Source organism: Enterobacter sp. C3_dUdeg (assembly GCF_057536195.1).
Map to the genome: position 1 here is coordinate 1 of NZ_BAAKFX010000016.1, position 99,865 is coordinate 99,865.

Consider the following 99,865-nt stretch of genomic DNA (forward strand, 5'->3'; position numbering starts at 1 on the left):
CCCGGTGATGCATTAAACACTACGGCGTCCGCATCCCAGATCGAAACCCTGCTGTATTCGATGAACCTGGGACCATGGTCCCACACCAGTTCCCGGTGATGCATTAAACACTACGGCGTCCGCATCCCAGATCGAAACCCTGCTGTATTCGATGAACCTGGGACCATGATCCTAAAGAACAAATTTAAATGGAAATCAAGTAGGGTGAAATGACTAAGTATAGTGAGTTGAATCAGGTAGATCTCTAATCCATACATATTGGTAATTTGAAATCAAAAGGTATAGTTTAATATGTTCTTTTAGTGTGGTGTGTCTTTAGATTATGTCTGTTCTGTTACTTGGTGCTTCCTCGCTCACTCGCGTGCTTCGCCCTGTCGTTCGGCTGCGGCGAGCACTACTTGCTCTATCTGAAATACAGAATTTAACTGAGGAGATATCCATCCAGTGGACGGTGTATGCAGAGAACATTCTATTGCGTTTCATCTGCCAAGATTGCGTTATCAGAAGAGCTAAACACCATATGTACCCTAGTCCGGGATGGTTTATGCCGACAAATGCCTTCATTAGTTCCGTATTGCGGGGCCAGGTGTGGGCGTTCGTCGAATATTTGCAATTGAAACGCACCGGAGCTGTGGAAGTCATTGAGTGTCACACCTGATTTGGTATATCGGTGGACATACTTTTATCTGTTGTGAGGGGCGGTACCATATGGAACTGTTTTAAGCTCACTAAGCTGACTTTTCGGGGTTGCGACCTATCAGCCAACGTTTACAAATGACAAACACATATGAATTTCACTAAGGTTAAAGGTGAAGTACATGGTTATGGATATCTATGTGCGGCGACGTTCCACTATCAGGTAAGGCCACTGAAATACACTTGGGACAGCGTCAGCTGTGATGCCATCCCGACAACAAACTGGAATATCAGTACGGTGATCTCAACCTGCTGGCAATGTATCATGCGCTGCTGAACAGCGGACTTGAGACGCAGACGGTGAGCCTGACTGTGACGCTGCCATTGAGCGAGTATTATGACGGGGACTGCCAGCGGAACAAGGAGAACATCCGACTCAAACGGGAAAAACTAATGCATGAGCTGGTTCTCAATAAGAGCAGGGCATTTACCGTAACGGACGTGAAGGTGATCCCGGTGTTCTTTGACGGGCATCTGAGCGCCATCCGGCTTTGTGCCTTGATGGCGCTGGTATCCGGCACCTGGTCTTCACTCTCAGGACTACCTGATGAGCCTGATGGTGGCGTGGCGGCTCTGGCCATGTCACCGGAGACGGAATACCAGCGCCGGCGTTACACCCTGACGCTCCTGGATGATCGGAGCAGTTAAAGGGTTGAGCGTGTGCTGACGGGCGTGTCATCCCGCCTGCGCGGAGAGCTGCTGAGAAACCTGATTATCACCGATCTGGCTCTGCATACGACCGCACCGGAGCTGCCGTGTCTGCTGGCCAGTATGCCTGTACCGCCCGGCACGGTCAGCGAGTTGCAGGTTCTGGTTCAGCAGATGGCCGGTACGGCTGACGTGAGTATGGCTGCAGTGCCGGAGAAACCAGCAGAGCCTGCCGCACCGGTATCCGCTGAAGCGACCAGAATAAAGAAAAATATGCGACGGGCATTCGGAGACTAGAAGATGTCAGTGATTAAACAGAAGGCAGAGCAGTGCATTCATAACTTTCTGCACGCCCGGAACGTTCCTGAATCTCAGTGGCCGGAACGGGTCAAAAAGACCTGCAGGGGAATGATACTGGCAGGCGTGGCCGTCGTGGTTCCCGGCGTTCTGGTTGATAATATCTCCCTGCCGGTGACAATCGCGATGCAGGTCTGCTATGCCTCGCTGATCGGCCTCGGGGTTCTCCTGGCTTTTGACGATAAAAAGTCGAAGAGCCGCTCCTGAGCAAGAACATCATTCAGAATGGTAACCAGACAGCCTGGGAGGGACTGATGCAAAAGGTTAAGAGAGCGGGGCTGACGCTGGCGCGGCCAGCGAGCTGTTGAACTGTCAGGACATAAGGGAGATGAACACAATGAGGAAGACAAATGAAGTGTAATACTGCAATTTTGTTTGCGGCGCTCACACTGGCAATACCTGGTGCGATGAATGCCGCAGCCACAGTGGCGGTTCTTGACCAGATGGCCACGCAAAAGCAAAAGGAACGTGAAGACCAGCTCGAAGCCGTGGAACATGATGCTTTGGCACAGCCAGATGCATGGAAAGCGTATCTACAGGTGTCTGACGCAGTGCCTGCTGATGCCCCCATCATGCTGCAAAACCGCTACCGCAGCCTCGCCATTTCACTGGCACTGAAGGCTGCAATGGCATGTTCCCCAGACGCCCTCAAGCTCCTCGGGCGTAACGACGTGATAGAGTTTCGCGTACTCCGATCATCGTTAGTCTCAGTTTGCAGAACAGCTAAATAAGTTTCGTGCCAGCTGCCCACTTCCAGATTCCAATCTTCAGCTGGCATTGTCTCATTTTCTCAATCCTGTAACCCTCTGTCCTGCATTGTTCTCTTCAGAACTAAAAAAACGGCAGGGTGACATCTCATCCCTGCCGTCAAATAAAAGGATGTCGGTTCCCTCCTCTTTAATGGCCGCCAGTCGGCGGCGTGTTCCACGCCGTGCCTTCACGCTAACCCGGCCGCTGCGGTCGCAAGGGTTCACGGTTCGAACCTTTCACGGTGCATTCAGCCCGTGAAAGGCTTGCGCTGCGGCTTGCGGCGTCGCCCCTGCGCCCTCCGCTCAGAGCCGGGTTTTTGTGGCGGCACGGCGCAAGAGGGTGCCGCATATCAGAGAGGAGTGTGTCTATGTCCCGTTTTATTCTGGCTGACTGCGTGCAGGTGATGTCCCGTTTTCCTGCGCGTGCCGTCGATTTTATTCTTACCGATCCGCCGTATCTGGTTGGCTATAAGGACCGTACCGGCCGCACCCTGGCCGGGGACAACTCAGCAGAATGGCTCCAGCCCGCCTGTCATGAAATGTACCGCGTGCTGAAAAATGACAGCCTGATGGTGAGTTTCTATGCCTGGAACCGCGCGGATCTGTTTCTGAATGCGTGGAAAACGGCCGGTTTCCGGGTGGGTGGCCATATCGTCTTTGCCAAGAGCTACGCCTCAAAATCGACGTTCGTGGGTTACACCCATGAGAGCGCCTACCTGCTGGCGAAGGGAAGGCCGCAAACCCCGGACCGTCCCATCCCGGACGTGATCCCCTGGAAATACACGGGCAACCGACATCACCCGACGGAGAAGCCGGTGCAGAGTCTGCGGCCGCTGATTGAATCGCTCACGCGACCGGGGGCCATAGTCCTTGACCCGTTCGCCGGCAGCGGCTCCACCTGCGTGGCCGCCGCCGAAGCCAGCCGCCGCTATATCGGGATCGAGATGCTTGAGCAGTACCACGCCGCCGGCGTCCGACGTCTGGCACAGGTTGAACGGGCGAGAAGGATGCCGGCGGCCAATGACGGCGCGTTTTACCCTGACTGGCCGGAGGCGGCATGAACTACCCGGGCCTTGAACACCTGCGCGCGGACGTGGCCGCGCTCAGCAATGCCATGTGTGACGTGCGGATGCTGCTGAACCGCCTCGAATCGCAGCACCGGCACGACGCGGCAACGCTTACCGAACGTATGGCAGCGCAGACCCTGCGCCGGATCAACACCCTGCTTCTTGAAGCCTACCGCGAAGCCCTGGTGCTGGACGAAACCTTTCAGGACTGACTGACCCTGCCGGGCTGATGCCCGGCATGTAACCCCTTACAAGAGAGAAAAAACGATGTACGGAACCCGCGAAGAACTTTGTGTACAGCTTGAAAACATGTTCACCTTTGACGAACCCCTGGTCCTGCTGGTCTGGACGGAAGAGGGGATTAGCGTGGCCTGCCGTGAAGCCCAGCCAGAACCGGACGGGACTGAAATCCGGAATCTGATGAAGGCGATCGGCGAAATGAAAATGACGCAATACCGTCAGGAGGGGGTAAATAATCAGACTGTCAGCGATCTCCTGGCCCGTCAGCGCGAAGCGGCAAACCGTCAGGTGAGTGTTCCGGCGGTACTCCTGTCCCGCGTCCTGCGTAACTATGAATGCGAGCTGGAAAACCGGATCGGTATGGCCTGGGAAGCCGGGCGGCAGGAGCCTGAATCTGTCAGGGATGAGCTGAATAACGTTCGCGCCCTACAGGAGGCGCTGGCCGCCTGAGAGAACGCCGGGGTAACGCCCCGGCAACCGGTGGCCATCCACTGCGAATAAGGATGTCAGTGCCTTCCGCTTCTATCCGCCGCTGCCCTCCGGGCAACGTCGGGACAATGAAACTCCCCTGAAGCTCCGTGCGGTGACGGCATGCGCCGTGACTTCACTGTAGCCCGGCCGCATCGGCCACAAGGGTTCGCTGACGCCTCCGTCCTTGTATGTTTTGTTTGACATAGAGGTATACACTCTATGTGTTTTTCCTGATGCTGCAGCGTGACCGGTGTCCAGGGATATAAAGCCCGAGGGTGAGCATTTTTGCGCAGTGTCAGTTTCAGAATTAGCCCGAACAATTGCCGGGGCTGAAGGGTAAGCCCGTATCTACAAGGTAGGGAGAACTGAAAAATGAAAGAAACTACAACAGTCGGAATTGATGTATCGAAAGACAGCTTTGATGTCCACATTGATACAACATCCCAGTTTCTTCATCTGGAAAACACACCGACAGGCATACAGTTATTGCTGGAAGCGTTGAGGGAGTTATCGGTTTCGCTTGTTGTCATGGAGGCTACAAGTAAGTATCACTATCTTCTGGCATCTATGCTCACTGAAGCAGGATTGGCAGTCGCTGTCGTAAATCCCCGCCAAGTGAAAAACTTTGCCAGAGCATTGGGCAAAATAGCGAAACGGATGCTGAATGGCACCCGTCATTGGTAAAAGGAATGGTATTAGACGTCAACTAGTGAATGCCTTGCTACGCTGGAATTTCTCGACTATCTGATTCTTTCTAATCAGTTTTCCGTCAAAGAGTTTTGTAGTTTTTTCCTTTATCCTCCGTAGTCGCAGGTTGACATGCCCATCAGTTGAGACTTTTGCACCTGTAATAGCCATAATTGCTCTGGTTGCGAGGAACTCCTCTTCATAGTTTCCGCAAACGAAGATAAGTAGCTCTAGGTTTCTTGTATCAATGAATCGCGCTACTTCCTGGCTTAGAGATGTGGCTGATTTGATTAGATCGTCCTTGTCGTTGAGAGTCTCAATGATCCGTTTCAGTTTTGGTGTTGATACATCTTCTGGATTCAGGCTGCAGGCCTCGGAGAATTTTTCTGCGAGCGATTTTGCCCGGGTCATTAAACTAATGACCTCATACATATAAGGTAGTGACTTTAAATTGCCTAATGAACTGGTAACCCATATGGGTTTATTGTCATCATTAAATTTGTGCAGGACATCAATTTTGATATCCCAGTTGCGAGTCTTCTGCGCATCAGTGATGAATGACAATACTGTATTTGGAAATGATTTAAGTATCTGATCTAAAATGACTCTTGTATTAATGATAGTAGTGCGAAGACGGGATAGTTCTTCATTGATAATCAGAGCGTTATCACGAAAATCCTTTAGCTTATGAAGGGCTTTCTTTCTGTCGAGCTGCTTGCGAACCCGCTTTCTTTCATTGGTAAAGGATTTATCAGCTTTGAAGTATTTTCTTGCACAATGCCCGCCAATCAGGACTTCAAAACCATCCGCGGTCACGCCTAACCAACCACTTTTATGTTTTTGATGGCACATGCCATTTAAAGCTTTTACCTGACAACTCACATCTTCAGTGAATTTGTATTCACCTATTAGTTTTTGGAAGTTTTCAGGACTGATCTCATGCTCTGATGAGAAGGAAGGACGCTTATCAATATCAATGAAACTAGAAAAATACTCTGAATCTTCAGCCATTAGCCCGCCTTTACGAGTAGTTAACTGTTTTAATATCCAGCATGTTTAAATATACAACTCAATAACCATTAGATCAATGCTGTTTTTTTATTCTTCTATTGACAGTAAACACAACTGCTCACCCGTTCGCACCCTTCACGGTGCATTCAGCCCGTGAAGGCTTTGCGCTGCGGCTTGCGGCGTCGCCCCTGTATCCTCCGCTTTTCGCCGGTCTGTCGTGTCGTCACGGCGATGCCGGAACCGAGAATATGTTAACCGTAGAGGATCTATGAACCAGACCGTGACCTGTGATGCTGTTCGTCTTGAGGGTGCGCAGCGCCTGACTTTCCTGCCTGATTTGTTTGGCGGCGATTTTATGACGTCCGAGGCATCCGTGTACGCCTATGCCCAGCGTTACTGCCCTGAGTATCAGGGGGGATTCTGGCAGTTTTACCGGCTGCCGGAAGGTGGCGGATATATGGCGCCTGACGTGGAGAGCCTGACCCTGTGCAATCCGGACAACTGGTTTGAGCAGACTGTCAGCGGGGAAGTGGCGGGGATCATTCTCACGGCGCTGGTACTGAATCACCGGAGCTGGCACCACAACAACCATGACCATGAAGAGCTGTGCCGCCACTTCTGCCGTCGCTATGAGCAGCTTATGGCATTTGCTGACACCCATCCGGAAAGCGCCACCATCTGGCGTGCCCTTGACTGACTGACCACGGGCGGCGATGCCGCCCGATAAAAGGAGAAAAACATGATTGGTACAGCAAGAGAAATTGCCCTTGAAATGTTCAGACATTCCGACCTCGATGGCGAGAAATACGTTTTCGCCTGCTGGAATCGAAATGACATTCGTTGCGTCTGCCTTGACTGGGATTTAACCGATGAGGAACTGGATGAAGTCCTGCGTCGGCTAAGTTCATGCCTTGAAAGTGGCGCGGATATCGGCCAGATACGGGCGATTGTCGAAACCATGCTCGATGAGCGACGCGAGAAGCGAACCGTGACTATTCCCGCGAAATCGCTGGCCTTAGTCATGCAGCTTGCAGGACGGGAGATGCAACGTATCGCAGTATGCGCGGAGGATGGCGGCGGATCAGCTGAAGAAACCCTGAAAGAAGAAAACGACGTCATGATGCGCCTGCGCGAGGCGCTCGATGCCTGACAGAAAAGCCGGAGGCATTGCCTCCGGAAACAGAACAAAAGGAGAACACCATGCAACTGTCACCGGAAACCCGCAGCATCCTGCGCAAGTATAAAACGCTCATCAACGAGCGACGTCGCGAATCAGGACTCAGCCCCGTAACCACAGCGAAAGTGCTGGATGAGATCTGCGAATCGGCTACCCGCCAGTGCGCCGTCTATCTTTGCGGCCACTTCATTCTCCAGGGCGGTCAGGGGGATGGAAAGTAAATAATCCGGGCGGGGCATAGGCGCCGCCTGTTCGCGCGCGAAAACCCTGTCATCCCTTCGGGCTGACGGACGGCAAGACCAGCGCCTGCGGCGCTGCCCCCTACCGCCCAGATGTAAGCCCGGAGAGATGCAGATGAAAGGCATTGTGAGGGCAAATTGTCACGGATACGGTCCTGCGTGGCGTGGTGCAGTTGCCGGCTCTGAAACCCGATCAGCAAATCCTCTGAAAGCACCTGAATCCTACTTCTGGCCCCCCTTCGGCTCCCGGCCAGCGTTGCTGTCCGGTCGTCGAGCCCCACTCCGCCAGGGCGGCTGCTGACGCACCCGCCGGGCTCCGCCGAATCCCTGCGGGTTTCGGGCTGACGCTAGGGTCTGATGGCGAAGGTCAAAGGCTGCGGCTTCTCCGGCCGTGCCGTCCGGAACGCCTTCACCGCGCCGGCTGATGTCGTCGCTTTAATGGCGCCACGCCGTTCCGACGTGGCGGGTGTGTGCATCCTGTTCCCCCGGTGAAGCCATCCCCCGTGTGTCCTCACGCGGAGGGCTGCTTGTAGCACCGTCGGGTCGTCATCCAAGGGGTGAAATGCACTCCGCCAAAACTTTTTGCGTGCCGCAAAAACTTTAGTCTCCGCCCCTTTCCTTCCGCCCTTCGCCGTTGCTCCTTTGCCCTTTGCCGCTAGAGAACTCACCAGGGAGATGGCCAGCCATCACCACAGGAGAAAACCAGGATGCACACACGAAACGTCAACGTCAAAACCGCCGCTCAAGAATCTTCCAGGAAGATAGGGGAAGAACAAAACCCTGTTTCTGTCGCACGGGAGTGGGTGGCTCAGGCCACTTCGCTGAAAGATGGTGTCACCGTCACCCTGTCCGATGTGTCCCGATACGGAGACGTTCAGGTGGAGATCAGAACCTACGGAACGCTTAACTGGCGCGCCTGGTCATTTGACCCGGATTTTCTTTTGGAACTGAAACGCAATCTGCAATACGTGCAGCTTTAACCGGAGGCCGGATGTCCGGCCTTAACCCAGAGAAGGAGGAAACATGCAGAACCTTAACACCCGTCCGGCGACCCGTAAGGTCGGGCAGAGCACTGAAATCGTGAAGCTGCTGCGCATTCAGGCCAGCGACACCCACGTGGTCGAGTTTGACAACGTGGACACCCGATTTAATGACTGCAACAACTGGCAGGTGATGGCAGGAGGCAAACGCGTCCTGTACAGCAACCGCATGTATGAGAGTTTTTCAGATGTGAAATCGGGGATCGTGGCAACGATCAACGTGTGTGAAAACAGCGGCAGCGTAACGGATAAAGCGATGCTGGAAGGGGCAAAAGTCATGATGCAGGTTCTTGATGCCTATCCGTCCTTTGCAGCACTGGCAGCACACCCGAAACGCATTACCGGTTAACCGAGTGCCGTGACCGGAGGGCAATCCGGCCACGGCTAACCACAACTATCACTGAGAGGTAAAAATCATGGTCGCCACCAATTCTACGGCAAAAAAACCAGCCAAGACCACCCGTCAGACAAAATCTGCGGAAAAAATCGCGCAGTCTACCGAGCAGAAGCTCGTCCAGCTGCTCGCTGATACGCCCGTGCAAATCTTCCCGTACTCCCGCCTGTCACGCACTGACTTAAACACGCGCATCATTCCGCATACCGATCAGGAAGTGGAAGAGATGGCAGACAGCATTCAGGCAATGGGCATCCTGCAAAACCTGATTGGTGCAGAACTGCCGGACGGTACGATCGGCATTGTCGGCGGGGAAGGTCGTCGCAGAGGCACAGGCATTCTGGTGATGCGCGGTGTGCTCGATGCGGACACGCCGTTTGTTCCGGTGAAAGTCCTGCCCGTTGAGATGGCGGTAGCGGCCTCGATGATCGAGAACGGTCGACGTAAAAACATGCATCCCGCCGAGCAGATTATCGGTTTTCGTACCCTTCAGCAGGAAGGTAAAACGGCCTCTCAGATCGGCGCACTGATGGGCTACCACCCGCGCCACGTTCAGCGCTGCCTGAAGCTGGCGAATCTTGCCCCCTCCCTGCTGGATGCGCTGGCGCGGGATGAAATCTCCCTTGAACAGTGTGAAGTCCTGACACTTGCTGATACCCATGAGCGTCAGGAGCAGGTCTGGAAAGAGGCTGTTGTACAGTGGCGCGATCCTGCTGTACTGACTCTGCGCAAAATGGTGACCGACGACAAGATGGCCATCAGTCACCCGATGTTTGAGTATGTGGGTGAGGAAGCCTATACCGCCGCTGGCGGTACGCTGACCGCCGACCTGTTCAGCGACAAGGACAGCACCTTTGCCGATGCGGCGCTGGTGAAATCTCTGCTGGCTGGCAAGCTCACCGTGCTCGCCGCCCGCGTTAAGCAGGAGCAGGGCTGGGGCTGGGGCTGGGCTGAGTTCCGTATGACGGAACTGCGTGCCAGCGGTGAGGACGGTGAACAGTACCGTTTTGCGATGCCGAAAGCTGTCCTGACGGAAGAAGAACAGAAACGCGTCAGTGAGCTGGAAGAACAAATGGAAGCCACTGAAAGCTACGATGACGAATACGAGCTTCAGCAGGATATCGATGACATTTACTGCGAGGCGCAGTACCGCGAAGCCACGCCGGAATTTCGCGCCGCGCACGGAATCTGGGTGTCATGGGACGGTAGCAATTTTCAGGTTCAGCCTGGTATCCGCAAGCTGACCGACGAAGACCGGGTAGCTGAAGAACAGGCGCGTCAGGAGCGTGAAAGCAATGTGATCAGACACACCACGCCTGAAATTCCCGCCGACGCCTATCCGGCAACGCTGGTAAAAGCTATGTCAGCCGAACGGACTCTCGCCGTTCAGGCCGAACTGGCAGGTCGTCCCGACGTATCGGTGGCGCTGCTGACGTGGACACTGTGCCTCAGTATGTTTGACCGCAGCTACGGTAAACGCAGCGAACCGCTGAAAGCCTCCGTGTCCTCGAATCAGTATCACCTTGCATCACTGGCTCCATCCGGTGAAGAAGGGAAGGCGCTGACGGCGCTCAAAGCGCAGAAAGAGGCGCTTCAGGCAACGCTGCCCGAAAACTGGCATCTCGATTTCACCTGGCTGCTTTCATGGTCAGCGGAGCAGGTGAACACCCTGCTGGGATTCTGTGCCGCGCACGGTATCAACGGTATTCAGGAACGTATGTACAACCATACGCAGAAAAGCGAACTGGACGGGCTGGAAGCGGCGCTGGACTTTGACCTGCGCAAGTGGTGGCAACCGGGTGCTGAGAGTTACTTCGGGAAGCTCACGATTTCCCAGATTGGCAAAGCCTATGAAGAAGCCGGACTCAGCGCCCGTGCGGGTGAAGTTGTGAAACTCAAGCGCCGCGATGCGGCGAAGGCCGCCGAACAGGATCTGAATGCTCAGGGCTGGCTGCCTGACTGGATGGTGCGCCCTGCGCCAGCCGCTGAGGCTGAAGAAGCCACTGAATCCGACGCTAACACCACTGACCACGCTGCATAATACCGGAGGCCGCCGCCTTCGGGCGGCGGGAACAGACATGACCATGCAATATGACCTGAACCGAATCAACACCCTGACCGCCACAGACCTGGAGTTTATCCGTCAGCAGGGGGAGGACGCGCGCCGCGCCCTCAGCGATGCCGTGACCGGCCTCCTGTCGACACCTGAAGGATGGCGCGTCTGCGCCGAATACCGCAGCGAGTTCGGCGGCTTCTTCCCTGTCCAGTGCCGCTTCAGCGCGGACGGCAGTGATGACTGGCATCTGTGCGTGTGCAGCCCGGGCGAAGTCTCGCCTTACTGGCTTCTGGTGCTGCTGTCCTCCGGCGGTGAAGTGGTGCGTACTCTTTACCAGAGCGACACGCTTCAGCCTGAACGGATAAACCAGCTGATCGCGCAGCTGGCAGGTATGCGCCGCTTTAACTGCACTGCCCGCACCGTGGCGAAGCTGATGAATGTGGAGGTGACAGCATGATCCCGTCCTCACACGCGCTCGTTTCCCTGAAGCCCGCCCGTCAGGCTGCAATACAGGCTATCAGCCATGTTGAGTCTGCCCGCGAACGCGGCGCACGACTGCCCGCCATGCCGTATGTGCGTACCTTTCTGCGTCTTCTCACGGGCAGCGGACGCCTCAACGCCACGGTGGCCAATAAAATACCTGGTCTGCACTGGGTGCCAAATAACCGTCATTCGAACCTGAAACAGGTCGAGGAGGCGCTTAACACGATGATCGCCACCAGTGGCGAAGCCTGCCCGCTGCCGCTCACAATTGACGTACAGGCCGAACTGTTTCCTGAGGTCATGCACACCCGCACGGGTCGACGGCTGCACAGGTCCGGCATTAAGACCACGCGTCAGATGCGCCGCCAGTCTCGTGAGTACGAACAGCGCTGGAAACTGCGCCAGAACCTGCTGGAGCAGGCGAAAATCGACCTGAATTTTCAGTCACCGGAAACCGTCTGCACCTGGTACACCCGGTGGAGCGACGAGTTTGACGCGGCAGAGCTTGCCGGACCGTTCTGGCGCTGGCAGTCGCGGTTCGCGTCGCTGAAGGAACTTGACTGGCTTCGCATCAGCGGTGAGCCGCTGTATACAGTGATGTATGAAATCCCGTTTATTGTCCGGGAAACACCTGAGCATGTTCGTGTCGCTGAACGCTGGCAGGTGCCAAATAAGCTGGCTGACCGGAGCGGTGTATGAAGTGGCGCTATTCCCTGCGCTGGAAATTGCCGCACAAGCCCTGCCCAGGTCCACTGGAGCTGGTTTCAGTTGTCGTGGAGGCAGGGCAGGCGGCACCTGAAGAGGTAATGTCACGCTGGGTAGCTGGCTCAGGTTACGCTGTATGCGTGGATTTTCTCGGTCAGAAACAGATCCAGCGCTGGAGCGATGAACGGAAAGCAGCGGTGAGAAGGCGCAACATGCAGGCACGGATTAATCGTGTTGCCCCTTTGTTTGCCGATGAGTTAATCGAGCGGGAACTGGCAGCGCGTCCGGCGTATTTCAATGGCAAGTCTGCCCGATGAATCAGATACAATGCTGTCTGACTGAACAGATGGCCATACAAAAGGAAAGCAGGACTATGAGGTACTGGTTGCTCGTTATATTACTGTACGCGCTGTTCTTTTTAATCGTCAGGCATGCTGCGCCAGAATGGGAAGGCACGACAGGCTATTATGCTGGCCTGTTCATATGCAGTCTGATAGCGATGGTTATCACATGGCGTGATACGCCAGGCTGGTTCGATAAAGTCCTGCTCGGCGTAATGAAATACGGCGTTCTGAGTGCCGGGATTATCTTCTTTGTCTGGGGCGTCGGGTACAAGCTGGCATTCTGGGGGCAAGGTAATTCTGAGGCCGTATTTGTAAGTGCCGGGGACGTGATTTTGCCCAATCTTGCGCTGGTCATCGGCGTAGTGATCGCGGCATGGGGATACGTGAGATATTTCAGGCGTTAAGCAGCATAAAGCGTGGATATACCTGGTAAGAAAGAGCACCTGCCCGGTATAATCGACGTGGCGCTTGAGGCTTTTTGCCTCATGACGTGAAGGTGGTTTGTTGCCGTGTTGTGTGGCAGAAAGCAGAAAGCCCCGTAGTTAATTTTCATTAACCCACGAGGCCACCTGTATGCCTAGACAACATCAGGATAGCCTCTTAGATGCCGCAAGGCAAGGAGAAGAAGGCCATGAAACTGCCACGAAATACCCTGCTCTGGTGCGTATTAATAGTGTGTCTCACACTGCTGATATTCACTTACCTGACACGGAAATCGCTCTGCGAAATCCGATACAGGGACACGAACAGGGAGGTGGCAGCTTTTATGGCTTACGAATCCGCTAAGTAGCTAACCCCGGCGGGGGGAAACCCCCGCCATTCAGGGGCTGAGACTGTGTGGACATGCCTGAAGCGCCTTTATGAAGGGGTTGCCGGTTCGCCGGTAGCCCCTTTTTCCATCCCGAAGGGTGCAGTCGCATGCATGAACAACCCGGAAGGTCTGTTCCCCTGCGGGGAACGGGGGAAGGGGGACGCGCCTTCGACGCTGCCCCTCTGCTCCCTCCGCCTTGTCCACATTCCTGCCTTTCCTGCTTGATTTTGCTGAAGTCAGAGCGCCATGAGTTACCTGCCTGTACCTGGCTTCAGCCTGGTTTTTCCTGTGTTCTTCATCCCGGGCGTCATATCCGGCGTCCTGCCGGTTAACTTTCTCAGCTGCAGCTCAGTGGCCATAACCCGAAAACAGGGCAGGGCGATGGCCCCCTTCGGCTCCCGGCCAGCGCTGCTGTCCGGTCGTCGAGCCCCACTCCGCCAGGGCGGCCGCTGCGCACCCGCCAGGCTCCGCCGAACCCGCAAGCGGTTTCGGGCTGACGCTAGGGTCTGATGGCGAAGGTCAAGGGCTGCGGCTTCTCCGGCCGTGCCGTCCGGAACGCCTTCACCGCGCCGGCTGATGCCGTCGCTTTAATGGCGCCACGCCGTTCCGACGTGTCGGGTGTGTGCATCCTGTTCCCCCGGTGAAGCCATCCCCCGTGCGTCCTCACGCGGAGGGCTGCTTGTAGCACCGTCGGGTCGTCATCCAAGGGGTGAAATGCACTCCGCCAAAACTTTTTGCGTGCCGCAAAAACTTTCGTCTCCGCCCCTTTCCTTCCGCCCTTCGCCGTTGCTCCTTTGCCCTTTGCCGCGAGAGAACTCACCAGGGAGATGGCCAGCCATCACCACAGGAGAAAACCAGGATGCACACACGAAACGTCAACGTCAAAACCGCCGCTCAAGAATCTTCCAGAAAGATGGGGGGAAAACCGTGTCGTACACGATCCTCGTCGCTGAGACGAAAAAAAACTCTGAGGAGGAATCGGACGTTCTGGAGTTCAGCAGCCTTGCTGAGCTGAAGAAACTGCGCAGAAGCAGCCCCGAAACGATGCGCTGCACCTATTTCTACGCCCTCAGCAGCGGCGTCGATAAACAGTTCCGCCATATCCATGTGGCTGAAGCAGACCACTTCAAACAGTTTGTGCGCCTGATCGAGCGCGCAGGTATCGACATTTAAATCCGGTTCACCCCGTGCGGCAGCTGTCGCACGGAACCTCATCAGACAGGAGCATGAAAGATGAACGTTAACACCCCGACTGCTGCACCAATGGCCTTTTTCGTTCCGTCTCATAACGCTGTTTATGACCGCGCAACACAGCTGGACGGGCAGTGGGTGACTCAGCGTGAAGCGAAAACGCTGGAATCCCTGCGCCGTCTCTATCCGGACGCGGAGCTGATCCCCGCGACTCAGGTGCAGGAAAAGCAGAATGACGGCTATCGCCGTCCCTGGGTGGAAATCACCGAGGCCCGGTACATCGACCAGCTGGAAACGTTGCCTCCAGTGGACTGGTGCAGAGGGTATGGCGGGGAGTCGTTCAAGTCGATCGAGTTTACGGGCGGGGATGTGACCGCGATTTTTGTCCGGTACGGCGCGCGCTTCTTTGAGTGCCACGACCTGCACACCCGCCATCACCGGGAGCTGATTGGCGACGTGATCGCCCGTTTCTGTCTCGATGCGCCGCTGAATTCCGCGCATTAAAAAAGCAGGGTTGCCCCTGCTTTCTCAACGCCGGGTAGCCGCTGTAACGGTGAACCGGCAATCACAACCAAAGTAAGGAGATTGATCGTGAAATTTGACCCGCAAACTGTCGCACAGGCGAAGGCATTTGTAAATGCCCTCCGCGCCGGAAAACGCGCTCGCGTACCCGCGCTGCGCTTCTAACAGTGGCAGCCGTTCCTGTCCGTGGTAAATGCCGAAACGGGCTACGCCACCGATGCTGACTGTGGTCTGGCTGTCAGCGTCTACCCGGCACTTGGACTGGCTTAACAGGAGACGGCCGCCTGCGGGCGGCCGGTAAGGAGAAACCATGTCACAACTGAGTTTTGAATCCCTGTTCCTGGCAGACCAGGCTGATCCGCAACCGCGGGTTTCCGCTCCTGTCCGGGTGCAGTCGCCAGCTGAGGCGCGTAAGCAGTTCGCCAGTGTGTTCCGTCAAACCGCGAAATATATGCGCCGTTCCGAAGTGTTCTGCGACTTTATCACCCTGGCCGCCAGCGGGCTTGATATAGCGAGCATACGATCGCCAGAAAGCATCGAAAACAGCCGACGAATCTGCGGGCGGTATCAGCCGGAAGATTTAGACGCCATGAGACAGCTGTTCTGCCTGTTGGTGGAGGGGCTGGCGGGTGAAATGCATGATTTTCTGGGCGCACTGTATATGGAGCATGAGCTGGGCGCGGACGAAATGGGGCAGTATTTCTCCCCGTCCTGCATCTCCCGCCTGATGGCCGGACTACTCATGCCCGGCGCTCAGGAGACGATAAAGCGTGAGGGTTGGATGACGCTAGATGAGCCTGCCTGTGGTAGCGGCGGTATGGTCATTGCCTTTGCATACTGGATGGCTGAAGCGGGATATAACCCCTCAGAACAGCTGTATGCCACCTGCACAGATATCGATCCGATGGTGGCTGATATGGCCTTTATCCAGCTGTCACTGCTGGGTATCCCTGCGAAAGTCGTGACCGGTAATACGCTGACTCTGAAAGCAAATCGCGTGCGTTATACCCCCGTTTATTACTTCAATGACTGGCAGGGGCGTCTGGAGTTTCGCAGTCGTTTCGAAGCTATGAAAAACTTTCTGGCCACCGTGGCCGCCTGACTGACAGAGCGGCAGGGCAGACCTGCCGCAGGGAGAGAGAAAATGACAAGCAACACACTGAACGCTGTTCCGGCGACCGTGCTGGAGACGATGGCAGAACGCCTGCAAGGCCAGGCTGAACCGCTAAAAATCCGCAGCAACGATGATCACGCCGCGCTGGCTGCAGATGTGCTCTGGAAATTTGCCCGTAAAACCGGGCTGAACAGGGAAAGCGAAAGCGTGCAAACTGTCATCACGGATTTTCTGGCCAATCTGCTGCACCTGTGCGAACAGTGCGAGCCGGACGGGGCTGGCATCGAGGGATTTAATGCCCTGCTGAATATGGCCATGATGCACTATGAGCAGGAAAACGGAGGTGACAGCGAAGAACCGATCTGAGCGGAAATCCTGGCCCCGGTGCATATCATCGGGGCAACCGCAAAAAACGCTACCCCTTCGGGGAAACGGGGAGGGCGAAAGCGCCTCCGGCGCTCCTGCCTTTCCCCGTTGCAGTGATTCTCTCCTCTCTTGCGATCATAACCGGCGTCCTGCTGGTTAACTTTCTCAGCTGCAGCTCAGTGGCCATAACCCAAAAAACGGGCAGGGCGATGGCCCCCTTCGGCTCCCGGCCAGCGCTGCTGTCCGGTCGTCGAGCCCCACTCCGCCAGGGCGGCCGCTGCGCACCCGCCAGGCTCCGCCGAACCCGCAAGCGGTTTCGGGCTGACGCTAGGGTCTGATGGCGAAGGTCAAGGGCTGCGGCTTCTCCGGCCGTGCCGTCCGGAACGCCTTCACCGCGCCGGCTGATGCCGTCGCTTTAATGGCGCCACGCCGTTCCGACGTGTCGGGTGTGTGCATCCTGTTCCCCCGGTGAAGCCATCCCCCGTGCGTCCTCACGCGGAGGGCTGCTTGTAGCACCGTCGGGTCGTCATCCAAGGGGTGAAATGCACTCCGCCAAAACTTTTTGCGTGCCGCAAAAACTTTAGTCTCCGCCCCTTTCCTTCCGCCCTTCGCCGTTACTCCTTTGCCCTTTGCCGCGAGAGAACTCACCAGGGAGATGGCCAGCCATCACCACAGGAGAAAACCAGGATGCACACACGAAACGTCAACGTCAAAACCGCCACTCAAGAATCTTCCAGGAAGATAGAGGGGAAAATTGCACGGGTTATAGGCCGGGGATATTACAACATGTTCTGTTTGAAGCAGGTCCATGAGCATTACGGCGATAAGTTCACCCGTACAGATGCCTGTCTGTATTTCATCCGTGGCGCACTGTCTGAAATTGCTAAGAAATCCTGAGTCGGAGAGAAACGAATATGACACATAAAACAACGCTCCTGCGCACTGATGGTTTTGTACGCAATATTCACTCACGTAATCCGTTCGACGTCATTCGTGCTGATGTGGTTCTGGCTCGTATGGAAAAGCGGGCTGGTAAAACATGCGGCGCGTACTACGAAATCTATGATGTCACTTTGCTGGGAATGGCGCTGGACTACCTTGCTAAATTACCTCTTAAAGACCGCCCGGTATTCATGGGCGCAGCGTCGATGCGCGGCTTATTTCTGACGTGGGCTGAGGAAGAACGTGCGAAGGAGGCATACGACGATTTAATGACCGAGATGGCCATTGAGGCGGGTGAGATTTAGCCCCTGATACAGTATTCGGTCCAGCCCTGGTGGCATTCATCAGGGCAACCGCACAAACCCTCTTTCCCCTTCGGGGAAACGGGGAGGGCGAAAGCGCCTCCGGCGCTCCTGCCTTTCCCCGTTGCAGTGCTTATCTCCTCACCTGCGATCATAACCGACGTCCTGCTGGTTAACTTCCTCAGCTGAAGCTCCGTGGCCATAACCCGAAAACAGGGCAGGGCGATGGCCCCCTTCGGCTCCCGGCCAGCGCTGCTGTCCGGTCGTCGAGCCCCACTCCGCCAGGGCGGCTGCTGCGCACCCGCCGGGCTCCGCCGAACCCCTTCGGGTTTCGGGCTGACGCTAGGGTCTGATGGCGAAGGTCAAGGGCTGCGGCTTCTCCGGCCGTGCCGTCCGGAACGCCTTCACCGCGCCGGCTGATGCCGTCGCTTTAATGGCGCCACGCCGTTCCGACGTGTCGGGTGTGTGCATCCTGTTCCCCCGGTGAAGCCATCCCCCGTGTGTCCTCACGCGGAGGGCTGCTTGTAGCACCGTCGGGTCGTCATCCAAGGGGTGAAATGCACTCCGCCAAAACTTTTTGCGTGCCGCAAAAACTTTTGTCTCCGCCCCTTTCCTTCCTCCCTTCGCCGTTGCTCCTTTGCCCTTTGCCGCGAGAGAACTCACCAGGGAGATGGACAACCATCACCACAGGAGAAAACCAGGATGCACACACGAAACGTCAACGTCAAAACCGCCGCTCAAGAATCTACCGGAAGATGTGATTCGAACCTCACCAGGTCCCAGTTCACGGATCTGTTTTGCTGGGTCCTGGCAGCATCGGAAGGGGAGCCACAACCGGTAATTTTTACGCCGCCAGTGAATGCCACGGAGCTGACGTTAATTAATGACGAATGCCCGGATTATATCTCTGTCTGGGTTGTAGATGGTCGCCCTGTGGCAGCTGCAATGCCGCTGGATAATTTTCACCGCGTTATTTCTTCATCTTTAACTAAATAATCAGGAGTAAATAAAAATGGTCAGTTTCGCAAGCCGCTATCGTATGCCTACCTCGATCCGCAAAGACCGTCCGCTGACGAATGATGAATTACAGCGCATCGTTCCGAGCGCGTTCTCATCGGATAAACACGATTCACGCTCTGAACGTTATACGTATATCCCGACCATTAACATTCTTGATCGCTTACGTGATGAAGGTTTTCAGCCATATTATGCAACTCAGTCACGTACACGTGACCAAGATAAACGCGACTTTACAAAGCATATGCTTCGTCTGCGCCGTCATGACCAGATTAACGGAAAAGAAGTACCGGAAATTATTCTGCTGAATAGCCATGATGGTTCAAGCAGCTATAAAATGATCCCCGGTATGTTCCGTCAGGTTTGCAGTAATGGTCTGGTTGCATGGAAGGATTTTGGTGAAATCCGTGTGCCCCACAAAGGGGATATTGTCGGGCAGGTTATTGAAGGCGCTTACACGGTGCTGAAAACATTTGACGCGGTTGATGAAAATATTGACCTCATGAAAAGCATTCAGCTCACTTTGCCTGAGCAGCGCCTTTTTGGTAAGACCGCCCTGGAACTTAAATACGATGGAAAACCAGCGCCGATTACACCGGAGCAAATTATTAACCCTCGCCGTGTGCTCGACAGAGGCCAGGATTTATGGACCACGTTTAACGTGGTGCAGGAAAATGTGATCCGTGGGGGAATTCGTGGCAGAACGGAAAAAGGGAAGATGACCAGAACGCGGGAAGTCACCGGAATAGATGGTGACATCAAATTAAATCAGGTGCTCTGGAAAATGGCTGAGGAGTTTGCAAAACTGAAGGCCTGAAAATTAAGCCGCTCAACAGAGCGGCTTTTTACTGCCCGGTGTTAAGCGATGCTGTTTCTGTAGTTTTTATCTCATGCTCCTTACCCGCAGCTGGCGCGAGACGTTCAGTAAGTAACTTTTTTCTGGCCAGTAATACGCGATATATATTTTTGATATCCTGTGCATAGGCCTTGCGCTGCGTAATGAGCTTTTTGCTCGGCCCCGTATTATACATCCCCACGCTGTCCCAGTTTTTTCCGTATGACCTGAAGTTGTGCGCCAGTACCCATGCACCCGTATAAACGCAGATACATGGATCATTTAACAGGCGCTCACGGGTAATATTGAAGTTTTTAAGTTTACCGTAATGTGAGCTGTTCACCTGCATCCCACAGACATCTTCTGTCCCATTCCTGTTTGATCCATTTATCGCATCTGGTACCAGATGGCTCTCTTTAATCGAAATTGACATAAGCAGAAGCGGATCAATTTGATAATCTTTCCCGGCCTGATCAAAGCACATCTGCGGAGCTGCGCCAGCAGATAGTGAAAGAGTCAGCAAAGCAGCAGGCAGTAACGATATTTTCATGGTTTGGCCTTTTAGCGAAATAAACGGACCCTGGAGAGGCGCTTTAAAAAATACCCCGGCGGATCGTCGTAATCAAGTAAATTCACTACAAACGCGCGTGAGCGCTTTCCTGCGGGGATTTAACACCTGCCAGAAATAAACATGTCAGAGCAGTAGCCGGTATTAACATGCCGCTCTTTTCTAACCCTTTAAAACATCACACCCCACGCAAGACTTCGTCTTGCAGATTTTTCCTTTAGTTTCATGATGATGTCTGCAAGAATTTTGCGCGTTGTTGGATTAAGACCGTTAAATGTCGCACATACCGACACTACACTATCGTATAATCCTGATACCTGTTAGTGTCGGTATGTCACACATGTATCGTACAATTGTAGATATGCTTTAATTCCATTGAATTATATATCGCACAGTGTCACACTGTCGCACATCCTGGTGCTGGATTGTACTACTGTATAGAGCGTAAATTCACAGCAGTATCAATCCATTGCACCTTTGCACAGCAATCTGATAATCCACCAACAGGCTATATGTAGTGTCGGTTCCGACACTAACTTAAAACAGGTAAGAAATATGGGAAGAGTCGGCATCTACCTTAAAGATAAAATTGAACGTGAAGTTCGTGATATTGTTCAACAAGACCTGCAAAACGGCGCCAATGCTGGAGAAGCAAACATATCAGCCACCTGCAACGAATTAATCAGGCTTGGACTTCTTGTTTATAAGCGCGATGGCGAGGATGGTAACCAGTTTGATATTGAAGGATATCGCAGAGACCTCATAAGAAAAGCAGCCGGCTCACGTGAAGGCACAGTTCTCATTGCAACACTACTCGCTGAAATGTATTTAAAAATGACAGGAAAAGACGGCGAGGGCAGCCTGGAAGATACGCTCGATATGATTATTAGCGGCATAAATACAGCCGAGAACGAAGCGGAAGCAAGGCACTTCATCAACGAAAAAGAATAAATCTGCGAGCCGGACACTCCGGCTCGCATCGATCACTGAGACGATTTTTCATCCCAGGAGAGGTCACTTTTTTCTACCTCTCTTATTTTTTCCTTCAGGAAAACTTCAAACTCCATACAGAGAACTTTAAGCGCCTGCGCATCCTCGTTCTGGTCAAGTAACCTTTCCGTAAAATAACCCAGCGTATTCATCAGACGGGTGAGCATTTCGTCATTCAGACTACGGTTATGCACCTTCGCCATTGCCCTGATTTCATCAGCAAGATTCTCGGGAATACGCATGCTATATCCGGTTGTTTTCCCCGGAAGCAAAATCCGCTCACCCTCACGCCACATCCACAATTGTTCCTGCTTGAGTGGGGTTTTAACTTCAGCCACAACCTCAGCGGATTCACTATCAAGTAATTTTCCAAGCCACTCCTCGAATCTTACCGCTAGCGCTATGAGCCGCTCACCCTCCGCAGTTTTAATGACTGGCTTACCCGGCTGATAATTTAGCGACAATAAAAGCCTGGCAATAATTTCCTCATTCACACTCCTGTTGCCAGCTCTGGCACATATTCTCAGCTCCATAAGCAAATTATCCGGAGCACGCAATCGCCACTCCACCGCTTCACCTGGCTGGAACTTACGCGGACGGCCGCGACCATCCCACATTTTCTCTTTAACTTTCATAGCTATAGATCCCGGAGGCCATTTCCGAACTTTCTGGTCAACAAAGCCTACTCACTTACATATTCGGATAAATCTGAATGATTCCAAAAAGTGTGACATGCATCACAGTTTTTTTTTTTTAGGGTCATGGGACAATTGCGCCCGCGTAAACAAGCACTTACGCGATTCACTTTTGTTTACTTCGGAGAAAACAAACATGTTAACCAAAGGCAGTGCCCTTAACGTCGGTAAGGGATGGGCGGTAGCGTCTTTATTCCGCAAAGCACGCGAAAATCGCAAAGCTAAATTTTACTTAAAGTCAGCAGGCGCTTTTTTAATTGCACTTATGGTCACTCACCCGGCATTCGCATCTGGTACTGACCTTCTTTCCTCACAAAACACCACGGTTAATTCAACCTTCGGTTCTGGTTCTTCACTGGTTAAATGGTTCTACATCGCCGAAATCATCATGGGCCTGTTTATTTACATTAAGGCCCGCTCACCACTGGTGTTCGTCGGTATCGTTATGGCAATCATCTTTACCCGTGTCGCCTTCGGCATCGCGAGCTAAATGATGAATGGGGAAGGAGATAAATATAACTTCCCGGAAACAATGAACCAGCAGGACCGTTATTTAGGCTTACCGATTGACGAGTTAATTGTTACCGCACCCCTATTAATTTTGGGGGTGCTTAACAACTTGTCACTTGAACTTGGTGTAATCGCGGGAATCCTCTGGTTTATCGTCAGATATCTGAAAAAAGGGCAGGGGTCATACTGGTTGCTTAATTTCTGTTACTGGCACCTGCCATCACTTTTATTCAAAGTAACCTTTCGCCAGATACCTGATTCAAGTTTCCGGCACTGGAGGGCATAGTTTTTCATGAAACTGAATATTAAAGGAGAGCGCGATAAACAACTCCGCTATGCGTTTATTGGTCTTTCAGCTTTAACTTTACTCATGGGCGCAGGGAATGTACTGACAGGGTCACTGGCATGGTATTTCGCCACAACCCAGAAAACCATCACCACGCCGTTAACGTTTAACCGCCCATTTGCATCAGATTCTAAAAGTGTCGATGCGACCGGTCTGACACAGTTCGCCGCTTCCTTTATTTACTGGCGACTCAACGTTACCCCGGAAAACATCGAACATAACCAGAAAATGATTCTTGGATTTGTCCCATCCGCCGAACGGGACGTACTCAAGAAAGCCCTGGACATAGAAACTGAGCGCATCCAGAAAGCGGGCATCACCACCCAGTTCGACACGAAAGAAATTCGCGTCATGGATGATGGCTCCGTGCAGTACAGCGGGGTACTGAAATCCTCCACCACAAACGGCGCAATCATCACGCCACTGAAAGACCAGGAAAAAACCTACCGACTGAAACTGAGTTATGACAACGGTGTGATTAACCTCCACAGCTTTGAAGAACTCAAGCCGGTATCTTCCACTAACTGACAGGACTGCCCATGAAATTTCGCATTTCACCGGCAGCTGCTGCTGTGTTTCTGGCAGCGGGATTATTTACCAGCGGCCTCCGGGCCGCTTCCGCACCCGCAGCCATTCCGTTTGAGAACGACGCCGCCTTTAACGTCACCCTCAGCAACACCAACCCGAGCAAGGTTGTTGTAGACGGAGAACTCATTACCAGCATCAGCGGACCAACCGGTGCGTATGACCAGAGCCAGACCGAGGACGGAGCGCTTATCCTGTCTCCGCTTGTCGGCCAGAACTTCACCCTGTTTATCCAGACTGACCACGGTTCATCGCTGAGCCTGAACGTCAGGCCGCAGCCGGGTAACGGCAAAACACTGCGCTTCACCCCGATGTCACCACCACTTCGCAAGAACGATGATGCGAAGGCATGGGAAGAAGGGCAGACCTATGAAAAAACGCTGGTTGCGCTATCCCGCGCCGTAGTCAATGGTCAGGTGCCGGACGACTACCGGGAATACCCGGTCAGCCGCATGCCGGCTTACACACCCGCCAGTGATGTACGCCTGACGCCTGAACGCCAGTTTGTGGGCAACCACCTGCGGGTTGTTCGCTTCCGGATGAGCAACCCTGGCAGCATCACCCGCAGCCTCCGCGAGCGCGATTTCTGGCGCAAGGGCGTCCGGGCCGTAATGCTGTCGCAGAATCAGCTCTACGCTGGCGGCGAAGGCTATGCCTGGATTGTGTTTTCAGATGACGGAGACGCCCGCCCATGACCATAAGCCTGAATGAAAACCTGAAAACCCGCCGCAAGCAGCTGGCCATCCTGGCCGCCGTCATCATTGGCGGCGCAGCTGCAGCAGGCGGCGTAATGTGGTACGGGCAATACCAGCAAAAACAAAAGCAACCCGCACCGGTTGCAACACCAAACCTGACCGGCGTTGTGACCGCGACGTTTAACGAGCAGGTCAACGATGCCGCGCTGACACAGCAGCAGGCAAAGACCTCCGCTCTTGAGCAAAACCTTGCCACGCTTGCTCAGCAGTTCGCACAGAACAAGCTCACCACCGAGCAAAAGCTGGCTGAAAAGGATGCTGAAATTCAGCGCCTGAATGACCAGCTTACGAAAGCCCCCGGCAGCAACCAGACCACTGGCCAACAGACACCACCTGCTGGCCAGAACGGAACACCACTCCCCGGTCCTGTTGCTGCCGGCCAGGCCCGACCACCCGAATACAATGTAACCCCCGCAGGTGCACCGGCCGCCACTGGTGTGAATATGGGGCAGGGCGCAGCGTTCTATCCGGGCGGCTCTGGCCAGCGCATGACAGGCGGTCTCTCGACAACAAAGTTCAGCTACGACAGCCTGAAGAAAAGGCCAACCAGACTCCCCTGGATTCCATCCGGCTCATTCTCTGATGCTGTTCTGATTGAAGGTGCCGACGCGAACGCCAGCGTCACCGGCCAGCAGAATACCAGCCCTGTTACCATTCGCCTGCAGGGCAACATTCAGATGCCCAACAACAAGGAGTTCAACGCTGACGGCTGCTTTATTGTGGGTGAGATGTGGGGCGATATCTCCAGCGAGCGCGGAAACGTCCGCACCCAGTCCATCAGCTGCATCCTGAAAAACGGCAAGCACGTTGACATGGAGTTTCAGGGACATGTCAGCTTCCAGGGTAAAGGCGGCATTCGCGGCAAGCCCGTTATGCGAAACGGCATGATTGTCGGCTACGCCGGTGCAGCAGGCCTCCTGTCAGGCTTTGGCGAAGGTATCAAATCTGCCGCTACACCATCCGTCGGCCTCGGTGCAACAGCGGATGTCGGAGCCGGTGACGTGTTTAAGCAGGGCATAGGCGGCGGGGCCAGCAAGGCGGCCGACACGCTGAGCCAGTACTGGATTAAACGCGCTGAGCAGTACCACCCGGTAATTGATATCGGCGCTGGCAATCAGGTGACCGTTGTATTCCAGAAGGGTTTCCGCCTTGAAACCATCGAGGACGCCGAGGACGCGAAAGCGAAAGAGGAACTGCAGAAAGCCGGCAACGCCGCGCAGAATGCCGTAACTCCGCAACCGGCGAGCCAAACCACCGCATCCAGTACCACCTCAGTCGGCAATATCAACCCGGATGACGTTCTCCGTCAGGCCAGTCAGCTGCGCCTCGGTGACACCATCAACTAAGGGAGCTGCATATGTCGTTTAAAACTGAGCTGGATGCTATCGAAGAAGACCTGAAGAAATGGCGTGCCGGGAAAAGGCTACATAAGTACCGGATATTTTGGTGCGCAGCAGCCATCCCGGGCAGCATGTTTCTCTACAGTGTTTTTTATCAACAGCCTGGATTTATCTTTATGGGCATGGTCCTCGGTTTCCTCTTGTTCGTGGCAGCGTCAGGCAAAATGGACGCTCCCGATAGCTGGGAAGGCCGAATCAATCAGGCATTACAGTCGGTTAGCCCGAGAGATAAAGACGCGTTCGAAAAACTGTGCCGCACAGTGAAAGAGAAGAGGGCAATAGAGCCTGATGACATTGCTGCATGGCTCAAAGACGAAAAAGAAGCGCGTGCGCTTTTCGAGCGTCAACGAGATGAGCAGCAACGCTACAGCTTCACTGAATGGCTGGATAAACGGGAGTCTGGCCAGAAGGCCGAATGTAATGGAGAGGGCAAATGAAAACGCAAGCGCAGGGGGGCGGGCCAAACTGCAAAGCAAAGGATGTGAACCGTCGAATAAGGATAACAGTTAACTGGCTCTATTCGTTTTGTTGGGTCCTCTGTTGGGTGGCGGTGATTGCAATCATTATCAAAGGAGTACGGGAGGAATACGCATTTCGCATCTTTGGTGCAATCTTCATGGCCATCGTCCTGACTCGTATACGCCCCCCCATCTGGCCAGATAACTAAGGAAGCCGAAATGCGTGACGACGAGCGTAATAACAGCCTGCTCAGGAGCATGCGGATACACATTGCTGAATGGGAGGCAGGACGCGCCACTCCGGAAGGAAGCCGGTTCATGTTTATCTGGCTTGTCATGTACCTTGGGACCGCGTGGCCGGTTCTCGCGTACTGCCAACTACTATGGGCGCTGGGTTTCCTGGTTATCTGGTTCTTTTCGAGTCAATGGATATGCAGGCGAATTGTCCCTCACTACAACGAAAGCTGGGCGGAGGTATTCGACAGGAAGCTTTCTGCTTATGAACCCCTGAACCTTTCTGCCTGGGAACACCTGAAGCACCAGGCTGAAACAGAGGGGCTGACGGCCAGCAACGTCAGAAACTGGTATCAGTTGGAAGCAATGAGCGTCTGGCCAGAAAAGAAACCAGACCTGAAGTTTCTCCATAAAACTACTGACCGTCGCGGGAAAACGGGAGAGGAGTGAAACGTAATACGCCAATCCCCGTAATTACCCCGCCTCCTGCATCAAAACTGAAATCAATATCAATGGTGGCTATATGAGATACACAACCGATTCAGAAACAGGTCTTAACCCCCGCGGTCTTTTCCTCATTATGGGGGGAGCTATCGTCATCGCCAGCCTGCTTATTGCCTGGCTCTCATTTTACAGTATTAACGAAGGCGAAAGGGGAGTGCTGCTGCGAAACGGGCGTATTGTTAAAGTCGCTCAGCCCGGCCTGGGACTGAAATGGCCGATCATCGAAAGCGTGGAGAAAATAACCGTAAGGAATGAGGCCATGCTTTATGAAGGTATGAGCGCCTACAGCTTCGATCAGCAACCCGCAAAAATGACCGTATCCGTGAACTTCCATGTTCTGCCGACTGAAGTGGAACGCGTCTACAGTGGCTATCAGACGGTTGATAACATGAAAACGCGGCTGATTGCCCGGCAGATACCTACACAGCTGGAAAACGTTTTTGGACGATATACCGCAATAAGCGCGGTTCAGGACAGAGCGAAGCTGGTACAGGATATGCAGGCCGCGCTGCGGAAAAGTGTTGATGGACCGGTGGTGATTGATACCGTTCAGATTGAAAACATCGACTTCTCGCCGGCATATGAGAAATCCATTGAGGACAGAATGAAAGCTGAGGTGGCCATTGCCACACGGACGCAGAACCTCCAGACAGAGAAAATTCAGGCTCAGATAGCGGTCACTCAGGCTCAGGCCCAGGCAGACAGTAAACTGGCGGCAGCAAAGGCAGACGCTGAATCAATACGCCTTCGCGGAGCCGCAGAAGCTGAATCCATCCGCCAGCGCGGTGATGCACTTCGGGATAATCCCGGTCTGGTCAGTCTGACGACGGCTGAACGCTGGGATGGAAAGCTTCCGGCATCAATGATCCCCGGAGGTACCGTACCTTTCCTTTCGGTGAAGTAACCTCTGACATGCTGTGCAGCTAGTTTTCACTGTGCTTCAGTGCAACTGCAAATAATCGAAACTGAGTATTACCCCTCCCTGAATACCCCTTAAATTAAAACCGGAGTTACCCCATGAAAAATCTACTGGGTGCTGCACTGCTGTGCAGCGCACTGACCGGCTGCGCCGGTCTCAATTCTGATTTCGACTGCAACAAGACCGCGACCGACCAGTGCCTGACTACCGGTGAGGCCAACAAGCTGGCCGCTCAGGGTAAAAGTCTGGATGACCTGACGGCAGAGAAAACCGCAAAAAAGCCTGCGGGTGAAACCCTGCCGGCACTGCGCAATTCAGCACCGGTCGTGAATCCCTTCCGTCCTGTCTCCGCCGCAGCAACCGGAACCACTGCCGCTAAGCCTGCTGCACCGCGCCCTCTGACCACTGCGCCGGCGAAATCGTCTGGCTCGCTGGTCACGCCGCTGACCACGCCAAGTCATGCGACCCCTGTGCCGGTTAACACTGCAGGCCGCGTTCCGGTTCAGCGCATTCCTGACGCCACGCAGCGCCTGTGGATTGCTCCCTGGGTGGACACGGACGACAACTTTCATCAGCCGGCTGTGGTCGAGTTCGTGAAAAACAAATCCCACTGGGATGAGAGCTATCGCGTCATCGGGGAGGGCGGAGAATGAGCAGCCACTACATTTCCGGCATGAACGGCGTCGATCATCTGGCGAAATCGTTAGTCCATTCACGGAAAGGAACGACGCAAATCACCGCCACACAGTCAGTCGATACCGACGATGAAACGCTGGCCGTTCTGAGCGTGAGCTGTGACTGGCAGATTAAAACTGCCGGTGATGCACCGCACTCCGGCCAGATGAACGAAGAGAAGCTGCGTCGCCTGGAGTTAATCCGGGCCGCTGCGGAGGGCCGAAAATGAGTTTTGTCGACAGCCTGATGGATATGCTGAAAAACGGGAAAGAGGAAGACGGTGCAGCAACGGCACGCAACAACCTTTCCCAGACCTGGGACTATCCGTCCCTGGTCGCTGCGCTGCCGTACCGGTATTACGACGACAAGAATGAAATTTTCGTCAACGCCGGCTCTGCGGGCTTCATTCTGGAGGCCGCCCCGCTTCCTGGAGCGAACGAGCAGGTGATGGCCGCGCTCGATGACATGCTGCGTAAGAAGCTTCCCCGCCAGACCCCTGTGACCGTCATTATGCTGGCCAGCAAGTGTGTCGGGGAACGTATCGATCGCGGCGTGAGTAACGACATGTGGAAAGGGGGGATGGCCGAACACCTCAATAAAATTACCCGTGCGTTCTGGCAGCGCTCCGCGCTGCACGGCCTGGCCAACGAACGGGAATACCCGCTCTACCTGCGTAACTACCGTATCTTTCTTGTTTATGGTCAGCCCATTAAGCGCGCTTCCCAGATGCAGCGGGTGATGGATGACCTGATTCAGATACGCAACACCATCCGCGTCTCCCTGGGGGCCGCGCGCATCGACAGCATGAATACCGATGTGCACGATTTCCTGTCTGCGGTACGCGAGCAGATGAACTACCGTCAGGAGCAGGTGCTGACGTCCTCCGGGGATTACAACGAGGATGAAAAGCTCAACCGCCAGGTGGTTGATCCGGGGATTGACCTTAAGGTTCATCCATCGCATATCCGGATGGCGCTGCCGGAAACCATCGACGCGCGCGGGACACGCCTGCCTGCATCGGCATGCCGCATCATCAACATGCAGCTTGCCAAAACGCCTAAACGTTTCGCCCTCTGGCAGGGGGCTGACAATCTCCAGAACCTGCGTTTTCCCGACCTCGGGATACCCTGTCCCTTTATGCTGACCTGGACGACGGAACTGGAGGAACAGACCAAAAGCCAGAGCGAGTCTTTCCGTAAAGACCAGGACTTGTCGAAAAAAGCCAACTCAGCATATGCAGCACTCTTTCCCGGTACCAAAAAAGCGGCAGAAGAATGGCGCCGTACCCGGGAACAGCTGCACAGTAATGAAATCGCGCTCTGCAATACCTACTTCAACCTGACCCTGTTCGCGCCGGACAACAATACCGAGGCGCAGAAGTGTGAACTGGCCGCCGTCAACGTGTTCCGAAAGAACGAGCTGGAAATGGTGACGATACAGTATCAGCAGATGCGTAACTGGCTGGCCAGCTTCCCGTTCGTCATGCAGGAAGGGATGTGGGAAGACCTGAAGATAACGGGAGCAACGCTGCGCGCCAAGTCATGGAACGCGGTGAGCCTGATGCCGGTCGTCGCCGAACGTCAGCTGTCCAACGTGGGGATGCCGCTGCCGACCTACCGCAACCAGGTGGCGTTCTATGACATGTTTGGTGAGGAGAACGGCAGTACCAACTTTAACATCGCGGTCACCGGCACTTCAGGGGCAGGGAAATCGTTTCTGATACAGGGGGTGCTGCGCGATGTTCTAAACGCCGGTGGTTACGGCTGGGTTATCGACATGGGGGACAGTTACAAGAACTACTGTCACCAGGCCGGCGGGGTCTACCTCGATGGCTCCAAGCTGCGCTTTAACCCGTTCGCCAACGTTCAGGACATTAATCATTCTGCAGAAGGGATTGTGCGCCTGCTGACGGTACTCGCCAGTCCGACGCAGCCGCTGGATGGCGTCTGTGAAGCGATCCTGCAGAAAGCGGTAATGGATGCGTGGGAGAAAAAGGCAAACAAAGCCCGTATCGACGACGTTCATAATTACCTGACCAATGAGGACGTGAATCAGGCGTTCGCAGATAAGCCGACCATCATCGCGCGTCTCGCTGAGCTGGCCATGCTGCTCGATACCTACTGCACCTGGGGGCCTGATGGAGAATACTTCAACGCCGACACCCCGACGCTCGATGGTGAAACCCGCTTCGCGGTGCTGGAGCTGCTGAGCCTGGAAGACAAGCCGAAGCTGCTCTCGTCCATCCTGTTCTCGCTCATTCTGGCGATTCAGGAAAAGATGTACCACAGCCCGCGCGACCTCAAAAAAGTCTGCATCATCGACGAGGCATGGCGTCTGCTGGGTGGCTCCAACCCGCACGCGGCAAGGTTTATCGAAACCGGCTACCGCACCGTGCGTCGTCACCGTGGCGCGTTTATCACCATCACCCAGGGCATTAAGGACTTCAGCGCCAGTAAGGAAGCCGAAGCCGCCTGGAACAACAGCTCCACCAAAATCACCCTCTTGCAGGATGCGAAGGCGTTTAAACAGTACCTTGCCGATAACCCGGATCAGTTCTCGGACATGGAAAAAGAAGTTATCCGTGGCTTCCAGCCAGCCCTGCAGACCGGCTACAGCTCCCTGCTGATAAACGCCGGTGAATACAGCTCCTTCCATCGACTGTTCGTCGATCCCGTGACGCGTGCCATGTTCAGCTCGCGCGGCGAGGACTTTGCTTTCATGCAGAAAGCGCAGAAAGAAGCGGGGGCAACAGCGGAAGAAGCGGCGTATCTGCTGGCGGAGAAAAAATACGGCAGTGAACTTCGCGAACTTGAAGAGTGGGTGAAAGCAGCATGAGTGAACAACAGGACAAGCCGTATGACGGCGACACCGTCCGCGACGGTGTAACGATAGCCAGCAAGACATCCCGCTGGGTTAAAGCCAGCATGCTGGGGCTGGCGGGACTTCTGGTTATGACAGGCGTGGCATATGTGACGGCGAAAGCCGTCACCCCGGAGGTGGTGGTCTTCGACATGAAGGGGACGGTGGACCTTTTCATGCAGCAGTCCGCTCAGCTGCAGCTCGATGAAAACAGGGCTAAAGCGATGACTCAGCAGTTCAACGCGGCACTGACCGGCAGCCTGGATGCATGGCAGTCCTCACACAACGCCATCGTTCTGGTGAAACCGGCGGTGATGAGCCCGCAGCGCGATATCACGAATGAAATTCGTGCTGATATTGCCCGACGCATCCAGGGGGGCCAGTGAAAAAACGACTGCAGCTGACGGCCATGATGCTGCTGATGCTTTCCGCCGGCAGCGGGGCGAAAGATCTCGGTACCTGGGGCAACGTCTTCGAGCCTGCAGAGCAGGACATGCTGGCGTTTATCCAGAATCGCCTGAAGGGAATGGAGCAGACGGGCGAGCTGGACCGCCTTCGCAAAGAGGCAACGGAAAGAGTGAAGGAGCATGCGGTACGTCCGACACCGGTGGAAGGGCTCACGAAAGCGAAGGAATACCGTAGCTTTGCCTGGGACCCGACATTTACCGTGAAGGAAACTATCACAGACATGCAGGGCAACGTGATCGCCCGCAAGGGCGACACGGTCAATCCTCTGGATAAGGTGCCCTTCAGCCAGGTGCTCTTTTTTATCGACGGCGATGACAAGGAGCAGGTGAACTGGACCCGACAGCAGCTCGCCGGCCAGACCAGCGTGAAGGTCATCCTGGTGAACGGCAACATCAAAGAAACCAGTGATGCGCTGAACGAACGTATCTACTTCGACCAGTCTGGCGTACTGACCCGTAAATTCGGTTTTGAACACATCCCCGCGCGGATATCGCGTGACGGCCGCGTGATGAAAGTGGAAGAGATTCCGGTATCAGGAGCGAAAAAATGAGTGCAACAACGTTAGGTGACCTGTTTCCCGAAATGCGTCAGGCGGTCACATCCCATCGACGTTACTGCAGAAAACCGCGCAAACCCGCTGAGATAACGCCGCGCATGGGAACAGCAGAACGACTGAAGACGCTGTACCCCGAAATTGACTCCTGGCATCCAGTACTGGTGACCAAAGCCTGGCTCCACTGGTGTGAGGAGAACCAGCAGGACAGCCGGGAGCCGTCAAGGCGTGATGAACGCTTCCCGGACTACATCATTCACCTCTTACTGGAGAACATGCGGGCCGAGGACAGCGCGAAACGTAAAAAGGGCCAGACGATGTCACTTTCTGAGCGCCTCGACAGGTTGTTTGCAGGCGAAGGGCAGGAGAACGCCGAATGTCACTGATACACAATAACTCTGTGTCACCTGCGTCTCAGCACATGACAGGCCACAATGCTGATACCAGGGGCTGCGACGAAACCGTGAATCAACTCTGTCAGCTGTACCCTGAAATCGCTTCATGGCAACCGGCGCTGATCGCCGGTGCCTGGCACCAGTGGTGTGCGAATAACCAGCGTCAGCCTATAGCGCCGGAAGAACGGGATGAGGCGTTTCCCCTGTACCTCGTCAGGCTTATCCGTAACAGAATGGAGGAGATGAACGCATGGCGTTAATCAGCTGCTTCACCGGCCCTCAGGGGCTGCAGGGGATGCTCACCTGTTTGCGTGATACTGAGGGCATGGCCGGTATTCTGGTCGTCGTTGCGCTACTCGCTGGCTGGATTGTTGTTCAGCATCTTGCAGATGCACGCCGTGAACGCCGTGCGCGGGAGAGCAGACCGGGAGTACCCGTCCCTCTGGCGCAATTTGGCGGTGCCCGACATGCCGAAGCGGTTCACGCCTTTGCTAACCGGGAATGCTATCAGGTGATGCTGGCTGAGCTGGAGAAAGGCCTGACTGAAGCAGGTTACCTACTGACGCGGGATAAATCACAGCGCTGGATATTGCCAGAGGCAGACCGGCATAAGCTCAGCCGCCGGGTTTTCCGGGCGCGTCTGCTGGAGATGACGCCGAGAGTGACTGAGCAGCAGGTAAAAGACAGTGAAGACGCGGCGGTGAACGATGGTTATGCCGGCATGTGGCTTAGTGTGTTGATTCGCGGAAGTGAAAGTGCAGGGTGGTACATCACAAAACCGATGCCTGGATTTGTCCCGACGAACTTTCCGTTAAAACAGGTCACCATAACTGTCAGTGCAAAACAGTCTGTCCTTACGCGGGATGTCGTCAGAATCATCAACGATGTGGCTGAAAAAGTGAAAAAACAGCGTTCATTTCCTGAAACACCTGAACGTATTGCAGGAAAGGTAATTAACAGTGAACTGTGTTATGGGGCCGATCAGAGACAGGTAAAGGTGGCGCCAGGCTGGTTTAGTTCACCGTCTGGAAATGATGTTCCTGACGATATCTCCGAAGGCCAATTCCCTCCGGCGGGGATGTCAGAATACCGGCATTTCATTGTCCGGGCGCAGGCAGGAAGGTTTTATACCCCGGCTGCACTTGCCTTCTATATTGATGAAGCGGGACGCAGGATAGAACAGGGGGAATCCAGCGGAGCATGCTACGAAGATGACAGCGGCTACGCTTTCGCCGTGACGCCTGCAAAAAACACGCCCTGATACAACCGCGCTGCCCTTCAGGATGTTCGGTGCTCACTGCGTTGCGCTCCGCCTCAGCCTGAATGTCATCCCGGTTTCCGATTAACCCCGACCAGGTAACGCCATGAAAAAAGACCCTGTTACTGAAAAGGGCCGGAATGTCACCTCAGTACGTCACGATGAGGGTTCGGCCCGACAGATGGATGAAATCCTCAACGATAATCCACTGTACAAACCCTCGCATGTTCTGCGCGGCGCCATTCTTGCCCTGTACGAAATGAGCCAGGAAGAACGTCTGGCCATCATCATGAAAGCGGCCGGTAAAGCCAATAACCACTGATCCTTTTTAAGCCCTTCCGCCGTCCGGTGGCTGCGGCACTCCCGGAGATACCCCATGACTCACCCTGAACCTGTCAGGCCGGTGACGGTTACCCGTGACCGCAACGGCTTCTGGACGCACCCTCATTATTTTGCACCCGCCAGTGATAAGGCCACACAGACTGAATTTGGCGACTGGATGCGCCAGCACAATCTGACCTGCGCCACCCGTTGGATGGAAAACGACGCGCCTCCCCAGGTGATCGCCGACTGGGAGAAAGGGAAACAAAACATCATTGACTGGATCCCCTCAGCGCCAGAGGGCGATGGCTGGTTCATTGGCTCCATTCATGACACTGAGGACGGCCCGGTCTGTGTGTGGCTGCGGGAGGTGAAATGAAGCGTTTCTCATGGCTTGCCGGCGTGATGCTGGTCCTGCTGTCCTGGATGCCAGCTCAGGCAACGGCCGCAGCCAGCAACGCGGGTGATGGCCGCTGGGTTAACCCGATAAGCGATGTCTGCTGGAAGTGTCTGTTTCCGATGACGCTCGGTAATATTCAGCTGGCCGCCGGTCCACAAAAGGATACCAACAACCCGGCTTCTCCGATCCAGATTTGTCCATATGGTGTGTTTTATCGTATCGGTCTGGCCATCGGGTTCTGGGAGCCAATGGCGATGGTGGACGTAACCCGTGAGCCTGGCGTCATGGTCAACATGGGTGGCTTTAAAATCGATCTCGGACGAACGGGAACGGGAACCGCAGGGCAGAGTGACCGGCCCGCTGCCGGCACGTTCTACCATGTTCACTGGTACAAATACCCGCTGATTTTCTGGCTGAACATCATCACCAGTCTGGGGTGTCTGCAGACCGGCGACATGGATATTGCCTATCTCTCCGAAGTTGATCCTCTCTGGAATGACAGCACCCTCTCGATGCTGATTAACCCCGAGGCAGCGCTGTTCGGCAACCTGATCGCTCAGGGGGCCTGTGCTGCTGACGCAGCTGCATCATCAGCTGGTCTTCCTCTGTCGCCGCTGTTCTGGTGCGCAGGTAGTCAGGGTTCTATCTACCCGCTAACAGGCTTTACCAGCGGTGAGTTTTCTCCGCTCGAGGCGTCTCTGCTGGTTGGAGAGCGAATGGCCTTCAAGATGCATCGTGAGGGACTGGTATGGAACTCCGTGGGCGCGGACGTCGCCGTATGTAACCAGTATCCATCCCCGATCATCCCGAAAGAGCGATGGCGATACCAGATGGTAAACATGTACCCCGAACCGGGCAACTGCCATCCCTTCGGGGCCAGCACGCAGCTCTGGGGCACAACGCATAACTCTCCATCCTCCAAAAAGAACTTCGGCTACCTCTTCTGGCGCAAACGTAACTGCGTATTCCTTTAAGGACATGACAATGAAAAACGCTTATCTCCGGGCGCTGACGATCAGCGTCATGATTGCTTTCGCGCCGCTGGCCCTGGCGAGCGCCCAGACCGATATCTCCGTCTCCGACCATAGCTGGATCAAAGGTCAGCAGGATGCGCTGACAGCGATGAAGGAAGACCTGCAGGGGCATCCGGCGGCCGCACCCGTCTTACCGCAGCAGCAACTGGACCTGATTAACCGCCTGCAGGGCGATATCGCAGCCCGGACCAACAAGATGGGGGAAAAAGACACGTTCCCGGCTATTTACTTTGTGAGTCTCGGTATTCCACGTGAAGGTCTGCTGCCCATGCTGAAGGATGCCCGCCGTTACAACATTCCGCCAACGCTGCGCGGCCTGGTTAATAACGACATGCGACAGACCGCGGCGGCAATGTTTGAGCTGAGTAAGGAGGACAAGGACGCTGGCGTGCAAATCGATCCAACGTTGTTCACTCAGTACAACATCACCACAGTACCCGCCCTGGTGGTGACTTGCCCTGGCCACTATGACGTCATCAGGGGAAGTCTGCCCCTGCAGCAGGCTCTCGAAAAAGTAGCTGAAAGTGGTGATTGTGCGGCAACGGCACGCCATCTTCTGGAGGCCGGCAAATGAAAAAACTGCTTTCAACGGTGCTGATGCTTTTCCCGCTTCTGGCTGGCGCAGCTGATCCTGCCTTTGAGGCGGGAGCGAGCTTTGGCAAAGGCAATGCTTCCGCCGGGACGGGAGCCCTGAAAAATCCGGGGACCGTCACAGGCGCAATACCAGGCTATACCGCTAACCCACCGGAGAAAGGGTATTACGGTGGCGTGGATGGCGGCGACGGCGGGCTGGCCAACAAAGGGCAGGCCGCGCTGCAGGGCAATGACGCAGCGCAGTCGGTTATCAACTCCGGAAAAAAGAACCCGACGCCCGCCATTGACCCGAACGCACCTTTCATCACTATCGGTAAAAATGCGGAAGCTGGCGCTGACGGTGTGCTAAACGGGACCGCGAACCAGTGTAAGGAGGTGACGGTATCGAAAACCACCTTTGAAAATTACACCTGCGATAAAGATGTGGCCTCAGTTGAGGCCTGTACCCGCACAGCAGTGGCGGGAGGGCATGTAGAAAAAACAACTGAGCAGAAGACCATCACAATTGATAAACCGATGTGGAACTGGACCTATGACAATGACAAACGCGTCTATTTCACGTTTACCTCCCCTTATTCAGGACCGGTTATCAGTGCTTCACTGGCCATACATTTCAACGATAAGAATATGTATTACCAGTTAACCTGGTGGGGTGTTGATCAAGAGTCAGTTGCCAAAAGAGACAACTCGTGGGTTCTTCCAGGTGCTGCAGGTGCAGTGCTGGCAGAGGGACAGCCTTCACCGCAAGGTGTGATACTCAATAAAAACTGTCTTAATGGAAACCAGGGGCGATGCAGAGATTACGCAAGAAAAACCTATGACTGGCTGAACAGTGGTGAGGCCACCATGACCGTAACATTGACCATGATCGCGACAACAGAGAAGTGGGTTCCGGAAGTTAACTGGTCCTCTTCCTGTGGCCTGGATATGTCGAAGGCGCAAAAAACCACGTCAACATGCACCTCTCCGGGGGGAAATAAAACCATTGTTAAAAATGGCCAAAGCTATGACGTTTACAGCGACTGCTGGCAGTACACCGATAACTATGTCGTGCCGTCAGACTCAACGGGAACCTGCGGAACGCTGATGACAAACCCGTCCTGTACGGCGGCAGGCAACACCTGCACCGAATCGACCGATGGGCAGTGTACCCACATGAGCTACACCTACCAGTGTCAGACCACGCATCAGTCGGGTGGCCTGGTCTGCGGCGGCGACTACATCTGTAAGTCAGGCGAGTGTGACGACACCAATGGTGCCGGAAGCAGCGGTTTTGATACGGCGGTGGCCAAACTGGCCGGCCTTGCCTCGGCGGCTGAAGATGCAAAAGACGCCAGCAGTACCATTGAAGTTAAAGCCTTCACGGGGAAAGCCATGCGCTGCCGTAAGGCCTTTGCCGGTTTCTCTAACTGCTGCAAAGACTCTGGCTGGGGACAAAGTGCCGGACTGGCCGCATGTGATGATGAAGAAAAGGCTATAGGGAAGGCGAAGGCGAAGAAAATTACCGTCAGCGTCGGCGAGCGGTGCGATCGCAAGGTGCTGGGTGCCTGCATCCAGAAAAGTCAGGTCTACTGCGTCTTTGACGGCAAGCTTGCCCGCATCATTCAGGAGCAGGGGCGTCGCGACCAGTTGGGCGTTAAGTTCGGCAGCGGCGACAGTCCGAACTGTCGGGGGATCACCGTCCCGGAGCTGCAGAGTATCGACTTCGACAAAATCAACTTCTCTGACTTCTACGAGGATTTGATGAAGAACCAGAAAATCCCCGATACCAGCACGCAGGTCCAGCAGATTAAGGAGCGTATCGCCGCGCAGGTGAATCAGCAGGGAGGTGGTAAATGAAGCGTGCCCTCTGTGGTCTGCTTATGGCGCTGACGAGCCATACGGTGATGGCCGAGGAGATTGTGACCCCGGCAGAGCCGTTCACCGGCTGGTCCTGGTACAACGAGCCGAAAAAACCGCCGGAGCAGTCCAGAAAGCCACAACAGCCTGCACCGCAGGCCATTCCGGATCTCAGCAAAATGTCCCCTATGGAACAGGCCCGGGTGCTGAAAGGGTACACACAGGAGGCGCTTAACCGCGCCATCCTGTTTCCCTCCCGGGAAAACACGGCGACGTTCCTGCGCTGGCAGAAATTCTGGACCGATCGGGCATCGATGTTCAGCCAGTCCTTTGCGGCTGCGCAGCTGAGCCACCCGGACCTCGACTACAACCTGGAGTATCCGCACTACAACAGCATGGCGCCGTTTATGCAGACCCGCGACCAGCAGACGCGGCAGAGCGCCGTGGAGCAGCTGGCGCAGCAGTACGGTCTGTTCTTCTTCTACCGGGGCAGTGACCCGATTGATGTGCAGATGGCCGGCGTGGTGGCGGACTTTGCGAAAACCAACGGGATTTCGCTTATACCGGTATCGGTTGATGGCCAGGTGGCAGCCTCCCTGCCGCAGAGCCGTCCGGATACGGGGCAGTCCCGGTCGATGAATATTACGCACTTCCCGGCGCTCTACCTTGTTGACCCCCGGAGCAAGAATTACCGCGCGCTGTCATACGGCTTCATGACGCAGGATGACCTGTCTAAGCGATTCCTGAACGTGGCCACCGGCTTTAAACCCAATTCCTGAGAGATTCTTATGACAAAAACACTTTTCACCCTCATCCGTGATGCAGGGCGGGTCGCCATGTATTCCTTAGTCTTTGGCCCGGCACTGGCGCTGTATGTGTTTGTGATGCTGGCTGCATCAGACGGCTCACTTTCCCGGCAATTCCTGACGACCTTTCATGACCTGACTGACGGTGCGCCTGCCGGCAAGGTCATGGGGTGTGTTAATGAAAATGTGATGGCAGGACGCTTCTTGCCACCTGAACCCGGAGAGTCATTAAAGCCTGTGCCTCCTGCCTTAGCGAAAGCACCGCCTGAAGTGTTGTGTCGGCGTGGCCCTGTGGACAGCGATTCGTGGGCGCGTGCGACAGATGCAACATTGCTCAACACCTGGCTTCTCTCGGTGATGTTTGGCTTTGGCGTGTGGTTTGTATTCCGAGGCCTGAACCTTGCCGCCCGAAAGAAAATTTCACCAGACTCGCATTCGGTTCTGGCACGGCAAAACATGGAGACACACGAATGAAACCCGCTATTCTCGCAGGACTGATTTTCTGGGGCACGATGGCGCGCGTACTGAGCGAGCTGATGACCTGGTCGGTTGAGCATACGCAGCAGGGGCTCTTATGGCTCTGCAATGGTATGTGGGCCGGGGCGGCTGGCATGGTGGTGTATGCCGTGTATCGCTGGTTCCGTGACGAAAGAGGGCATACGCATAAGGAAGGCGATCATGAACATTAAAACCGGACTCACGGCTCTGCTGATGTGCCTGCCCCTGCTGGCGAACGCCGGGGCGCGCGAGGAGTTAAAGGCGCTTGAAGCGACAAAAACAGCTTCTTCCGCTGATGCTGCAGCCATCACCGCTTCCACCATTCCGGTACCCACGCCAGCCAGCCTGATGGCGCTGCCGGACGGACGTCGGGCTAACATGAAAGATTATGCCGTGGTGCTCTTTATGCAGGCGCACTGCCAGTACAGCGCTAAGTTTGACCCGCTGCTGAAGGGCTGGGCTGATGAGCATGCCATCAGGGTGTACCCGTACACCCTTGACGGCGGCGGGGACGTATCTTACCCGACCCCGATGATCCCGCGTAAGACGGACCCTAACTCTCCCATCGCAGATGAGATTGTCACCTTCTTCGGAAACGGTTTGCCAATTGCGACACCGACGGCCTTTATGGTCAACGTCAACACCCTGAAAGCCTATCCACTCACCCAGGGCGTGATGGACATCCCCGCACTTGAGAGCCGGATGGCCAGCCTTATTCAGGCTGACATGGATAACGTTGATCCAAAAATGTTGCCGCCAATGCCGGCAAGCGCGCAGGTCACCCCTCAGTAATACAAACGGACTACAAAATGACGACAAATACGTATGCGTTATCGCGTACCGAGCGCGTGTGGCTGTTATTCAGCGTGACGCTGCTTGTCTCCGCAGCATTCTACGGGGTGCTGGCCCACCGGGTGGTCAGCGTCATGGATCGCCCTGAACTGACAACCTGTCTGCAGGACTTCCCTGTGCTCCTGCTTATTTCGCTGAGCATCGGGTTCTTTTTCACCGTCACCGGGCTGTACGTCTGCCGACAGACCCTTGCCAGGAAACCCCGGGAGGAGATTGCATGAGGCTTACCAGACTAAAGACGTTTATCCGAAACCAGGCTTTCGCGATAGTGAAAGACTGTAGTGCGGATACTGAAGCCCGAAAATGGACGGATTTGTTAACCCTTAAACTGTTTTATGCCTTAATTTTTACCGCCGTAGTCGAAAGGGTATACGTGACGTGCGCCATCACAACGCTCAGTGCGATGTCCGTTGACCGCGCCGAACAGTTCACGCTCTCGCTTCTCATCCACTATCCGCAGTACCTGTTGTGGGGCGTTATGGCCGCGATTATCGCGCTCATTGCGGTGAATTTACTCGTCTGCAGCTGGCTCAGTCTGGCCAGATATCTTTGCCGCAAAATTAACCGTGCTGACAGCCCGGCAGGCAAGAATACGCAAGCTGTGGAGGTGCCAAATGATTAAGGCGCTTATTACGGCAGGGGTCGTGTTCTTCTCAGGCGTGGCTGCTCTGCCTGCTCAGGCGGACGTCAACGGCGATCTCAACGGTTTCTTCAATAATCTGGGCTACAGCGGCAACGTGACTCAGGCGCAGGCCTGGCAGGGGCAGGCGGCAGGGTACTTCTCCGGTGGCTCGGTATACCTCCGGAACCCCGTAAAAAACGTCCAGCTGATCTCGATGCAGCTGCCTTCCCTTAACGCCGGCTGCGGCGGTATCGATGCCTATCTCGGATCGTTCAGTATGATCAGCGGCGAGGAAATCCAGCGATTCGTGAAGCAAATCATGAGCAACGCCGCCGGCTATGCTTTCGACCTGGCCCTGCAGACGATGGTACCGGAGCTGAAGCAGGCTAAAGACTTCCTGCAGAAACTGGCCAGTGATGTTAACTCCATGAACATGAGTTCATGCCAGGCTGCTCAGGGCATCATCGGCGGGTTGTGGCCAGTGACGCAGGTCTCCCAGCAGAAAATCTGCCAGGACATTGCCGGCGAAACCAACATGTTCTCCGACTGGGCGGCTTCCCGTCAGGGTTGTACCGTCGGAGGACAGGGCGACAAAGTCACGGCTAAAGCCGGTGATGCTGAGAAGGATCAGGTGCTGAAGAACAAAAACCTTATCTGGGACACCCTCAGTAAGAATGGCCTTCTCGGCAACGACCGCGCGCTGAAGGAGCTGGTCATGAGTACCGTCGGCTCCATCATTTTCAACAAGAATGGCGATGTGACAATTCTGACGCCACTGGTTGATAACCGCGACCTGATTAAAGTCCTGATGCGCGGGGGAACGGCGAAGGTATACGGATGTGACGAATCCACACTGTGTCTGGGGCCTGTTGTCACCAATCTGACGATTTCCGAGTCCAACGCTCTGGTTACGCTGGTTAAAAACCTGATGCTCTCAATGCAGAACAAGCTGGTCGACGATACTGCGCTGACCGATCAGGAAAAAGGCTTTGTGAACACCACCTCTGTACCGGTGCTGAAGTACCTGACTAACGCCCAGAGTATGGGGATGAGCGCCACGTACCTTCTGCAGGTCTCCGACTTCATTGCCCAGGACCTGATGATTCAGTACCTCCAGGAGCTGGTGAAACAGGCAAGCCTGTCTCTGGCTGGCAAGAACTTCCCTGAAGAAGCTGCCGCAAAACTACGCGACAACATTATTCATGCGCAGGGACTGCTGGCCGACATGAAGCTGCAGTCTGCGGCTGACCAGAACGCGCTGGACGGTATCGACCGCAACATGCAGTACCTGCAGCAGCAGGTGTCCACCATTGTTTCAGGCTCCTATCAAAGCAACTATCACTGGGGTGATCGCTGATGCTTGAGATATACACCATTTATGGCGGGGGAATGTGGAAAACGGCGCTGGACGCCGTAGTCACCCTTGTCGGTCAGAATACTTTCCACACTTTACTGCGTATTGCCAGCACCTTTGGGGTGCTGGCCGTACTGCTTACCTTCATCAAACAACGTAACCCGATGGTTTTCGTCCAGTGGCTGGCGGTCTTCATGATCCTGACATCCATCCTGCTGGTACCGAAACGCTCAGTGCAGGTCATTGACCTCTCTGATCCGGGGGCGGTCTGGGTCACAGATAACGTACCGGTTGGCCTGGCGGCTATAGCGTCTCTTACTACCAGTATCGGGTACAAGATGGCGTCGGTTTACGACATGCTGATGGCCAGACCCGACTCAGTGACCTACAGCAAAACCGGGATGCTTTTTGGCTCGCAGATTGTGGCGGAGACGAGTGACTTTTCCACGCAAAACCCGGAGCTGGCGCAGATGCTGCCGGATTACGTGGAAAACTGTGTGATTGGCGATATTCTACTTAACGGTAAATACACCATCAATCAGCTGCTCAATTCCACTGACCCGCTGACGCTGATAACCAGTAACCCAAGCCCGCTGCGGGGCATTTTTAAGATGACCTCCACCTCGCGCCAGTTCCTGACCTGCCAGCAGGCCGCAACGGAGATCCAGAAGCTGGCCAATACTGACGTTAACCCGGGCAGTGCGACGTTCACCTGGCTGACCAGAAAGGTTTTCGGCAACAAGCTGAATGGCGCGTCGCTTCTGGCCAACTCAATGGGGGACAGTTATGGGTTCTTCTATGCCGGTGGTATGACTGCTGCGCAGATCATGAAGAACAACATCACGAACAGTGCAGTTAGGCAGGGTATTAAAGGTTTTGCGGCTCGCTCATCCGATACGGCTAATCTGCTTAATCTGGCCACCGAGAACGCTGCAACCAAACAGCGTCTCGCCTGGGCCGCAGGTAACGAGCTGGCGACCCGCACGCTGCCGTTCGCACAGTCCCTGCTGATGCTTATCCTTGTGTGCCTGTTCCCGCTGATGATTGCGCTGGCCGCATCCAATCACACTATGTTTGGTCTGAACACCCTGAAAATATACATTTCCGGGTTTATCTACTTCCAGATGTGGCCGGTTATGTTCGCCATTCTTAACTATGCCGCCAACTACTGGCTGCAGAGCCAGTCCGGGGGCACGCCCCTGGTGCTGGCCAATAAGGATGTGGTTGCGCTGCAGCATTCGGACGTGGCGAATCTGGCAGGGTATCTGTCCCTTTCCATTCCGGTGCTGTCGTTCTATCTGACCAAAGGTGCAGCGGCGATGGGCTCTCAGGTGGCAGGGAGTGTACTCAGCTCGGGCGCCTTCACGTCAGCTGGTGTGGCAGCGACCACAGCGGACGGAAACTGGTCGTTTAACAACATGTCGATGGACAATGTCAGCCAGAACAAGATGGATACCAACCTGATGCAGCGTCAGGGTCAGCAAACGTGGCAGGCAGATAACGGCTCCACGCAGACTCAGACGGCCGGTGGCCATACGGTTATCGACGGCTCGGGTGCAATGTCGAACCTGCCGGTGAACATGAAGCTCAGCCAGCTGGCAAGCAGTGGATTCCAGGAGTCCGCCCGTCAGTCGCAGGTACAGGCGCAGACTGCACTCGATGGCTACAACCACAGCGTTACCAGTGGCTGGTCGCAGCTCTCTCAGCTTTCTAATCAGACCGGTACCAGCGACAGCCTGATCAAAGGCAGTGAAAACAGCCAGGCCACTAATGCAACACGCGGTGCTGGCATGATGTTGTCTGCCGCTGAAAGTTATGCGAAAGCAAACAACATCTCGACGCAGGAAGCCTATAACAAACTGATGGATATTAGTAATCAGGGGTCTATATCTGCAGGCATTAAAGGAACGGCCGGAGGGGGGCTTAATCTGGGCGTTGTTAAGTTAGGTGCTGAAGGAAGTATTTCAGGCGATTTGCGGCATTCGACGGGCAGCTCAAGAGGAATCCAGAATTCAGATTCCCATTCGCAGGATATGCGGCATGATCAGAACAGCCAGGCAGTTAATGACTTCCGCCAGGGTATGGATATGGTTAAAAGCAGCCGTATCACCGATGGTGCGAATCATTCCGAAAATGCTGCAAGCAGTAATGTTCAGCAGCTGGCAGCAACGCTTAATGATGCTGAAAGCCAGTACCATCAGTACACCACCAGTTCGACGCAGAGTAATGAATTCAGTCGTATGGCCACCGTTGCGCAGAATCAGAGCGCAAGCCTCGATACGAACTATACGCAGGAGTTTGTGGACTGGGCGGCGAATAAATACGGTGATAAGGCTCAGTCCATGCTGACAAGTGCGCCGTCGGCGCGAGAAGCAGCGATGGAATTCGTAAATGAACGTCTCAAACCTGAAATTATGGGGGATTATCAGCAGGGTCGTTCAGATCTCACCAGCGGCCAGGAGCATGCAGCATTCAGTGGTGAGCATATTGTTCAGCCAGCGCGTGGCAGTCAGCAGGTATCAGGTTCATCTGGTCATGATGCTGGAGTCAGTTACAGCTCTCAGGATGGCGGTACTCGTAGCTCGGGAGGTGTTAGCAGTACCCAGCCTTACGGAACGACTCAGGTCGCTGAATATGGAGGCCAGCAGGGTGGGAATTATTCTGCCAGAACAGACGATTCTGTTTCGCCGGGTATTGAGCATTCAACTGTTCATCAGGGACAAGCAGCCGGACAGAGAAGCAGCTCGGGTAATATCACCTCGTCGGCAGGCATGGTTGTTTCCGGTGGACGCACCACTACAGATGAAAGGGCCGGTCACATTGCAGAATCGCACCCGGAGTTCAATCATTCAGGAGCCATTAGGGAGAAAGGAAACACGTATGGCCAGGAGAGTGAAGTTACTCATAGCCGTTCAGGAATTAATGTTGGCGGCGAAAAAGTACGTGGTGATGCTATGCAGGAGTCCTACAAAGAAAATCAGGCTAAGTTGCATGAACATTCTACGCAGGGTTTTGGTCCCCAGAATGAATTACAGCGTAGAGTGGCGGAACAAAGATCTGAAAATGAGCATAAAATCAACGAATCTGCTGGAGAAATTGATAAAAAACAATCCACTGTTCAGGCATCCAGTGATATCCTGAAAGGAGAAAACTTAATCGGTCAAGGGCGATTCAAGCTTGGTCGTGCTGAAGCTGAACTGGATCAATCAAGTAAACTCAATCCGTTTAATGATCTCCAACCAGATGAACTGCAACAGAGAGTGGCAGAATTAAGGAAGAAAACTGGAGGGTAAAATGAACAAAAAAGTAAGTGCTTATTGTTGTTTCATTCCAATCGGCATTTATGCAGCTTATTCTTTAAGCATGCAGGTACTTTTTGACGTGCCATTTATGGCTAAGAGCATGCTCTTATCAATTATCCCCAGCGCTATCTATCTGCTCTGTTTTTGGAAGTTACGAAGCAGCCAAAGAGGGATGGGTTTAAAAGCAACTTTCCTGAGTAACGGGGTGCTTGCAGTCTTGCTAACCTTCCTGATGGTGTATGTAGGCAATGATACAGAAAGTGCTTTAATAGCAGGCATAGCTGTTCACTCGTTAATAGCTTTTATCCTAGTGGGAGCAGTATTGCGGCCTATTACTTACAAGGATAATACCCTTCTTAAGGATGAAGATAATGGGCGGATATACGTTATCCGGAACGGGATAGCTCATGTGTTACCAGATAATGAGGCTCAACGCCTTAGCGCTAGTGACAACAAAATTATCAGCTTTTCAGGCAGCCAAATGAGTATCCAGGATGCCGGTATAACCCCTGTTCCTTTAAATACTTCCTTCAACGATTCGTTCAGTAATGGAATAACGGTGAACCCTGCATCAGGAATGCCAATGGTTGGTGGCATCTCTGGCCTGGATATACACGGAAACAGTTGGGGAACAAACTTCAACGAACCTTCAAATACGTATGACCCTAACCGGGGATACTGAGAGTAAGGGGGCATTGGCCCCCTTAATTTTTGTAGTAATCTAAGTAAGCCATCTATTTAACCTAAATTCCCTTTCAAATCAGCCGATAACGTCTCTGTTAGCTATATCTCGCTAACGGGGACGTTTTTCTATGCACAGGATGAATTCATGAAATTAAAACAATTAGCCGTTGTTGGTCTGATCGCGTCTACTCTCGCTCTGTCTGGTTGTGGTGCCATGTCCACAGCGGTGAAGAAACGTAACCTCGATGTCAAAACCCAGATGAGTGAAACCATCTGGCTGGAGCCATCATCAGAGAAGACTGTTTATTTGCAGATCCGTAATACCTCTGACAAGGATATGTCTGGTCTGCAGGCACAGATTACAAATGAACTGGCCGCGAAAGGTTACCGCGTCTCCAGCTCTCCGGACACGGCCTACTACTGGATTCAGGCAAACGTGCTGAAAGCCGAGAAAATGGATCTACGTGATGCCCAGGGCTTCCTTAAGACCGGGTATGAAGGTGCGGCAATGGGTGCGGCACTGGGCGCGGGTATTACGGCGTATAACTCGTCGTCTGCTGGCGCAACGCTGGGTGTAGGGCTGGCCACCGGGCTGATTGGTATGGCTGCTGATGCAATGGTCGAAGACGTTAACTACACGATGGTGACCGATCTGCAAATCTCCGAGCGCAGCAAAGCTGCCGTCACTACCGACAATATTGCCGCCCTGAAACAGGGCACGTCAGGTATTAAGCTGCAGACCAGCACGGAGCAGGGCAACCGTGCTAAATACCAGACTCGTGTGGTATCCAACGCCAACAAGGTGAACCTCAAGTTTGAAGAGGCAAAACCTGTCCTGGAAGCGCAGCTGGCCAAGTCCATCGCCGGCATCATGTAATACCCGCGGCTGCGGCGATCGTCGCAGCCGTTCTCCCTCACAGCTGATTTTTAACCGTGTTCATTCCGGGCAGGGTGCGTCAGTGCTTTCTGTCAGTTACCAGTAATTACGCTTCCTCGCATGACTGCGCCTGGCGCAGCCCTGTCTGCGGCGAGCGTTGCGTCCTTAATTTCAAAGGAGTTCGTCCATCATGATGCATCAGATATATGAACGTGCAGATTACTCAGCTGAATTCTGGTCGCTTATCCATCTTGAAAGCGAGCTGATGGTAGCGAAGGCCTGGATTAATGTATTTGGTTCACTTCCTGAGGGGCAGGGAATGACCATCATTGCTTGCTGGGCTGGCTATGAATTCACTCTTTATGGTCTGGAACCCCGGGAGTGGCACTCAGCGGCTTATAGGGATGTGGCCACTTCAGTCCGTTCTGTGGCTGCATACATTAATGAACAGGACTGGGAGGACGGGTGCCAGCAGGCCAGATATGAGCTGAGCCTGATGCAATAAACCGGCGCTTTACCCTCGCGATACCACGTTTTACAGCAACCTTTTCAACGTTTCTTCTCTGATAACACACATCACCGCGCAGGTGATGCGATAACGGCCGGACAACACTCTATGAGCTTCGCAGGAAAAAACCTCACCCAGGGCGGGCAGATGACCGCCTACCGCTGGCGCATGTTCATTCAGGTGAACAACTGGATAGGATTCTGGATCTTCATCCTGTTCGCCGTGCTGACTACCGCCATTTTTCTCTGGCGAATTCCACAGGAAGCCCTTGATAACGGCTCCCTGTGGTGGTTTGCCAGCATCAACAGCAGTTTTATCGATCTGATGCCGGCAACGGGGACGCCAAAAATTTACGACGTCCACTACTGGTATGCGCCAACCGCGACGATGATGGTGCTCAAAATGACCCTGCCGCAGATCTATACCGACCTGTACATGCAGGAGATGGGCAACCAGTGCCTGACTGAGCTGCAGTGGGCGGCCGGCGCCAGCGGGTTGTTCAGTATGGTGGTGTTTATCGCCGTGACATGGTTTATCGCCAATATCGGTCGAAAGGAAAGTGAAGACGAATACATTTCCGGGATGCAGCTGACTGACAAGCCTGCTGAAGTGAATAAGCTGCTGCGTAAAAACGGTGAGTTCTCTGACCTTCGCGTGGGTGATCTGCATATGGTCAGGATGGCGGAGGTACTGAATTTCCTGATGCATGGCACTATCGGGGTGGGGAAGTCGACGCTAATACGCTGGTTACTCGACTACATCCGCAAACGTGGTGACCGGGCCATCATCTACGACTCCGGCTGTACCTTCACCGAAACCCACTATAACCCGTCTACCGATATCATCCTTAACGCCCACGACGAGCGCTGTGCCAACTGGCAGATGTGGGGTGAGTGTGTCGACGCGGTCGATTACGACAACCTGGCTGCTAGCCTCATCCCGGTTGAAGGGGAGTCCGATCCGTTCTGGGTATCCAGCTCGCGAACTATTTATGCCGACCTTGCAATTCGTATGTCGACGGACCCGGAACGCAGCATTGAGAAGTTCCTCAAAACCCTGCTGTCCCTCAGCATGAAAAATCTGCGTGACTATCTGGCCAACACGCCCTCAGCCAACCTGGTTGAGGAGAAGATCGAGAAAACGGCCATTTCCATTCGCTCTGTGGTAACCAACTACGCCAAAGCCCTTCGCTACCTGCAGGGGCTGGATGACGGAACGAAGCCGCCGTTCACCATCCGGGAGTGGATGACGCAGGAACGCTATGACAGCAGCTGGTTGTTTATTTCAACACAGGCTCGTCACCGCAAGAGTGTACGCCCGCTGATCTCGCTGTGGGTATCTCTGGCCACGCTGATGCTGCAGAGCATGGGGGAGAACAGCGACCGCCGCGTATGGTTCATTATCGATGAAGCCCCCAGCCTGCAGCGTATCCCCGAGCTGGCCGAGACGCTTGCCGAGGCGCGTAAGTTTGGTGGCTGTTTTGTGCTGGGGATGCAAAACATGGCCCAGCTGGTTCACGTCTACGGCCGCGAGCTGGCCAAAAGTATCTTCGACCTGATGAACACCCGTATGTACGGTCGATCACCTAGTGCGGAGATGGCCAAAGTGGTGGAAGAGGAGCTGGGCAACCAGCGTAAGCGCAAAATCCGCGAGCAGAACAGCTACGGTCTGGACCAGGTGCGTGACGGTGTGTCCCTCGGTAAGGACGAGGTCAATAACCCGATTGTCGACTACGAGCAGATCATGCGTCTGCCGAATCTCAACTTTTATGTGCGCCTCCCGGGTGAGTATCCGGTCGTCCGTCTTAAGCTGAAATATCGCGCGCCGAAGAAGCGGCAGGCAGGCCTTCTCGAGCGCAATATCCGAGATTCACTGAGTCCGGAGCTGGAGAGGGTTATTCAGGAGAACGAGCGCGCAGCTGCAGCTGCAGGTCTGACGTTCCCAACCGGTGATGAAGTGCTGGAGAAGGGGAGCGAGACATCCTCTGCAGATGACGGTCCTGCTCCGGTTTCGTCTGCAGGGGCATCCGGCTCGCCGGCAACATCGGCCGTCGAAAAAGTGGCGCGTACTCCGGCGGAAGAAAATAAACCTTCGCGCAGCGCTGCACCTGAACGGAAGCCAGTACCAGCCAGGGAGCCCGTCACATCGCGAACAGCGCCTGTGGTTACGCAAGTCGTAACTGAAAATCACAGCACGGTGACAGACACTGTCACCGAAGACAAAAAAGACAACGTCGTTTCACTTCGGTCTTCTCCTCCTTCAGTAACTCGTCAAAAAGAGACTGCGCCCCTCAAACCGGAAATACCTGCAGCACTGCAAAAAATCCGCAGCAGAACCCAGCTGGATGCTCCCTCCGAGCCAGCTGCAGTCGGCGCACTGGGGATGCTGAAACGGCGGCTCAATACCGGAGCCACCTCAGGCGGAGGCGAAGATCAGGCCAGCGAGAATGCGGGCGAATCAATGAACCTGGATATGAAGGTGACGGCACTGCCTGACGGCGGCCTGAGTCTGACGACGGCAGGGAAGTCAGTGACACCGCAGACCCAGGATGAAGCCCACAGCACCCACCGTCAGCTGGCGCAGGAAGAAGAGAACATTTTACTTCACCGTCACGCGGACGACCCGGGTTACGACGAAAACGACCATCACTATTACGAGAGAGAGCATGACCTATGATGTCTGTCGCCCCAGTAGCGTCAGCCGGTGAGGCTGCAGGCTACTACAGCAATTCCGATAACTACTATTTTCTGGGGAGCCTGCAGAGCCTCTGGATGGGGGAAGGTGCAAAAGAGCTGGGTCTTGAGGGCAATGTTCGTGGCGATGATCTGACGGCCGTGCTCGAGGGCCGCCTGCCGGACGGCTCACGGCTTGGCAAGGAGGTTAACGGACAGCACGTCCACCGCCCCGGCCATGACCTGACTTTTTCCGCCCCCAAAAGTGTGTCCATTCTGGCACTCATCGGCAACGATAAAGAAATGGTGGAAGCACATAACCATGCCGTCCGCGTGGCGGCCGGCTATGTGGAGAAGCTCATCTCGGCCCGCGACACGAAAGACGGCGTTACGTCCATCGTACACACCGGCAAGATGGTGGCGGCCGCCTATACGCATGATACCTCGCGCAATCTTGATCCGCAGCTGCACACCCATCTCCTGATTGCCAACATGACGGAGTATGCGGGCAAATGGAAAGCTCTGGCCACGGACTATATCCATAACGCCGGCTTTATCGAAACCGTCATGAAGCACCAGGTCACCCTCGGGAAAATCTATCGCAGCGCGCTGCGCGAGCGGGTTGAAGCGCTCGGCCATGAAGTGGAAGAAGTAGGCAAGCATGGGATGTGGGAGATCAAGGGCGTTCCGGAAGAAGTCAGGGACGAATATTCATCACGGGGCCGGGAAATTCAGGGGGCCGTGGGGGCTGAAGCTACGCTGCGCAGCCGGGATGTGGCCGCCAAAGACACCCGCAGGGCGAAAGTTGACCCTTCGAGGATGCGCCTGATGGAACGCTGGCTGGGCCAGATGAAGGAGAAAGGATTTGACCTGAAGGCGTATCAGGAAAGCGTGGTGCCGCGTGATGCAGGTCTTCGTGAGACCGCACCTCAGCCGGAGCGAGATCACCAGGCTAAAGCGGTTCCCGCCGTGCCTGAACAGGCTTCTTTGCAGACGTCGTCCAGGGCAGAAAAGAGCGTCGATACACCAGCTCAACCCGCAGAACGGGAGAGCCTCTCCCGTCAGCCAGTACCACAACAGACTGACACGCTGAGTCAGCCGGCACAGACCGGTCCCGAAAAGACGCCGGCGACCAGGAGCTTACCTGCCGCGCAGCTGGACACTGAAATACCCCGCCCGGAACTGACTGAGGCTGTCCGGCTGGCCATCTCGCAGCTCAGCGACAGTAAAACGCGCTTCACCTTTGGCGAGCTGATGATGACCACCGCTGAGCTGAGTGAACGGCTGCCGGAGATTAAGGATATTCGTGTGGCCATTGATGCAGCGCTGAAGGACGGCATGATTGTGCCGCTGGACAGTGAGAAAGGGGTTTTCACCTCCCGTATTCACCTGCTGGATGAACTCTCGATCCAGGCGCTGAGTCAGGAGCATCTCAAATCCACAAAAGTCGTCAGTTTCACCCGCCCGGCGCAGTACGCGCCGGCGGCGCTTGAAGTTGTGGAGAAGGACGCCCTGGTGCTGATGAATGCCCCGTCAGGCGTGGCGAGCATCCGTGACCTGACCGCGCAGCTGGCCGGTATTGCCGGCGCGAATGGTCGTGATGTGCAGGTGCTGGCCAGCTCTGCCGAGCGCGCCATTTCGCTGGCAAAATCCGACGATTTGCGTGAACGGATTATCAGCCGGCAGCATGTTCTGAGCGGTGATTTCCACCTTAAACCCCAGAGCACGCTGATTATAGAAGGGGCAGAGCGTCTGGGGCTAAAGGAGACGCTGGTTCTGCTGGGCGAAGCGCGCGCGCAGGACGCACAGCTGGTCTTTCTCGACAGTGCCGGACGGCAGGCGAACGGTAACGCCATGTCCGTGCTGGAGTCCGCGGGGGTTGCCCGCTCCCGCCGCACGGAGCCTGCGCCCGGGCTGGAGGCCGAAGTGGTCAGTATTCCGAACAAACGCGACCGTTACGAGGCGCTGGCCAACCGGTTTGCAGAGCTGAGCGGTGGAACTGATAACGTCACCGCCGTCGTGGTCGGCAAACGTGAACAGGCGCAGCTGACGGGCCTGGTACGTGAGGCGCTGCAGAACGCAGGGCAGCTGGGGCGTGACGGCGTGGAGATAGAGGCCCGGCAGCCGGTGTGGCTCGACAGCAAAACGCGCCGCATGCCAGGTTCGTACCGTCCCGGCATGGTGTTTGAAGATCGCACGGACGCAAAAGAGCGTAAGTCCTATGTGATTGACCGGGTGCATGAGGACACGCGAGTCCTCTCGCTAATCGACGGTGACGGCGTGCTGACCCGGATGAAAATCGGGGATATCAGCGCTGACTGGCGTCTCTTCAGCCGTGAAACCCTCAGCGTGGCCACCGGCGAAAAACTGCTGTCCGTGGCGGGCGACCGCGAGCACAGCCTGAAGGCCAAAGATCGTCTTGAGGTGACCGGGATAAGTGAAAAGGGGATTGAGGTTAAACGGGGGGAAGACACACTGACGCTGCCAAAAGACCAGCCGCTCTATCTGTCACATGCTTACGTGACCGCGCCGGGCGGACGGGATAACGACACCGGCGTGGTGCTGGCCGCGCTCAACAGCCGCGACATATCGACCCAGACCATGAACTCGCTGGCACAGAGTGGCCACCGGGCGGAAGTGTTCACCGCCGAAGTGCAGGACCGGGCTGAAGCCCGGCTGCAGCGCATGAAGACCAATGCCTCTCCCGTGCAGCTGGTCAGAAACCTGAGCGGTCACCAGGACGTCAGTCAGGCGGTTGATTCACTGCATCACAGCGTCCGGACGGACGCGGGTCTGGCCGTGTGGCGTGCCATTAACGACCAGCGCACCGTGGTGATCAGCGAGCTTAAGCTGGCGACGGAAGCGCAGAAATATCATCCCGACCTCGAAGCCATCGGGAATGAAATTGGCGCGATGATTAAAAATGGCGAGCTGTTGTCCGTATCCGCAGGGGGAGAGCCGGTACTGGTGTCCCGGTCCACCTGGGAGATGGAGAAAGCCATTCTGCGCGTGGTGGAGGAAGGGAAAGGTACGCAGCAGCCGTTGCTGGAACAGGTACCGGAGGCCGTGCTGAACGGACTCACCGATGGCCAGAAAAAGGCGACCACCCTGGTGCTGGGTACCACCGATCAGTTTATCGGGATTCAGGGCTATGCCGGCGTGGGGAAAACCACCCAGCTGAAGGCGGTGATATCTGCACTGGAGACCCTGCCGGCGGACGTTCGTCCGGTGATGACGGGGCTTGCTCCTACGCACCAGGCGGTGAAAGAAATGAGCGACGTCGGTGTACGGGCGCAGACCATCAAATCCTTTGTCGTTGAGCATGACCAGGCGACGGCCGCAGGCGGGAAACCTGACTATAAAGGACAGGTGTTTCTTATCGATGAATCATCAATGGCAGGCAACCAGGATACGGCGGCATTGTTCCAGGCCATTGCCAGCGGTGGCGGACGTGCAGTCTCGATGGGGGATATCGACCAGTTTGAAGCGGTCGACGTGGGCGCGCCGTTTAAGCTGATGCAGGAGCGAAGCCCGATGGATGTGGCCATCATGAAGGAAATCGTCCGTCAGAAAGACATGCAGTTGCGCGGCGCCGTTCACGACATCATCGATAACCGGATCGATGCGGCCCTGCAGCGCATTGAAACCCAGCCGGCTGACCGTGTGGCGCGTAGCGCTTCAGCCGCGCTCCCGGAAAGTGCGATTCAGGAAACGGAGACGCCTGTTAACGACATCGTGGCGGACTGGAAGGACCGGACGCCGGAGGCGCGGTCCCGTACGCTCATCATTGCGCAGCTGAACGCCGACCGTAAAGCGATAAATGCCGGCATTCATGCCGCGCTTGCAGCGCGGGGAGAACTGGGGGAGAAGGCCATTAAGGTGCCTGTGCTCGATAAAATCACCCATACGCGCCATGAGTTCAACAAAACAGAGGCCTGGGAAGCAGGGATGGTGGTTAAACGCGGTGACCGCTACCAGGATGTGGTGGCTGTTGACCGTAACGGCAGAACGGTGACGGTACGTGATGAGGAAGGGAAGATTGCTCTGATTTCACCGAAGGAGCTGATCACCGGTGACGTGCAGCTGTTTCGCCGCAGCGAGATGGAAGTCCGTTCCGGCGATCTGCTTAAGTTCACGGCGACCGATCGCGAACAGGGGCAGATGGCCAACCAGCGCTATACGGTGGAGTCGGTCAGCGAGGAGGGGAATATCCGTCTGAAAGGGGAGAACGGTCGCGTCACCATCAATCCGGAGAAGGTCCGGGCGCAGCAGCATATCGACTACGGCTGGGCCGTCACCGGCTACGGCGCACAGGGGGCCAGCAGTGATTATGTCATTGCGCTTGAGGGCACGAAAGACGGACGTAAGGCACTGGCTTCCCGTCGTGCCTTCTACATTTCAGCCTCACGCGTGAAAGAGCACGTCCAGATATACACCGACGGGAAAGCGGACTGGGTTAAGGCGGTAAAAACACCGGAGCGTGATATCAAAACTGCGCACGATGCGCTGGCACCGGAAACGCAGCGCAAACAGGCGAAAGCCATCTGGGCAATGGGGCAGCCGGTGAATAAAACGGCCATCGGTCGCGCCTGGGTGCGCCATCAGGGCATGCAGGATGCGTCACTGACGGCAAAAATCATCCCGGCCACCCGGCGCTTTCCTGAACCGGCGCTGGCGCTGCCGGTGTATGACAACAATGGCAGGAGTGCGGGCCTGGCCCTGGTTTCCCTGGTTTCCAGCCCGGAAGGACGGATGACTCAGGGGGAGACACGAATGGTCATGACAGAGCGCGCCCGTGGCGCCGTGCTGCAGCGGAGTCAGTCCGGAAACACGATTGTGGCCAGCGACCTGACGGCTGCACTCGATGCAGTACGAAATCATCCAAAGGACGGCGTGGTCTGGCTGACCGGTGATGAACCGCCTTCAGCATGGCTGCTTAAGGTAAGCGGCGACACAAAACAGGATGTGTCGCCGGGTATTGTCTCCACGCTGACGGACGAACAGAACGTACAGCAGCTGCGCGAGCAAATGCTGGCAGACCAGGTTCGCAATGAAGAAGCCGGACGGAGCAGGCAGCCGGAGTCGTTGCTGGCGGAAGTTCCACAGGAAGAGTTGATCAGACTGAAACCGGAAGACATTAACCCGCGTAAACCGGAACCACTCAACCCGGATGCGGATGTGATCGCCAGGGTCAGAGGTGAGGAAAACACCGATGGACAGGAAATAAAAGCCGCTGCAGGCGTCAGAAGCGAGCTGGAAGGTGCTGACAAGACCGCTGGTGAACAGTCGCGGGCATCGCGTGTGATTGCAGATCTGGCAAACTCTGAACGAGACATGCTCAGGGCGGCAGAAAATACTGAACGCGGCCGCATGCCGGAGCGTGAAGAACAGACCCTCACCCGAACCATTCAGAAAGAACGTTAATCCCCCTTTTAATCATGAGAATCAGGCTATGAAAGCAAACAAATTAGCAGCATTAATAGTTACAACATACATTGGCTTTATTTCAATGGCACACGCTTCGGCCCCTCAGCCCTTATTCAGCCCGGAGCAGGAGGCACGTATCGGCGAAATCGCTGCTGACTACCTGGTGTCGCACCCGGAGATACTGGTGACGGTCAGTCGTAAGCTGCAGGAACAGCAGGAGACACGTAAGCAGAAGATGTTTGCACTCAGCGTGATGGAGTATCAGGCGAACCTTCTGCATGATCCGGACACCCCGGCTTACGGGCCTGATAATGCAAAGGTCGCTGTGATTGAATTCTTTGATTACCAGTGCGTGTTCTGCAGCAGCTTCGCGCCGGAGCTGGAGAAGGTCATGAAAGCGCAGCCGGACGTCCGCTACCTCTTTAAGGAGTGGCCAATATTTGGTGGACGCTGGGAAGCTTCACTTCAGGCTGCGCAGCAGGGGCTGACGGTCTGGCAAAAGAAAGGGCCGCAGGCCTATGTCACCTATCACAATGCCATCTACGCCACCGGCCATAATGAAGGCAAGCTGACGGCGGAGGATATACTCGCGGCAGCGTCAAAGGCAGGGCTGGCCGCCTCTGTGCCGGGCGACCATACCGCGTCCCTTGAGAAAAACAGTAACCTGGCAGAGGAACTGGGGCTCACCGGAACGCCGGGGATCGTCGTCATGCCCGTTAGCGGGGCGACTCCCGACACCATCACGGTTTTCCCCGAAGCCGTAACCGCTGAAAGACTCCAGGCAGCAATCCGGAAAGCCACCAGAGTGAAATGATCCTCAGTCCGAAGAACGTCTCCCGCCAGAGACTGTTTTTCATGTTCCGCGCGTAATTGCCATCTTCCCGTTCCGTTCTCCTGCGCTTCCTCGATCAGGCCTGCCGGCCTGATACTGCGGCGAGCGCTGCCGGTTATAGTCCCTTAAGGATAGTTAGCATGCAAACTACGGACGGTTATCTGGTCTAACATCTGGAAAAATTACTGACGAGAAGGTAGTATTCGGATCGTCAGCGATCGTCTTGTGGTGGGACAGATTGTTGATTCAGATTACTTTTGTGACCTAACTCAAACTGACGGTTTGACTGCTTTGTGGTGAGGCAGGCGGGTGGCAGAAGATGGTTTTACGGAAGAAATGCGGACTTCCGGAAACAAACAAGGACAGGACGTGTCCAGTAAAACGTTCAGGAGCAGGTTACGGGATTTCCCGGAGCCTGAATGCACAAACCCCCCGATAACTGTCATCATCTTGGCGGAAGACACAGGTATCAGGGGGTCCAAAAGCAGGCGCGTTGCCTGTGAAGGATTATAACGCATGCACCATAGAAAACAACACCCGGCCGCCATAAGAACAGGCCGCCGTGAATGACAATCAGATTTCTGTTCACTGGTCAGATCTACCGAAAGATGAGCTAACCCGTTTCTGGCAGGATGTCGATGCCGGCACTCAGGGTAATTTCCTCATTGCACCGGTCAAAAAACTGACCCGCCGCAAACGCGGTGAGCATTCCACAAAAGCCAAATGTGAGAACCCGGCCTGGTATCGCCCGGAGCATTATAAAAAGCTCTCCGGACAGCTCGGTCATGCCTACAATCGCCTGGTGAAAAAAGATAAAGAAACCGGGCAGGTCAGCCTGCGCATGCATGTTTCTCGTCACCCTCTCTATGTCGCCGGCCGCCGTAAGGCGGGACGTAAATATGGCTTCCGTCCGGAACGTCAGCGCCTGCTCGATGCGCTCTGGCCAGTGCTCATCAGCTTCTGTGATGCCGGCAAGCATACCGTCGGCATGTGTATCTCCCGTCTTGCAAAAGAACTCAGTGCAAAGGACGCAAAAGGCAATGTCATTCCTGAAACGGAGGTGACGGTGTCACGCCTTTCACGGCTTATTGAGGAACAGGTACGGTTTGGCGTTCTGGGTCTCGCGGAAGAACGCGTCTGGGATCGTGAATCCCGCACCTGGCTGCCAATGTATGTCTATATCACCCCTGTGGGATTCCAGATGCTGGGCGTCGATATGGACAAGCTGTTTAAAGAACAGGAGAAGAAGCTCCGTCAGAGCGCCGAGCGTGAGCAGCTGATCCGGGAAGGGGTGATGAGCGAACATGATGATGTTCAGGCCCACTCTGCGCGGAAATGCTGGTCTGGCCGTAAGCGTCAGGAGGCACTCGTTTACCGCCGCAAAAAAGGCGCGGAGCGTAAACGTGCCAACAATCTGATTAAGCTGCCGGCAGATGAACGACTCCATGCAATGTCTGAATGGATTTATCGCACCCTGCCGCCTGACGAAGCGTACTGGTGCACATCTGAGCGCCTGAAGGCGCTGGCCATCCAGCATCTTTACCAGCTGGATCTGGCGCTTTCTCCACCGGAGTAGTCACAGACGACACAACAGTCTTCTTGTTTACAGGCCCCTCACCGGGGCTTTTCGTGCTTGTTTTTTTCGGCCATTCTGCTCATTTTTCATCCTTCACTCCTTTCTTCTTCCGGTCACCATGACGTTCGGCCGGTCGTTATGGCCCGCAATGACCACAGTCTCTTTTTTTTCACAGAAACCCGCAAACGAATAAGTGAAGTAACCCGGAAATGAATAAAAGACATTCCGCAAAACAGTCTTACTTCACCTTTTTTATCTCTCTGTTCATTACATTCCAGAGTGGATCTTTGTCTTCGGCCACTCTGTGGATAACGTAAAATGCCTTCGCATGCAGCGGCCTCACGGCCGCGCGCTCAGAAAGAAATCAAAAGTTCCTCCCGTCGCAGGCGCCGGGCGCCGTTCTGGCCACAACCCGGCACCGCATACATACCTGACCCCTGCTAAACCGATGCCGCCCCGGCCCGTAGGGCCGGAACACCCTCGCTTTAAGAGGGATGTTGTAACTAGAAGTAAGAGCTGATGCAGTTAGCGTCGCGGCAAGCCCGCTGTACACGCTCGTAAGCGCCTCACGGCGCTAACGCGGAGATACAGCCCGTCAGCGGCCTCTGGCCTCGACGGGCTCACTCCGACCGCGCACATCACTACCAGGCGTGGCGGTTAGCGGGTATGGCTTTGCAGGGTAAGGGATGGGACAGGCAGAACCTTTCAAACCGCAGCGGCTTACGCCGGTCACGGCGCCCGTCGACTTCCTCTCCCTGTCTGGCTTCAGCTGGCGCCTCCATGCCGCGATGCGGCATCAGTGAGTTCTGCAGGACAGCGTGCCCATTTTTTGTTGTCAAAAAACGTTTCGGGAATATGCTTTCAGAAACAGATAAGCGAGGCTATAAAATGGACACGTTGCTTTTACCCGGCCAGAATCCCCGTGCCTGGGCCGAAACCATGATCAACCTTGAGGCTCGGAAACTGGTGAATACGGCCAACACGGTGGCGGCTATGCATCTCCAGGATGGTTTTATCCGGATTCAGTTTGTGGATGAGATCAGGGCATTCATCATGGCCCAGTTTGAGGCCGCGCGCCGGGCGAAAACGGATGATGACTGTATGGCCTGTCTGCGGGCCTTACGGGCTGAAAATACCAGCCTGCTGGAGCAGTCCCGATCGCTCAAAACCGGCTATGCAAAACTCTATGCTGAGGTGAAGGTTGTCCGGGACGAGAACAAAATTGTGGGCTACATCATTTCAGCGGTCGACGTCGTGGTGGCCGGTGCGGCCATCTTTGGTGGGATCGTCATGATGTCCTCAATGACGCCGGTGGGCGTGGTGGCCGGCGCGGTGATTGTCGTAAATGGCTTTAACACGATTTCACGGGAAGCCGCGCACAACCTCCTCGGTGATAAGCAGACGGAGGGAATATTCGCTGACGGCTCGATGGAGATCGCTGAATTTCTGGGCTTCAGCCGGCAGCAGGGGCTGGGGACGTATAAGGCTGTCACACTCTTCAGCGAAGTCTACGGCGCGTATGGCCTGAGGCTGAAACCCGAAGCACAACGGCTGTGGTACTGGACCAGGCCCGATTTCTTCAGGAAAGTATCCGGCACGCCACGTCCCGCAATGGCGCTTAAAATTGCGGGATGGGGGGTTAAAGCCAAAGTGGCGCTTGATCTACTGACTATTGAGCCTTCCGGGAAATAGTCTTCTGCAGGCGGAATGCTTTCCAGCCCAGTACAGGTGGGAAGGTCCCCCAGGCAATGATCAGGACTACAAGGGAACTCATTCCCCCGGAAAGAATGTGTGTCCGGCTGCCGGCAATGAGGGCGACCAGCATAACCAGAACCAGCGCGACAGTGATCCATACCGACACCCGGAAGCGCCGTGAGAGCGCATCGATAAGATGCTGCATGGTGCTTCCGCCTGCTGCAAGCCGGCCCTGTAAATTGTCCACTTCGTTTTTGCTGAAACCTGCCTCAAGCAGCTCTTTCTCACTGATAGCCATCACGTCCTCCCTAATCAGGCGAAAGTATACTGCATCAAACCAATAATCCCCAGGTGACCGGCGTAAGCATAATAAAAGAAATTACGCGGCATGAAACGCCTGCGGCCCTCCGGACAGATTTGCCTGCAGAAGGAAACCACTGCCAGGGGGAATGCCAGAGTAGGCAGCGTGGCCAGTAATAATGTTTCTGCGGGCATGTCCAGGAGATGCGATAACCCGTTTAAACAAATCAGTGACAGCACGGCAGTGATGGCTGCCAGCCGCTGCACTCCGGGTGTATCGCTGCCAGAAACCGTTGCCATACTGATAGCCAGCGTTATTCCTGCCAGCCCGTAACTTGCCGGCTGCAGGGGCCAAATCATAAGGGCCAGGAGCAGATACCCGGCAAGCATTCCTTTCCGGCCGTGCCGGTACTGCAGGGCAAGCAGCTGCGTGACGCCTGCAAACACGAACAGAATGTTCAGGGCCCACCAGGGCTGTTGATTCTGGAAGGCCAGGCTGAACACCGGCTGCGTTATGACTGCCCAGATCCACAGACGATTGGCTCTCTTCTGCAGTCGTTCCGGGGTGCGCTGTACGTTCATCGCCCATATAAGCGTGAACAGGGGGAAGGCCATCCGGCCAAGCGCATACATCACCGGCAAGGCTGGCGACAGAAACACCGTATTGGTGTGGTCGATAATCATGGCCAGAAGTGCGAGGAGCTTGACCATATCGAGTGCAGCGGGACTGAGCTGGCTGGCGTTCCGGATAGTGGGAAGAACGTCGGGTAATGAATGATTCATGCTGTATATTCCCCTTGCGACACGCAGTTAATAGCCAGCCCTGAACATAATGCCAGAATGCCCTGCCGGTTTGCGTTGTGACCCTGATCTTTAGTTTCTCCAGAATCTTGCGCACCGCAAATTCTGATTTATCACGCAGAACCCGCATTGCGCCTGCCACATCCTTATTCTGAATACAAATACTTAAATTATGAAAATCGTTCACACCGCCCCCTTTCTTACACTCTTATTATCGGCCGCATGAATAATATATTTAGTAGAGTAGGGAATTTCCTAATAAAATTTCATATTAACGTTCTAAACATTAGTCAATTTATCGACTCATTTTGATTGAGTTACGACCTTTAATTAATTATCAATATTGTTTGCTGAAGTCTTTGACCTGACCAGAGCAAAATCTTCACGAATAGATTTTGCAGCAGGCTTCCATCCTTTAGCCCATTCCTCGTTCATACGGCCTTCACTGACAATTTTCAGGGTGATGGCATAAGGGGTGCGCTGCAGTTTTTTCGACAGCCAGAGTATATGATCATCTATTCTGTCATCCGGAATATCAGAAATAATCGAATGAATAAGGTCCAGGTCCTCCGCTGTCCAAGGTTTTCCGGAACGCGGAAAAACTTCATCCGGAAGACGTGGTTTTTTTTCCTTTTCTTCTTTTACCTGCTTTCTGGCTTCTTTTTCAGCTGTGATGAGGCGCTGTCGTTCTGTTAACCCACCCAGAGTTGCGACCGTCCTGACCATATTTTCGCGCTGCTCACGCGTAATATTTACTTCACCGCATATAATGGCGTTTAACGTATTGACAAGAATGTCCAGTTTGCTTTCGGTTAATTTGAAAGTCATACAATAATCTCCTTAATTTTTATTCGTTTTTTGCTAATCCTGATGCAGACTACGCCAGCGCCAGTGCTCTGTCTGACCCGGTTCTGACCAGAGTCCAGCTGACTGACGGCGGGCTTCGGCCTCCAGAACAGCGTAGTCTGGCCGGACGGGTTTTCCGTGGTAACGGTATGCCCAGGCCAGACCTTTACGTACCTGTTCGGCATTTACATCCGTCATACCAAGCCATAGGGTACCCAGCAGGCGTCCATAGCGATCCGTTTAACTTCCCGTGACGGTTACGGGCCGCTGAGCCACCATCGATGACAGTTCCTGACGGGAACGCTGGCCAAAGGGCTGACTCTTTTCCGGCGCCATCGATGCCAGCCAGGCGAACACACGTCAGTCGGTTTCCTGGCTCAAGTATCTCAACAGTATCCCCGTCCTGCACGCGCACAATCCTGCCGCTGATATCTGCACTGGCCGAAAACGCCACAACGAACAGGACCAGTGAGCAGAACTTCCGTTTCATTATTCGTTATCCCAGGTTGTATACATTGCGGTTATTAAGCATGTAAATTTCAACTCGGCTTATCCTCCAACGAGGCTTTTTAAAGGAATGCCAAACATTGAATGTAATTTCCGGATCATGGGCAGCGTCAAATTACGTTTGCGGTTAAGCACTTCATAGACCCGGTTAGATTTTCCGATTGCCGGCTCAAGATCTTTTACCGTCAGCCCCTGCTGTTCCATCCTGAACTTAATAGCTTCAATCGGGTCCGGGGCTTCGATAGGAAAGTGTTTGTTTTCGTATTCATTAATCAGCACGCACATGATTTCAAAAAAGTCTCCCTCCGGGGTATCGGCAGGAGGTTCGTTATCAAACATAGGCTCCACAGCGCGTAACGCGGCTTCATAGTCCTGTTCAGTTTTAATTGGTTTAATCTGCATAGGTTTTACTCCAGGCTGACAGTTTCAGCATCTATTTTGTCATATTCTTTATGCGTACCAATGAATTTTATAAACAACCATCCTCGCTGGTATGCAATCGCAACAATTAACCGATAGTCATTTCCCTTAATATTAAAAACCACTCGCCTGTTTTTAAGAATACTGGCACTGCGGTATTGTTCTTTGATTTCTGCCGGGGTTTTCCATTCAGCTTTACTGGCCTCATCTACCCAGGCTTTTAGCGGCTGCTCTGCATCGGGATTCGCCGTCCAGAAATCCCTCAGTGTCTTGATAGCGATTATCTTCATGTCATGAAGATAGTCCCATTTTAGGACTATCTCAAGTTTTTTGTACCGTCATGGTACTTTAATATATCTGAAGATACATACCATAGTATCAGGGCCGGCTATGCCAGTACTGAGTGATTTCATATTTTTTGGTTGCCTGCCTGCCGTCGTGACAGAAGCCTAGGATAAACAAGGCTCAGGATTCCCCTGTGCCACTGGAGGTATCTATGATGAATTATCAGATGACGCTGAACGAACTCGTTACCGCTACAGAACAGGCCAGAGCGTACTGCCGCCGACATAATACGTTGATATCCAGAATGCTCTATGAATTCTGGTATGTAAGGCTGGGAACGGAGGCTTTCGATCAACAGACGCTGACGCTTCGGTGTCCGCTTGCGCTGGAAGAAATGTACCGCCTGGCAATTGACGCTCCGTAGAGCTGTTCAAATGACATGGTCCCGCTGCGTCCGGGCTGTCATGCAATCGCCTTAATCCTTTGTCAGTTGAGGAGATGCGCAGAACACGGAACACTCCACTCTCACACAGGACTCATTAAATCTGATTGAGATTGATATGAACCAGTTTTCATCGGAAAATTATACTTGAGTTAGATGCTCTTTAGTAATCAAGTATGGATAATATGCTGTGCGGCAAAACTGTAGTGCCTTGTATAAATATACTTACAAATAAAGACTTTTTAGCTATGAACTTTACATACTGGCGTCGGTCATGTTTACCCCTCATTTAAAAAAGACATATTACATTCTTAGCGGAGTTAGTGCGCATCGGAGTTTTCAATTATGTACTCGAGATTTTACTAAAAGAAAGGTTAAACAAAATGAGAAAGTGTACATTTTTGGTATTGTGCCTGATTTTGTCATGCTCAGTTAATGCTTCGGAAATTAAAAACATCCTTTCCTTGGGCTATGCTAACTTTTACTACACTGGCGTTATATCTGGTAACTCTCCCGAGTTTAACATGAAATATAACATCGAAAATACCACGAAAAAACTGTTGTTAATAACATCGATATCAGGTACATCTCAGTATTTGCATGTGAAAAAAAGAAATTCAAAAGGCAGAATTTCGCACTTATCAGCCATGGTGGGGCCATCCTGGTACATCAATGAAACGGCAAGTATTTATGGCCTTGCCGGCATCTCTCATGATAGAGCAAATTATTCAAAAGCATCCGGTAGTGATAACTCTTTTTACCTGGGGGGCCGGAGTGAGACTGGCTCCTTTAAAAAACTGGTCTTTCGATACCTCTTATGAATTCCTCAGAAATCCAGATGCCGAAAAAACGGAGCAGTTCTGAAAGCCGGAACATGGGTTATGGGGGGAGGGTACAGTTTTTAAAATATCACAACAGTAATTTTCCTGATAAAGGCTTAAAAGAAAGCGATCTTTATAGTGTTGATAATATCCGGTGGTTGTTTTTCAATTGTAACTTCTGGTTTTAATTTTTCAGTTAGTAAAAGGAATGACTGCCAGAGTAAAGATATCCCTCTGACCGGGAAGATATGTTTTTTAAGATGTGCCGAAACATAAAAGATTTATTTTGGCCTGTCATTGTATATGTTGGAATGAAAAGCGAGTCCGCTAATGAATTTTTATCCTTCTATTGTTTGCCTGAAGGTTAACCTGTGGAGTGAATTAAACATCGTCTTGACATGTCTGGAGATATAAAATTGCTGATGAAAAATAAAAAGGATACGTAATAAGCATCATGAACCACTTACAGTTTATTGAGAAAACCTCACTATCCGCAGAATCTGATCAAATGCATGCACTGATCGATTATGTTCAGGTCCTGCATCGCCACGTTCAGCAGGATGCACGTATCAGTCAGTCCATGCTGCAGGGGCTGAGCTATGCTCCCGATGCACTGAAGGCTACTGGCCCAAAGTATCCGGCACAGCCGTTCTCGTATTTTGAGGCACTGGAAGATACCACGGATGAAGGGCCCGTCAGTGAAGCTGAGCTGCTTAATGACGTTGCCCGGTTTTTCCGCGGTGCAGTACGTCCTGAATCACATAACTTTCTGTTTAATATGGTGCCGAAACCTGCTATTGCTGCAACAGCAGGAGCATGGCTGGCTACCGCATACAATATCAATAGCATGATGGATGCTTTCGGGGGAGAGGCATTGCTGACAGAGCAGCGTGTGGCGCGCTGCATAGGTCGCTGGGCGGGCTGGGAACATGCAATGGGTATCGCCTGTAACGGTGGAAAATTAACAATCTTATATGCAATAAAATCAGCGCTTAGCAGAATCGCTCCGGACTCCCCCTCAGCGGGCGTGCCGGGTGACATTGTTATTTTATGCAGCGACGGGGCCCATTATTGTGTTGAACACGCTGCAAGTCTGCTTGGCGTGGGCACCCTTAACTGTTTACGGATTGCTTCGAATCGTGAAGGGCGAATGTGTGCAGAGGCGTTACGTAAGACACTGACGGAACAGCATACTCAAGGCCGCAGAGTTGCTGCCATCATCTGCAGCGGGGGCACAACGATTAATTTCAGCTGTGAAGATACGTGTGAGGTTCTTGAGATAGCGGAGGAATTCACGAAAGAAAAGGGACTGGAAACGCGTCCCTATTTACATCTGGACAGTGTTATAGGCTGGCTGTATCTAAGCCTATATGAGGTTGCTAACGAAAAATCTGTGTCGCGGATTTCCTGTCCGCAAATCAGGGATAGGATTGCCCAGGTACATTATCGTCTGCGCGGCCTGAGCGCCTTTGATTCTATGGGAATTGATTTTCATAAGAACGGGCTTTGCCCGTATGCGAGCAGTTTCTTTGTTTCCAGGGATCGCCGTTTTATGGATGAGCTTGGTGATGGCAGTTACTGTTACAGTGACAATGACTTTCAATATGGCCATTTCCGTGCATACCGATACACCCTTGAAAATTCGCGTCCTGCACAGGGAATTCTTGCTGCCTGGATAAACCTCCGTAAACTTGGACGGCAGGGATATGCGGACTACCTTATCCAGCTTCATCAAGCACGTAATGCACTGACCCGCGCTATTGAACGCCATGGATTATTTCATGTGCTCAACGGTGCCAGCCTCGGGTGGGAGGTGGTGTTCGACATTCCTTTTGATCCTGATGTCATTGCCCTTGCCTCCTCACGGGAGGAGCTTGCTGTCTGCTTCATGGAGGATTGCTGGGCGCGTGTGAATGCAGGTTATGATTTGCCGTTGTTCAGCATCGTCCCGGGATATCGTATTAAGAGCGATCCGCAAAACGTGACCACGGCTTTCCTGCTTTATCCGATGACGCAGCGCCGGGACACAGAGTGGTATGAAATCGTATCGCTTATCGCCCGTCAGTTCATTGATTTCCAGATGCGCATGCGCAGAGGACAAAAGACTACTGGTCATAGCCATTTTTCCAGACCTATCCGCTAACATTTCATAATCTAGTATCAGAGAGATATTATGTACAAAAGAAAAACTGCGGTTTTACTCGTTACCTTTTTCTGTTCATACAATGCTATATCGTCATCAGATCAAAGCTGGAACGACTATTTCAGAGAGATGGAACAGCAGTGTCTGTCTTCTGCCGGAATAAAAAAAGAGCATATCTCAGAACCGATACTTTTTCCTGATGAAGCTGGCGTGACTGGCTTACTGCTGGAAGGTGAGTCAACGGAGAGCAAAAATAAAATAAGACTTATTTGCATTCATAATAAAACCGACAACAAGGTATACTTAAGTGAAGTGAAGTAACTCAGGGATTTAGGAAAAACGCGCCATCTAATATTGAGAAGGGAACCCGGCCGCGACGCGGCTCCAAACCACCCCGGTTAGGAAGGAAAACGAAGCGGCCGGTTGATTTTAACGATACCTGAATTTTTTGTTTTTTGCTATATCAATTTTTACCTCTAGGACGAATGTGAATTTAACGCTAATTGATAAGTGGTGCGTGTAGCAATATTCTCTTCCATAAATAATGGAGCTCTGAACAATAACGATTATAAATTTGTTATGTTATGAACGTGGTCGTTACGCCGGGTTTCGGGTTATTACTGTCGCCGGCGCTGTCATTCCGTCAGAGAATCTGACTGGCAGGGAAACATATTGCTATTCAGTGGTAGCATCGGCTCTCTGCGATTAGGTGCCGTCATCCGGTTCCGGCATTAACCCCGCGTCAGGCGATCAGGAGTAAGAAATCGCGTCAGAAGCTGTCATGCCACCAAGATAACAACTTCACATAATGTTAAGCTATTATCTGTAGCGAGCCGATTAGCAGAGTTCAGGACAGGATAAACTTGTCACGGGCCGATTTAAGACGGTTTTCACCGCGGCGATCGTACTGCTGGGTGGTGGTGACGCTGGCATGGCCCATTGCATCCTTCACCGTAATCAGATCCTCGCCGTTATCCAGCATTGCGGTCGCAAAGGTTCGACGTAAATCGTGCGGCGCACACTTTGCTATCCCGGCCTGTTTCTGCCGGACCAGCAGAATATGGTACACTGCCTGGTCGGTGAGCCGGTCATTCGTCAGGGTGTCGAAGCGGCGGATACGGGTGAACAGGGGGCCCGGATATTCTCCCCGCACTTGGTCAATCCACACCTGCAGCCGTTGCCATGTCCCGGCCGGCATATAGGCCAGCCGCTCCTTGTTTCCCTTACCCAGCACCTTGAGCGCCCGCTCATCTGTGACAACGTCAATCAAATCCAGCCCCACGGCCTCCGAGCGTCGCAGGCCGCAGCCGAGGATGACCGCCAGCATCGCCGCATCCCGGGTGCCCAGGCTACTACTGTCGGTGTCACACACTGCGAACAGTTTCCTGATTTCTTCCACCGGCAGGGCCCGCCCGCGCGGAAGACGGCTGCCGCGCAGGTTACGCACCGCCCGGATGTGCTGAAAGCTCTCCACGTCCATCAGCCTGAGCATCCAGGCTTCCTTCGCCACGCCCTTGATCGCTGAAAGATAGGTGTTGACGGTGGTCGTGGCCCGGCCTGAGTCACGCAGAAGCTCGGTCACGGCCATCACGTGATGGCGCCGCAGGCTGCCCCAGCTGCAGCTGTCCAGGGAACCGGCGCCGAGCATCCCGGCAACGATACCGAGGAAGGAGGCCATGGTCTGCCGGCTGCGGGGGGAGTTCAGGGAAAGCAGGTAGGCCCGGGCGGGGCTGACTGGGGCATTATCACCGGACAGCGCCGGCAGGAATTCCCTGACCGGGGGAATGACCGCAGGTGACAGGATGAGCTCCGGGTCATCGTCTGGCAAGAGTGTCATTCTGGGCTCCGTCCGGGCCGGAAAGGGACCGGCGCGCAGCGTGAAAAGTAAGGGTAATGATACTGTCAAAGCGTATCGCAGAAAGTCTACTTTTTCAAAGATACATTTTAATAAGTAGAATAATCCGTATTATACTTTTTGCTCACGTTTATACTTTCATGCTATGCATAGCAACTGACTAGAAAATCAACTTTGTTAAAAATCGATTTTGTGAGAGAACATATATGGCACAAAAAAAAATTCTTACGATAGGTTTTGATCTGGCTGACGAAAGTGCAGAATACAGTTCTTTTGATAACAACATTTCTCTTTTAGACTGGGATGTTATTCTTATAAGACCTGATATATATAGTTATATCAATAGGAAGGAGTCGACATTCCAAGGAAACCCCTGTTTATCAGATAATGACTCCTTTAAATTAAAAGCTCAGTCTGAGCACTGGCGTAGAGAAATTAAAACAGCCGTAGAGCATGGGAAATTAGTAATAGTTTATTTATGTGATAAAACACCTGTTTCTATAGCTACTGGAGAAAAACGCACATCTGGAACTGGCAGAAATCAAAAGGTGACAAGAATAGTAACAAGTTATGATAACTATCAGTTTGTTCCCTGTGAATTAGCGCTAACAAGCGGAAAGGGTAGGGAAATGAAACTTTCAAATAATGGTTCTCAGATAGTATCATCTTACTGGAAACAGTTTTCTGCTAAATCAACCTATACTGTTACTATTGAATCTAATAATACAACGAAATTGATACTCACAAAAAACGGAGATAAAGAAGTTGGTTCGTTAATTCGGAGTGATAATAGCAATGGAGCGCTGCTATTATTACCAGACATGAATTTTTATCAGGATGAATTCATAAATGATGAAAATGAATGGACAAGTAAAGGTGAGTTGTTTGCTAAAGAACTGATACGAGAAGTGGTATTAATGGCAAAATTGATCAACTCAAGCGGGGATATAACTCCTCCACCAAATTGGGTTGAGTCTGAAAAGTTCATGCTAAAACAAGAAATTACTGCCTTTGAGAGTCTTTTGAAAGTAGAAGAGAAGATACAGGCCATCCAGAAAGAAAAGGAGCAGATACTAAGCCAAACAAAAGATCTTGCCCGCCTTAGAAATCTTCTGTTTGAAAAAGGCAAGCCACTTGAGCATGCTATTATTGAGTCATTGATGCTAATGGGTTTCAGTGTTTCACAATTTGATAATGGCGAGTCTGAATTTGATGCTGTTTTCGTTTCTGAAGAAGGACGATTTATCGGTGAGGCCGAAGGCAAAGATAACAAAGCAATTAACATAGATAAACTTCGACAAATAGCACTTAATATACATGAGGATCTTAAGCGCGATGAAGTTATGGTACCAGCCAAATCAGTATTGTTTGGAAATCCTTATCGTTTAGAACCTATCGAAAGCAGAAAGGAACCATTTACCGATAAATGTATCGCTTCAGCACAAGCCAGCTCAACAGCACTAATATTTACGCCAGACCTGTTTTTAATTGCTAAATATCTTAAAGAAAATAAAAACAAATCTTTTGCAAAGAAATGCAGACAATCAATATTTAAAACTGTAGGCAGGGTTGTATTCCCACAGTTACCCAAAAAGAAGAGCGACATAGCGAGACCTTCAGCAGAGACTTTTTCTGAGTAATAAAAAGAGTGGCACAGTTAGTGCCACTTTATATAAATTAAAGTAGAAATCAAATATAAATTAATTTGAATTCTTATTTAGAATTTTCTCAGCTTGATCTAGGAGCAGGTTACGTTCAATGACATCCTGAAGGATTTTCTGCGTGAGCTGTTATCAGAATCACTCGATGGTGAATCTAAGTGACGGGAATATTATCATAGCCAAAGTTCGGACGGTACAAGTTGCTGCTACAACCATGTAAATGTTCATTAGAATTGTCTCATCATTAGCGCATTACAAATGAAAATATATTGAAAGGGCCGCTGCGAAAAGATCTTACGCAACGACCTCTTTAGCATAACGCGATTGTACAAAATTAATTACATGCTCCGTTCGCATTCAGCCAAAAATAATAAATCACTGGCAGTGATATGAATCATATAGCTGCAGAGGTGTTCTTCTACTTGACTAACCTCAGCTCCTTGCCCATGACCAGCTTCCTTATTCCGTATTGTAGGAATGCCTGAATCAAGCATATTATTAATAGCACTCATTTGGTTTTGTAGATATTGCGGAATCAATCCATTTTTGAGACAGCCATTTATCAGATCTTTAGCGGTGGCTTTTTTAGGATCAAAATGCCAGCTTCTTTTAATATGAATTGCTTTCATTAAACTTTCAAAAGACTTCAGACAGTCAACAAGGCATTCTTTATAACTTCCATGCCTGTAGTGTTCGTGAGCGGAAAGGAACTCATCGGACGCTCCTTCATAAGAATATGATTCTCTGAGCAAAGTTAGGGCGAGCTTAACAACATCACTATGAATATATTGTGAATCTACACGAATGATAGTGGACTCGATATATTGATAACCAGTAGCATCCTCTTTAATTCTGTGATTAAGCTCTTCGATAGCATCTTTAATTTTTCGTGGAGATAACCGGTTTCCTCTATCATCGATATAATTGAATGAATCTTTTTGAACAACAAGTTCTAAATATCTAAAGCTTAGTTCAACAAAGTCAAGTTGCTCATCAGTATCTGCTTTATTGAGGAACCAGCCGATAAGATCCGAACGAGCATTATTTTCATTATTCAACGTGAATCGGCCATATTCTCTACATAAAGCATTACGCAAAAAATCATATTCATTATCATCATGATAACTTCGGCGATTATCAGAGTACCTGTCTAAGATGTCGAATAGAATTTGCAGTATCTGTGTTTTTAGTTTTTCTGATAATTCATCATACTGGTAAACATCAGTGTTCCCACCATTATTCTTCTTCCTAGTGGAATACAGTTCAATTATTGCCATCTTTGACCCTTTTTCTGCTCATTCCGACAGACTGCGGTATGTTGTACGAATCCCCTCCGCTAAGCGGTTTGGAGTTCTGTGGAATCCGAAATGTACCCAGACTTCTCAAGGCTTTCCTCTATTTATCATATCATTGAAGCAATCCTTTGAAAGCAGTGATCGCTGTGGTAAGACTGTAGCGCGGACATGTCTATTTGGTCAGAGACGGACATCTCAATTTAGCTACTATAATATTGGTTCGCATAACAAAGATTATGTTAAATTCATGGATTTAACATATATTATTCAATTGCTTACCGTTAGGCGGAATCCTGTGCCACCCTTTTTTACCTTTGAAGGATCCCGGTTTTTATAGATACGCTTTCTGACCCGTTCTTTTTTCAGTGAACTGAAGAACGACTCGGCCACCGCATTATCCCAGGAATTGCCACGCCGGCTCAGGCTCGGTGCCAAATTATTTGCCCGACAGAACCGTTTCGAGTCGTCGCTGTCGTACTGGCTGCACTGGTATGAGTGTACGATAACCTCGCCGTCAGGTTTACGTCGCCAGAGCGCTATCATCAGCGCGTCGAGTGCCAGCTCGCGCGACAATGTAGGTTTCATCGACCAGCCGATCTCGTTACGGGCGACGAGATCGATAACCACCGCCAGATACAGCCAGCCCTCCCTGGTGCGGATATAAGTAATATCGGTGAACCAGACCTGATTGGCCCGGGTAACAGTAAACTGCCGCTGCAGGCGATTAGGGGCAACAACGGAAGGTCAGCCTGCGATACGGCGGGATGCCATAACGCCGCGCACGGCTTTAATCCGGTTCAGTTGCATAATACGACCTACCCGGTTTTTGCAGCAGGTTTCACCGATTTCGTTCAGATCGCCATGAACACGGCGGTAACCGTATACACCTCCGCTCAGTGAATATGAGTCACGGATAAGCATCAGCAGACGCTGGTTATCTTGATCACGTGCCTGGAGCGGGTTGTGCAGCAACGCGTAGAACCCGGTACGGGCGATATTCAGTACCCGACACATCGTTATGACACCCCATACAGTGCGGTGTTCATTGATAAAGCGGTACTTCAGTCAGGCTCCCTTCCAAAGTACCGCGTGGCCTTTTTCAGGATATCCCGTTCTTCTTCAGATGCGCCGTAGTTTAAGGATCTCGCTTTTGGCTTCCAGTAAACCCCGGGCGTGCTGTTCGCTGTCATCGGGTTTAATAGCCCGTAACCACTTATGGAGACTGTGAGGGTCAGATACTTCGGTAACGGAATAACCGCTCTCCGTTATCTGTTGGAAAATCATCAAAGAATGTGGACGGCACTCGTTATAATCCTGCCGACAGTATCGAATTGCTAACATGAATAATATCGCTGAACCAGTGCTCGTTGAGGCACTAATCACTGAATCTTCCAAGTAAATCCGTTCTGTGCCGGCTTGCCCGCCTAGATAAGATGCAGTTCCACACCATGTTCAAAGCCATATTGATCCAGTACACAGCTGGTGAACTTCGGTACCTGATCGGTTCTTATCCTCGCCAGATACCCCCGAGTCAACGCGATACGGTCCAGAATACACGTAAACTGCACGCCTGAAATCTCGGATGCGGCGGTAATCGTCAGACACTCCTTCGTGAAACCATCCATGCAGTTCAGGCACTTAAACCTGCTACCTTTGGCCAATGCGTCCATAACAAAATCCATCGACCAAGTCAGGTTCGGTGCATCCGAGCACAGAAGCGGAAACCGTCAGGTCGCCAGGCCTCTACAGCCTCGTCTGCGTTTTAAGGCCAATCGATTTAGGTGGTAAATGCGGTATACCGTTTATTATTGACGTGAAGTCTCTCCTGACGGATGTGCTGATAACCAAGCCGCAGGCGTTCAAGCGCCAGCTCAGTGATAGGCACTGATAAATATCCTTCAGCAGATGGACGCTGAACATCATAACGGCGGGTCGAGGGAAACAAACTTGTAATCCTGCAAGTACCAAGTTGCGACAGACCGATCGCATCGAACATCACCACGACTGCTTCCCGATTCTGGCCAGCCGTCATTACTTTCGTCCAATAACCACATGAAGAGACTCGTTATCCAGAGTGGCTTCGGCAAGTAACTTCTTGAGTAGGGTGTTCTCCTTATCAAGCAACTTAAGCCGCTTTACCGCGGGAACTTCTATCCCACCAAAATTCTTGCGGCAAGTGTAGAAAGTGTCGTCGTAAATAGCGTGCTTGCGGCAGAGTTCCCGAACAGAAAGCTTGGCTTCAGCCTCACGGAGAATACTGATGATCTGTAGTCGGAAAATGCTTCTTCATAGGGATGCCCTCATGTTGCTGATTAATAAATTACTCCTATTGGAGTATACAAAAAGCGGAAATCAGGTCATGGGGCCTAGTCCTAGCATGCTAAATCCAGAGAGCATGAGTTTTTTATTTGATGGGTCTATAAATGCTTTCACGCAAGATTAAATGAAGCATTAATAAAATTAATGCCCGTTAATTAGATGCGCTATTTCAAGGCGAAAACCTGCGTTACTCTTGGACTACCAACGAATACAAACTCTTTGTTGGCTCGTACAGTGTAGCTTTCACCAGGAGGGACCAATGCTTTGGTTGTCACTTTATAATCGAACAGATTATTACTTATACATGTTTCTCCTATATTTGAATTACTTCCAACATTGATAGACAAACAAAAAGAACCTGGGAATATTCCCACTGGTGTGCCAACAGCATTACCAATTTTAAGGAACCATGGAATTATAAAATCAGCATTAGCGATAATCATCATTGTTTTGTCTGTGTCGTTAACACCACTACTCGCTACCGCTTGCCAGCGTTGATTAAATCCAATCCCCTTAGAAACAGAGTCATCGCCAGAAAACAAACTTATTAGCTGACCGTCTTCGAAGGAAACACCAGGCCATGAATTTCTGTTATATTGCCATGAGCCATTCACGCCAGAAATTACGTTAATATTAAGATTGTCAACATATCCTGGCAGACCTTTAACCATACTGGAAAGCATTCCGAGTTCTTTAACAGAATATCGTTCACCACCTTTAGTAAGCATGATACCTTGTACAGAAAAGCCACCGGGAGAAGAAGCATCTCTATCAACCCTAGTTTTAAATTCGACAGAGCGTCCATTTCCGAATGTATTACTTACTATTCCTGAGAGAAATAGCTTGTCTTTTAATAACTGTATAGGGACGTCAACTACTAATGGAAAAGTTGAAGCTGATGTTGCTGCGCTAAGAATATTGTTTCTTTCATATTCTAAATAGGCAGAAAAGCCATCAGCCAAGACGTTTAAGTACTTAGAGTTATTGCGAAGTTTTAATTCTTCAGTAACATTACTTCGATATACTGTAATCCCTACAAGCACGATCGCCATAATGATAAGACCGAGGGCGACTTCAAGTAAAGTCAATCCTGTTTCAAATTTCAATTTCAATTTCGAATTATCTTTTGAAGACATAACAAATCTCATTAGTAAAAAAGGTAAAAAGAACGTGAGTTAATTACATTTACTGTGTAACAGGCCTATATTCGTACCAATGCATAGGCGTACCCGGCCCAGCGAAAGAGTATGACTTTTTGGCCTCAACTAAAAAGAAACTGCTTCTACTATGTCCGCCGCCATTCATAATGGCGCAATTAGAATGGCTACGTTTTAAGTTAGCTTCTATACCGGTGAAAACGAAAGCACATTTGCTATAAGACAAAAATGAATGCGGGTTATTATTTGCAATAGATATCATCATTGGTTCTCCGCTTGCATTTCGATACTGACGCTCATTATGCCGCGAGCCTTTTACATCTATCCATGTCCACTTTTTGTTCTGAGCTGCATTAAGCTGAGAAATGGAAACTCTTAGGACTGGGTGACCAGGCCTTAAGTTAATACCATTTGCTACTTGCCAGCTAGCTCCGATACCTTGTATTTGAGAGCCATCACTCGACGTATAGCCAGCGTCACTACCCAGAGTCTTTGTTAGTTCGCTGACTTGATTTATGGTGTAAGGTTCTCCATTTCTAGTAAAAGTCCAGATAACAAGCTTTCTAAAATTTCGGTCTTCTGCTTCCATTGTTGATGTTTGAACATGCTGTAATCTTACTTCAAATTGCTGATTGTTTTTACCTAAAGTGTTAGGGAAATTTGAACGTAAAAATCCCGACTCTTTTAATTCATTGATTCCAATATTTTTGAAGTTGTTCACTGAAATACCTATAGGCGGTAAAGAAGATAAAAGTTGCCTTTGTCTGGATTTAGCGTATCCCTCAGCTGCAATGCTTAACTCCAATAATTTCTCAGCCTCACTACGCAATACTTTGCTTTCGTTTAGACTTTTGATATAAAAGACGGTAGAGGCAATAATTATAGCACTGAAAACTAACGCTAATGAAACTTCAATTAACGTAAGTCCTTGCTGGAAAAATTGTTTTGATCTTGATGGTTTAATCATATTATCTGACATATTTTATTTTCACTATTAAAATTGAATTTCCATTTTTAGGGATTAGCGCAACTCAGCCCATGAAACAAGTCGAGAGTAATGAGTGTCGACTCTATATGTACTGTTGGGTGGGATTATTGCCTCAATAGGTGAAATCATTGAGCCTGAACTATCAATAATAGATTCAGTGGCGATTGTAATTCCATCCACTGTTAACCTGAGAGAGGAATTATCTCGACGACCTGTAAGATATTGCATTTCCATCCACATACAATCGAAAGGACCACTGCAATGAGCCTTTGTCATGCTATCTTCATGATTCGCTGTAACAGATATCATAATTGGCATACCAGTATCATTTGTATAGTTCACACCGACTTTACGTACCATTGAACCGCGATCAGGACCGTTTTGTGGGTCAAAACCAATAACTCTTGCTGAAGTATGGAATCCATTATCTCTTCCAAAATTAATTGTTACTTCACGTACTGTCTGATGCGCGATATTCACAAGACCCATGGATAACGATGGGGCTCCAGGGATTCCAAATTTTCCAATAAGGGAAGTTGTAGGAACAATTGAAAGAACCGAAGCAACCATAGGATATGAAGGTACATAGTTTGAAGGAGGGAATGTTACAGGCACTTGGACAGTAACCCAATTAAAACACCAAATTAACCAGAATGTACATCTACGTTCTGGCCTGTAGTAAGTTGGGTCTGCAAGCTGACGCCATTCTTTTCCTCTGAATGATTCTAAACCAGTATAGTTATCAGTTTTCTCTAAAAGTGGAGGTAAGAAAATTGGGACAACATAATCGCCAGCCCTTAGGGTTAAGTTTGCTGGTTTAGTGATACTCCAGCTATTATTAGGGCCAGTGATCGTTGATGCAGAGGTATCATTTGCAGTTATGTATTTTACTAAGTACTTTGAAAATGTACTTAATTTTTCACCATCTAATGTATTATAGGGGGTTTCATTACTTGTAAATACTAAAAAAGCAAGAGGATAGCTTACGCTAGTTGGAGAGGCAGGGATAGTTCTAAAATTTCTTGAAAACAGCCGAACGCTATAGCTCTCACTATCTTTCTGGCTTATTGAAATTCCTGTACCTTCTGGCAGGTATAATGACCATAGCTCTAAAGGGACTTCACTAATTGATAGAGAGCTATCATTAACCCCAGGAAGTAATGTGCCAGCATTTGAAGAGTTAGATGCATTTTCTCGTTGAATAAGAACATAGTCTTTTGCTGCATCTGTGATAACGTTAAGCTTTTTTGCATCATTCCTTAATTCCAGTTCTCGATTACCTGATTGCATGAATGCAAATATACCAGCTATTACTGATGCTATAAGAATTAGAGCAATACTGACTTCAATCAAAGTAAAACCAGATTCTAGGTTGATTTTATTTTTCGTTGAACTCATCAACTTTTACCTCAATAAACTTATTCAAAGTGGGGGTTGTAATTTAAACCATATTCATATGAAAAAATGAATTTACACATCTAATTAAATTCTAGCAACCTGTTTTAGTATACATAACAGGAATACCATTCAGTTCACGTGGCAGTTGTACCTGAAAATTAATCAAACTTATGTTAACACCAGAGAAATCAACGAACCCATTAGTGTCAAAATTATATATGCCGGCCCTAGAAACACGTTGTTCCCCCCATATTTTTGACAAGATTGAACTTGCATTTTCTAGAGAGATTGTGTTTTCAGTAGTTTTAAGAAACGATATTACTTCACAGATACTACCATTTTTGTATAATGCCGAGTCGATAGGTGTAGGTCTGCCTGCTGTAGTTTGCATCCAAAATGGACCATTCTTTATATTGGATGGTAAGAATAACTTAACATCGTCTATCCAGGAAGTCCCACCAGGAGGCGGATGGCGTGAAATTTTTTCCACAGTTGCTTCATGGTATATTTTAAGCATTTGAGCAAAATGTAACCCCTTTGTGCTGTTTTGCTCAATTCTCATATCTTTAGCAAGTAGCAGAAAAGGTATTAAAACCGTTATCAACATCATAGGTAAAATCATTAACCACATTTTGTTTTCCTATTAGAATTTATATAAAAATGGAGGTGTTTAAGTAAAAAAATTTATTATTATGCTAATTTCATTCAGGGAAATACTTCGTCCATGCATGTCTTACTTTGGCTTGATAACGGATGTTATGTACCGGAGTCGCTGAATGATAACGACCAACACCATGCCAGAAGTCGCCTTTTGACTGATCAATTGAGCGTCGTAAGATCCAACTTCCTATATGAATGTTATAGCAACCATTATCACGTAATTCTCGATATGCAAGAGCACGATTATCGTTGAAATGAGCTCGGGCAACAAGATTCAACCAAGCTCCAGTATTTATTTGCATAATTCCTAAATCTTCTGTTTTGTTTTTATTTTTAGAAACCAATCCTATTTTCCCACCCTCAACCTTGATGATTGAAACTACTAATTTAGGAGGTAGGTCATATATAAAAGCCGCTTCCATCACACAAGAAACCAGAACTGAAGTTAAGGTCATAATTATTTACCAAAAGAAAACTCGAATAAAAATATTGTTTATTTACAAAGAGCAATGCATGTTAAAAAACCAATTGCTAACGCAGGTCCCATTGGAACCATCATTTTACCTTTCATCCTTGCCGGAAGCGCTATTAGAATAAATATCACTGCTGTAATGAATAAAAAAAGAGGAATCTTGTCAATACCAATCCATGCACCTGCAGAACATGCTAATGCAATATCACCTCCGGCAAAAACGTCTATTTTTTTAAAATAGGTGACGACGACCATGCTTAACCACATGGCTGTAAACCCAATAAAGGAACCCAAGACTCGTTCTTCAACAGATTCCGTAAACGGTGAGAATAATAAGCCAATCCAGAATAAAGGAAATGTAACTACTGCCGGTAACCAATGTTCTCTCCAGTCTATTTCAGCTAAGAATAATAAAATTTGCCACAAAAAACACGCCCAAAAACCTTCTGGTGTGAATCCAAAGTAAAGCAATGCTGATACCCAGCCAATCCCGCCAATAATTTCTATTATTGGATGTAAGGCGGATATACGTGTTTTACATGAAGGGCATTGCCCTTTCGCAAAAAACCATCCTAATATTGGTAGGAGAAAGAAAACCGATATCCTAGTATTACAACTTTCGCATCTTGAATGAGGCTGAAATAGAGTGAGGTTTGGTTCAGGGTTATCTCTCCAACCTAACTGATGTGGTAATCTATAGACAGCAACGCGTCCGAAGCTGGTTAAACAAGCACCAATCCACATTGCAATAAAAAGTAAATTATTTTTTGGTAATTCTGCTAATAAAAGAAAAGAGTTCATGGATACCTCATAAATCAACTGGAAACTCATTTTTTAATAATTTTAAACGCTGTGTTTCAATGTCAGTGCTGATATGTTCTAGTTTACCAGCACGAATTTTTGCCCTTAATCCGTGATCGCGCCCAAAACAAAGCATTTCAGCTTGTAGTTTTCGGCGTCCAATATTTTCTGGATCTGGGATTAATTCTTGATGAAGTACCGCAGCCAGTCCATCAGCGAGAATGGAACGAGCAAGCTCTTGTGACCCTGTACCTGCCGCTGCGATCTGTTGTAAGGCCATAATTGCACCAGTTAAAGAGCTGCCATGAATAGTTGCCAATACAAGGTGACCATTAACTGCTGCGCGGATAGCTTCATTAGCTACTTTTGGTGCTCTGATTTCTCCTAGCATAATATAACGAGGATTATATCGCATCGCAGCTATCATTGCAGTTTCAAAGCCTCCGACAGCGTTTGCATCAATTTGGTACCACAGTCCTTGCCCACGTTCGCCAAAAATACCCTGAACTGGAATCTCTGGTGGGTCTTCTACAGCAACTGCAATATCACCATTCTGGTTTACTAATTCACTAAGCAAAGAATACATTGTAGTACTTTTACCTGAGCCGGTTGCACCTGCTATAAGAATCATCCCCGATTTCCTGCCGAGATTTAGAAGGGTTTCAACAACAGCTGGCAAATGGCCAAGCGAGTCAATTTTAGGTATTGGAAATTTTGGTCTCCGTAAAAAATATCCTGGGCCATTAATAGTTTCGATACGCGCAACACGATATGGTATGCCTTCATGTTTTAGAAAGAACTCTTTTCCACGATCCTTACTATTTATTTCATCCAGTATACTTTGTACATCATTCATAAATCCTTGCGGAACACTAATAATTGGCCCACGGTAACCGACAGTATGACGAAGAAAAGCACGGCCATCGGGCCAAAGCATCAGGTCAGAAAACTCAATTTCATGAAGCTTTCCATTTACAATATGAGAATGGTCAGCTTCTTTTGCATGAGGTTGCAGTGTAATTTTATTATCTGGAGATGAATTTTGTAAATCCTTATTTATTGACAAGTTTTGTTGTAAGGAATTGGTTGGGCTAAATTCATTGCCTCCTGAATTTTTACTGCCAAACGGAGAATTAATATGTTTTGAAGATTTAAAGAAAGACACAATTCACCTCAGATTTTAATATAATTGGATATACTTTGTTGATGTTAAACACTAGCCTCTTCGCGCAGCATCACTAATCTGTTGTTGGAGGTCGAACATGCCTGCAGCAATCCACATAAATAATAAACCCATAACTATTATGGCAATATTCCGCACAACATCCATTTGTTTACTTATTGCAATAACAGCATCATCTAGCCATTGTTTAGATAATTTATCTAACATATCCTCAAATCCAGCTAACGAAGCATATGCACGAATGTCTATTATCATTTCCCAACTAGGGAATTCATAACCAGTACGATTCAATGCATCTCCTATATTTCTTGCCCCGTTCAAAACTTCTTGACGGGCAGCGATAACACGTTCACGATACCAAGGTGAAGCATTTCTTGAAATAATTTGCAACGCATCAGGAACAGATATTCCCGCTCCCATCAAAGCTCCCAATGAAATTAGAAAATTGGACCCCATAACTAATCGGTAAATACTCCATGGCGGAATTTTGTCTACGCGCGATCTAAACTTCCCTGTCCACCGACCAAGAGTAGTTAACATTATCGTAATTATTACAGCAATAGTTATCAATGTGATAAGTAATCCATTTTGGACAAAATCAGATAGTCCCGCAAGAGTACTTCCAGTGCCAGTCCATTGTTCTGTTGGTAATATTGCTGCGAATGATGGAATAACCTCATTACCAAATATATAAAGATATAAAATCGTTGTTCCTATTAACACTAAAGGATAAATAAGTCCTGCCAACGCTGATTTAATACGTCGTCCAGACTGATATATAAATATCACATCTTGAGCTGCTTTTTCAAAACGACCTGAAATTTCACCGGCTTCCAAAACCGATATCTCATTTGCTGGAGCCCAACCTTCAAGTGCACGAGAAAATGATTGGCCATTAAGTACAGCCCTACGCCATTGATTAACTATGCGCGCTTTGGGATTTTTCGGCTTTTTACCATCCATTGTAAGATGTGTGTAAATTTCACCGAGAGCCTGCGTCATAGGCACGCCATTCCCAATAAATTTCCCAAGTTTTTCATATATACTCATTCGTGCTTTGCCGTTCATCGAAAATTTAGCCAAAAATCGATCCGGTCCTGTAAGTATATAGTCATCGACGATTTTATTGCTTTTTAAGTCTTTTGACTTGGAATCTTCAAGTTTTGAAAATACACTTCTTTTATTTTTAAAAAAGTTTTTAAACATAGTTTGTTACTTCATATGAATTAGAGTTGTCTGCCGTTGAATATCTAGACCTTTGAAAGGACCTAATCTGTCAACGACATCACGTGGATCTACTTTCCCGGATATCATGTGTAGCCAGGCGTGTTCCATCATAGTGATTCCGCCAAGATGGTTTTGCCAGTGTTGTAAAGCTTTGACTCGCTCGCCTCTATGCATAAAATCAAGAAAAATTAGATCAGGGCAAAGTGTTTCAACTATTACCGTGCGGCCAGAGTAACCACCACTACATTTTTCACAGCCCTGGAGATCTGCTATTCGTATATCTGAAATGAAATCTTGGCTGACCTCTTTGAATCCTGGCAACTCAATGCACATTATTTGATAGTTTTCTTCATTAATTTTAAGGCAACAAGAAGAACAAAGCTGCTTTATAAGTCGTTGAGCTGTTAAACCTGTAAGTAAATCTGGATCTGTGAGTTTGTATGGTTCAACACCCTGATCTTTTAAACGGTCGAAGATAGCCATAGCGCTGTTCGCATGTAATGATGTCCACACTTGGTGGCCAGTCATTGCTGCGGTAAATACAAGATTTATGACCTCTCGGTCGCGGGCTTCGCCAGGCATTATTACATCAGGGTCAGAACGCAAAGCGGCAACAATAGCTTTACGGTAAGCAGCCCCCCTTTCTTCGTCACTGTCCACGTTTGTTACTGGTAGTTGTGCTGCTCCATGAATTTCGTATTCAGGAGGGTCCTCAATAGTTAGAATGTTAATTTTTTGACGTCTCTCAAGGTAAAGTTCTTCGAGTGACATTTTTAATGTGGTTGATTTTCCTGACCCAGTAGGTCCTGATATAATATTAATACCTTCTGGTACCAGACGCATCCTTGCCATATCTCTTAAATGCGCAGGATGCATTCCCGTAGATTCAAGAGTCCTTTTGTTTTCAGTAACCCAGCGATCTTCCGCGTACAGCAATCTTCCAATTAAGTATCGTCCACCGTTACCCATAGGATTAAGCTGTAATCGAACAGATTGAAGCCCCTTAGGCAACGGGGCACTATTCGAAGATATACGTGCTGCTTGATAATCATATAATCGATATGTTGAGTCTGACGCATCTGCCATGTTATATGCGGCTGCAGCTAATTCATGAGCATATGATGCTGAAATCTGCCGTATAATACTCATCTCACCACGGATTCTAAATTTAATATCAGCTTCAAAAGTATTAATAAATATATGAACATCACTAACTGCGAGATTCACAGCTTCCTGCAATAACTCCAGCCACTCACGTTGCATTGGAGTAACTTGAGGGGCTATTCTTTCAGGACCTTGTCGGGCTGATTCCTCATATAGCTGTCTCAATATATCCATCGTTACTGGCACTATTGATGTAACAGAATATCCCTTCCGCCTTGCAATTTCGCGAACAGCGAGTATTTGCGGACTATTTTTCTGTTCAATGTCTACCAGAAGCACACCATCTGAAAACAACAGCGCCATGCGACGCTGTGCTTCTGATAGTTCAACGGGGCCACCTAACCTTGAAACAATACTATCAGTATTACTGAACCATACCTGTATATCATTGTTTGATGCTTCCCGCTTTTTTGGCCTAGCGACTGACATATTATCTTACCTTATCATTATTGTCTTAATATCATTTATTTAGGACGTGCGTAGAAAGGTAACTGCAAACTTTCTTCACCTTTAGTTAATATAACTGCATCGTTTGTTATATCTAAGACTTTATGTCCATTGGGTAATATATCGCCCTTTTGTACTTTTAGCTCACCCCAAACAGGTATGAAAACTTTAGCCTTCAGGTCTTTGTTAATTCCGGTCAAATTTATAGCATAAGGGCTTGAATCCTCAGTTCCGGCAACGCCCTGTACCCTTAGTAGTTCAGCCCGAAGCCTCTCAGTGTCAATTTTCTGCTTAAGTTGCAATATTTCTCGCTGCTCTCTTTTCATTGCTTCTAGGTCATTCACATAAGGTAAAGACTGGGGTATATCAGGTATAGCATTCTCGAAGTTCAATTTCCCGTCTTGAAGCATTTTCTCACTTGATGTGGAATTAGAAGCTTGCTGAACAGCTGTATATGCCTCTTCCATCTGCTTAAGTGTTTCAGGAGGAAGGGACTCTAGAATTTTCTTCTGTTCATCTGAAAGAGTTGATATATCTATAACAGATGGTGTATACGAGCTTTTAGGATCACTATTTCCACCCTCTTGCTGCTCATTTTGATATTCTTTTTGTTCCGCATAGACTGTTTGAAAAGGTAGTAAAAGGAAAGAAAGACCAAAAATTATATTTTTTGTTCTGTCAGATAAGCTTGTAATTTTTACCTTTGATGTTTTCATTTCTTGTTCCTTAATGCTTCGATTTCTTGTGGTGTTGGTTTTCTTCGCTCATAAACTTCTGCTTCCAACGACCAACGCTTAGATGTCGGATTGTAAGATACGCTCTTGATAATAGAGGCTGGTATTTTGCTAAATATTGTAACTAAAGAAGGAAGCTCTTGGATATTATTAAGAGAATACTCCATCTTAAGCCAAAACAATTCATTCACTGGCTGACTAAAAGTTATTGGTATAAAAAGCTCTGCTAGCTCAACTGTTAAATACTCCTGCGTTTTTCGCAACGGAACTCCAGGGCTATTAGGTGGATAAGTAGGAAGTTCCGGTAATTTCCATGAAATATTTCCTTCAGTTCCATTTGCTGAAGCAGAAGTAGGTTTACTTGGCAGTCTTTCTGCCATGATATTGAGCCAAACCTCTGTGCCACCAGTACTTTTTAATCTATAGTCAATTACGCTACCATCGCAGGTACCTTCCTCACGTTCCCATGCAGGTATCTGTGATGCTTCTTCAGCATATTTAGCTAGATCTCTGATACACTGAACCAAAGCTAAATTGAATAGTGGTTTTCCTGCCCATGGCATTGGTGGAACTTCAATATCATTATCTAATGCGAAACCAGTGCGCTTTTTTTTACTTTCCTCTATCATTTTGAGTTCGAGTAAATGATCCTGATATTGTTCGTAAGCAAAAAGTCCACCTCCTATAATCACAGCTACAGATGTGGCTATTAAAACTATTCGAAGCTTATTGACTTTTACAGGTCGAATACGAACTTTACCTTTACTTATGTTTCCATTAAGTGGTGGTGGTGGTTCAGTTTTAGGTATCTCCCATTCTGATGGACAGAATATTTTTTCCCACTCAACTGTAGTAAGAGCTTCTAAGAAATCTTGTTGTATGTCATGAGCATCCGCGACTGCCCTATCATAGAGGATAGAGCCATCTTGATTAATCCCGACTAACCACCAGACCTGCTCTGAAAGTTGCCAAACAGCTAATAATGATACGTTTAGCTCTTCAGCCAATGCTACCGCCAGCGAAGGTAACCCCGCTTTATGTCCTAAATTAACATCGGCAATTGCAAACTGATCATTCCAACGGCCTTTCCCTGGCCTAATTGCAAAAAGTGAACACCCCATTCGCTCTGCAGCTTCTTTTGCTTCAGCTGCAAGCGGCTTACTGCTTTCTGACTGATTCCATATAAGACTTACTGCGTATCGTCGACGCCCAATAGCCACCACACCTTGCAGTTGTTCGCCCAATTGCTCTTCGGCCGAACTAGTGTCAGTTTGAACATTCATGAATTATTTCTCTGACATTTAATTTAATTGCCCACTTTCAAGTGTATGATCAAGAACATTTGGTGTAATCATTACAATCAACATTTCTCTATTTTTTTCACCACCACGGCTACCGCCCACAAGTTTGAAGCTTGAAGTACCTTGGCCTATATCACTTGTGTTATTACTTGTTTGTTCAAAGCCAGCAACTATCAGCGTTGATCCATTTCGAATCATACCCGACTGAATAAATGATCTCTGATCAACATTAAGAAGTTGTATTTCGTCATCTCCGACTTTTACATTATTGAAACCATTATCTTTTCCTGCAAACGATGAAATATTCATATTGTATTGCAACAGGATATTGCCATTATCCATAACAGTTGGCATAAGGCTCATCGAGAATCCAGCAGTTGCGGTTTTGGTTTCAGCTGTCTTGGTTACTGTATTTTCATTAATAATCGAGGATATTTTTTCTATATAGCCACGTGTATTGGAAACCTGTACTGGTACAGGCTGCCCTGACATTGTTGTAACGTTTGATGTTGTCAATACACTAACATCACCATTTTCTTCTAGAAGACTTAAAGCCGCTTTACTGCCTGAAAACTTACCATCTGTTATCGCAATATTAGCGAAACCTGCGTTGGCAGTGCCTACTGGATTTGCAGTACCGAACCCATACTTTCCAACACCACTGGCAAATGCAGCATTGAAGTCAAAATTCCAGTCAGATTTTCGGCTGAGAGTAACTCTATAAACTTCTACTTTTAATGAAACTTGTCGAAGAAGTTTACGATTTATCTCTTGTACTTCACGGCCTACCTTTTCTACCATCGAAGCAGGGCCATTAACAGTAATCGAATTACTTGTTGGCGATGCAGTGAAAGTTCCTTGGTCGCCAACAATATTTTTCAATGTCTCATTAATTTCTTTCCAAAAATCCAATGACATATTAATTTGAGATGTTTGCGTTGAACCTGTTGTTACATCAGCACCTTCACCTCCCGACGCAGAAACTCCCCCAGTCATACTGGCTGAAGAGCTTAGTTGGGTTGGTAAAGATGCTAACTGGAACGTACGTGTGATCTGACGGCTAAATTGAATACGACCATCATGGTATGTCCAACCGATATCAAAATAAGCTGCCGTTAAATTTAGGAAACCTGATAGAGTACCTGTATAATTAACCCTCATCTGGTCCCTTGTTATATCTTTTAACATACCTGAAAACACAGTTGGTGAGCGACCACTGCCGTTAACTACGGACGCTTTAGGTAATACAGTTTCAAGCGCCGCCGCGAGCTCATCTGCTTTACTTTCGCCACTCATAAAAGCATTTGTTTTAACAGTAGATTTGTCTTCCTTAGTCTCTTTTTTAGAGAAAATATCATCTGCAAATGATACGGGTATTCCGCTAGCTTCTGAAATTAGATCACCTATCTCAAGCAAATTTTTTGGATCTGGAGCGAGTAAACGTATACCGCCACGCTCAGCAACATTAGGGAGCATTTGTCCGCTTTGCAGTTTAGTTGCTGTTGCCCCCAGATAAACGCCACGTCTGACGGGTACACGTTTCATGTCAGCAGTGTTTCCAGGATTCTTTGCGCTATCAAGAAGAGTTTCAGCTTCGATTTTATTTTTATTGTTAATATTGTTAGCTTCGTTATACGTTGCGCTACTACACCCTGCTAAAAACAATGAACCAACAACCAAGTTGATCTTGGACTTTAACATTTCAAAATTCTCGCTAATTGAATATTTATATTTGATAGTTATCGACTTGGCTTGTTACCAATCTGAAGAACAAAGTTCCCCTGATATAATTCTGGATAAATTGGCGGATTCATATCACCCAAGGCATCAAACAATTGTTTTATAGCAGAAATATAATCTCCCCTGAAAGTAGCATTTGCTTGTAATGTATAGTTGTACTCTGAATTCCATACCAAGGACCATCCCGCTTTGTCACTCCAATCCTGCAACACAGTATGAAGAGGAGTGCCTTTGGTTGCTATCCATTGATGACCTGTAACATATGGCTTAGTAGAGGCTTTAAATGGATTTACTGGTGTAATAGTTTTGACTGCTTCCTGAGCAACACTAGTAATTTCAATTTTATTTAACATTGATCCATTTGATTTTGTCTCAAGCAGCGGTCCCTTCATTGATGATTCTGAATCTTTGCTCAACATTTTTTGTGCTTGCCCTGTTAACGGAAATAACAATAAACAAAATAATGCAGAAGTGAAATTAATAGTTGATTTCATAATAATATTGCCCCAACATTTGGCTTAAAATGGCATTGGTTGAGGTAAACAACTTCAACCAATCCCTGTTCATTTATAAAATTAGGGTTTTTAACTTTATTTTATTTAAAGGTCCAGACAATTTTCTTTACTGTGGCAGCATCACCTCTTTGGCAAGCTGTATCAACCCCCGTTTCATAGTCAGATGCGCCTGGAACTAAACTACCTTTTGCACCTGCAGTGTCTGAACTGTCATCGAGAATGTTTACAGCTATTACTGAATTACCTAAGTCTGCAGCAGCAATAATGCCGCACGCACCTTTTGGAACTGCAGGAAATGTCACACTATACTCACGTCCACCTGTGCTTGGCTCAATATGTACTGTTCCACCCCATGGATTTACGATCCTTGTGTTAGTGCCTGTCCCAGAAATGAAACTTCTTGGCACTGCTGTTGCAGATGTTAACGTTGCTGATGTAAGTGAAGTGTAAGTAGGTCGTGTAGCGTAAACCGACGACACCCCAGCCTGTATCGCACCTAATAGGCCTTGCGCTCTCTGGATTTTATTGCTTTCAGAAGCAGTATTGTAATACATCACTGCACCTGCAATCACAACTGCTGACAGAGCAAGGACCATAGCCGCTTCGATCAGAGTCAAGCCGTTTTCAAATTTTTTTTTGTTAGTCTTCAATAATGCTTTCATTAATAAAACACCTTTAATTATGGATACATAAGAAAGAAAGACGTAGGGACTTTGTTCAAGGCATTACGACATAGGTACTCTTTCTTGGTTGCTTACTTAAAACGTAAAACTGGCGACCAGTAACTTACCGGAGAAAAACCACATTGAAAGATAAATTTTATTAATTTAACTAATATTATTAAAAATTATACAAAAAAAGAAGTTTGACACTGGTAATGAACTCAAAGCATCAATTTTTAGTTTGTAGATTAAATAGCGATAGGTGTGCCGAGAAATTTATTGGTAACTCTACATGACTTCCTGCATTACATGAGAAGCTTTTGAAGTAAAAATAAACATTCAACAAAATATTGCTGTAGATATACTATCTAATTCAATTCTTTCTCATCATATCTGTAAAGTGATGCAATAACAGACCCTAGTACATAGTAAACATTTCCATCTTTTTGACTGTCTAAAGCCACCAAGGTGTCATCATCTAGATCATGGTTTACTGAATTGATTTAAAATATGACCTAACAATAACAAAGTCGCACGACCCTGGGGAAGATTTAGCATCAACGATTAAGTAATCATTTTCTTTGCAGATCGCTTTTATTTTATTCGTGATTACTTTTATGCAATATAGTTGGTAATGTTTTCCATTTGCACATTACTTCTTACAGAATGCTCTTTCTGAAGTTAGAACATAATCGCTAACAGTAACCCCTGATGCAGTCATCTCACCTACAACCGGAACAGTTACACCTTTATATTTTATATATTCATCGTTTCCAATAGTCCCAGATAACAATAATGCTGGAGGCACGCCCAAAAAATATGCCATAGAAATAGCGTCTTCAATATTCATTTCCTTAAGATTATTTTCGTATTTTTTAAGTTTCCAAGTGCCATTCCAACCACAAAGAAAGGACAGTTCCTCCTGACTAAGATTTGATTTCTTTCTCAATTCCGTGATTTTTTCACCAATTAACGCCATCATATTACCCTTTTGATATTGTATAAGGTTAGCATTTTACTATTACTAACATTCTTTCTAAGTTATATATTCAAATGGAAGCTCATGGATATTTAATCATTTTTATAACAATCGTCTTTTTTATTACTAAAGTATTGCTCAGTACACTTTCGGATGCTTTTCTTCTCTTTTTTATAAATTTCCGTATAATAGTGCAGGGATTTATATGTGCACCGATTTATAGTTTATAAATATCTTCTATAGTGAAAATGAATCGCTTGCTGTAAATTACCTTAGAAAAAATCAAACCTGCTCATAAAGACACATTCATGCTTAGTGTGAAAACCGAAATAAAAACAAGCTTTCAAATACCTATTTCATTTATGTTTAAAGAGTCTTATTTGATTTCGTCTTATAAAGCATCTAACTAAAGCCACATCCCATATTCCGCTTCTTTAGAATGTAACGCAACATAATCTATTGCAATTTATAAAAAAAATACAAATTGCGGAAAAAATAATTTTAGATCAATAGAATAAAAAAGAATAATTAACAATCACAGCCATAACATATCCTATGCTATCACCCTTTATATTTGTTATACATAATCATTTAAGGTAGAACTTTTATCAATTTAGACAGGGTGATCTAGCAATTAATATTTCAGTTTTTACCGACCAGCCAGTAACTGAGGAGAAAAGCACCAATAACTTTCCATCATAACAATTTGGAATTTCTGTAAACATTCTTATTCTAACTGCGAACATTAAACACGATAAGAAGTGAGTATACTATCCACCAGAGGTCACTCACATGACCAAAGCAACATTAATCAAAAGTAAGTAGCGTCTGCCATGGTCCGACAGGAAGCGCCGGAATCCTGTTGAGCACACTGTCACCGTGTAAGTTTCGCGCATAATCGTGCCATTCATATTTAGAGTGGGTCCGGCATAAGCAATCTTCCGACGAAGGAGATCGCTATGAGTAAAGCCCGTTTTACCGGGCATCAGATCATCGATGTGATTAACTCGGTTGAAGCCTGACTAACCGTTTAAGATGTCTGCCTGGAGGCCGGTATTTCTGAAGGCACTCACTACAGTTGGAAGTCCAGATACGGCGGTATGGAAGCTTCTGATATAAAAAAATCAAGGATCTTGAGGACTTGAACCGACGTCTGAAACAGATGTTTGCCGACCTTAGCTTGGAGAACAGGGCACTGAAAGACGTTATCGAAAAAAGCTTTAAAACCAGCCTTTAAGGGTGAGCTGGTCACTCATATGATAACGACATTTGGACTCTGTATCCGCGAGGCTTATCGGAGTCTGAACCTGAGCAGAACGGTTTACTATTTCCGTCCGGATACCATGGGGGACGAACCCGTTATTGTCGCGTTGCAGGCAGTGTGCGAGCGATACCCACGATACGGTTAGCCTAAACTTTTTCAAGTTTTAAGGCGACGGGACACCCATGGAATCACAAAAGGCTCCACCGTATTTACTCTCTGCTGAAACTGAATTTTCGCTCTAAGGGCAAACAGCGGCTGCCGGTGCGCAATCCCTCGCCACTGGCCACCCCGTAAGCGGTGAACCAGAGCTGATCTGCCGACTTTATGCATGATGCCATGGTCTGCGGCCGTCGTTTTCGCACGTTCAATGTAACCGTGAGAGTTTGCCGATTGATATCGATCTGAATCTGTCAACTTTGCGCATGATCCGTGTGCTTGACAGGATCGAGGCAAATCGCGGCTATCCTCTCATGCCACGCATGGATAATGGTCCCGAATTTATCTCTCTGGTGCTGGCTGAATGCGTAGAGAGGCACACAGTAAAACTGGAGTTTATCCAGCCGGGTAAGCCGACACAGAACGCTTTGATTGAGCGCTTTAACCGAACACACCGTACAGAAATACTCGTTTTTATCTGTTCAGAACGCTGAATGAAGTGCGGTAAATCACGGAAAAATAGTGATCAGAATATAACTTTGAACGCCCGCATGAGTCTCTGAACAATATGACACCGGAGGTATACCGAAAGCACCATTATTTGGTCGGGAGCTCAAAAAATGCATGGTACTAAGACGGGACTATTTGCAATCGTTCCCCACTCAGTCGGTATGAGTATAAATTCTATACGAGACACAGCAAAAAGCAGCGGCATATTAGGCCGCCTGAAACCAAAAACTGCGTATTTACTGAAAATCCTTGTATCAATCGGCTCGCAGAAGAGGAAGGGAGAGAGGTCATTCCCCAAAAGGCCATGGCAAACACCGCGCAACGCCTTAAGTTGCACATTTCTTCATCCAGCATTAGAGATGTAGCGGGCAACTGCCGTCATCTGTAGCTTCGTGTAAAGACGGGTCAGCTGTATTCCCATCAGTTGCCGATGTCAAAGAACTGCACAAACAGAATCTTTCGTTCGCGAACCCAGCCAAAACTGCCTAAAAGACATAAATTACTCAGCCGAGAAGAATTTCAATACAAACGCCTAGTTTCGAGTCATTTGTTGATTTCGTAGGCAAGAGCAAGTTTTAGTCATAGGGACTAAACCTCAAAGCAGGAAATGTATATTGAGGATACTCCTAACACAAGCTGCATGAGTAAATGAATTCGATTAACAGGCAATATAGTCTCAAAGTGAATCCGCTGAATCGATAAAGCTAGAGAAATCAAAGATAATTACAAAAAATTATGTTTATTTATTAGCTATCGCCGTCGTAAATAAACAACTCCGGATTCCCCGGAAAATGTCTTTAATGATTATTAATGTTGTAAGGAAAGTATGATGAAAAGAACATTAATTGCTGCAATGCTGTTCAGCCCGCTAATTGCTAACGCTGCAACAGTATCCAATGTCACACCGCAAACTAAAACCGTTGTTATCTCAGCGCCAAACGCCTTTACTCACGTCCTGACACCAATTACGGGACTGACAGCTGGAAATGTACCGGCGGGTGGGCGCGAAGTCGCTACGGGTGAAGTGAAACCTATTTCTGGCGGTAGCCCGGCGCAGTATGCCGTTCAGTTCGCCAGTGGCGGAAATAATACTTTAACTACGGCAGGTGTTAACGCCTCCATTAAAGGTTCATCTAATCCGTCAAATTTGCTGACACTAACACTACAAGCAGATAGCACAATGACAGCTCCAGTTACCACACAAACAGTCGCAGGGACATCATGGTTAGTGTATCCTTCTTCAACATCCTTCAAATATGTGCTGAACGCTACTAATACAACCATCAGCGCAGACAGCTATCCAGTAACCGTTAACGCAGCTGTATATACACCATAGTCATGATGATACGCCCGAAGATATTCTCCGGGCGTATAGGGTAGCATGGTTACGAGATAAGATAATTAACTCTATCACCACTCCTCACATCCACTAAGCATTCATCGAGATTTTTATGATTTTTTATCATGATATTCATGCTGAATTTAAAGAAAGTGAATTGATTTCGGAGTAAACAAAATCCTTAATAAGTTAACCAGTACATATCATCACATTACTTAAAGTTATGTTTTATTTCTCTTGCCGTTTATACGGTTCTCCGGACATCCGGGAACAAACTCATTTTAAGCTCCGCGAGGAAAACACGATGAAAAAAGCAATTATGGCTGCGATGCTGCTGACCCCATTAGCAGCAAACGCCGCATCAGTAGATAATATTACCCCGCAGTCCAGAACCATTGTTATCTCAGCACAAAACGCTTTTACTCACGTCCTGACACCTGTCAGGGGACTGACGGCTGGGTCTGTTGCGCCCGGAACAACAACAGAAGTTGCAAACGGTGAAGTTAGTGCTGTATCAGGGGGAGCTCCGGCCCAGTATGCCGTGCAGTTTGCCAGCGGTGGGAACAATAGCGCGCCTGTGGCATCCATTGACGCAATAATCAAAGGCGCTTCTGACCCGGCTAACACCCTCACTCTTCTCCTGAAGCCCGACAGCACGATGTCGCAAAACGCTTCAACGCCGTATGTAGGTGGTACCCAGTGGCTTGTTTATCCTTCATCGACATCCTTCAAATATGTCGTGACTGCGACAAATTCCACAATTAAAGCCGACAGCTATCCGGTCGTCGTTAATGCAGCGGTGTATACACCATAGTGAATACAAAGCCCGGAGTTTCCGTCCGGGCTTTCAGAACCATCAGGAACAGACAAATGATAAAAGCGACATCAACTCTGCTGGTCTTCTTTTTTCTTTCATTCAGTGTTTATTCGCAGGAGCTACAGACCACACAAAAAAATTTCGCTATTGAACTGAGCACATCACGCGTCATTTTCACTGGAGACAGGAAAAGCGTTGCACTCTCTGTACTCAACCCCCAGTCCTATCCGGTTCTCGTTCAGTCGATTTCATTGAAAGAAGATCTGAAAACACCAGGATCATTCATGATTACGCCCCCACTCATCAGACTTGAAGCGCAGCAGAGAAGCAACCTTCTTGTACGGCTCATAAACAGCTCTGGTTTTGCGGATAACAGGGAAAGCATGGAATGGATGTGTGTCAAAGGTATTCCACCAAAGGATAACGCTGATATGCCTTCAGCGCCAGGAGTTCCGGAAGTGGTCCTGCAGGTTTCTCTCAATACCTGCAACAAGATATTTTATCGCCCTAAAGGTATGACTACGTCTCCGGCATCATTTTACGGAAGCCTGAAATGGACCGTCATGGACGGGTACTATATCGTCAAAAATGATGGTCCCTTTTACATGAACTTCGCAGAAGTAAAGCATAACGAAAAACCCGTTATCGGCTTTGACTATATTGCTCCATTTAGTGAGAAAAAAATCAAAGCTGCCAAATCCAGTACTGGTGTCATACAGTGGAAGCTTGTCACCGATACTGGAGGAGTAAGTTCAGAGTATAAGTCACAACTCTAGTATGAAACTGAATCCCTATTTTCTTACTTTTTTAATCTGCGTTAACGGAATGACAACTGTACTGGCTAAGGACTATGAGTTTGATGCCAGTCAGATTGGAAATACGAATAACGGTATTGATATATCCATATTCAATAATGGGGGACAGTTACCGGGTACCTACTCTGTTGATATTTACGTCAACAAAAAATATTCAATACAGAAAGATATCTATTTTTACAACGTCTATGATCTCAATGGCAAACCAGTTCTTACGCCTTGTTTAACCAGAGAGTTGCTGCTCAATCTTGACATTCTTGTCGACAACTATCCCGAGGCCGCAGAAATTAAACCTGAAAATGAAAACAGGTTCTGCACAGTGCCTGAAGCGATCCCGCAGGCTCAGGTTGATTTCAGCCTCGCTGCCCAAGAACTTTACATCAGCGTTCCGCAGGTGGCTATGCAAAAGAAGATATATGGCATTGCATCACAGGATAAATGGGATGATGGCATTTCTGCGTTCAGGTTAAATTACGATATCAATGGAGCAAAGACAACGTTCAGTTCAGGAGAGCAGAAGAGTAGAGATGAACTATGGTCCACACTTCAGCCTGGGCTGAATTATGGCAGTTGGCGCGTGCGCAATATAACAGGCTTCAGCAAAAGAAGTAGTGAGGCAGCTGTCTGGCAGCGTGGAATCACCTATGCCTCCACCGCTTTGCGCCCTATCAAAAGCACCCTTACTGCAGGAGAATCCTTCACCCAGTCAGATATTTTCGAACCATTCATGATCCGTGGAATAATTCTTAACACCGATGAAGGAATGTACCCGGCAAATATGCGCGCCTTTTCTCCAGTGGTTAAAGGCATAGCAAGAACGCAAGCAAAAGTGACCGTAACCAGTAATGGAATAGCGATCTTCAATGATATGGTTCCGCCGGGACCTTTTATCCTCGATTCTCTGCCGCTCTTTACACAGCAGGGAGAACTGCTGGTAACGATCGATGAAGCTGACGGCCAGAGGCAGACCTTTACTGTTCCGTGGCAAGCACCTGCCATAGCGGTTCCGGACGGCTATTTCAGATACAGCATTTCTGCAGGTGAATATCAGGCAGGAGGCTTTAAGGCAAGTAACACACAGGTTTTCCAGTCCACTGCGGTTTACGGTCTTAATGACAGGATTACGTTGTACGGAGGCTATCAACGCGCGTCTGACTTTTATGCAATTCTTTCCGGCGCAGGGGCCTCACTTGGTTCTCTGGGCAGCACCAGCCTTGACTATTCTCATTCGGCAAGCACCTTTTCGGATCAAGCTTCATGGGAGATCTGGCGATTTCGTTACTCTAGTCAGATAGAGTCTTCAGGTACAGGTCTTCAGCTTGAAAGCAGACGTTACATGTCACCAGGCATACAGACGCTACCTATGGTTATTCAGAGCGCAGGCCGGAAAGCCGAAGAAAGAAATGGACCACGAACGCAGTACAGCGTTGCCCTGAGCCAGTCTGCCAGTCAATATGGCTCTTTATACATCAATGCTTCACATCAGGGAAATTATGATGGCTCAAAGAATCAGAACTTAGGAGGTGGATATAGCCTTTCGCTCCCCGGTACAGGTACGCTGATGCTCGACTGGTATGAGCAGAATACGACGCACACCCGGTCGGAAAAAATGAAAGAACGTATCATATCACTCATGCTAAACTTTCCTCTGGAAAGAATCACGGCTGCGCCGATCAATATGAGTTATCGACGGACAGCCTTTCGCAACAACATTACGCAGGATTTCGCGCTGAACGGTGCTTCTTCAGACCAATCATTTTTCTGGAATGCAGGACACAGCACGGAAAATTCCTCGGCATCTGAAAACATCAAAACATCGTCTGTGCAGCTAATGCTGGACACCCGTTCTGCTCAGTTGGGTGCCTGGTACAGCAGTAACAACAACTGGCAAACAGCCGGCACAGGAATTTCAGGAGGTCTGCTGGTTCATCATAAAGGTATTACCGCCGGCCCGTCACTGGGCGAGACCGTTACACTGGTGGATGCAAAAGGTGCGGATAATGTCAGCATTTTCAATACAAGCAATATTGTCACTGACAGCAGAGGATATGCACTCATTCCCTCTGTTGCTCCCTATCAGACAACGAATATAAGTCTTGATCCATCAACTCTTGCGGAAAATTTTGAAATCGGGCATACCGATGCAACCGTAACCCCAACGCGTGGCGCAATCATTCCGGCAACCTTTAGCGTCGTAACAGGAAATCAGGCTGTTTTTAGTCTTAAGCTTAAAAATGAACATCCCGTCCCCTTCGGCGCGGTGGCATCACTCGCAGAAGGGGATTCTATGGGTATTATTGATGAGTTCGGCAGACTTTTCATGGCTGGACTGCCTGACGCAGGAACAATAAACATAAAATGGGGAAAGGAATACTGCAGTATAAATTTCAACCTTTCCGAAAAAAATAAAGAGTCAGCATTTCATATGCTCAGTACAGTTTGTGCCTGAGATAAGTTTAAACATCATGTCAGGATATTATTGAAAGTGCATACTTATAAACATCAGCGGCAGAGAAAAAAAACTGCAGAGCTTTCGGTACTAATTTTTATCATTTTTATTCTTTACCTCATCACGCTGCCATTGAGTCCTCTGTGGCTACCAGATGAAACACGGTATGCTGAAATCAGCCGTGAAATGCTGATATCCGGAGAATGGTTGTTCCCGCGCATTTTTGATTTCGGCTATTTCGAAAAGCCTAGCGTAGGATACTGGCTCAACAGCGTCTCACAATGGATATTCGGTCACAATAATTTTTCGGCCAGGGCTGTATCTGTTCTGGCGACCATGTTGAACGCCTTACTGGTGTTCAGAATGAGCATAGCGGTTCGCCAGGATGTTAATCAGGGGCTTATCTCGATGTTAATATATGTATCCACATCGATGGTATACGGAACGGGAACTTACGCCATCCTCGATCCTACCTTTACCTTCTGGATCACCCTCTCTATTTATTTGTTCTGGAAAAGCCTGAACAGTCCAAGTAAAGCAAACGCTTCAGTCTGTTCATTTGCGGGAGGCCTAGTGTGCGGGATTGCCTTTCTGACGAATGGACTTTTGGCATTTGCCATCTGTATTATTGTGATTGTTGCATGGTGCGTGATATTCCGCAGAATGAAATCGCTGCTTTTCGCATCTCCCCTTATCATTGCCGGTGCCCTGATATCTGCCCTGCCCTGGACCATCATGGTCTACAGGCAGGAACCCGAATTCTGGAGCTGGTTTATCAGGGAGGAACATACGAAGCGATTAATGTCGGGCAATTCGCAGCACAGCTCCCCTTATTGGTTTTATCTTCCCATTATGTTTCTGGGGATGCTGCCCTGGGTTGGAGCACTGCCGGCAACACTTAAACAGACATGGCGCCAGGCAAAAGAGATACCTTCAGTAGGCTGGATGGCATTAAGCGTTACCGTACCTTTTATTTTTCTGACCCTCTCTGGTGAAAAACTGCTGACGTATATCCTTCCTTGCTTTGCGCCGCTGGCCGTCCTCATCGCACACATGCTCTGTACACCTGGGCAGCACGTAAAGCGAGCATTACAGAATAATTGCAGAATAAATATCATTGTGGGCTTAATCGGGATTGTACTGATTACAGGTGTCCTGTCCCCTTGGGGGGCGCACCCTCTTTATACCGGGAGTGAAATGATCCCACTTGCGATGGCAGTCTGCAGCTTTGCATTCTGGGCGATGATGGGAATGGTCTCCCTTAAGCAAAAACACTATGCACTTCTGGTTGCGCTGTGTCCCTTTGCTGTAGGGTTAATGAATAACATATTTATTCCGCACGCGGTGGTGTATTCGAAACAACCCCAGCCATTTATAGAAAGCATCCAAAATCAGCTGAAAAACAGTGAATTTATCGTTGTACAAAATGCCGGTCTGGCCTCGGCGGTTGCATGGGAATTGAAACGTTCTGACATTATTCTCTTAGGCAATAAGGAGGACATTTTCCGGAGAGAATTACGGAAGACGACTGATGATAGAATGATTCTTGAAAGCCATTTCAACCAGTGGCTGGAGGACAGGCGTCTTGATAATGATGTATCTCTGCTGCTGTACATATCTGATGAAAACTTTATTGACATGCATAAGATCCCCGTGGCTGATACAATATGGCGACAGGAAAAATTTATGCTATTGCATTATATCAAGCAGTCTGAGTAATTACTGATGCGAGAAAAAATGGAATGTTTCGTCATTGACGCCCTGTATCTTAATGGGCGATACGCCCTTGTCGTACGCGACGGTGACATAAAACTTCTGATTGAAGCACTATATATACACGCTGTAAGAAAAGGCGATATTCTGATACTGTCAGATAAAAGTACATACACTGTCAATTATGAGGAGGGAAGGTCGTTAACCGTACTGAGCGCCACACAATTTTCAAGCTCTCAGTGGCGTATTCTGAAGAAACTTTCGTACTTTGAAAAAGTCGAATGTAATTAGAATGCGCTTATCAGTTCTGTGATACTACATATCGGCAATGGTTTTTAGTGAACTCTTCTATCTTCCTACTAGTTATAGCAGCCCCTGCTACAGGAGGCTGCCGCATACCGGCTCAATTATTGAATAGTTTCGAATGGCATTGTGAAAACGATCATCTCAGCCAATATCGCTAACAATAGATTAAAACTTTATTTCCCTGCAATTTTAGCCAACCCACATGGCCGCCACTGCTACTTAGCCCTTTCATAAAAAACAGCCATGCCATCATTTTTAAAAACGTATGCACGTTCAAAGAAAATAGACACGCAGATACTGGGGAGCCGTATAAGGCATAAATGTGCCAGAACAAAGTAAAAACTTCTCACCATTTCAGTTTTTAACAGTAGGCCACAGCAGTGGTTTGTATGCTTAGTGATTCAGGATATAGATAAAAAATACATATTATCAACAATAAAAAGACGACCGAATCCTTTTGCATTCTATTTCATAAAAAAAAGCACCTCAGGGAGGTGCTTTTGAAAAGTTAAATACATCTCAAGTTAATATTTTTACTCGAATGTCCACTTAGAGGGAGTTGTTGTATCGAGGATATTCATACCGTTAGCTTGATTTGAATCTAAATCTATAACAATCACATTCAGTGCACCAGGGTTGCTTTCTTCTGGATTGCCCTGATTGTTAGCAATAATTGAGATGTTGTTATTTCCACCTGCAATAAAATTATTGACACCAACAGTACAGTAGTTTTTATCCCACTTACATTGACTGCTGAGCGGGGTACCATATGACTTCCCGTTAACCACAACGTCTTCAATGGTATCATCTGCAATTACGCGAATAATGCCTGTGGTACTACGGGTTGTAAAAGGACTCGCATTTCTGAAAGTGTAAGAGCCGACTCCGTAATTGTTAATAAGCGGATCAAATGGCCAGATAAGGCCTTTCATTTTATTACCATTTTCGTCAACAACATATTTGAAATTACTCCTATAATCGCCATTTTCTGGTACCGTCTGAAGTGTCATACCTACACTAAGTCCACTCTTTGCAGTTGAGACTGTACCACGAACATTCTTACTGTTCCGGGCTAGAACGGAAAGTTCGATAAGTTTACCCAAATCTGCCGATGTAATATCCCTTTCAGGTACAATACCTTCATCAATGATGGCATTCTTGCTATTGGTAACATCAACCGCAGTGCCTCCGCCTCCCTCACCAGGCTGATTCCATGCATACAGTGATGCATCTTCAGGATATCCGTTATTCGAATCAAACTGATATGAGCCGTAAACTTTCCCGCCAACAGCAAAGCTACCTTTGATCTGAAGATATTTGATTTCAGGGATTGCCGCCGGATTGACGATAGAGCCGTCACTTCCCCCGCCGCTTGCCTCGTTACCTTCGTTACTGCTCATGCTGGTGTCCACCGTCAGCGTGTTACCCGATTTCGACGCGCCGTTTCTGGCCTGCACCGACAGCTCCAGTACTTTGCCCACGTCTGCTGACGTGATGTCGTAAGGTTTAACATTACCCGGTGACGGCACCACGTCTGTTGTCGTCGCGACACTTGCTGCCGACTTACCTTTTTCATCCCAGGCATACGCCGAACGATCATCCTTGTTGCCCGTGTTCGCATCGAACTGGTAGGTCCCTGACAGCACCTGGCCCAGCTCAAGCATCCCGGACAGTTTCAGACCGGACACTTTCGGCTCTGCCGCCGGATTGACGATAGAGCCGTCACTTCCCCCGCCGCTTGCCTCGTTACCTTCGTTACTGCTCATACTGGTGTCCACCGTCAGCGTGTTACCCGATTTCGACGCGCCGTTTCTGGCCTGCACCGACAGCTCCAGTACTTTGCC

General features: G+C 50.0%; 101 protein-coding genes and 8 pseudogenes. 79 read left to right on the top strand and 30 right to left on the bottom strand.

Annotation, left to right across the window (positions count from 1 at the left end; translation table 11 throughout):
• Positions 1 to 315 precede the first annotated feature (315 nt).
• Positions 316 to 642 (bottom strand): DUF4113 domain-containing protein, encoded by a 327-nt coding sequence (locus AC27FC_RS21540; RefSeq protein ID WP_487160353.1) that lies wholly within the window; start codon positions 640 to 642, stop codon positions 316 to 318.
• Between the two features lie 196 nt (positions 643 to 838).
• Between AC27FC_RS21540 and parM the strand changes: the two are divergent.
• From parM to AC27FC_RS21580, 8 genes and pseudogenes are all read left to right on the top strand, one after another.
• Positions 839 to 1,152 (top strand): annotated as a pseudogene (gene parM / locus AC27FC_RS21545) (plasmid segregation protein ParM domain-containing protein); the annotation flags it as partial.
• Positions 1,144 to 1,641 (top strand): annotated as a pseudogene (locus tag AC27FC_RS21550) (plasmid partitioning/stability family protein); the annotation flags it as partial. The pseudogenes parM and AC27FC_RS21550, both read left to right, overlap by 9 nt.
• 3 nt (positions 1,642 to 1,644) lie before the next feature.
• The gene (locus AC27FC_RS21555) at positions 1,645 to 1,908 is read left to right on the top strand and encodes a hypothetical protein (RefSeq protein WP_487160354.1); all 264 of its coding nucleotides are present in this window, start codon (positions 1,645 to 1,647) and stop codon (positions 1,906 to 1,908) included.
• 143 nt (positions 1,909 to 2,051) lie between these two features.
• Positions 2,052 to 2,432 (top strand): hypothetical protein, encoded by a 381-nt coding sequence (locus AC27FC_RS21560; protein ID WP_487160355.1) that lies wholly within the window; start codon positions 2,052 to 2,054, stop codon positions 2,430 to 2,432.
• Positions 2,433 to 2,818: 386 nt separating this feature from the next.
• Positions 2,819 to 3,511: a DNA methylase gene (locus AC27FC_RS21565; protein ID WP_487160356.1), complete on the top strand. Its 693-nt coding sequence runs from the start codon at positions 2,819 to 2,821 to the stop codon at positions 3,509 to 3,511.
• Entirely contained in the window at positions 3,508 to 3,729 is a 222-nt protein-coding gene (locus AC27FC_RS21570) for a hypothetical protein (protein WP_013087144.1), read from the top strand. The genes AC27FC_RS21565 and AC27FC_RS21570 overlap by 4 nt, the downstream gene beginning before the upstream one ends.
• Positions 3,730 to 3,784: 55 nt before the next feature.
• Positions 3,785 to 4,207, top strand: a complete 423-nt coding sequence (locus AC27FC_RS21575; protein WP_172689156.1) for a DUF1380 family protein — start codon at positions 3,785 to 3,787, stop codon at positions 4,205 to 4,207.
• A 393-nt stretch (positions 4,208 to 4,600) separates the two neighbouring features.
• Positions 4,601 to 4,912, top strand: a complete 312-nt coding sequence (locus tag AC27FC_RS21580; RefSeq protein ID WP_487160357.1) for an IS110 family transposase — start codon at positions 4,601 to 4,603, stop codon at positions 4,910 to 4,912.
• Positions 4,913 to 4,930: 18 nt separating this feature from the next.
• On the opposite strand, the gene AC27FC_RS21585 is transcribed toward AC27FC_RS21580, so the two are convergent.
• Positions 4,931 to 5,926 carry a hypothetical protein gene (locus AC27FC_RS21585; protein ID WP_261893349.1) on the bottom strand — a complete coding sequence of 332 codons (996 nt, stop codon included), beginning with the start codon at positions 5,924 to 5,926 and terminating at the stop codon, positions 4,931 to 4,933.
• Between the two features lie 268 nt (positions 5,927 to 6,194).
• Between AC27FC_RS21585 and AC27FC_RS21590 the strand changes: the two genes are divergently transcribed.
• From AC27FC_RS21590 to AC27FC_RS21685, 20 genes and pseudogenes are all read left to right on the top strand, one after another.
• Complete coding sequence (locus tag AC27FC_RS21590) at positions 6,195 to 6,623, top strand: antirestriction protein (RefSeq protein WP_487160358.1); 429 nt, start codon at positions 6,195 to 6,197, stop codon at positions 6,621 to 6,623.
• A 42-nt stretch (positions 6,624 to 6,665) separates the two neighbouring features.
• Positions 6,666 to 7,076, top strand: coding sequence for a DUF1380 family protein (locus AC27FC_RS21595; protein WP_023327697.1), 411 nt, complete (start codon positions 6,666 to 6,668; stop codon positions 7,074 to 7,076).
• A gap of 50 nt (positions 7,077 to 7,126) precedes the next feature.
• Positions 7,127 to 7,324, top strand: a complete 198-nt coding sequence (locus AC27FC_RS21600) for a hypothetical protein (protein WP_487160359.1) — start codon at positions 7,127 to 7,129, stop codon at positions 7,322 to 7,324.
• A 725-nt stretch (positions 7,325 to 8,049) separates the two neighbouring features.
• Complete coding sequence (locus AC27FC_RS21605; RefSeq protein WP_023345468.1) at positions 8,050 to 8,322, top strand: hypothetical protein; 273 nt, start codon at positions 8,050 to 8,052, stop codon at positions 8,320 to 8,322.
• A gap of 43 nt (positions 8,323 to 8,365) precedes the next feature.
• On the top strand, positions 8,366 to 8,731 hold the full coding sequence (locus tag AC27FC_RS21610; RefSeq protein WP_420301019.1) for a hypothetical protein: 366 nt from the start codon (positions 8,366 to 8,368) through the stop codon (positions 8,729 to 8,731).
• Positions 8,732 to 8,798: 67 nt separating this feature from the next.
• Entirely contained in the window at positions 8,799 to 10,817 is a 2,019-nt protein-coding gene (locus AC27FC_RS21615; RefSeq protein ID WP_487160360.1) for a ParB N-terminal domain-containing protein, read from the top strand.
• 37 nt (positions 10,818 to 10,854) lie between these two features.
• The gene (gene psiB / locus AC27FC_RS21620; protein ID WP_023345470.1) at positions 10,855 to 11,289 is read left to right on the top strand and encodes a conjugation system SOS inhibitor PsiB; all 435 of its coding nucleotides are present in this window, start codon (positions 10,855 to 10,857) and stop codon (positions 11,287 to 11,289) included.
• Positions 11,286 to 12,014 (top strand): plasmid SOS inhibition protein A, encoded by a 729-nt coding sequence (locus AC27FC_RS21625; RefSeq protein ID WP_127849895.1) that lies wholly within the window; start codon positions 11,286 to 11,288, stop codon positions 12,012 to 12,014. The genes psiB and AC27FC_RS21625 overlap by 4 nt, the downstream gene beginning before the upstream one ends.
• On the top strand, positions 12,011 to 12,337 hold the full coding sequence (locus AC27FC_RS21630; RefSeq protein WP_045890688.1) for a hypothetical protein: 327 nt from the start codon (positions 12,011 to 12,013) through the stop codon (positions 12,335 to 12,337). The genes AC27FC_RS21625 and AC27FC_RS21630 overlap by 4 nt, the downstream gene beginning before the upstream one ends.
• A gap of 56 nt (positions 12,338 to 12,393) precedes the next feature.
• Positions 12,394 to 12,768 (top strand): hypothetical protein, encoded by a 375-nt coding sequence (locus AC27FC_RS21635; RefSeq protein ID WP_045890734.1) that lies wholly within the window; start codon positions 12,394 to 12,396, stop codon positions 12,766 to 12,768.
• Positions 12,769 to 12,937: 169 nt separating this feature from the next.
• A pseudogene (locus AC27FC_RS21640) lies at positions 12,938 to 13,087 on the top strand (DUF5431 family protein); the annotation flags it as partial.
• Positions 13,035 to 13,154 (top strand): type I toxin-antitoxin system Hok family toxin, encoded by a 120-nt coding sequence (locus AC27FC_RS21645; protein ID WP_223156217.1) that lies wholly within the window; start codon positions 13,035 to 13,037, stop codon positions 13,152 to 13,154. The pseudogene AC27FC_RS21640 and the gene AC27FC_RS21645, both read left to right, overlap by 53 nt.
• Positions 13,155 to 14,075: 921 nt before the next feature.
• Positions 14,076 to 14,348, top strand: a complete 273-nt coding sequence (locus AC27FC_RS21650) for a hypothetical protein (RefSeq protein ID WP_487160404.1) — start codon at positions 14,076 to 14,078, stop codon at positions 14,346 to 14,348.
• Between the two features lie 60 nt (positions 14,349 to 14,408).
• Complete coding sequence (locus AC27FC_RS21655; protein ID WP_487160361.1) at positions 14,409 to 14,870, top strand: hypothetical protein; 462 nt, start codon at positions 14,409 to 14,411, stop codon at positions 14,868 to 14,870.
• A gap of 328 nt (positions 14,871 to 15,198) precedes the next feature.
• Positions 15,199 to 15,990 carry an N-6 DNA methylase gene (locus AC27FC_RS21660; protein WP_487160362.1) on the top strand — a complete coding sequence of 264 codons (792 nt, stop codon included), beginning with the start codon at positions 15,199 to 15,201 and terminating at the stop codon, positions 15,988 to 15,990.
• Between the two features lie 42 nt (positions 15,991 to 16,032).
• Complete coding sequence (locus tag AC27FC_RS21665) at positions 16,033 to 16,368, top strand: hypothetical protein (RefSeq protein WP_252009677.1); 336 nt, start codon at positions 16,033 to 16,035, stop codon at positions 16,366 to 16,368.
• Between the two features lie 687 nt (positions 16,369 to 17,055).
• Positions 17,056 to 17,265, top strand: a complete 210-nt coding sequence (locus tag AC27FC_RS21670) for a hypothetical protein (RefSeq protein WP_193807509.1) — start codon at positions 17,056 to 17,058, stop codon at positions 17,263 to 17,265.
• Between the two features lie 17 nt (positions 17,266 to 17,282).
• Complete coding sequence (locus tag AC27FC_RS21675) at positions 17,283 to 17,615, top strand: hypothetical protein (protein WP_487160363.1); 333 nt, start codon at positions 17,283 to 17,285, stop codon at positions 17,613 to 17,615.
• A gap of 699 nt (positions 17,616 to 18,314) precedes the next feature.
• Entirely contained in the window at positions 18,315 to 18,608 is a 294-nt protein-coding gene (locus AC27FC_RS21680; RefSeq protein WP_172689228.1) for a hypothetical protein, read from the top strand.
• A gap of 16 nt (positions 18,609 to 18,624) precedes the next feature.
• The gene (locus AC27FC_RS21685) at positions 18,625 to 19,446 is read left to right on the top strand and encodes a DUF932 domain-containing protein (protein WP_248202708.1); all 822 of its coding nucleotides are present in this window, start codon (positions 18,625 to 18,627) and stop codon (positions 19,444 to 19,446) included.
• Between the two features lie 28 nt (positions 19,447 to 19,474).
• Here the strand turns inward: AC27FC_RS21685 and AC27FC_RS21690 are convergent, their stop codons facing one another.
• The gene (locus AC27FC_RS21690; protein WP_487160364.1) at positions 19,475 to 20,014 is read right to left on the bottom strand and encodes a lytic transglycosylase domain-containing protein; all 540 of its coding nucleotides are present in this window, start codon (positions 20,012 to 20,014) and stop codon (positions 19,475 to 19,477) included.
• Positions 20,015 to 20,587: 573 nt separating this feature from the next.
• On the opposite strand from AC27FC_RS21690, the gene AC27FC_RS21695 reads away from it, so the two are divergent.
• Positions 20,588 to 20,983 (top strand): relaxosome protein TraM, encoded by a 396-nt coding sequence (locus AC27FC_RS21695; protein ID WP_029403780.1) that lies wholly within the window; start codon positions 20,588 to 20,590, stop codon positions 20,981 to 20,983.
• Between the two features lie 32 nt (positions 20,984 to 21,015).
• Here the strand turns inward: AC27FC_RS21695 and AC27FC_RS21700 are convergent, their stop codons facing one another.
• Positions 21,016 to 21,657 (bottom strand): Arc family DNA-binding protein, encoded by a 642-nt coding sequence (locus AC27FC_RS21700; RefSeq protein WP_261660374.1) that lies wholly within the window; start codon positions 21,655 to 21,657, stop codon positions 21,016 to 21,018.
• Between the two features lie 196 nt (positions 21,658 to 21,853).
• Between AC27FC_RS21700 and AC27FC_RS21705 the strand changes: the two genes are divergently transcribed.
• From AC27FC_RS21705 to AC27FC_RS21885, 37 genes are all read left to right on the top strand, one after another.
• Entirely contained in the window at positions 21,854 to 22,207 is a 354-nt protein-coding gene (locus tag AC27FC_RS21705) for a type IV conjugative transfer system pilin TraA (RefSeq protein ID WP_032645467.1), read from the top strand.
• A 3-nt stretch (positions 22,208 to 22,210) separates the two neighbouring features.
• Positions 22,211 to 22,513 carry a type IV conjugative transfer system protein TraL gene (gene traL / locus AC27FC_RS21710; protein WP_032641335.1) on the top strand — a complete coding sequence of 101 codons (303 nt, stop codon included), beginning with the start codon at positions 22,211 to 22,213 and terminating at the stop codon, positions 22,511 to 22,513.
• A gap of 6 nt (positions 22,514 to 22,519) precedes the next feature.
• Positions 22,520 to 23,101 carry a TraE/TraK family type IV conjugative transfer system protein gene (locus AC27FC_RS21715; protein ID WP_032641264.1) on the top strand — a complete coding sequence of 194 codons (582 nt, stop codon included), beginning with the start codon at positions 22,520 to 22,522 and terminating at the stop codon, positions 23,099 to 23,101.
• 11 nt (positions 23,102 to 23,112) lie between these two features.
• The gene (gene traK, locus AC27FC_RS21720) at positions 23,113 to 23,853 is read left to right on the top strand and encodes a type-F conjugative transfer system secretin TraK (RefSeq protein WP_023338038.1); all 741 of its coding nucleotides are present in this window, start codon (positions 23,113 to 23,115) and stop codon (positions 23,851 to 23,853) included.
• A gap of 2 nt (positions 23,854 to 23,855) precedes the next feature.
• Positions 23,856 to 25,259 carry an F-type conjugal transfer pilus assembly protein TraB gene (traB, locus tag AC27FC_RS21725; protein ID WP_487160405.1) on the top strand — a complete coding sequence of 468 codons (1,404 nt, stop codon included), beginning with the start codon at positions 23,856 to 23,858 and terminating at the stop codon, positions 25,257 to 25,259.
• Between the two features lie 11 nt (positions 25,260 to 25,270).
• The gene (locus AC27FC_RS21730) at positions 25,271 to 25,750 is read left to right on the top strand and encodes a hypothetical protein (protein ID WP_143347812.1); all 480 of its coding nucleotides are present in this window, start codon (positions 25,271 to 25,273) and stop codon (positions 25,748 to 25,750) included.
• 240 nt (positions 25,751 to 25,990) lie between these two features.
• Positions 25,991 to 26,455 carry a hypothetical protein gene (locus tag AC27FC_RS21735; protein ID WP_143347814.1) on the top strand — a complete coding sequence of 155 codons (465 nt, stop codon included), beginning with the start codon at positions 25,991 to 25,993 and terminating at the stop codon, positions 26,453 to 26,455.
• Between the two features lie 73 nt (positions 26,456 to 26,528).
• Complete coding sequence (locus AC27FC_RS21740; RefSeq protein ID WP_143347815.1) at positions 26,529 to 27,413, top strand: SPFH domain-containing protein; 885 nt, start codon at positions 26,529 to 26,531, stop codon at positions 27,411 to 27,413.
• A gap of 113 nt (positions 27,414 to 27,526) precedes the next feature.
• Positions 27,527 to 28,081, top strand: coding sequence for a type IV conjugative transfer system lipoprotein TraV (gene traV, locus AC27FC_RS21745; RefSeq protein ID WP_487160365.1), 555 nt, complete (start codon positions 27,527 to 27,529; stop codon positions 28,079 to 28,081).
• Positions 28,078 to 28,332: a hypothetical protein gene (locus AC27FC_RS21750; protein WP_073001772.1), complete on the top strand. Its 255-nt coding sequence runs from the start codon at positions 28,078 to 28,080 to the stop codon at positions 28,330 to 28,332. Before traV ends, AC27FC_RS21750 begins: the two co-directional genes overlap by 4 nt.
• Entirely contained in the window at positions 28,329 to 30,938 is a 2,610-nt protein-coding gene (traC, locus tag AC27FC_RS21755; RefSeq protein ID WP_487160366.1) for a type IV secretion system protein TraC, read from the top strand. Before AC27FC_RS21750 ends, traC begins: the two co-directional genes overlap by 4 nt.
• Complete coding sequence (gene trbI, locus AC27FC_RS21760; RefSeq protein WP_063409502.1) at positions 30,935 to 31,348, top strand: type-F conjugative transfer system protein TrbI; 414 nt, start codon at positions 30,935 to 30,937, stop codon at positions 31,346 to 31,348. Before traC ends, trbI begins: the two co-directional genes overlap by 4 nt.
• A complete protein-coding gene (gene traW, locus AC27FC_RS21765) occupies positions 31,345 to 31,980 on the top strand; it encodes a type-F conjugative transfer system protein TraW (protein WP_032641283.1) in 636 nt (211 codons plus the stop codon). Before trbI ends, traW begins: the two co-directional genes overlap by 4 nt.
• Positions 31,977 to 32,369, top strand: coding sequence for a hypothetical protein (locus tag AC27FC_RS21770; RefSeq protein WP_487160367.1), 393 nt, complete (start codon positions 31,977 to 31,979; stop codon positions 32,367 to 32,369). The genes traW and AC27FC_RS21770 overlap by 4 nt, the downstream gene beginning before the upstream one ends.
• On the top strand, positions 32,360 to 32,638 hold the full coding sequence (locus tag AC27FC_RS21775; RefSeq protein ID WP_063409500.1) for a hypothetical protein: 279 nt from the start codon (positions 32,360 to 32,362) through the stop codon (positions 32,636 to 32,638). The genes AC27FC_RS21770 and AC27FC_RS21775 overlap by 10 nt, the downstream gene beginning before the upstream one ends.
• The gene (locus AC27FC_RS21780) at positions 32,629 to 33,639 is read left to right on the top strand and encodes a hypothetical protein (protein WP_487160368.1); all 1,011 of its coding nucleotides are present in this window, start codon (positions 32,629 to 32,631) and stop codon (positions 33,637 to 33,639) included. The genes AC27FC_RS21775 and AC27FC_RS21780 overlap by 10 nt, the downstream gene beginning before the upstream one ends.
• Positions 33,640 to 33,742: 103 nt before the next feature.
• Positions 33,743 to 33,958, top strand: coding sequence for a hypothetical protein (locus AC27FC_RS21785; RefSeq protein ID WP_047650740.1), 216 nt, complete (start codon positions 33,743 to 33,745; stop codon positions 33,956 to 33,958).
• A gap of 54 nt (positions 33,959 to 34,012) precedes the next feature.
• Positions 34,013 to 34,336, top strand: coding sequence for a hypothetical protein (locus AC27FC_RS21790; protein ID WP_487160369.1), 324 nt, complete (start codon positions 34,013 to 34,015; stop codon positions 34,334 to 34,336).
• A complete protein-coding gene (gene traU / locus AC27FC_RS21795) occupies positions 34,333 to 35,331 on the top strand; it encodes a conjugal transfer pilus assembly protein TraU (RefSeq protein ID WP_032656090.1) in 999 nt (332 codons plus the stop codon). Before AC27FC_RS21790 ends, traU begins: the two co-directional genes overlap by 4 nt.
• A 10-nt stretch (positions 35,332 to 35,341) precedes the next feature.
• A complete protein-coding gene (trbC, locus tag AC27FC_RS21800; RefSeq protein ID WP_247825560.1) occupies positions 35,342 to 35,965 on the top strand; it encodes a type-F conjugative transfer system pilin assembly protein TrbC in 624 nt (207 codons plus the stop codon).
• A complete protein-coding gene (traN, locus tag AC27FC_RS21805) occupies positions 35,962 to 37,824 on the top strand; it encodes a type-F conjugative transfer system mating-pair stabilization protein TraN (RefSeq protein WP_487160370.1) in 1,863 nt (620 codons plus the stop codon). The genes trbC and traN overlap by 4 nt, the downstream gene beginning before the upstream one ends.
• Entirely contained in the window at positions 37,821 to 38,603 is a 783-nt protein-coding gene (traF, locus tag AC27FC_RS21810) for a type-F conjugative transfer system pilin assembly protein TraF (protein ID WP_127728913.1), read from the top strand. The genes traN and traF overlap by 4 nt, the downstream gene beginning before the upstream one ends.
• 9 nt (positions 38,604 to 38,612) lie before the next feature.
• Positions 38,613 to 39,104, top strand: a complete 492-nt coding sequence (locus AC27FC_RS21815; RefSeq protein WP_487160371.1) for a hypothetical protein — start codon at positions 38,613 to 38,615, stop codon at positions 39,102 to 39,104.
• Complete coding sequence (locus AC27FC_RS21820; protein WP_063409492.1) at positions 39,101 to 39,319, top strand: hypothetical protein; 219 nt, start codon at positions 39,101 to 39,103, stop codon at positions 39,317 to 39,319. Before AC27FC_RS21815 ends, AC27FC_RS21820 begins: the two co-directional genes overlap by 4 nt.
• The gene (locus tag AC27FC_RS21825; protein ID WP_063409491.1) at positions 39,309 to 39,920 is read left to right on the top strand and encodes a type-F conjugative transfer system pilin assembly thiol-disulfide isomerase TrbB; all 612 of its coding nucleotides are present in this window, start codon (positions 39,309 to 39,311) and stop codon (positions 39,918 to 39,920) included. Before AC27FC_RS21820 ends, AC27FC_RS21825 begins: the two co-directional genes overlap by 11 nt.
• 17 nt (positions 39,921 to 39,937) lie before the next feature.
• Positions 39,938 to 40,201 (top strand): hypothetical protein, encoded by a 264-nt coding sequence (locus AC27FC_RS21830; protein WP_032641305.1) that lies wholly within the window; start codon positions 39,938 to 39,940, stop codon positions 40,199 to 40,201.
• Entirely contained in the window at positions 40,198 to 40,602 is a 405-nt protein-coding gene (locus tag AC27FC_RS21835; RefSeq protein ID WP_045354541.1) for a hypothetical protein, read from the top strand. The genes AC27FC_RS21830 and AC27FC_RS21835 overlap by 4 nt, the downstream gene beginning before the upstream one ends.
• Positions 40,595 to 41,959 (top strand): conjugal transfer pilus assembly protein TraH, encoded by a 1,365-nt coding sequence (gene traH / locus AC27FC_RS21840; RefSeq protein WP_045354538.1) that lies wholly within the window; start codon positions 40,595 to 40,597, stop codon positions 41,957 to 41,959. The genes AC27FC_RS21835 and traH overlap by 8 nt, the downstream gene beginning before the upstream one ends.
• Complete coding sequence (gene traG, locus AC27FC_RS21845) at positions 41,959 to 45,249, top strand: conjugal transfer mating-pair stabilization protein TraG (RefSeq protein ID WP_045354536.1); 3,291 nt, start codon at positions 41,959 to 41,961, stop codon at positions 45,247 to 45,249. Before traH ends, traG begins: the two co-directional genes overlap by 1 nt.
• A 1-nt stretch (position 45,250) precedes the next feature.
• Positions 45,251 to 45,940, top strand: a complete 690-nt coding sequence (locus tag AC27FC_RS21850; RefSeq protein WP_126497518.1) for a hypothetical protein — start codon at positions 45,251 to 45,253, stop codon at positions 45,938 to 45,940.
• A gap of 147 nt (positions 45,941 to 46,087) precedes the next feature.
• The gene (gene traT / locus AC27FC_RS21855; protein WP_032641144.1) at positions 46,088 to 46,819 is read left to right on the top strand and encodes a conjugal transfer complement resistance protein TraT; all 732 of its coding nucleotides are present in this window, start codon (positions 46,088 to 46,090) and stop codon (positions 46,817 to 46,819) included.
• Positions 46,820 to 47,009: 190 nt separating this feature from the next.
• Positions 47,010 to 47,324, top strand: a complete 315-nt coding sequence (locus tag AC27FC_RS21860) for a hypothetical protein (protein WP_221696967.1) — start codon at positions 47,010 to 47,012, stop codon at positions 47,322 to 47,324.
• A gap of 111 nt (positions 47,325 to 47,435) precedes the next feature.
• Entirely contained in the window at positions 47,436 to 50,003 is a 2,568-nt protein-coding gene (gene traD / locus AC27FC_RS21865; RefSeq protein WP_221696968.1) for a type IV conjugative transfer system coupling protein TraD, read from the top strand.
• Complete coding sequence (gene traI / locus AC27FC_RS21870; RefSeq protein ID WP_487160372.1) at positions 50,000 to 55,423, top strand: conjugative transfer relaxase/helicase TraI; 5,424 nt, start codon at positions 50,000 to 50,002, stop codon at positions 55,421 to 55,423. Before traD ends, traI begins: the two co-directional genes overlap by 4 nt.
• A 28-nt stretch (positions 55,424 to 55,451) precedes the next feature.
• Positions 55,452 to 56,240 (top strand): DsbA family protein, encoded by a 789-nt coding sequence (locus tag AC27FC_RS21875; protein ID WP_487160373.1) that lies wholly within the window; start codon positions 55,452 to 55,454, stop codon positions 56,238 to 56,240.
• Positions 56,241 to 56,820: 580 nt separating this feature from the next.
• Positions 56,821 to 57,834, top strand: coding sequence for a plasmid replication initiator RepA (gene repA, locus AC27FC_RS21880; RefSeq protein WP_487160374.1), 1,014 nt, complete (start codon positions 56,821 to 56,823; stop codon positions 57,832 to 57,834).
• Positions 57,835 to 58,722: 888 nt separating this feature from the next.
• Entirely contained in the window at positions 58,723 to 59,526 is an 804-nt protein-coding gene (locus AC27FC_RS21885) for a DUF4225 domain-containing protein (RefSeq protein WP_487160375.1), read from the top strand.
• Here AC27FC_RS21885 and AC27FC_RS21890 read toward each other — a convergent pair.
• The 6 genes from AC27FC_RS21890 to AC27FC_RS21915 all read right to left on the bottom strand — a co-directional run bounded on the left by AC27FC_RS21890 (position 59,504) and on the right by AC27FC_RS21915 (position 62,693).
• Positions 59,504 to 59,827 (bottom strand): hypothetical protein, encoded by a 324-nt coding sequence (locus AC27FC_RS21890; protein WP_487160376.1) that lies wholly within the window; start codon positions 59,825 to 59,827, stop codon positions 59,504 to 59,506. The two genes, AC27FC_RS21885 and AC27FC_RS21890, sit on opposite strands and share 23 nt — an antisense overlap.
• A gap of 14 nt (positions 59,828 to 59,841) precedes the next feature.
• Positions 59,842 to 60,612: a TraX family protein gene (locus tag AC27FC_RS21895; protein ID WP_487160377.1), complete on the bottom strand. Its 771-nt coding sequence runs from the start codon at positions 60,610 to 60,612 to the stop codon at positions 59,842 to 59,844.
• A 348-nt stretch (positions 60,613 to 60,960) separates the two neighbouring features.
• Positions 60,961 to 61,458 carry a hypothetical protein gene (locus AC27FC_RS21900; RefSeq protein WP_487160378.1) on the bottom strand — a complete coding sequence of 166 codons (498 nt, stop codon included), beginning with the start codon at positions 61,456 to 61,458 and terminating at the stop codon, positions 60,961 to 60,963.
• 33 nt (positions 61,459 to 61,491) lie between these two features.
• Positions 61,492 to 61,674 (bottom strand): thermonuclease family protein, encoded by a 183-nt coding sequence (locus tag AC27FC_RS21905; protein WP_487160379.1) that lies wholly within the window; start codon positions 61,672 to 61,674, stop codon positions 61,492 to 61,494.
• A gap of 351 nt (positions 61,675 to 62,025) precedes the next feature.
• A complete protein-coding gene (locus AC27FC_RS21910) occupies positions 62,026 to 62,385 on the bottom strand; it encodes a helix-turn-helix domain-containing protein (RefSeq protein WP_029403836.1) in 360 nt (119 codons plus the stop codon).
• 5 nt (positions 62,386 to 62,390) lie between these two features.
• Complete coding sequence (locus AC27FC_RS21915) at positions 62,391 to 62,693, bottom strand: type II toxin-antitoxin system HigB family toxin (RefSeq protein WP_487160380.1); 303 nt, start codon at positions 62,691 to 62,693, stop codon at positions 62,391 to 62,393.
• 206 nt (positions 62,694 to 62,899) lie between these two features.
• On the opposite strand from AC27FC_RS21915, the gene AC27FC_RS21920 reads away from it, so the two are divergent.
• The 5 genes and pseudogenes from AC27FC_RS21920 (at position 62,900) to AC27FC_RS21940 (ending at position 66,415) form a co-directional block, all read left to right on the top strand.
• Positions 62,900 to 63,112 carry a hypothetical protein gene (locus AC27FC_RS21920; RefSeq protein WP_487160381.1) on the top strand — a complete coding sequence of 71 codons (213 nt, stop codon included), beginning with the start codon at positions 62,900 to 62,902 and terminating at the stop codon, positions 63,110 to 63,112.
• A 401-nt stretch (positions 63,113 to 63,513) separates the two neighbouring features.
• A pseudogene (locus AC27FC_RS21925) lies at positions 63,514 to 63,792 on the top strand (hypothetical protein); the annotation flags it as partial.
• A 10-nt stretch (positions 63,793 to 63,802) separates the two neighbouring features.
• Complete coding sequence (locus tag AC27FC_RS21930; RefSeq protein WP_487160409.1) at positions 63,803 to 63,994, top strand: hypothetical protein; 192 nt, start codon at positions 63,803 to 63,805, stop codon at positions 63,992 to 63,994.
• 411 nt (positions 63,995 to 64,405) lie between these two features.
• Positions 64,406 to 66,094 carry a pyridoxal phosphate-dependent decarboxylase family protein gene (locus AC27FC_RS21935; protein WP_487160382.1) on the top strand — a complete coding sequence of 563 codons (1,689 nt, stop codon included), beginning with the start codon at positions 64,406 to 64,408 and terminating at the stop codon, positions 66,092 to 66,094.
• Positions 66,095 to 66,124: 30 nt separating this feature from the next.
• The gene (locus tag AC27FC_RS21940) at positions 66,125 to 66,415 is read left to right on the top strand and encodes a hypothetical protein (RefSeq protein ID WP_487160383.1); all 291 of its coding nucleotides are present in this window, start codon (positions 66,125 to 66,127) and stop codon (positions 66,413 to 66,415) included.
• Positions 66,416 to 66,941: 526 nt separating this feature from the next.
• On the opposite strand, the gene AC27FC_RS21945 is transcribed toward AC27FC_RS21940, so the two are convergent.
• Positions 66,942 to 67,931, bottom strand: a complete 990-nt coding sequence (locus tag AC27FC_RS21945; RefSeq protein ID WP_487160384.1) for a tyrosine-type recombinase/integrase — start codon at positions 67,929 to 67,931, stop codon at positions 66,942 to 66,944.
• A gap of 224 nt (positions 67,932 to 68,155) precedes the next feature.
• Between AC27FC_RS21945 and AC27FC_RS21950 the strand changes: the two genes are divergently transcribed.
• The gene (locus AC27FC_RS21950; RefSeq protein ID WP_133059448.1) at positions 68,156 to 69,589 is read left to right on the top strand and encodes a hypothetical protein; all 1,434 of its coding nucleotides are present in this window, start codon (positions 68,156 to 68,158) and stop codon (positions 69,587 to 69,589) included.
• A 359-nt stretch (positions 69,590 to 69,948) separates the two neighbouring features.
• Here AC27FC_RS21950 and AC27FC_RS21955 read toward each other — a convergent pair whose 3' ends face one another.
• From AC27FC_RS21955 to AC27FC_RS22040, 18 genes and pseudogenes are all read right to left on the bottom strand, one after another.
• On the bottom strand, positions 69,949 to 70,887 hold the full coding sequence (locus AC27FC_RS21955) for an STM4504/CBY_0614 family protein (protein WP_487160385.1): 939 nt from the start codon (positions 70,885 to 70,887) through the stop codon (positions 69,949 to 69,951).
• Positions 70,888 to 71,217: 330 nt separating this feature from the next.
• Positions 71,218 to 72,189, bottom strand: a pseudogene (locus AC27FC_RS21960) (IS3 family transposase); the annotation flags it as partial.
• Positions 72,166 to 73,195 (bottom strand): annotated as a pseudogene (locus tag AC27FC_RS21965) (DDE-type integrase/transposase/recombinase); the annotation flags it as partial. The pseudogenes AC27FC_RS21965 and AC27FC_RS21960, both read right to left, overlap by 24 nt.
• Positions 73,196 to 73,388: 193 nt before the next feature.
• Positions 73,389 to 74,360, bottom strand: a complete 972-nt coding sequence (locus tag AC27FC_RS21970; protein WP_487160386.1) for a hypothetical protein — start codon at positions 74,358 to 74,360, stop codon at positions 73,389 to 73,391.
• A gap of 49 nt (positions 74,361 to 74,409) precedes the next feature.
• Entirely contained in the window at positions 74,410 to 75,360 is a 951-nt protein-coding gene (locus tag AC27FC_RS21975) for a PulJ/GspJ family protein (RefSeq protein WP_487160387.1), read from the bottom strand.
• A 42-nt stretch (positions 75,361 to 75,402) separates the two neighbouring features.
• On the bottom strand, positions 75,403 to 76,767 hold the full coding sequence (locus tag AC27FC_RS21980) for a type II secretion system protein (RefSeq protein WP_487160388.1): 1,365 nt from the start codon (positions 76,765 to 76,767) through the stop codon (positions 75,403 to 75,405).
• A gap of 91 nt (positions 76,768 to 76,858) precedes the next feature.
• Positions 76,859 to 77,398 carry a hypothetical protein gene (locus AC27FC_RS21985; RefSeq protein WP_487160389.1) on the bottom strand — a complete coding sequence of 180 codons (540 nt, stop codon included), beginning with the start codon at positions 77,396 to 77,398 and terminating at the stop codon, positions 76,859 to 76,861.
• A 70-nt stretch (positions 77,399 to 77,468) separates the two neighbouring features.
• Entirely contained in the window at positions 77,469 to 77,849 is a 381-nt protein-coding gene (locus tag AC27FC_RS21990) for a lytic transglycosylase domain-containing protein (protein ID WP_487160406.1), read from the bottom strand.
• Positions 77,850 to 77,920: 71 nt separating this feature from the next.
• A complete protein-coding gene (locus AC27FC_RS21995; protein ID WP_487160390.1) occupies positions 77,921 to 78,700 on the bottom strand; it encodes a prepilin peptidase in 780 nt (259 codons plus the stop codon).
• Positions 78,701 to 78,707: 7 nt separating this feature from the next.
• Positions 78,708 to 79,865, bottom strand: a complete 1,158-nt coding sequence (locus AC27FC_RS22000; protein WP_487160391.1) for an ATPase, T2SS/T4P/T4SS family — start codon at positions 79,863 to 79,865, stop codon at positions 78,708 to 78,710.
• A 51-nt stretch (positions 79,866 to 79,916) separates the two neighbouring features.
• Entirely contained in the window at positions 79,917 to 81,089 is a 1,173-nt protein-coding gene (locus AC27FC_RS22005) for a type II secretion system F family protein (RefSeq protein WP_487160392.1), read from the bottom strand.
• 6 nt (positions 81,090 to 81,095) lie between these two features.
• Positions 81,096 to 82,703 (bottom strand): GspE/PulE family protein, encoded by a 1,608-nt coding sequence (locus tag AC27FC_RS22010; protein WP_487160393.1) that lies wholly within the window; start codon positions 82,701 to 82,703, stop codon positions 81,096 to 81,098.
• A gap of 35 nt (positions 82,704 to 82,738) precedes the next feature.
• Positions 82,739 to 83,437, bottom strand: coding sequence for a hypothetical protein (locus AC27FC_RS22015; protein ID WP_487160394.1), 699 nt, complete (start codon positions 83,435 to 83,437; stop codon positions 82,739 to 82,741).
• Positions 83,434 to 84,738, bottom strand: a complete 1,305-nt coding sequence (gene pilO2 / locus AC27FC_RS22020; protein WP_487160395.1) for a type 4b pilus protein PilO2 — start codon at positions 84,736 to 84,738, stop codon at positions 83,434 to 83,436. The genes AC27FC_RS22015 and pilO2 overlap by 4 nt, the downstream gene beginning before the upstream one ends.
• Before the next feature lie 18 nt (positions 84,739 to 84,756).
• On the bottom strand, positions 84,757 to 86,457 hold the full coding sequence (locus AC27FC_RS22025) for a hypothetical protein (RefSeq protein WP_487160396.1): 1,701 nt from the start codon (positions 86,455 to 86,457) through the stop codon (positions 84,757 to 84,759).
• A 38-nt stretch (positions 86,458 to 86,495) separates the two neighbouring features.
• Entirely contained in the window at positions 86,496 to 86,990 is a 495-nt protein-coding gene (locus AC27FC_RS22030; RefSeq protein ID WP_487160397.1) for a toxin co-regulated pilus biosynthesis Q family protein, read from the bottom strand.
• Positions 86,991 to 87,091: 101 nt separating this feature from the next.
• Positions 87,092 to 87,673 carry a type 4 pilus major pilin gene (locus AC27FC_RS22035; RefSeq protein WP_487160398.1) on the bottom strand — a complete coding sequence of 194 codons (582 nt, stop codon included), beginning with the start codon at positions 87,671 to 87,673 and terminating at the stop codon, positions 87,092 to 87,094.
• A gap of 652 nt (positions 87,674 to 88,325) precedes the next feature.
• Positions 88,326 to 88,655, bottom strand: a complete 330-nt coding sequence (locus tag AC27FC_RS22040; protein WP_487160399.1) for a helix-turn-helix domain-containing protein — start codon at positions 88,653 to 88,655, stop codon at positions 88,326 to 88,328.
• Between the two features lie 956 nt (positions 88,656 to 89,611).
• Here AC27FC_RS22040 and AC27FC_RS22045 point away from each other — a divergent pair.
• The 7 genes and pseudogenes from AC27FC_RS22045 to AC27FC_RS22075 all read left to right on the top strand — a co-directional run bounded on the left by AC27FC_RS22045 (position 89,612) and on the right by AC27FC_RS22075 (position 98,006).
• Positions 89,612 to 90,706, top strand: a pseudogene (locus tag AC27FC_RS22045) (IS3 family transposase).
• A 702-nt stretch (positions 90,707 to 91,408) separates the two neighbouring features.
• Positions 91,409 to 91,918, top strand: coding sequence for a hypothetical protein (locus tag AC27FC_RS22050; RefSeq protein ID WP_487160400.1), 510 nt, complete (start codon positions 91,409 to 91,411; stop codon positions 91,916 to 91,918).
• 307 nt (positions 91,919 to 92,225) lie between these two features.
• Positions 92,226 to 92,735, top strand: coding sequence for a hypothetical protein (locus tag AC27FC_RS22055; protein WP_487160401.1), 510 nt, complete (start codon positions 92,226 to 92,228; stop codon positions 92,733 to 92,735).
• 56 nt (positions 92,736 to 92,791) lie between these two features.
• Positions 92,792 to 93,514 (top strand): fimbria/pilus periplasmic chaperone, encoded by a 723-nt coding sequence (locus AC27FC_RS22060; protein ID WP_487160402.1) that lies wholly within the window; start codon positions 92,792 to 92,794, stop codon positions 93,512 to 93,514.
• Between the two features lies 1 nt (position 93,515).
• Entirely contained in the window at positions 93,516 to 96,002 is a 2,487-nt protein-coding gene (locus AC27FC_RS22065; protein ID WP_487160403.1) for a fimbria/pilus outer membrane usher protein, read from the top strand.
• A 36-nt stretch (positions 96,003 to 96,038) separates the two neighbouring features.
• Positions 96,039 to 97,721: a phospholipid carrier-dependent glycosyltransferase gene (locus AC27FC_RS22070; protein ID WP_487160407.1), complete on the top strand. Its 1,683-nt coding sequence runs from the start codon at positions 96,039 to 96,041 to the stop codon at positions 97,719 to 97,721.
• 18 nt (positions 97,722 to 97,739) lie between these two features.
• A complete protein-coding gene (locus AC27FC_RS22075; protein WP_487160408.1) occupies positions 97,740 to 98,006 on the top strand; it encodes a hypothetical protein in 267 nt (88 codons plus the stop codon).
• 548 nt (positions 98,007 to 98,554) lie between these two features.
• Here the strand turns inward: AC27FC_RS22075 and AC27FC_RS22080 are convergent.
• Positions 98,555 to 99,865: pseudogene (locus AC27FC_RS22080) on the bottom strand (hypothetical protein); the annotation flags it as partial.

Coding starts and splice junctions, on each gene's coding strand:
- traU (WP_032656090.1), top strand. CDS start 34,333: ATGAAGCGTTTCTCATGGCTTGCCGGCGTGATGCTGGTCCTGCTGTCC.
- AC27FC_RS21975 (WP_487160387.1), bottom strand. CDS start 75,360: ATGTCAGATAATATGATTAAACCATCAAGATCAAAACAATTTTTCCAG.
- AC27FC_RS21995 (WP_487160390.1), bottom strand. CDS start 78,700: ATGAACTCTTTTCTTTTATTAGCAGAATTACCAAAAAATAATTTACTT.
- AC27FC_RS21890 (WP_487160376.1), bottom strand. CDS start 59,827: ATGGCTATCAGTGAGAAAGAGCTGCTTGAGGCAGGTTTCAGCAAAAAC.
- AC27FC_RS21685 (WP_248202708.1), top strand. CDS start 18,625: ATGGTCAGTTTCGCAAGCCGCTATCGTATGCCTACCTCGATCCGCAAA.
- AC27FC_RS21850 (WP_126497518.1), top strand. CDS start 45,251: ATGAACAAAAAAGTAAGTGCTTATTGTTGTTTCATTCCAATCGGCATT.
- AC27FC_RS21930 (WP_487160409.1), top strand. CDS start 63,803: ATGAAACGGCAAGTATTTATGGCCTTGCCGGCATCTCTCATGATAGAG.
- traG (WP_045354536.1), top strand. CDS start 41,959: ATGCTTGAGATATACACCATTTATGGCGGGGGAATGTGGAAAACGGCG.
- AC27FC_RS21735 (WP_143347814.1), top strand. CDS start 25,991: ATGCGTGACGACGAGCGTAATAACAGCCTGCTCAGGAGCATGCGGATA.
- AC27FC_RS21575 (WP_172689156.1), top strand. CDS start 3,785: ATGTACGGAACCCGCGAAGAACTTTGTGTACAGCTTGAAAACATGTTC.
- AC27FC_RS21770 (WP_487160367.1), top strand. CDS start 31,977: ATGAGTGCAACAACGTTAGGTGACCTGTTTCCCGAAATGCGTCAGGCG.
- AC27FC_RS21895 (WP_487160377.1), bottom strand. CDS start 60,612: ATGAATCATTCATTACCCGACGTTCTTCCCACTATCCGGAACGCCAGC.
- AC27FC_RS21615 (WP_487160360.1), top strand. CDS start 8,799: ATGGTCGCCACCAATTCTACGGCAAAAAAACCAGCCAAGACCACCCGT.
- AC27FC_RS21830 (WP_032641305.1), top strand. CDS start 39,938: ATGACGACAAATACGTATGCGTTATCGCGTACCGAGCGCGTGTGGCTG.
- AC27FC_RS21670 (WP_193807509.1), top strand. CDS start 17,056: ATGCACACACGAAACGTCAACGTCAAAACCGCCACTCAAGAATCTTCC.
- AC27FC_RS21555 (WP_487160354.1), top strand. CDS start 1,645: ATGTCAGTGATTAAACAGAAGGCAGAGCAGTGCATTCATAACTTTCTG.
- AC27FC_RS22030 (WP_487160397.1), bottom strand. CDS start 86,990: ATGAAATCAACTATTAATTTCACTTCTGCATTATTTTGTTTATTGTTA.
- AC27FC_RS21955 (WP_487160385.1), bottom strand. CDS start 70,887: ATGGCAATAATTGAACTGTATTCCACTAGGAAGAAGAATAATGGTGGG.
- traH (WP_045354538.1), top strand. CDS start 40,595: ATGATTAAGGCGCTTATTACGGCAGGGGTCGTGTTCTTCTCAGGCGTG.
- AC27FC_RS22040 (WP_487160399.1), bottom strand. CDS start 88,655: ATGATGGCGTTAATTGGTGAAAAAATCACGGAATTGAGAAAGAAATCA.
- AC27FC_RS21790 (WP_487160369.1), top strand. CDS start 34,013: ATGACTCACCCTGAACCTGTCAGGCCGGTGACGGTTACCCGTGACCGC.
- AC27FC_RS21675 (WP_487160363.1), top strand. CDS start 17,283: ATGACACATAAAACAACGCTCCTGCGCACTGATGGTTTTGTACGCAAT.
- AC27FC_RS22025 (WP_487160396.1), bottom strand. CDS start 86,457: ATGTTAAAGTCCAAGATCAACTTGGTTGTTGGTTCATTGTTTTTAGCA.
- AC27FC_RS21660 (WP_487160362.1), top strand. CDS start 15,199: ATGTCACAACTGAGTTTTGAATCCCTGTTCCTGGCAGACCAGGCTGAT.
- AC27FC_RS21565 (WP_487160356.1), top strand. CDS start 2,819: ATGTCCCGTTTTATTCTGGCTGACTGCGTGCAGGTGATGTCCCGTTTT.
- AC27FC_RS21970 (WP_487160386.1), bottom strand. CDS start 74,360: ATGTCTTCAAAAGATAATTCGAAATTGAAATTGAAATTTGAAACAGGA.
- traN (WP_487160370.1), top strand. CDS start 35,962: ATGAAAAAACTGCTTTCAACGGTGCTGATGCTTTTCCCGCTTCTGGCT.
- AC27FC_RS21785 (WP_047650740.1), top strand. CDS start 33,743: ATGAAAAAAGACCCTGTTACTGAAAAGGGCCGGAATGTCACCTCAGTA.
- traI (WP_487160372.1), top strand. CDS start 50,000: ATGATGTCTGTCGCCCCAGTAGCGTCAGCCGGTGAGGCTGCAGGCTAC.
- AC27FC_RS21740 (WP_143347815.1), top strand. CDS start 26,529: ATGAGATACACAACCGATTCAGAAACAGGTCTTAACCCCCGCGGTCTT.
- traV (WP_487160365.1), top strand. CDS start 27,527: ATGAAAAATCTACTGGGTGCTGCACTGCTGTGCAGCGCACTGACCGGC.
- trbC (WP_247825560.1), top strand. CDS start 35,342: ATGAAAAACGCTTATCTCCGGGCGCTGACGATCAGCGTCATGATTGCT.
- AC27FC_RS21700 (WP_261660374.1), bottom strand. CDS start 21,657: ATGAAAGTTAAAGAGAAAATGTGGGATGGTCGCGGCCGTCCGCGTAAG.
- AC27FC_RS21920 (WP_487160381.1), top strand. CDS start 62,900: ATGATGAATTATCAGATGACGCTGAACGAACTCGTTACCGCTACAGAA.
- AC27FC_RS21600 (WP_487160359.1), top strand. CDS start 7,127: ATGCAACTGTCACCGGAAACCCGCAGCATCCTGCGCAAGTATAAAACG.
- AC27FC_RS21945 (WP_487160384.1), bottom strand. CDS start 67,931: ATGACACTCTTGCCAGACGATGACCCGGAGCTCATCCTGTCACCTGCG.
- AC27FC_RS21695 (WP_029403780.1), top strand. CDS start 20,588: ATGGGAAGAGTCGGCATCTACCTTAAAGATAAAATTGAACGTGAAGTT.
- AC27FC_RS21580 (WP_487160357.1), top strand. CDS start 4,601: ATGAAAGAAACTACAACAGTCGGAATTGATGTATCGAAAGACAGCTTT.
- AC27FC_RS21715 (WP_032641264.1), top strand. CDS start 22,520: ATGAAACTGAATATTAAAGGAGAGCGCGATAAACAACTCCGCTATGCG.
- AC27FC_RS21690 (WP_487160364.1), bottom strand. CDS start 20,014: ATGAAAATATCGTTACTGCCTGCTGCTTTGCTGACTCTTTCACTATCT.
- AC27FC_RS21990 (WP_487160406.1), bottom strand. CDS start 77,849: ATGGAAGCGGCTTTTATATATGACCTACCTCCTAAATTAGTAGTTTCA.
- AC27FC_RS22010 (WP_487160393.1), bottom strand. CDS start 82,703: ATGTCAGTCGCTAGGCCAAAAAAGCGGGAAGCATCAAACAATGATATA.
- psiB (WP_023345470.1), top strand. CDS start 10,855: ATGACCATGCAATATGACCTGAACCGAATCAACACCCTGACCGCCACA.
- AC27FC_RS21885 (WP_487160375.1), top strand. CDS start 58,723: ATGGACACGTTGCTTTTACCCGGCCAGAATCCCCGTGCCTGGGCCGAA.
- AC27FC_RS21680 (WP_172689228.1), top strand. CDS start 18,315: ATGCACACACGAAACGTCAACGTCAAAACCGCCGCTCAAGAATCTACC.
- AC27FC_RS21935 (WP_487160382.1), top strand. CDS start 64,406: ATGAACCACTTACAGTTTATTGAGAAAACCTCACTATCCGCAGAATCT.
- pilO2 (WP_487160395.1), bottom strand. CDS start 84,738: ATGAATGTTCAAACTGACACTAGTTCGGCCGAAGAGCAATTGGGCGAA.
- AC27FC_RS21635 (WP_045890734.1), top strand. CDS start 12,394: ATGAGGTACTGGTTGCTCGTTATATTACTGTACGCGCTGTTCTTTTTA.
- AC27FC_RS21980 (WP_487160388.1), bottom strand. CDS start 76,767: ATGAGTTCAACGAAAAATAAAATCAACCTAGAATCTGGTTTTACTTTG.
- AC27FC_RS22015 (WP_487160394.1), bottom strand. CDS start 83,437: ATGAAAACATCAAAGGTAAAAATTACAAGCTTATCTGACAGAACAAAA.
- traL (WP_032641335.1), top strand. CDS start 22,211: ATGAATGGGGAAGGAGATAAATATAACTTCCCGGAAACAATGAACCAG.
- traF (WP_127728913.1), top strand. CDS start 37,821: ATGAAGCGTGCCCTCTGTGGTCTGCTTATGGCGCTGACGAGCCATACG.
- AC27FC_RS21630 (WP_045890688.1), top strand. CDS start 12,011: ATGAAGTGGCGCTATTCCCTGCGCTGGAAATTGCCGCACAAGCCCTGC.
- AC27FC_RS21825 (WP_063409491.1), top strand. CDS start 39,309: ATGAACATTAAAACCGGACTCACGGCTCTGCTGATGTGCCTGCCCCTG.
- AC27FC_RS21775 (WP_063409500.1), top strand. CDS start 32,360: ATGTCACTGATACACAATAACTCTGTGTCACCTGCGTCTCAGCACATG.
- traC (WP_487160366.1), top strand. CDS start 28,329: ATGAGTTTTGTCGACAGCCTGATGGATATGCTGAAAAACGGGAAAGAG.
- traD (WP_221696968.1), top strand. CDS start 47,436: ATGAGCTTCGCAGGAAAAAACCTCACCCAGGGCGGGCAGATGACCGCC.
- AC27FC_RS21665 (WP_252009677.1), top strand. CDS start 16,033: ATGACAAGCAACACACTGAACGCTGTTCCGGCGACCGTGCTGGAGACG.
- AC27FC_RS21950 (WP_133059448.1), top strand. CDS start 68,156: ATGGCACAAAAAAAAATTCTTACGATAGGTTTTGATCTGGCTGACGAA.
- AC27FC_RS21910 (WP_029403836.1), bottom strand. CDS start 62,385: ATGCAGATTAAACCAATTAAAACTGAACAGGACTATGAAGCCGCGTTA.
- AC27FC_RS22060 (WP_487160402.1), top strand. CDS start 92,792: ATGATAAAAGCGACATCAACTCTGCTGGTCTTCTTTTTTCTTTCATTC.
- trbI (WP_063409502.1), top strand. CDS start 30,935: ATGAGTGAACAACAGGACAAGCCGTATGACGGCGACACCGTCCGCGAC.
- AC27FC_RS22005 (WP_487160392.1), bottom strand. CDS start 81,089: ATGTTTAAAAACTTTTTTAAAAATAAAAGAAGTGTATTTTCAAAACTT.
- AC27FC_RS21875 (WP_487160373.1), top strand. CDS start 55,452: ATGAAAGCAAACAAATTAGCAGCATTAATAGTTACAACATACATTGGC.
- AC27FC_RS21900 (WP_487160378.1), bottom strand. CDS start 61,458: ATGACTTTCAAATTAACCGAAAGCAAACTGGACATTCTTGTCAATACG.
- traK (WP_023338038.1), top strand. CDS start 23,113: ATGAAATTTCGCATTTCACCGGCAGCTGCTGCTGTGTTTCTGGCAGCG.
- AC27FC_RS21705 (WP_032645467.1), top strand. CDS start 21,854: ATGTTAACCAAAGGCAGTGCCCTTAACGTCGGTAAGGGATGGGCGGTA.
- AC27FC_RS21570 (WP_013087144.1), top strand. CDS start 3,508: ATGAACTACCCGGGCCTTGAACACCTGCGCGCGGACGTGGCCGCGCTC.
- AC27FC_RS21605 (WP_023345468.1), top strand. CDS start 8,050: ATGCACACACGAAACGTCAACGTCAAAACCGCCGCTCAAGAATCTTCC.
- AC27FC_RS21540 (WP_487160353.1), bottom strand. CDS start 642: ATGACTTCCACAGCTCCGGTGCGTTTCAATTGCAAATATTCGACGAAC.
- AC27FC_RS21780 (WP_487160368.1), top strand. CDS start 32,629: ATGGCGTTAATCAGCTGCTTCACCGGCCCTCAGGGGCTGCAGGGGATG.
- AC27FC_RS21595 (WP_023327697.1), top strand. CDS start 6,666: ATGATTGGTACAGCAAGAGAAATTGCCCTTGAAATGTTCAGACATTCC.
- AC27FC_RS21820 (WP_063409492.1), top strand. CDS start 39,101: ATGAAACCCGCTATTCTCGCAGGACTGATTTTCTGGGGCACGATGGCG.
- AC27FC_RS21915 (WP_487160380.1), bottom strand. CDS start 62,693: ATGAAGATAATCGCTATCAAGACACTGAGGGATTTCTGGACGGCGAAT.
- AC27FC_RS21940 (WP_487160383.1), top strand. CDS start 66,125: ATGTACAAAAGAAAAACTGCGGTTTTACTCGTTACCTTTTTCTGTTCA.
- traT (WP_032641144.1), top strand. CDS start 46,088: ATGAAATTAAAACAATTAGCCGTTGTTGGTCTGATCGCGTCTACTCTC.
- AC27FC_RS21610 (WP_420301019.1), top strand. CDS start 8,366: ATGCAGAACCTTAACACCCGTCCGGCGACCCGTAAGGTCGGGCAGAGC.
- AC27FC_RS22055 (WP_487160401.1), top strand. CDS start 92,226: ATGAAAAAAGCAATTATGGCTGCGATGCTGCTGACCCCATTAGCAGCA.
- AC27FC_RS21750 (WP_073001772.1), top strand. CDS start 28,078: ATGAGCAGCCACTACATTTCCGGCATGAACGGCGTCGATCATCTGGCG.
- AC27FC_RS22050 (WP_487160400.1), top strand. CDS start 91,409: ATGATGAAAAGAACATTAATTGCTGCAATGCTGTTCAGCCCGCTAATT.
- AC27FC_RS21590 (WP_487160358.1), top strand. CDS start 6,195: ATGAACCAGACCGTGACCTGTGATGCTGTTCGTCTTGAGGGTGCGCAG.
- AC27FC_RS21860 (WP_221696967.1), top strand. CDS start 47,010: ATGATGCATCAGATATATGAACGTGCAGATTACTCAGCTGAATTCTGG.
- AC27FC_RS21730 (WP_143347812.1), top strand. CDS start 25,271: ATGTCGTTTAAAACTGAGCTGGATGCTATCGAAGAAGACCTGAAGAAA.
- AC27FC_RS21655 (WP_487160361.1), top strand. CDS start 14,409: ATGAACGTTAACACCCCGACTGCTGCACCAATGGCCTTTTTCGTTCCG.
- AC27FC_RS21985 (WP_487160389.1), bottom strand. CDS start 77,398: ATGTGGTTAATGATTTTACCTATGATGTTGATAACGGTTTTAATACCT.
- AC27FC_RS21905 (WP_487160379.1), bottom strand. CDS start 61,674: ATGACGGATGTAAATGCCGAACAGGTACGTAAAGGTCTGGCCTGGGCA.
- AC27FC_RS22075 (WP_487160408.1), top strand. CDS start 97,740: ATGGAATGTTTCGTCATTGACGCCCTGTATCTTAATGGGCGATACGCC.
- AC27FC_RS21625 (WP_127849895.1), top strand. CDS start 11,286: ATGATCCCGTCCTCACACGCGCTCGTTTCCCTGAAGCCCGCCCGTCAG.
- AC27FC_RS22035 (WP_487160398.1), bottom strand. CDS start 87,673: ATGAAAGCATTATTGAAGACTAACAAAAAAAAATTTGAAAACGGCTTG.
- AC27FC_RS21585 (WP_261893349.1), bottom strand. CDS start 5,926: ATGGCTGAAGATTCAGAGTATTTTTCTAGTTTCATTGATATTGATAAG.
- AC27FC_RS21835 (WP_045354541.1), top strand. CDS start 40,198: ATGAGGCTTACCAGACTAAAGACGTTTATCCGAAACCAGGCTTTCGCG.
- AC27FC_RS21815 (WP_487160371.1), top strand. CDS start 38,613: ATGACAAAAACACTTTTCACCCTCATCCGTGATGCAGGGCGGGTCGCC.
- AC27FC_RS22065 (WP_487160403.1), top strand. CDS start 93,516: ATGAAACTGAATCCCTATTTTCTTACTTTTTTAATCTGCGTTAACGGA.
- AC27FC_RS21560 (WP_487160355.1), top strand. CDS start 2,052: ATGAAGTGTAATACTGCAATTTTGTTTGCGGCGCTCACACTGGCAATA.